The organism is Pseudidiomarina xizangensis, from assembly GCF_052541995.1.
On the sequence record NZ_JBOBQA010000003.1, the window covers coordinates 57,266 to 172,608 of the forward strand.

The following is a 115,343-nucleotide window of genomic DNA, read 5'->3' on the forward strand; positions in this document are numbered from 1 at the left end:
CAATAGGTACAGTAGGTTTTACCGAGATCGAAGCGATCGCTAAATACGGCGAAGGCAATGTCAACGTTTACCGCTCCAAGTTTGCCGCCATGTACAATGCGGTAACACCGCACCGGGCGCTGAGTACTTTCAAGCTAGTTTGTACCGGTGAAGAAGAAAAAGTCGTCGGCATTCACGGTATCGGCGAAGGGATGGATGAAATTCTACAAGGTTTCGCAGTAGCCTTAAAAATGGGTGCAACCAAGGCAGATTTCGATGCCACCGTTGCGTTGCACCCAACCAGCGCCGAAGAGTTTGTCACCCTACGCTAACTCAACTTCATAGCCAGCACCGGCAAAGCGCGGGTGGTGGTTTTCGGAGAACCAGTATGAAAACGATCGGAGTTATTGGCGGTATGAGTTGGGAGTCGACACTGGTCTACTACCGTCTACTGAATCAGTACACCCGCGCGAAATTGGGCGGTCATCACTCGGCGCGGCTGGTGCTGTACAGTGTTGATTTCGCCGAGATCGAGCAGCTGCAACAACAAGGTAACTGGGAGCAAACTGCGATCATCCTGACCCAGGCGGCGCAGGCTCTCGAAGCGGCAGGCGCGGAGCTCATGCTCATTGCGACCAACACCATGCATAAAGTTGCCGCTGAAGTACAAGACGCCATTAACTCGCCACTACTACACATTGTTGACGCGCTCGCTGAGGCAATACTGCAACAAGGTCATAGCGCGATTGGCTTACTGGGGACACGCTTTACCATGGAGCAGGAGTTCTATCGTAAACGTTTAGAGCAACATGGTATCACCGTGCTAACGCCTTCCGCATCGACCAGAGAGTGCATTCATGACTGTATTTTTAACGAGTTATGCCAGGGACAATTCACCGCAGCCGCAAAACAGGCTTTTTTAAGCAGCTGCGACGAACTTCACGCACAAGGTGCGGATGGCATCGTGTTGGGCTGTACTGAAATTGGTTTGTTATTGCAGCAGGACGATACCCCAATCAAGCTCTATGACACCACCGAAATACACGCGGCAGCGGCCATTAAAGCCGCGTTAAGTTAACTACCAACGAGTTGAATTAAGTACGTCGAGGTTTCCGCTCCGGCGGTGCCGCATCGACGTTCATCGATACTATGCGAGAGAGATGACTATAAGGTAAGCCCGTCTCCTCGTGCCATTGATTGAACATCTGCTGGGCCTGACGTAGTCCGCGTTTACTGGTCGCCGACGCATCCATTAAATTATGATTTTTTAACGCCGTCACCACATCTGGTGACAAAACAAAACCATCCCAGCCGACACGCCGCAGAAAATGCTGCGCTGTAGCGCCAGCAAGACGCGCACCGTTAATCTTGAAATAATCCAATAGCCCAGCTTGATCTGACGATGGCCAATTCGCAAGAAACTGACCAAAGCTGCCATGCTGTTCAGCGACTTCAACTATCATACCAGCGTTGCGTGGTACGGTTTCAATTTTCTGCCAGTTCCGCACAATGCGGGTATCATCTGCCAGTTGCTCTAAACGCTCTGGCGGTACCTGTTGCCAATACACTGGCACAAAGCCACTAAAGGCTTGCTCAAAACCTTGCCACTTGTTATCAATAATACGCCACACGAAACCTGCGCGAAAAATACCACGGGTCATTTCCGCAAGATAAAAGGCATCATCATGTTCAGTCAGCACATCACGATCGACAACTTTGGGTAATCTCTGGTTAACTTCAGCTTTGCCTTTACGCGCAACTGCCCGTTCTTGAAAATAACTAAATTTCATCAGTTCTGCTCTGTCATTGGTCGTAAACTTACTAGCTAAGCTAACCATCTCTGTGCTAGTTTCACAAGATTGCTTTATTTTCATCATCACCTTAGTGGGTAACGATGTTTTTACTAATTGTTTTCGCTTTTATCGCTATCGGCATTTCCTTTCTCTGTTCGATACTCGAAGCGGCGTTGCTGTCGATTACGCCCAGTTACATTGCCCAGCTTAGAGCTGAACGGCCGCGCTTGCATGACCAACTACAGCGTCTTAAAAGCACCATCGATCGGCCACTGGCTGCGATTTTAACCCTAAACACCATAGCACACACGGTTGGCGCCGCTGGCGTTGGAGCGCAAGTTGGCGTGGTGTTTGGTGACGGTTACCTAGCCATCGCATCTGCCGTCATGACGCTGTTGATTTTGGTCATTTCCGAAATCATTCCAAAAACGATAGGTGCTAAATTTTGGCGCGGCCTTGCGCCAGCGCTGCCTCCCATGCTGAACACCATGATTATTGGACTTAAACCTCTTATCTGGGCATCGGACCAAATCACCAAGCGTATCGGAGGCACCGCGCACGACATTGACATCCGGGCTGAAATCAAAGCTCTCGCCATCGTCGGCAATGAAAAAAAAGCCATTGATGATGACGAAAAACGGGTTATCAGTAATATTCTCGATTTGCATGCGATAACAATTAGCAAAGTGATGACACCGCGCATGGTTTGTGAAGCTGTTCGACCGGACAGCACCATCGGCGAATTTTTAGAGCAAGTCAAAACGATGCCGTTTTCACGTTTCCCTGTTATTGATGACGACGAAGTTCCGCATGGTATCATTCTGCGAAATGAGGCGTTGGAATCGCACCGTGACGAAAAAGTCAGTCGTCTTTTGCGTGAAGTTGAAGTGCTCAGCCCCAGCATTGACTTGGAAAGCGCGTTAACACGTTTTCTGGAGACGCGTCAGCATATGGCGGTGGTGTTTGATGAACATGGCACCTGGCTTGGCCTGATCACTATGGAAGACATTATAGAGACCATTCTTGGTCAACCCATAATGGATGAAACCGATACTGTCCCCAGTCTCAGACGCTACGCTAAACAGCGCTGGGGGCAACGAATCAAGACCAGTGACGATGCCGAACAGTGATTTAATTTACGCGAATAAGTCGATATTCCACCAATCACAGCTTTTGCGTACGGTTTTAAAGATCATGGCAGTGTTTTCTCTGCTCATCGGCAGTATCAATGTTTTTGCATTTAATAGCTACGACGCCGCTCTCTTTAATTATGTGAGCTTTTTCGGCGCCATTTTCTTATTGATTTATTTCCGTGACCCTGACCGTCTCAAGCTCACCTCCTGGCTTACTTGTGCCGCGATTATCTTCAATGTCCTGGTCTTTATCCATATTGCCAACGGTCAGAACTACTCTATTCTTTGGGTCATGATCATTCCACCGATCGTATTCTTTTTACTGGGTCGCAAAGTAGGTGCTTGGGTCACCGCAACACTTTTTTTGTATGTCATCGGATTTATGGCAGTTCAGATTCGACAGCCTGAAATGCGCACCTTAGGCACTGGTGCGCTGCTTAATATCATCGAAGTCTGTATCGCGTTATGGTTCCTTTTTCGCTTTTACGAAGGATCGCGCGAGTCGGCTTATCGCGAACTCGAAATCCAGTCCATTACCGATAAATTGACAGGCTTATACAATCGCCTGAAACTCGACTCCGTAGTCGCTGGTCAACATCGTCAACTGGCGAACGGTCAGCTCGAACACTCCTCGGTAGTTATCGCAGATATCGATAATTTCAAAGATATTAACGATCGCCTCGGTCACATTCAGGGCGATAAAGTGCTGCGACATACCGCGAGGCTATTACGCGATTTCACTTGCGACCAGGGCGTTGTCGGTCGCTGGGGGGGTGAGGAGTTCATGATTATTCTTCCCGATTACAATCTTGACCAGGCAAAACTCTATAGTGAGCAACTTCGTCATTTCATTGCCGACAACAAAGCTGCTTTTGGCCAACCGTTAACCATGAGCTTCGGGGTTGCTAAACTGCATGCAGAAAAATCATTTGAACACACCTTCATTAATGCCGACCGTGCGCTCTACCGAGCGAAACAAGCCGGACGTAACTGTGTCATGGTTGCCAACGAATAGATTATGAAAAAGCAGCAACCGTAAACAAACGGCTACTGCTTTCGCTTTCGACTTATTAAAAGAGCGCGTTGGTTTAAGACATCGCGCTCTTTTTTACTCAGTCAATATGACTGCGACTCTTACCCTCTTTAACTTCCACCGGCTGCCGCATCGGTTGCGGCTTGGCTCTCGGCTTGGGTTCAAAGCGCGGTTGCTGACGCACCACCGGCTGACTTGGCTTAGGCTCAAACACTGGTTGTTGTCGCACTATTGGTTGACTGGGCTTGGGCTCAAAGCGCGGCTGCTGGCGTACCACCGGCTGACTTGGCTTACGCTCAAACACTGGCTGTTGACGACGCACAATAGGTTCGCTTGGTTGCCGCTCAACTCGACCCGGCTGTTTTGCAATAGGTCCGCGTTTTTCAACCCGCCGCATCCGTGGCTCAGCTTCTGCTTCTAACAAGCGGCGACGGATTTCAACTTGTGGTGGACGCTTGTCGCGCACTGGGGCTGCAACCACTCGGCCCGGCTTATCCTGGGGCTGCAGTTGCGGCGGATTTTGAACCAGTTCACGATGCCGATACTCCACGTTGCGACGATGGCGCGGATCATGGCGCCAGCGATCACCATCACCTGGCGCAGGGCGATAGCGACGGTCACGACGATTGTCGCGAGCCCAATCACGATCGCGGTTATGGTAATGATGATGATGCACAACTACATAACGATTCGGCCAGTAAAAATCACTGAAAAAATACCATTGCGGGACATGGTAAGAAAAAGACCAGCGAATACCACTACCCACTGCTACCCTTAAACCGGGATGTCCCCAGTAAACCGGTGGTGTTCTATGCCACCATGGACCATACACATAACGGGTATCGTACACCGGTACATAAACGTATTCACGGCGCACCGTTTCAATCCGAATGGTTCGGGCTTCGCGGGCCACAGCGACATGCTCGTCGCTACGTAAGTTTCCTGCAACATAAGCACGGTCCCGCAATACCTGGATACTCGCCAGCACATCTTCTTGTTGTGCGATAAACGCCTCACCTAATGCTTGGGTCCATTCCAGGTTCTCACTCATTTGCTTGATTACATCTGGTGTCGCCACCAAAGCCTTAACGCTGGGGTCCCAATTTTCCTCATCAGCTTGGGCAAGTGCATCTTCAGGCGATAAGTGGTCGTTACGGCTGACCCAACGCTCGGCCTGCACAACTTCCAGAGGATAGGTAGCAGCAATTAGAATATGGGAAAGAAGGCTATCAGGATACAAGGCAATGGGTGCCAACATCCGGTCTAAGTCGGCTTGGGTGTAGACGCCGTTAGTTGCGCTCACCGAATACTTATCCGACTCGGCATGCGCGGTCGAAATTGCGGTACAGCCAATTGAGGTTGCCAGTGCTAGCGATAGCACGCTGAATTTCAGTAAAGGCACGTTGACCTTGCTAAGTTTAAACATGATTGAGCCTCCGTTAGGCGGGCAGTTTTTGACTGCCAGTTAAAGTATAGACGCTCCTAGTGTTCATTTGGTGACAAAGTTGATGTAAAGAATCCACAAAGAAAAACACCGCTCAGCGAGCGGTGTTTTTGGTTAACCTTAATTAGTTCATTCAATACCTAACTCTTTCAATAAGTTATCTGCACCATCTACAACTTCCATTTGCCACAACATAAATCGGCTATCGACTTGAATCGAGCGCGTGTTGTCGATGTTGAAGTCCCAGTCCGAGATAATGGAATCTAATGTACCGTCAAACGCTAAGCCTACCAGTTCAGCTTTGCCGTTAAGTACCGCTGAACCTGAATTACCGCCGGTAATATCAAGCGTCGCAAGATAGTTCACCGGAACCGAGTTGAGACTCTCAACGTAGTAATCAGCATAGTTTCTATGCTTAATGGCATCGAGCTGCGCTTGTGGCGCATTGAATTCACCCTCACCGGTAGCCTTTTGCTGGATTCCATGTAACGTAGTGAACGCGGTCCAGGCCGTACCATCATAAGTACCATGGTCTCGGCCTGTCACCGTTCCATAGGTTACCCGCAAGGTGCTGTTGGCGTCGGGATAAACTGCTTCACCTTGTTCACGCATGAAGGCAATTTTAGCCCGCATATAATTCGCGTAGGCGGACTGAATTTGTCCAGACAGCTCTTGCGCTTCATCCTGCTCAGCTTGTTGCTGCGGGTATAACGCCACCGCAGCCTGCACAAACACATCATCTTGATCAGCAAACTGACTTGGGCTGGCAGCCAACAGCTGATTACGCACATCGAGCTCAGTTAAGTCGGTCGCTGCATACCAACTCGCGATCACATCGCGAAGTTCCGCATCCGACATCTCAGCACTTAAACCAAGTGCCTGATCGAAACTTGCGTCACGTTGCTCCAATGGTGCCTCGAGATAGTTTTTCAGATTGTAGAAATCAAGAGCCATTTCAACACTCGCATCAAAACTACGTTCGAAACCTGCTACATAAGCTTTAAATCGCGGTAAGTCGCGCTCCTGATAGCCGGCTTCACGTTCCGCGTCTGGCTTACTTTGTTCCTGACTTAATTTATACAAAACCGCTGCCATACCTAGTAAACGCGGCGCTGCTAACGAACGATAATAATCTTCCCGATCACCTTTATGGCGCTCAGCGAGAAAACGCTCTATTGCCTGCAGATCTTCAGCATAAGCAGCACCGTTTTCTGCACTTCCGTTCACCCATTCTTTCAGTGCTTCATGCTCAGCTTGTTCACGTTGTAAAAGATCTGAGTTAGCGAAACTATCGAGCATCCCCTGACGGTTTTTCAGGTAGTTGTTCAAGCCTGCAACTCGGCTTGCGTACTTAAGTTCGGCATCCTTATGGTTTTCAGTTTGTGCCGCAATGATCTCGAGATTATCGCTGAAACGCTTCACCGTGTTCGGGTAGCTCCACTCGAAGGTATTCTCCACTTCACTCGGCAAACGGTGACGATTGGTGCGACCTGGATAACCCAACGCCATCACAAAATCGCCTTCATCTAGTGAATCTGACGCGATTGTCAGGTGATGTTCCGGTTGATAAGGTACGTTTTCTTCAGCAAACTCAGCTGATTTACCTTCTGGACTTACATACGCCCGATAAAACGAATAGTCACCGGTGTGACGTGGCCACATCCAATTGTCCGTATCACCACCGAATTTACCAACGCCCTCGGCAGGCGCATGCACCAAACGAACATCTTTAATTTCAAGCTGCTTAATTAAGTAATACTCAAGACCGCCGTAAAACGAAGAAACCTCACAACGGTGCCCAGCATCTTCTTCACAGGCCGCAACAATACTCTTGTAATTTTCCTCAATCGCATCCACTCGTGCTTTACCGGTGAGTTCAGCAGTGTCCGCATCAATCACCTGCGCGGTAACGTTTTCAACGGCTTTAGTTACGTACACACGTGAACCCGGAGCAGCCGCCACTTCATCTTCCAGCGAAGAGGCAAGAAAACCATTAGCCAATAGATCATTTTCCGGAGTCGAATTGTAAGCAATACTGTTGTAAACACAGTGATGGTTGGTGATAACTAAACCTTGCGGGGACACAAAAGAAGCTGAACAACCACCTAAACTCACCACAGCTCCCATCGGGAACTCAGTTAATTTGGTTAGAACGTTAGGATCCAATTCTAATCCTGCGGCCTTCAATTGGTCCGCAATTTCTGGCAACTGCTGTGGCATCCACATGCCTTCATCAGCAACGGCCACTGAGCTCACCAGAGCCAATGCAATAAGTGACTTTTTCATTTAATTACTCGTTGTTTTTATGTAGAAAATAAGAGGTTATTGAGTCAAACCATCATTGCCGTTGCGAAGCGCAAAGTCAATCTTTACCTGTGCTTTGGGTAAGTCAGGGTGTTAGACAACACCCTGATCAATCATTGCGTCAGCGACGCGTCGGAAGCCTGCAATATTAGCACCAAGTACCAAGTTATCTGGATCATCAAATTCTTCTGCTGTGCGTTTTGCGTCATTGTAGATGCGCGTCATGATGCACTGTAATTGTTCATCCACTTCCTCGCGCGTCCAACGCGTTAAGCTAGCGTTTTGCGCCATTTCCAATTGGCTCGTAGCAACGCCACCAGCATTCGCCGCTTTGCCAGGTCCGTAGAGAACGTGTTGCTCCTGAAGCAGGTCAACGGCTGCCTGTGTGCAGGGCATGTTGGCACCTTCAACCACAGCTTCGATACCTTGTTCCACTAAACATTGGGCATCATTCTCATTAAGTTCGTTTTGTGTAGCACATGGAAAGGCGAGTTGTGCTTCATAGCGCCAAATCTGCTCACCATTCTCAGGATAATCCGAGCGAGGGGTATAAATCGCGTCTTTATGGGTTTCACAGTAGTCACTCAACCTGGAGTGGCGAACTTCTTTAATCTCTTTCACCAAATCCAGATTAATACCGCTGGGATGGTAGAGCGTGCCGCTCGAGTCTGAACAAGCAATAGGCTTAGCACCAAGCTCATAAAGTTTTTCCATGGTGTAAACTGCGACGTTGCCGGAGCCAGAGACTAAGCAGGTTTTTCCTTTAAGTTCATCATCGCGGCTGCCCAGTAACGACCTGGCAAAATAAACACAGCCGAAGCCCGTGGCCTCCTTGCGCAAGGCAGAACCACCCCAAAGTATACTTTTACCCGTTAACACACCGTCAAATCGGTTAACCAGTCGCTTATACTGGCCGAATAAATAACCAATTTCGCGAGTGCCGACGCCAATATCGCCGGCTGGTACGTCGGTGTTAGGCCCAATATGGCGGTAGAGTTCTGTCATGAAAGACTGGCAAAACCGCATAATTTCAGCATCAGATTTGCCTTTCGGATCAAAGTTCGCGCCACCCTTGCCACCGCCTATCGGCAAGCCGGTGAGGGCATTTTTGAAGATTTGCTCGAAGCCCAGAAATTTTACGATACTGCCGTTTACACTGGGATGAAACCGCAGTCCACCTTTGTATGGGCCAAGTGCTGAATTAAACTCTATTCGGTACCCTTTATTCACCTGAATTTTGCCATCATCATCAACCCATGGTACCCGGAACATGATTTGCCGTTCGGGTTCGAGCAACCGCTCGATGATGGAGTGCTGACGATACTTTGGATTTTGCTCTAGTAACGGCGCCAGCGATTCTAATATCTCTTCTACCGCTTGATAGAATTCTGTTTGTGCGGGACTGCTTCTCTTAAGTTGCTCAATACTGTCATGGATATATGTCATTCACCCTCCTCGTTGATTTCTATACGCAGCGCAGGCAATTTCTGTCCACCTTGTAAAAGCGTCAGTTGCTCTGCTGGTCCCTGCTCAGGCAGTTGAAACTCCATGACGATACCAAACTGCTCGTTAAATAACACGCTAGGGTTTTCGGCTTTCAGCAGAAATGCTGACTGACCCGTAGCTTGCGCGGTAATTCCAGCATCTGTATGGCGGACACTGATCACAAAGTTTGGTTGCAGCTGATAATCACCGACGAGGCGTGCAGCTTGCGAATCACTTAAATCAATTACGCTACGCACAGCCACTTCATCGCTTATTTTCTCGGCGTACTCTGGCTCTGTGGAATTAATTTGGTAAAAGCTCAAACCATTCACCGTCCCATCAGGTTTTCGCACCACATCGAAGTAAACCAGAGAGTTTTCCAGTACAAACTGGTCGTTACCCACAGGCCGTATTGCACGCTTCTGGCTAACTCCACGTTGATTGTAGAGGGTACCGTCCTGCCAGCTTAGTGTGCGCTGCTCGTCGTCATTAATACGATAAGTGCCCACCAGATTACGCAGTTCAACCTCGGCGAGTTCAACTGTCGGCTTTTCAATTGGAAATGATTTGCCGATAACCAGACTCGCCAACCGCATACCAACTTCAGCAGTACTGGGTGAGTGTCCCATGAAGTTACTCAACACAACTACCGAAACTTGTTGCTCAGGCAGCCACAACGCAAAGGTACTGAAGCCATGTATACCGCCCGAGTGCCTAAGCATCGGCTCACCACGCAGTTGACTCACTGCAATACCGTAGCCATAGTCGTTAAAACCTTTACTCGTATCAATCATCCGTGCGTACATGGCATCGGTTAAAACTTTACCCCCATGCAAAGCTTGTTGCCATTGGTCAACATCGCTGGCAGAAGCCGACAAGGCGCCAGCCGCATGGGGTTGGGTCATGCTGATAAAAGGTGCGTTAACCAAGCTCTCCTCTTGCATATAACCTTCGACCCGGCCAGCAACAATCTCAGCGGCAGAATAATAACCCGTAGCCTGCAATCCCAAGGGCTCAAACAGCATTTGTTGCATGGCCTCATGCCAACTTAAACCGGTAACTTTTTCTATCACCGCTCCCAACACAACGTAGGCTGAATTGTTATAACGCCATTGGCTACCTGGGGCAAAATCCAGCGGCATGTCACTGGTGAGTGCAATCAACTCAGCAGTTGAAAGATCAGCGCGAATCTTATCTCCCACCATGTACCCAGGCACCTCAGTGTAGCTTGGTAAGCCCGAGGTATGATTGAGTAATTGATGTAATGTCAGTTCTGGCACATGGAAGTCGGGCAACACGTCACCCACGGGGGCATCCAAATCCAGTTCGCCGGCGGCTACTAACTTGAGAATTGTTGCTGCGGTATACTGCTTGGTTAAAGAGGCGAGGCGTAGAATGTGACCCGATTGCAATGCCACATCCAACTCCATATCCGCGACGCCACGAGCACCCTTGAAAATGACTTCTCCAGCTTGGGAGATCACAACGCTTGCACCAGGCATATCTGGCGCGTAAACCTCGGTCATTACCTTCTCAATTTGCTCGAGCGTCGGATCAGCAACAGGGGACTGCTGCGACTCTGAATTCGGTGAACAAGCAGTTATGCCCGCCAGGCAGAAAATGAAAAAGTACGTTAGTAATAGACGCATGGTCAGCTCCTTTTGTTTTAATCTATAGTAGTCCAAAAACCGCAAACAAAAAAAACGCCGGTCAATCGACCGGCGTTCGCATTTTTTGACTAATCGCTGCTCAATTTACACGCGACGGCGGATTAGACCTAAAAATAATGCGCTTAAACCTAACCAGATTGGGAAAGAACCGCTGGTTGTTGCATGATCTAAGTTCGGCACTTCTTCATTCGGTGGCGTCGAGCCGCCATCATCGACGTCAGCGTCACCGCCATCATTATCACCGGTATCCCCGGCAACTGTAGTCATGGCAACCACAACTGGATCGTGGTCTGAACTACGATAAGGGTCTTCGTTATAGTAATTCACTATATTGACTTCACTTTTGTATTCAGTGTTGTAGTTGAAGACCTTCGGCTCGTCTGAATTGATGTTCCAATTTACTGTCCCTACGACTTTCTCAGCCAAACTAGCTGACCCAAAAGCATGGTCAAGAGAGCCCGACAAACCTTGATAAACATAAGTGTGATTTTCCGCACCTAATTCCACCATTTGCAGGTCAGTATAGCCGGCATCGACCAGCACTTGGATTGGATCTTCCATACCATAAGAATTGAAGTCACCCACCAGAATTACGTCATCAACTGCCCGTCCTGTCGGGTCGTTTTCGATCCACTCAAGCATTTGTTCAGCGGCCTGGACGCGTGTTGCATTCCAGCATCCTTGTCCGTCACCACTATCTTTATCACCTTCTGCAGCGCTGTTGCTACAACCGCCTTTTGAACGAAAATGATTTACCACAACAGTAACTTCATCTTCGTTGACTAAGTCATGGAAGGTCTGTGCGATAGGTGGACGGTTACCAAAATCAAACGGTGCATCTGTAGTAAATACCGCAGTGCCAGTTTCAGCAACCCGGTCAGTGCGATAAATTAATGCATTGGTAATCGCATCGCCACCGATATATTCGGCCTCACCAAAAGTCACAACTGCCCACTCTGCATCACTTTGTGCATTGACTTCAGCAACCAGTTGCGCAATTGCACTGGTCTCAGCAAAACCATCGTTTTCAATCTCGTTAAGGCCGATGATATCTGCATTCATAGCGGTAATTGCGGCAACTAATTTCGCCAGTTGACGGTCATATTCAGCTACACTGTCAGCACCACGTTCAGTTGGGAAGCCCGCCCCTGCACCATCACCGTTAAAGAAGTTTTTAACGTTAAACGACGCAATCTGCAAATCTCCTTCTGCAGCAAGTTTTGGAGATGCCGTGCGAGGATTTGTATCAATGTATTGCAAGTCAGTGGTAGGTAATAAGCGGTACTCACTGAACGAGTAGTTGATAACACCTGTTGGATTAGTGATTTCAGTTCCCAAACGAAGTGAGTTCACCGCACTCAATCCACCTGCAGGGAATGGCACATCTTCTGCGTTAGTAACGCCTCGCGCGTCGTCAATCAAAAATGCATTCAAACGCACGTTAACATCGTTATTTTCTACCGGTGCAGCAACTTGAGTTGGTGTGAATAAACGTTCACGCGCCACCCAGAACTCGCCATACTGACCAAGGGTGTCAGTATCAGTGACCACTACAGGATGTTCGAGGGTGACTAACATCCCTTCAATCGCCTCAAATGCGTTCAATGAGTCAACAGGAACGCTAAAATTAGCAGGGGTAACGCTTTCACCCGACGAACACACGGTGATTGCAGTAACACCACTTAACTGCGTTGAGTCATAATATTCACCGACTGCGCCAGCGATACGAACTTTGTCGCCAGCATTAACAGCGGTATCTTGATGATAAACAAAGATGCCTTCAGAAGTCGCTGGGTCCGCATCCTGATCCGCATCCTCTTCCTGAATGAAGAAGCCATTTAAAGGTCGGTTACCCTCTAGATAAACGGCAGTTACGACCGCTTCAACAACCACTTCAGATTCAAATAATGGACTTGATAAACCACTGCCTTGCACTTCCGAAATTAGCGTCGCAGTGTCGCCACAGGCACCGAACTCAGGCGCAGGTTCAGGCTCTGGTTCAGGTTGTGCTGTACCGTGACCAAGGTGTTGACCTAAATTACTGATATCATCGATTTCGAAAGCGTTAAACTCATCACCCGGTGCATAGGCATCGCTGGGATCTGTATCACCTGAGGTGATGGTGTCTTTGCGCCGAATGGTTTGGTTCTGCATAGAAACACCATCGGACGCCCAGATTTCATCAACGCCAACCTGACCCATGGAATCAACCACAGCATTACCGTTCTTTAAAACTAAGGCATCGTTGCCGTTGTAATAAAGATTACCGGTTTTGTCTGCGATGGCTTGAATTTCCGCGCTTGCGGAAGGGTGAGCGATCACATAAATCCCATTTGCGGGCAAAGTACCAGCCAGTGGTACAGTATTTCCTGCTTCAGTATTGCCGTTCGAGTAGATTTCAAAAACATAGGTACTTAGGTCGATCTCGGTCGAGCCGGCATTGTAAAATTCTATAGCCTTGTTGTTGCTGCTGCCTTCAATGTGCTCAGAAATAATAATATCTGCAGATGCCGCACCACTAACCAGTAGTGCCGAAACTGCAAGTGCTAAGTTATGACGTTTCATAGTCCTTTCTCTTATTGTTGTGTAATCCACTTAGTTTGCGCGAATCACTATAGCGTAATTTAATAACAATTTAATGACTTTTTGTTACAAGAGAATGACATCATGAGTGAAGTTTATTCCATCGAATTTAAACGCATTACGTAAGAGCTAACATGCAGATGAATTAAGCTACCGTATTTTTGCGTAATGTTACTTGCAGGAACTTGAAGGTAATTACGAAGCTCTCACTCGCGCCAAGAGGCTCAGGTTCATCGGTAATGATGCGCCCAAAGTCGCCAAAATCCATCTCAAATTTGTAGTTGTCAAGCAACTCAAGTTTTACTCCAAAGGTCGGATTTTCCATGTGCTTCCCTTATTTTTTTGCCATAATAGCGGCCTCAAAGCTTTTGAATCCGTACGCGCCAGGAGAATGATTCCATGAAGAATCCGCTGTATATTCCCTATGCAGGTCCGAATCTGTTAGAGACACCACTATTAAACAAAGGTAGTGCGTTTACCCGTGAAGAACGCGCAAAATTTAATTTAACAGGCTTATTACCACCGCGCTACGAGTCCATCGAAGAACAAGTGCAACGTTGTTATATGCAGTACTCAAGCTTTGATACGGCGTTAAACAAGCACATCTACTTGCGTGCCATTCAAGATAATAACGAAACACTTTTCTATCGCCTGCTGCAAGATAACCTTGAAGAAATGATGCCAATTATCTACACCCCGACTGTAGGTGATGCGTGCGAGCAGTTTTCCGATATTTACCGTAGCTCGCGAGGCTTGTTTATTGCGCACGAAGAGCGTGACCAAATTGACGATATTTTACGTAACGCAACTAAGCGCAAGGTCAAAGTTATTGTGGTGACCGATGGCGAACGGATCCTTGGGCTTGGCGACCAAGGTATTGGTGGTATGGGAATTCCCATTGGCAAGTTAAGTCTTTACACGGCTTGTGGCGGCATCAGCCCAGCTTACACCTTGCCCGTCTGTTTAGATGTTGGCACTAATAACGAAAAATTGTTGAACGACCCGATGTACATGGGCGCACGCCACAAGCGCATCGATCAGGAGAATTACGACGCATTTATCCAAGAGTTTATGCACGCGGTACGTCGCCGTTGGCCAGAAGCAATGATTCAGTTTGAGGATTTTGCACAACCCAATGCGATGCCCATTTTGCAACGTTATCGCGATGATTTTTGCTGTTTCAACGACGACATACAAGGCACCGCAGCGGTTACGGTAGGTACCTTGCTCGCCGCCTGCAAAGCGAAAGGTGTACAGCTTAAACATCAACGGGTCGCTTTTGTTGGTGCCGGTTCAGCGGGTTGTGGTATCGCCGAGCAGGTGATTGCGCAAATGGTTGCCGAGGGGCTCACCGACAATCAAGCTCGCCAGCAGGTTTATATGGTCGATCGCTTCGGGCTACTTACTCAGGGTATGGAAGACTTACGTGACTTTCAGCAAGCCCTGGTGCAACAGCGGGAACAGCTGAACACCTGGCAGCATAGTGGTGATTATCCATCCTTATTAGATGTCATGCATTGTGCCAAACCAACCATTCTCATCGGCGTTTCCGGACAGCCGGGACTGTTTACTGAACAAGTCATTCGGGCCATGCATCAATACACTGAGCAGCCGATTATTTTCCCACTGTCCAATCCGTCACGGCAAATCGAAGCGCATCCAGCTCATGTTATTGAATGGACCAACGGCGATGCCATCGTAGCAACCGGAAGCCCCTACGAACCAATTAAATTTAACGGTAAGCTTTACCCGATAGCGCAATGCAACAACAGCTATATATTTCCCGGTATAGGTTTAGGTGTGCTGGCAGTTAAAGCCCGGATCATCTCCGATGCAATGTTGATGGCCGCGAGTAATACTCTTGCTGAAGCCTCACCTCGGGCCTTGGATAAAACCAAGCAACTTTTACCGCCATTGACCCAAATTGCTGAACTCAGTAAAAACATTGCTTTTGCGGTGGGCAAAGTTGCACAGGCCGAAGGCCATGCGTTGGAAATAAGTGATGAAGTTTTGCGACAACGTATTGATTCGCATTTTTGGGAGCCCGAATACCGACATTATAAACGGGTCAGTATTTAACATTCCTTAACTGGCAAAATCAGCTGATTCCTTGTATGTTCAAAGGCATACTCATAAAGGAATCAGCGTAATGCGACGTCGCCGGTGTTTATGCCAACCATTGAGTTTACTTACCGTCACACTTTTAAGTTTGACGCTCAGTGGCCTGGTGGGCGCGCAGCAAACAGAAACTGAGGACGCCGACAAAGAAACGGAACTCGTCGACGACATTCGCTCCGGCCTACGCACCGGAGTAAGTGCTACCGCAGCTTGGCTCGATTCATTTTTTACCGAAAACATTAACCGTTCCGACTACGAGAATGCCTACGGTAGCCTTACCCTGAAGCCCGAATGGGATGAGTACGATGGTCTCCAAATCGATTCAAGCTTTCGCGCTAAAGTTATATTGCCCCATGCCGAACGAAAGATTTCAGCGATAATTGGGCGCGGCGATTTTGACGATTTCATCAACGATCAGCAGACCACTCGACCAACAGTTATTCGTCGCGATGAAGCCGACGAGGAGTGGATGATCGGTTTAGGTTTCGATCCGCTGGTGCATGCAAACCATAATGTATCCTTTGGCGCCGGATTTCGTGGCGGGATCAACTTAGACCCATATGTTCGCGCACGTTACCGTTACGAAGGGATTATCAATGAACGTAGTGAAATAAGCCTACAAACCGTTGGTTTTTGGCGGGATACTGACGGTTTTGGTGTGGCACAGACGATTGAACATGATTTTGCCTTAAGCGACCGTTGGTTTAATAAGTTTTGGCTCCGCAGCACGTTCGCCGAACGAACCGAAGGCGTTCGCTGGCACGCTTCAGAAAAGCTGTATTACATTTATCATCACGAACGTGCGGTCGGTGCGGAGATCTGGTGGTACGGCGAGACTGAACATGTAGTCCCGCTGCAAGATTATGGCTTACGCGCATTACACCGTTCGCGTTTTTTGCGTGATTGGCTCTACCTTGAAGGTTGGGTGGGTATGCATTGGCCGCGCGAAAATCTCAACGAACATCGCCAACCGCGCTGGCTGGTCGGCATTGAACTCGAGCTGCAATTCGGTAACTAGCTACCACCACTGCAGTGCGGCGCCGATACTTCGTAGTCCCAAACCCACCGCAACGAGAACAACAATTGCGGCCAGTGAATTTTGCCGCCAAGAATTTCGATAATTCCCCATCATTTTATGATTACAAGCCCATACCAGAAACAACGCCATGATAGGCAGTAACATGCCGTTGGCTACCTGAGCAAACCAAATCACGTTTACTGGACGAATTCCCAACGAGGCGATGATAACGCCAATTGCAATAATCGCTAGCCACGTTAAACGAAACGGCCAACTGCGCAGATTACCACCATAACCAAATATGCCACTAAGGGCATACGCCGATGCCAGCGGCGCCGTTAACGACGACGATAAGCCTGCGGCAAACAACCCAATAGCCATCAACCAGGTAGCACCATCTCCAGCAAGTGGTCGTAGTGATTCACTTAAATCGGCAGCGCCTTCCAAAGTCACAGCTTGACCGAAAAATGCTGCCGCCGCCGTCGACACAATGGCAATCGAGATTAACCCACCCAACGGGATCGAAACCAATAAATCGCCGCGGGCTTGTGGTAACTGCTCTGGGCTTTTCCATTTTTGTGCCGAACTCGCGGCATGAAGAAAAAGATTGTACGGCACCACAGTTGTTCCAATTAATGCAATAACCGTTAACAATGAACCGGTAGGTAAACTTGGTACTAACAAGCCGTGGAAGAATTCTGACCAATCCGGCTGTGCAATAACAAACGTCGCTATAAAGGCTAGGCTCATCACTAACACTAGCGCGATGAGTACACGCTCCAGTAAACGATAGCTGCCGCTCCAAAGTAGCGCAGCAGCTAAACCGCCAAGAACCAATGGCAGCCAAGTCGCTTGTTCGCCAATTAAGCCCGCCATGCCCAGACTCGCGCCGGTCAGGTTCCCCCCCTGATAGACACTATTGCCGATCACCACGGCTGCAAGGACCAAGCCTATGGCAAACCATCTGAACAACGGGTTTTCGAGTTGCGAGCGAATCGCCTCGCCAAGACCTTGTTGGGTTACAACGCCAAGTCGTGCCGCCATTTCTTGCAAAATCATTGTCGCCAACACTGAAAAAACCAGCGCCCAGAGCAAAGCATAACCGAAATTCGCACCGGCGAGACTTGCGGTAACAACCGTTCCCGGGCCAATAAAAGCTGCCGCAACAAGGGTTGCGGGCCCGAAACTTAGTTGGTTAAGCTTAAATTTCATTTTGCTTCTCTCTGGAATAGGCCTTGAAGATGTGCTAAATCAATACCATGAACACAATTTATCAAGCAAGTATCAATTCCAAATTAGGCCCTGTCGCAATTTACAGTGATGGCGAAGCTATTACCGAAGTTTCCTTCGTGCAATCTTCCGTCGCCGAAACAAACTGGTGCCCAATTTTACGTGCGGCTGCGCAACAGTTGAACGATTACTTTGACGGTCGTTTACGTATTTTTGACCTACCGCTACGTCCGCGCGGCACAGAGTTTCAGGAACAGGTATGGCACTGCTTACAACGAATTCCTTTCGGTAAACTGGCCAGCTATGCTGATGTCGCCAAAGCAATTGATAACCCGAAAGCTGTTCGAGCGGTTGGAATGGCGAATAGTAAAAACCCAATAGGAATTGTAGTGCCCTGTCACCGAGTGATCGGCGCTAACGGTACCTTGACCGGGTACGCCGGAGGCTTAGAAAAAAAAGCTTGGTTGCTCCGCCATGAAGGATGTTGGCCGGTGCGAGCTTAAGTTTGGTAATAGCGATGCATGATCTCGGCTTGCTCAGCAACTTTACTGCGTAACTCGGTAGGTTCCAGTACTTCGAGCTTAGCTCCGTGACTCAAGATCCAAACGATGAGCTCATCGGTTAAGTCCGCATGGGCAGTGAGTAAAACGCCCTCACCAATACTCTTCAGACGCTGGCTTTCATTAAGCGGGTAGGCTTCCAGTTGCTTTTTAATTTCCGATACACAACGCAATTTAACACTGACAGGTTCGGCTAATGCCTTGTCGCCAGTCATCGCGATACGTTGGATTTGTTTAGACGACAAAACAGGCAGTAGCGGAGCATCCGGTAGCAGGCTCCAACCATAAGGTTTACCGCGTTCATCAGTGGTCAACGGGAACACCTCTGAAAGCTCAATCAAATTGCGTTGAATTGTGCGAATACTTACATCAATGCCGTGCTCCGAAAGGCGTTTTCGTAGTGTATTGACGTCAATTTTCTGTGGTTGTCTTGGTACATGACGCAACATTAATAAATAGCGTAGAACCGTTTGCATAACTGAACTCCCTTTCTGATTCAGTATCGCCAAGTTGCAAGGTTATACCCCTCATGCGACACGTTATGTCGCAGCGTGGTATTTTTGTAAAACAATCGCAAACATTTTTTGTCTATGTCGATTTATTAAGCAGGATTAATGTAATTCAAGTACAATCTATTCATTACATACTTTACGGTTCGCCGCAAAACCGTAGTTGAGGAGCTCACTATGAATCGTTTATTAACATTATTGATTGCTGGTGTGGTTATGGCGCTACCACTAAGTGCTGCTGCACAAAACCAAAGTGCGACTCAGGGACAACAGCAAGCTGAGGACGCGAAAGACAAAGCTAAAGACTCAAAAAACACAGCGGAACAGCGTAAAGAAGACCTGCGTGAGAAAATGAAAGCTGAACACGAAGCGATGAAAGCGGAGCGAGAAGCACAACGTGAAGCTTTGAAAACCGATGCTGATCCGAAAAAGAAAGAGACCAAAGACAAAAAGAAAAAAGATAATGGTGACAACGGCGGTAACGGTAATAACCGTTAATCTCTCCAGTCTAGATGATCAGATGTAGTTACTTAAAACGACCACAGCCATGTGGTCGTTTTTTTATGCTATAAATAAAGGCTAAACTACACTAGAGCCAATATAACAATAACAACCTGACGATTATGACAACCGAAAATGCTTCTCTTAGCATTACTACTGCAACTGCCGAACCTACCCATGAAGATCATCGCTGCAAAAATTGCGATAGTGAGCTCTTAGGTGAGTTTTGCCATGTTTGTGGCCAGCAAGATCGCCATTATATTCGTAGTGTCTTCGCAGTTCTCGGTGACTTGATGGGCGAAATTAGCCACTGGGATTCACGCTTCTATCGAACCCTTGTGAGCCTTTTCTCGCGCCCGGGATTTCTTACGCAAGAATTTGTGCGTGGCCGACATGCGTCTTATGTGCCACCGCTTCGACTTTATTTCTTTATCTCACTGATTTCGTTTTTAGTACTCACCTCACTGATCAACTTTGATGACATTCAGGCAACCAATAGCGAACTAACACCAGCGGAACAACAACAACTGGAACAGGCCTTAACCGAAGCTGAGCAACAGCTTAATCGGGAGGATCTCGTTGATCATGTGAAAACACCTAGCGAGATACTAAAAAACGTCACTGTCAGTTTGCCCTTCGCCACCGATGCCCAACAACAACAAATCGAAGAACGCATCATCGAACTTTCGAAAGAGCCAAAGCTATTAATCAAACGCCTGGTATCCCTCGCACCACAAATGATGCTACTGATGCTGCCGTTCTGGGCCCTATTTTTGAAGTTTATCTACGCTTTTTCCGGCCGTTATTATCTTGAACATCTAAGCGCAGCGCTGCACACCCATGCGTTTCTGCTACTAGCCTTAATGTTACTTACCATCCTAAGCAAGGGTTCCGCATGGGCTACGGATTTAACTGGGTTACCGATAATTGAAGATGTCGTGGATTGGGCTGAAAACGTATTGATTGTGTGGATGATTAGCTACATGCTGTTTACCCAAAAATTATTCTATGGTCAAGGCTGGCCGCTCACCATTAGCAAATTTTTGTTGTGTGGCTTAGTTTATTTTGTCTTACTTGCTTTTGCTTTTGTTATCATGCTGTTTATTGGAATTTTGACCGCTTAGAGAGGAAATTTTGGCCGACTGTCGACCGGTAATCGTTATTCCTGCTTACAATCCTGATGCACGCCTTAAGCAACTCGTTGAGACGTTGCTCGAAGATGCAAATGACTATCAGCAAATTGTCGTAATTAATGATGGCAGCGATGAGGTCACTATTTTTACCGATCTTGAGAACCTGGCAAGCGTGACGTTACTCCAGCATGAAACCAATCGAGGTAAAGGTGCTGCGCTAAAAACTGGCTTTAAGTGGGTAAAACAGCATGCTGAATCAAGCATCGGTGTTGTCACCGCGGATGCCGACGGACAACATTTACCCCATGATATTCTTGCTGTTGCAAGAGCTTTTAAAAAAGAGCCGGCAGCACTTTGGTTAGGGTGTCGTGATTTTAAATCTCCTGGTATTCCTTTTCGATCATGGCTGGGGAATACCTTTGCTCGCTTTACCTTTCGTTTAGGCCTAAGAATCAATGTTCAGGACACCCAGACGGGGTTAAGAGGCGTACCTACAGTACTGCTGCCAGAGCTGATAGAAACTTCCAGCAATCGTTATGAATTTGAGCTCGATATGCTCATTCTAGCTAAGCGTAATGACTTGCAGTTTCGCTGCTTGAATATCACTACTGTCTATGAAAAAGGCAACAAGAGTAGCCACTTCAAACCACTACAAGACTCCCTAAGAATTTATAGTAAGTTTCTCAAGTTTTCCGGCGTCGGTATTGCCTCAGCACTCATCGATTACGGCTTGTTCGCACTGATTTATGGTTTTACCGGCGAAATCCTTGCCGCTATCGCTGCTGCGCGACTTTGTTCGGGCATCTTTAACTTTAGTATGAATCGACAATGGGTGTTTGGTCGTGGAGGCTCGCTGTTTCGTGATGCAACTCATTACTCACTGCTTGCGGCAACACTGGTCGCTATTAATTACGTTCTGACTAAAGGGCTGTTACTGCTCGGCGTATCTCCTTTCATTGGTAAACCCGCTGCTGAGATTATCGTTTTCCTACTTAGCTACCGGCTGCAGAAAAAACTGGTATTCCGCAATAAGACACCTGCATAGCCTGAATTTTATTGCGATTTAAATGCATATTTACTATGCATGTTTAAATTAAATTCAATCTAAACAACTTTTTTTGCATGACAAACTAAGTACTGTTAATCTCGCAATTACAAGAGTCTCAGGTTAGACTCCTCACCCTATCTTGACTATACAACCCTTCAAAACCCTTATAAACAGCGCATTCTTTATACAACTTTCAACATTCACGCTCTTTACTCTGCTGTAAAAACTTCTATGGTGGTAGTTGTATAAACAAGTTAATCGCGTAAACTCGAAATCAAATCCATAAACTACAACAATGACAATTTATTCAGGGTGACACAATGCAAAAATTACTGTTCTCTGCCGTCGCAATAGGCGTATCGGCCACCTTCTTCAACTCTCCTACTGTGTTTGCACAGAGCAACGAGCGTAACGCCCAAGCAGATGCCGAGCGCATCACCGTAACCGGCTCTAGATTAAAACGCGCCGAAGCTGCAAGCGCTTCACCCATTCAGGTTTTTGATGCTGAGGATATTGAAGTTTCAGGTATGACCTCAGTTGAAATGATTCTACAAAAGATGTCTGCGTCAGCAGGTTCTGCGGGTAGTCAGAGCAATGCCTACTGGACTGGCAATGGCTATGGAACTGCGCAGGTCAACCTCCGCGGTTTAGGTATTAACCGAACTCTGGTATTGCTCAATGGCCGCCGCATCGTAAATGGTGGCACCGGCGCCAACAGTTCTGTTGACCTCAATATGATCCCGGTTGAAATGATTCAACGCATCGAAGTTTTAAAAGATGGCGCCTCAGCGATCTATGGTGCCGATGCTGTCGCTGGTGTAGTCAACATCATCACGCGTAAAAGCTACGACGGGTTCACCATCGAAGCCCGGGTCGGTGCTACGGACGACGGCGAAGGCCAGGATCGTAATCTGAACATGATATTCGGTACCAGTGGCGATAAAGGCCGGATCATGGCCACGCTGGGTTACCGTTCTTCGGATGAGCTGAATATGGCTGACCAAGCCGGTTGCGCCTTAGCGGAAATGACTCCAGGTCAACTTGACTGTTTTGGCAGCTCAAGCACCATCGGCGGACGTGCGACAATACTTACCGGTCCAAACGCCGGTGAACGCATTAACTTCAATCAAGATCCTAATGGTGATGGCGACTCTTACGAAACTTACAGTAGCGCAAAGCATAACTTTGCCTTCTTCCCGTATTTGAACGCGGTTAATCCTATCACCAACTGGAATATGTCGGTATTTGGCGACTACCAACTAAGCGCTGATACAACTGTATTTACCGAGGTGTTGTACAACAACCGTACGTCTGAGCAGTTGGCTACACCAGGTACTCTGCGTGGTATTGAATTTGGTCCCAATCATCCAACCAACCCGACCGGTGAGACCATTCGTCTTGACGGACGTCGTTTATTGGAAGGCGGCCCGCGCATCTTCTTCCAAGATGTAAATACTTTCCGCACCGTAGTTGGCGCGAACGGTATCATCGGTTCCGGCTGGAACTGGGAAGTTGCTTACAATTATGGTCGTAATACTGCCATCGACGGCATGACCAATATTGTTAACACCCAACGCCTCGACCAAGGTCTTGATCCGAATACCTGTGGTGCTAACGGCATTCCATGTATTGATCTGCTTGGCTACGGCGACTTGTCACAAGCAGCACTCGATCACATCATGTTTCGCACCACCGATAATGGCGGCAACGAGCAGCGTTCACTTACGGCAAACATTACCGGGGACTTGTTTGACCTCCCTGCAGGCTGGGTCCCGGTAGCGTTTGGTGTAGAGCATCGGAAAGAAAAAGGCTGGCGTAATCCTGACTCGTCAATTGTTGCGGGTATCATGAATACCAACCAAGCCGAGCCAATTGAAGGTAGCTACACAGTCAACGAAGTCTATGCTGAAACTTCAGTACCATTGCTTGCTGATAAAGCTTACGCAAAATCACTGAGTCTTGACTTGGCTTATCGTTACAGCGACTACGATACCTTCGGCGGCGATGGTAACTATAAAGCCAGCTTACACTGGCAGGTTTCCGATGCCTTAAAACTGCGCGCGACTCAGTCTACTGCGTTCCGTATCCCTAACATTCCAGAACTCTTTGGTGGTGTTGCGGAAGGTAATTTGACCACCACAGATCCATGTGATGGTTGGGATCAAGCTGGCGCAGATCCAACGGTCGCGGCTAACTGCCAGGCTGATGGCGTACCTGCTGGCTATACCCAGTTTGGCGCGACAGTATTAACCACCGTCGGTGGTAATCCGAACCTTAAACCAGAAGATGCCGAAACCTTTACTGCTGGTGTGGTGTGGGATGTTAACTTTGTCGAGAATCTGCAACTTACCGTCGATTACTACAACATTGATATCGAAAATGCGATCCAAACTATCCCTGGTTCAACTAAGTTGTCAGTGTGCTACAACTCAGACAATCTTTCGCATCCATTCTGTAACCCAGAACACTTCACTCGCGATTCGCTAACAGGTGACATTAACTACCTGTCAGCACAACCTACCAATGCCGCAACTGAAAATGTTTCAGGTATTGATGCAGCCTTGTTCTATAAAACCGAGATTGCCGGTTGGGCGAGCGACTTTAGCTGGAATGTTAGCTACTTAGACGAATACACGTTCGCACCATTCGTAGGTGCTGCGGAAATCGAATATGCTGGCTATATTACTGGCGGACGCGGTAGCTATACTCATTGGCGCTCAAATGCCAATGCAACCTTTGCCCGTGACGACTGGCGTGTTCATTACAACGTTCAATACATTGGCGGCGCCGATGATATTAACGCTTCACCAAGCGACATTGGCGACCACGCGCCAAGCGTGTTCTACCATAACGTGCAAGGCACCTACTTTGTGAACACTAACCTCAGTGTCACTGGTGGGGTAAATAATTTGCTCGATAAAGAACCGCCGTTTATCCAGAGCTGGACTGATGCCAATACTGACACCATGACTTACAACTTGTTAGGTCGTCAGCTTTACCTGAAGGTTCGGTATAGTTTCTGATAGTCTGTACATTGCTGCCGCTCGCGCGCCGAGCGGCAGCTTTTTGTTTAACTTATTTTGAGGTATGACATGGCGCAACATCAGCGTTCCAGTCAATGGCGAGTGTGGCATCGCTGGCTGTCGTTAATTTTCGGCGTTCAAATGGTGATTTGGACCATTAGCGGCGCTTATATGGTGTTTTTTCAACTCGACTTTATTCACGGCGACCATTTGGTCCAAGACACTTCTGCCGCAGTTCCAGCAGATACCCAGGTAGCTCCGTTAGAGCAGCTGCTTGAACGTTATCCTCACACCCAGACGGTAGCACTCGAAACACGGTGGCTAAACAGTCAACTAACTGCAGTTTATGAGCTTGATGGTCATCAGGGACAAGCTATTGTCAATGCTGAAACCCTGGCACCGATCGCGCTCCAGGAAGAGCATATACGCGAGCTCGCCAATCGTTATTACGCACTTGAAGCTCCCACGATTGATTCGGTGGTTTACTTGACCGAGAACCCGCCGACCGAACTTAATCCTGCGTTGCTACCCATCTGGCAAGTCAATTACGATGACTTTGGCAATACCAGTCTTTATTTATCTGAATCTACCGGCGAAATGCTGGTCAAGCGCCATACCTTTTGGCGTGGGTTCGACATTATGTGGATGACCCACATAATGGACTATAGCGACCGTGTTGATATCGAAACCTGGTGGTTAAAGGTCTTTATTATTGGCACCTTTATTTTAATGATTACCGGTGCAGTTTTACTGGTGTACACCATTAGTTTCAAAAAGAAAAAGCCCGGAGGTGCCCAATGATGCGCTTTATGCAATGGCTTCACCGTTGGGTTAGCCTCATTTTGATTGTGCAAGTACTGTTGTGGTTATCCAGTGGTTTGTTTTTTGCCTTTACTGGTCACCATGGTATGTCCGGACACCAGTATATGGAGCATCAACACCCTCCGATGCTGGTTGATACCGCACCAAAGGTTGGTATTGAAACACTGCACCGTCAGTACCCGGAGGCGACATCAATTCAGCTTTCAAGTGTCATGGGTGTGGGACAATACGTCGTCACGCTGGCCGATAACACGCTTTATATTAACGCCAATACCGGCACCGCATGGGAAACTGATTCTGATTTAGCACAGCAAATTGCCCTCAGTACCTATACTGGCCCTGGTAAAGTTGAGCAAGTTACGGCAGTTGACGGCAGCGAAGAAGTTCTGGGTTGGAACACTGCAGGCTTCCGCATCGATGTGGTCGACGATCTGAACACTCGCATTTATGTTGATGCTGCGTCGGGACAGGTTGTTGAACACCGTAATACGCCTTGGACAATTGCCGACTGGGCATTTCGTCTGCACTTTATGGATTACAGTGGCGAGCGCAGTTTCAACCATTTGCTGATCTGGAGTGCTGGACTCTTCGCTTTATGGTTCTCATTATCAGGTCTGATTTTATTGGGCCGTAATGTGGCACAAGGTGATTTTAATCCGCGTCGCAAAGCCACCATGCTTGAGCATTTGCAAAGCACCGGTCAGCCAGTTGCCAGCAGTTGTGGTGGTGGTGGCACTTGTGGGCTCTGTAAGGTCACCTTGCATGGCGAGCAGTTACCGCAGCCGACTGCAGCAGAAAAAGCCATGCTGAGTCCGGCAGAACTCAATGCTGGGTTACGCTTATCCTGTCAGCATCGCGTCAATGACAAAGTTGAAATTGAGCTGTCTAACGAGAATGTTGCTACGGCTGTACTGCAGTTGGCCAGTAAACGCCAACTAACACCGTCCATCGTTGAGCTAACATTCTCCAGCGAGCAAAGCATCGACTACGCGGCAGGGCAATTCTTACAATTCCTGATACCGCATCAAGAAGAGGTTCTTACTCGCCACTATTCGGTAGCTACTCAAGCTGATCCAAATAAGCTGGTGTTTACGGTGCGACAAATGCCATCGCCAAGTGAAGATGTTCCGCCCGGCGTAGGCTCGACTTACTTGTGTAATCTCAAGCTCGGCGATCGCATTGAAGCAATTGGTCCGTTCGGTGATTTTGTGTTGACTGAGGCTTCGTCTCGTACGCAACTCTTTATCGGTGGTGGCGCAGGAATCGCACCGCTACGTGCATTGCTACAAACGGAACAAAATTCGGAACAACCAAGACCTTGCGTGTTCTTCTATGGCGCACGCTATGTTAGCGAGCTGTGCTACCGTGATGAGTTCGAGCAACATGCAGGAATCGTCTATACGCCGGTTCTTTCAGAACCTGAAACAGGCGAAGCAGAAACCTGGCAAGGAGCTACTGGCTTCGTTCACGAAACCGTTGCTCAGTGGTTGGCATCGCAAGATGTTACATCCATTGATGTGTATGTCTGTGGTCCGCCACCAATGCTAAAAGCCACCATGAAAATGTTGGCTGATGCCAAGGTACCGCGCGATCGCATTCGTTTTGACGATTTTGGTATCTAAGCTGTCGCTTTAAGGTTAACTCAAGCGCTTACTGCACTTCGCAGTAAGCGCTTTTTTTATCACCCACCAAAGTTCCGTTGCTTAGGTACTTCTAGTTTATCGCTCTCAAAGTTTTGTAAAGCGCGGCGCAACTCTTCCTGGAATTTGTCGCGGAAATCGGTTGGAGCAACAACTTTAAGGTACGCCGCTCGCGCCATAAGCCACTGAATCAGGTTCAATGTGTAAGGGACTTCTACTCTTAATAACCGGCAATTGGGTTGGTCAGGGATCGTCAGCAGTTCTTGCTTCTCCCCTAATGGCGCGTCTTCTATTTCACGCCGCACCGAGTTGAAAACAATAGCCTCTAGTAGAAAGGGCTCGCCGTAACGAAACGCTAAAGCTCCACTCGCCGCATAGTCATCTAAATCGAAATTTTTCACCCGCGCCGGTTCGGTGATGATCTCCCGCACTTCACTTATACGTGAAAAGGGTAACTGCCGAACTCTATCATCGCTGTGGTCACGAATGATCAAGTAAGCCACTGCACCACGATAGAATACCGCTAATGCAGTGGCTCGGACGACCTGCTCGGGGTCGCCTTGATGCGGATGATAATGCAGCCGCACCGCAACTTGCTTCAGCGCAACTTCCAGTAAGCGTTGCGCTTGTGCAGGATCGATATCAGGTCCAATTAGACGATGTGACGCGGCGCTGACCCTTACCCGTTTGAGCCATAGGGATGCCGTACTGCTGCGCGCTGCAAGTTGATCTCGCGCTCGTTCAAACAAGTTGGTGACAGGTGCGAACACCGCCACTGGACCAAGTTCCTGAAGTTGCTGTTGGGCTATGACGAGCGCCAAAGCAACAGGATCTTCCAGCTCGAGCAAACGTTCAAACTCTTCTTGCGCCAGGTCCCAGACATCAGGACTATTAAGTGCAGATCGCTCTTTGCGATATAAACCAAAGTAGCCTTCAAGATCTTCTAAATTGCGTTGAATGGAGCGCCGTGACACCGCTGGCAACTGTTTATCTGTTAAATAATCAAGCAAGTCTGCAACCGTTCTTGGCCGCTCGTAAAGCGCCAACAGCATGTAAATACAGCGAATCGTAAGTGTTGCACCTGCAGTGGTTTGTCCTTCCATTACGCTATTCCATGTATACTAGTGGTGACTTCGATGCTACTGACGAATGGCTATAAAAGTCAAAATTATGTTATAGTCTGAGCATCTCACGTAAGGAAGAACTATGCAGGACCTACAGGAGCCAATGGCGCATCCATCAGAATTACCAAAACTACCTGGCATGTTATTTCGCTCTTTGTTTACAGTCGCGCGAAATGATCCTGCCGCAGCGACAGCGACTCAGGTATGTAATGAATTTAACGCGCCAGCACTCAGTCAGGCCCAGGTGGGTCGGTATAAAGACGCCTTTAACGGTTTTGTGAGTGACGTTCCCCTCACCATAATGTACTGCTTGGCCCAACGTGTGCATCTTGCACAAATGTTAGATGAAGCTTTCCCTTGGCCCGCACCAGGTCTGGTACATGTTAGTAATGAACTTGAACTTCATGCTCCTATAGAGTTAGGAGAAGAGTTTTTCATCCGTGCCAATATAGATTTACCAGCGCGAGGTCCAGCGGTTTCGCCACGACGTTTACGCCCTGTATTTAATGTTGAATTTTGGCAGAAAAACACCAAAGTAGTGACCTGCGTGAGTCAGTATCAGGTAATGCCTAAGCAAGGTCAAAAATCGCAAAAACCGCGCGAGAAAAAAGTCGCAACCGCACTCGGTGAAGACTGGCAACAACTAACCCATTGGCAGCTAGACACTACGGCAGGCCGAACTTATGCGCGATTGTCTGGCGACTTTAATCCAATTCACCTTCATCCGTTATTATCGCGCTGGTTTGGCTTCGAAAAACCTATTATTCATGGCATGTACATGGCTGGTCGCGCGCAAGCAGAGTTGGAGCGGGCTTATCAGAAACCGGTTCAGCGTATTGATGTGAGTTTTAAGCGCCCGGTGCCACTTCCGGCTGACATTGCGCTCTGGCAAAAACCGTCAGCGGACGATAACAACGGGCTTTATCAGATTTGCGGCGCTGCGGATCACCTGCAGCGCCTGGAAGGAAGTTTTACTCTTCAGTCAAAGTAAGCTGCTCAGCGGCAACACTGGCGACATCATCATTGTTAAAATGCAACGGTCGCAATTGTGGTTGTGACGAATACAATAACGTCTGATCGAGATAGTGATCTGAGTCACTATCAGATGCCTGTGAGTAAGTCAGTAAGCCCTCTGCAACAGGCCCATCTGCGGTAAACTCCAACGCAAACATCCAACTTGAACCATAGGTAATATGGTAACCACCTGCGACTGCGCTTAAATCAGACCCCGGTAGCCGCGGATAGGTATGCCTTGGTAACAAAGTGCCATCATTCCCCATATTACTGCGGAACACGTTAAAGCCACCCTCGATGTTATTCGCACCCCCCCATGGTAGTCGCATTCCTGAAGGCATTCCGTTAGGCAAGCTGCGCTCGACAAACTGCACATCCGCAAGCGTCGCATCGACAGCTAAACCAGCATTTTCGATACGTTCCTGGGCTGTTGCTAGTTGCTCTAATACCGTAGCGTTCGCGGCAAGCGTGCTCGGTGTGGTCACAGGTTGCGCTGGATCAAAGGCGACTTGCCATTGTGGGTTGCGGCGAAACTCGGTGGCAAACTCACGGAACATCATCGCGCCCACACTGTTCAGATTCATACGCCCATCGAATTGCGCCAAGGCTGCACAACCACTTGAGAGATCAACACTAGTACCGCTACTACTGGTGACTGGAGTGGTACCTTGGGCCTGACAATGGGTCACAACATCAGCTAATACCGCTTCGCCTAACCAGGTACGATTACCAATCAGACGATCAACCAAGTCCGCTCGGGTAAACTTACCATCTACCGATCCACCTTCAGCGAGCATTTTTTGGCCTAGCCGTGAACGGTATGATTGTTGATTGCCAACCGGTCCCCATAACGGTGATACGCCGGTAATTGGCGCTGCTGGGTTGGTTAACCAGTAACTATCGTTCGAGTTCTGCACGAAGTCACTGCGTTCTAGCTGCGGTGCCTGAGCAAATGGAATAGTGCCCTGTGGCAAGTAAAGACTGTCATCGCCCGGAAAGATAAACAGCCCGATTTGTTGCGATAAACCCTGATACAACGGATTTTCAGACCAAGCAGCTAATGCTTCTGGTACGATATTGGGCACTGAGGAACCATCCGAAAAGAAGGCATTGCCGTCTTTATCGACCGCCATTGCATTGTTAAACACCGTGCCCGTGTAATCGACAAAGGTTTGTTTATAGCTTTCGATACTATCGGCAAGGTTCATTCCCAACCAATGATCGAACAAATCGTAGTTTGGCAAATTTGCATCATGTAATGCGTACGCCACTTGTTGCCCTGTCGCTAGGTCTGTGCCCCACGGCAATGCATTTGGAATCACTATTACGGGACCGAATTCACTATGATAACTTGAACGTTGCAGCGTCATGAAAGTGTCAGGGCCTGTAGCCACTTCAATTTCATGAAACTTGCTGGTCATAGCAACCGGTTCACCATCCAGCATATAAGTTTTACCCTCATCATCATTGGAATCGAGAGTCAGGCGATGAATAGTGAATCGTGACGCAGTTGAAAACGTATGTGTCCATGCGACATCCTCGTTGAAACCTATATTGATAATACCCGGCATGCCCGACAATGAGCCACCAACAACCTTCAGCTCGTCAGGCACCTCGATTCCAAACTGCCAAAAGCGCTGGTTTCCGGTGTGCGGAAAGTGCGGATTCGCAATGAGCATTCCTTGTCCTGTAGCCGTTAAATCGCTTCCTATTGCCCAACCATTTGAACCGGCTTCAGTCGGGTTGGTATCAGGAACCTCTGCATGCATGGCCGCGATCGGCCCCACAGCCATAGTTTCACCGGTTTCTTTGGTGGCAGCAGCACCTGCCTGGTTAGGTGGAATTGCTAAAAATAGCGGTCCGGTAAAATTCGCCGCCCCAGGAAGTAAAGCAACACCCTGCGCATAAGTCATAATGTCGATCGGTGTGATAGGCTTCACCCATGGTTGACCGGCACATTCGGGTGCGATGTTGTCGACGCCGGTGTCGGCCAAGTATCGGTTATAACCAGAGGCGTAGCCAGTAACCAGTGCTTGTGCACGCTCACTGATCTGATCGAAGCCTTGTTCGGCATTTTCCCGAATGCCTAGGGCTAAATAACCAAAGTCATTCAAAATATTATCTGAGTCACCGCTCCCCGGCATCCGATCGGGTCCAAAATAGCGAGCACGTTGCGAATTAAACTTCACTACTTGATCGGCAAGAATACAGATGTTGTCACGCGCAAACGCGTAACCCACACCATAACCTAAACTTTCTAAGTTAGCGGCGGTGATATAGGGCACGCCATAATCGGTCCAGGTTATATCTGCTTCGACTTCACCCTCAGGGGCGAATGCAATCAAACCAGTAGGTTCGGGGTTGGTAACGATGACTTCGTCGACGGGGTCAGGATCATTACTTCCACTGCAGCCTGCAAGTGATACGGCGCAAGCGACCGCCAATAATGGAAGCCATAGGCTTTTTTTGCTTTGTTCGAACATTGTAAATACCTGTTGCTTTTTTGTTTTAATAGCTTTGAGTATGGCGACTACCTGGCTTAGTCGCAAGTTGGATTAGACCAATGGCTTTTGTCGCAAGTTTTTGGTATCGCCGCGCTTCTTCTTTTTCTCGATGCGCCGTTTTTTACTTGCACGGCTTGGTTTAGTTGCTATTCGTCGTTTTTGTACTTTGCCAGCACTGGCAACCAGCTCAATAAACTGTTGCAAAGCCAGTTCGCGATTTTGTCCCTGACTCCGAGTCGTCTGGCATTTTATGATGATTTTACCGCTGGCGGTTATGCGGTGGTCGCTTTTTGCTAGCAGGCGATGCTTATAGAAATCTGGCAACGACGATGCATGAATATCAAAAATAAGCTGTGCGGCAGTAGCCACCTTATTCACATTCTGGCCGCCCGCACCGCTTGAGCGGATAAACTGCCATTCGATTTCATGCTCCGGCACCGCGACGCGCTGTGATATTTGGATGCTGTTCATGTTAATCCTCCACCTCGCTCAATTCGACGCTGGGTCGCTTGTATGACAAGTTTTGGATTCGCACCAACAAGTGTTAACTGCTGACGAGCCCTGGTAATACCTGTATAGAGCAACTCTTTGGTTAACAGCGGCGCATCGTGGTCAGGTACGACCACCACGGTATGAGTAAATTCAGAGCCTTGGGATTTATGAATGGTCATTGCATAAGCCGTCTCGACATGAGTAAGGCGCGATGGTAGCAACCACCGCAAGGAACCCTGCTTATGACCACGGAACAGCACTCGCGGGGGCTCTTCTGGATTAGGTTGCACCACAATTCCAATATCTCCATTGCGCAAATCCAGACTGTAATCGTTGTGGGTAATCATTACCGGTCGTCCGACAAACCATTGCTCACTCTTTACCCGGTCACCGTGCAACCACAAGGTCGCCAACTCGTTAAGTCGCTGCATGCCCCAATCTCCCTGACGCAAGGCGGTCAGCAACTGAAATTGCTCGAGCTGGAGCAGCAAGGCATCACCCCATACCGCAATATCGGTAAATGCCGACGGCCCTGCTTGTAGTAAGTTTTGCAACCCTTGATAGCCGTTTAACACTAGCTGTTTTAACGGCTCAGCAGAGCTTTTCGCAACCTGTAAAAACTGAATATTTGCCAGTTTTTCATCTGTGCTCGCTAGTTCCTGTGAGTGGTGTAGCCATTCACTCAACCATGCGGTCTGTTGTTGATTGATTTCAGTTGCCAGCTTGCCAATACCTTCTTCCGCCTTGAACCGTCGACTCTTACGTAGCATCACCGTGTGCTGTAAATACGGCCACTGACCCTTGCCAGCCTGATTTAGTAAGTGCACGGGCAGCCTTAATGGCGGTGTTTCCTGTTCGGGTAAACTCTGCGTTGCGTCTAGCCATTGTGCGACATCAGGTGAATAGTGGCCCTTTTCTGCCTGATCACAGAGTTGCCCTAATACCGCACCGGCTTCGACCGATGCCAACTGATCTTTATCGCCAAGCAGTATCAGTCGAGCATCAGGGGCTAACGCAGAAGTGATCGCAGCCATCATTTCGATATCCACCATCGATGCTTCATCAATAATGACCACATCCGCCAGCAAAGGATTCCTGGCATTATGCCGAAAGGCTCGACTACGCGCCCGGGTACCTAGTAAACGATGCAAGGTTACCGCCTGGTTATCAGTTAAAACCTCGGTGTAAGCAGCTGGCAGCATCTTGAGTTCGACACTGATGGAATCTTCCATCCGCTTCGCGGCTTTGCCAGTCGGAGCCGCTAATCTAATCCGCAACGGTTCAGAATTAATGCGGTGTTTTTGCAGCGTCGCCAGCAACCTCACCACGGTATATGTTTTACCGGTACCTGGGCCGCCAGTAATGATAGTAAAACCACTGCGCACGGCCATGGCGCACGCCAACCGTTGCCAACTTATGACTCCCTCCTGGCCAAACAAATCGTCTAGTGTATCTCGCAAGTTGCCGCTGGCAATGGGATAGAGTCGAGCCATTCGGTCCTGTAAATCGCGGGTAATTTGCTGCTCATAATTCCAATAACGCCTTAAATACAAGCGCTGTTGGTTTTGTAACACCAGCGGTGAATTCGCTTGCGTAACAGCCTCAGAGTTGGCCAGCCTAGCCCAGATATCAGCGCCGAGTTGGTCGACAACCTGCTGTGCCGAAACACAGGCGCGAATACTGTCGTACGATGTATGCTCGGGAGGCAGCTGCAATGTTCCAGAGACATCAGCTCGCAACTTTGCAAGATCAAGGCACGGATGTCCATGTCCGAGTTGGTGACTGACCAACGCTGCCAGAACAGCAATATGTTCAGCATCCTGATCTAATTTATGGTAAAGATATTCGGCGAGACTCAAGTCGATGGCACGCAACCAACCGTGTTCATACCAAGTACGCAAACTCGACATTAATTGCATGCGGCCTCCGCTTGGTCGAAAAGCTGCTCCAGCTGCTCAATTAGCTGACGCGATGGGCGGTGAAAAAATGCACCACCAGAAGCAGCTTTATGGCCCCGTAAAAACAAGTAAACGGCGCCCCCAACGTGGGTGTCATAATGGTAATTACCTAACCTACTTTTTAGCAATTTGTGCAGTGCCAAGGTATAAATCACAAACTGCATGTCATAACGGCTTTCAAGAATCTTATCACGCATTTTTTCCGGTAAATAAGCACCATCATTAGCACCTAAGTAGTTCGATTTGTAATCCGCCACGTAATATTTTCCCTGCCACTCGAACACCAAATCAATAAAGCCTTTCAACATGCCATTTAAGGTCGTTGCCAACACGCGTGGGCGTCCGTGTTCAGGTAACACGTGATTCCTCACTAATTGGTCGAGCTGCTCGGCGTCGACATGGTGGGCAGGGAACCAAAACTCAGGCTCGGCTTGGTAATCGGTTAGATCCACCAACCGACATGACTCAGTGTTCGCCAGCTCAAATGAGGTGTGAAGATAGTCGAATAACCACTGCTGTAAGGTGCGCTGGTGCTCGTTCCACGGAGCACTAATCGTGCGCTGAGCAATCCAGGCGTCCAATTTATCCAGTTCAGCTGCCACTGTCGCAAACCCATCGTTACCAGCGTCTTCCAGCAAGCCATGTAAGAACGTCCCGGGAGTCGCACCGCGGGGGAAACTATGAATGGTTGCTGCTTCAGGTTGCTCCACCACTTCAGCTTGATCTTCGTGCAATGCCTCGAGCAAATTGCCACCGTCGGCATCGTCACTAGCAATCCACTCGCCGTAGCGCAAGGCGCTGTAACTCGCCACCCACCACGCCTCGAACCTGTGCCCCTCGGGCATCTGGCAAACATGGTAGTGCGGTGGCTCCGCAACCTGTGAAACATAGTCCGTTCGGGTTAGGACATTAGCTAAATCTACATTCTTACTTACCTTGGGCAACTCAAACTCATGTAGTTCTGGGTCAGCCCTTTTGTTTATGTTCGAAGGCTCACCATCCTGGACTCGCGTGCTGTGTTTAAATAGATAATTGACGGCACTGTTCGACCGCGTTTTATAGTCCGCAATACCAATGAAAGTAGCGTATTGCGCGCGGGTTACCGCAACATAAAGCTTGCGTAACTCTTCTGCAAAATTCTCGTCTTTGATGCGTTCGACGATCTCAGCATTTTGATTATCTAAAGCCATGCAAAGCTTACCGTCAGCATCATGGTAACGCTGAGGGAAGCTGACTTTGTCGTTCCGACCACGGGAGATAAATGGCAGGAACACCAGCGGGTATTGCAGACCTTTTGACTTATGTATGGTGATCACCTGAATCAATTCGGCATCACTTTCCAACCGCACTTGAAGCTCTGTGCTATTGGCACGGTTATTATCCTCTTGCGCCTGTTCTATGTGCTCCACCATAAAACGCAACAAGCCATGATGACCTTCCACCAACTGAGCTTGTTGTTGCAACAGTTCAGCAAGATGCAGCACATCGGTAAGCTCTCGCTCACCATTCGTCTTTGCTAACAACCGCGCTGGCACGTCAAAGTCGTGCAACAACTGTTGCAACATCGCTAACACGCCTTGCTGCTGCCAAGCGACATGGTAATCAGCGAATTGCTCGGCAAAGTTATCCCAGCGCAGTTCCTGGTCAGTAATGACTGAAATTTCCGTTAATCCGAGTCCTAACAACTCACACCCCAGCACACCTCTTAAGCGACTGGGGTCGCGCGGGTGCGCACAGGCATCGAGTAAGGTATAAACATCCATGGCTAAGCGTCCCGCGAAAACTGAATCACGTTCCGACAGGTAAACACTGCCAAGGGAACGGCGACGCAGAGCCTGGCGAATCAGCCCAGCCTGGAAACCATTGGCCACCAAAATCGCTATATCTTTAGGTTTTAAACGCACGAAATCGCCACTTTCACGGTGACGAAAACCTGCCGTCGGATTATTTAATAGCGCAACAATTTTTTCCGCAAAGCCATTGGCTAATCCATGATCCAATTCTGGGTTGTTACTCTTGCTATCCATGCCAGCTAACACATCGAATTCCAACGCTGTCTGTACCTGATCGTCACAGACAAATTCTGTGTGTAAGCCATGCGCGGCTACGCGATGAAAAGGTAAGGGGTTTTGGCCGTGCTGCTTAAACAAGAACGCGCCACGTTCAGCTTCCTCAGCCTGTGCAAAGAGTTGATTGCTGGCGTCCACCATAGCTTGCGTAGAACGAAAGTTGACGCCCAAGGTGTGATGGCGATTTTGAGTGGCACGACGGGCCGAGAGGTAAGTAAAAATATCAGCATTGCGAAACGAATAGATGGCCTGCTTCGGGTCACCGATTAAAAAGATACCATAGTCATCGCCAGTATCAGCAATAGAATAGATACGATTGAAAATCTCATACTGCACCGGATCGGTATCCTGAAATTCGTCGATCATCGCAATTGGAAATTGCTCACGCAGTTTGGTTGCCAACTGCTGACCAGTATCACCCCGCAATGCGTCTCGCAACCGGGTCAACATGTCATCAAAGCCAATTTCAGCGCGTTGCTGTTGTAATTCGCGGAATCGTGCCTGGCTCCATGCCGCCGCATGCCGAAGTAATTCTGCAGCGGGATCAGGAAGTGCATTATGCTGCTGCAATGCGTCTTCAAGCATACGCGGAAAGGCCACCTCTTCAGCACAAAGTTCAAATTTTGCGGCCTCTTGCAGGCCTTCAACAGTCAGCCGCTTCCATGCAGGCGGTGTTAACTCAGGCAGTAACTCGACCGTTGACGGTGAAACTTCAAGCGCCGCCAGCCATTCATCAACTTTAGCCAACCAGTTATCTAAATTTTTACGCGTGAGTTTACGTCCATCGACTTGTTTTTTATCACCAACCTTGGCAACAAAAGTCTCGCGGAACTGCGCTAACTTTTGCTGCCACTGTGCAAGCTGATGAACGTTTTCACGAAATTCCTGTTTTGCCGCCAAGTACCGCTGCACTATGCTTAATTGATCACTCAAATCACCGATCGGTTCAGCCGTGGCTGCATTTACTTCATAGCTTTGCACCAGTTCGCGGCAGCGTGAAACAACTGCATCAGGACTGGTGAAAGTACTAGTCATGACCTGATAGCTGGCTAAGTCAGTGGTTTTTATTTGCGCAATGAAGTGGCGCCAATAATCCTCTGCGGCTTGCTGCCGTAATGCACTGTTATCAGCGTTCAGTGTTTGCGTGAATAAGCTGCCGCTAGCAAAAGCATGTTCGCTGAGCATACGATTACACCAACCATGAATCGTCGATACCGCAGCTTCGTCCATTTGCTGAGCCGCCAAGTCAAGCACCCGTGCTTGCAATGGCCAGGTCTCTGTTGAATATTCATTGCGCAAATCATGCAGAAAACTGTCGGCTTGCTCGAGTTCGTTACGGAAAAATGCGGCGGCTTCGGTTAAGCGCGCCCGGATGCGGTCACGCAACTCTTCTGTAGCGGCATCGGTGAAGGTCACCACTAAAATGTCGCGCGGCGATTTCATTCGTTCACCGGCGTGCTGTTGACCGGGGTCCTCAGCATCGTGACCAAGTACTAAGCGTAAATAAAGCGCGGCAATGGTATAGGTCTTACCGGTTCCCGCACTCGCTTCAATCAGATGACTGTTGCGCAACGGAAAACGTAGTGGTACCAGTTGCTGGGCGGTAGTGTTATTCATCAACTTGGTCTCCAGCTAAACACTCGAGTAACGGAGCATAGAGCAATTTAGCTAACGCGGTCGCTTGCTCGTCGACTGCTGTTAAAGCAGCGAAATCTGGATAAAACCGACTCATATACCGCGCTCGCAACCGCAAAGCTGTGGTACTTCGATGCTGATCGTCCTCTTCGTAAAGCTTCTCAGCGGCTTCGTTCAAGAATTCAAAATCACCATTTTCAATAAATTTTCTACTGCCTTTCATCAAAGCTTTCTGCCACCCAGCCAACACCAATTCTAAATGCACTGGCAAGGGTTCTTGGAGACCGCGCTCAGCGCACTCAAGTAGTAACTGTAATTGTTGCTGTGCCAAACCTGGAGCAAGAGCGCTAAAACTGAGTGTTTTTTCCACACTGATGAATTGCGTCAGCGTTGCTGCATGAGTATTGAGCAGCAAGTGTTCAAGCCAGGTTTCGGCAAGCTTGACATAACGCGGCCGACCCGACTTATCCACTAATCGCGATGCCGATAACTTCAAGCGGACACGTTGCCCGGAAGCGTTTTTACGTAGCCCCGAAAACGTATCATGCACACGCAACCGCGCGCCAAACTGCAGACTCTCCACCGGCAAGGCTTGCGGAAACCCTGTGCATTCTTCGCGTACTGCTTGCCATAAAAGTAACCCGGTTTGCTGCAGCTCTTGTTTTTGCAGCTCACCACCAGCGCCGTCACTGAGTCGACCTTCACGTTGTAAACGCGCGCCGTAACCATGCAACCATTGCTGCCAATCTGCATCGGAGGCAGCTGAACCAGCAGCCGCAAGAAGAGGGGTATTTAAAGCATCGATAAGTTGCCAGCGGGTCAGTCCATCCAGGGTAAATAATTCTTCATCATGGTTTTCCACACGCGCCTCTGGCAAATAGCACTGGAAGCGTAAATTCATCAGCCAACGCGCGGGCTCTAAATAGAAATGATACAACTGCCGCACGTTCACAGGCCCTTCCGGCACCCAACCAGCTAAAGCTGATACTGGGGTTTGAGCTGCATAGGTCTCGCTATGTAGACTGTGCCATTCACGCGCATAGGTAAACCAGCCTCTACCACTTTCTGATTGTGTAAAATAAGCTGGATTGAAAGGTTGCAAATAATGCTGCTGCAAGGGTATCTCGACACCTAGCTGATGCAAATGATCACGCAGCTGACTAACCAGCACTGAGGGCGGCTTTTCGGTATTATCTTTAATACTGCGTCCGCACCAACTGACATAAAGCCAGCGCCGCGCAGAAAGCAGCGCCTCGAGAAATAAATAACGATCATCCTCACGCCGCGAGCGATCACCTGGCCGCGAATCATTGGCCATTAAATCAAAATCGAATGGTTTTCGCTGCCGTGGATACTCAGCATCATTCATCCCCAACAAGAACACGCCTTTGAAGGGTATCGCCCGCATCGGCATCAAGGTAGCAAAGTTAACACTGCCAGCAAGAAAACGCTGATTCAACTGATGTTCATCGACTCGCGATAACCAACTCTCAACCACCACAGTCAAGGGCACTGGTTCACTGAAATCAGCGGCAGTAGCAGCGGTGACCCAAGCTTCCAATTGTTTGCGTAGCCGATTAAGCAGTAACTCATCGCTATCATCTGTTGCCAGAAATAGCCGATCCATTAAGGTCAGTAATTGCTCACTCCAAACCCTTGGACTGACCGCCTGGGTGGTCATTGCAAAAGCGTCATTAAGTGTTTGTACCACTTGCTGCAGTGCGCCAGCAGCATTTGCTGCCAGCCCACCCACTTCAGGGTAAGGTTCGTCACCTTGCCACGCCGAATCGTTGCCTTCTTGACTACCCACAGCGTAACCCAGCAGCATGCGACGTAAACCGAACCACCATGAGTTGCGGCCCGCGGCAGCAGGCAAACCTAATTGCTGACGATGCTGCTCATGTAGAGCCCAGCGCACCCCGGCTTCATGCAGCCACGTTTGTAATTGGGCGACGTCTTGGGCACTTAACTCAAAACGTTGCTGTAGTGCTTCCACTTGCAGTAAATCCAGCACTTCGCTAGCAGTCGCGCGCTGCAGATTTAGCGTCAGTACATATTCCAGGGCGACCAAAATTGGGTGGCGGTGACGCATTCCCTGGTCGGCGATAGTGAACGGAATATAGCGTTCATCGCCACGCTGATGACGCCCAAAAACAGCGCTAATATGCGGCGCGTAGCCGTCGACATCAGGCACCATAACGATAATATCGCTAGGCTTTAAATCTTTCTCGGTAGCAAACAGGTGCAACAGCTGATCGTGGAGCACTTCGACCTCACGCTGGGGGCTGTGGCAGCTGATAAGTTGCAACGAATCATCCTGCTCGAGCTCAGACCAGTGAGCCTGTGCCTCGCTGGTACTACGTAAGTTCAAAATATCCGATTGCAATTGACTCAGTCGTTTCGGGTTATCGGGTAAATCCTCATCAAACAAGTCAAAGCTAACGGTTTTAAATTCCGCTGCTTTTTCAGCCGTGGCATCAAATTGGTCAAGCATGCTAATGTAATCGCCGCCCTGCTTACCCCACGACGCTAATAGCGGATGGGTTTCGCTGTGTAGGTTGTTGATGTCGAGCTCAGCTTGCCCCGGCTTCCGCTGCTGCCGCTTACGTTTAATTTCTTTAAATAAATCGCGACCATCGATGCTATCCATCCAGAAGTGTTTACACGGATTATGCACACACAAAATCACCTGACAGCAGGACGAAACTGCATGTAAAACTTCAATCATTTGTTGCGGTAAGCTGGAGATGCCAAACACGATAATGCGAGGTGGCAACGCTGCCGGGCGCTGGTTTGGTGGAAGCTTGCTCGCAGTGGCGATAAAACGACGATGTAATTCGGCTCGATTGTTCCAACCTTCATTGCCAACATCAGCAAGCAGCGCGCGCCACAGTATGGGTTGCCATGCATTCTCGGCATCAGCTTTCATGTCACCACCACCAGCCCAGTCCGCGAGCCAGTCGGCACGATACATTTGATATTGGTCAAACAAATCCGCAAGGCGTTCGCACAACTGATACAACTTACGTTGTTCAATGTCATCGCGCATGTAGTTCTGTAATGCAGCGAATTCAGCTTGCGTTAAATAGGCTGGCAATACACGCATCAGCCGCCAGGTTAAGCGATCTTTATCGAAGGGTGAGTGCCGCGGCAGGTTATCGCCTAACACAGCGCGGTAGGCCTGCCATTGAAAACGTGCGGGCAGAGTCACATCCAACATCGCAGCTATGCCGGTGGCGTCTGCGAGATGTAACTTCAACCACTGGGCTATGCCATTGGACTGGACCAACACGCATTCACTCTCTAATGGGTTGAGAGGAGCAATCCTTGTGAGCCGGACAACCAACTCCGTCAGATCCTCTAACTTATGGCTGTGGGCGACGATTAGTCCTGCGCTTTGTTCACTCATTTGCTATCCTCTCCATGCATGAGGATCATCCTACCCAATCATGCACAGCTAGGCTAGCAACTCAGTGCGACATTTTGTGTCGCGCGGGCCACTGAAAAGGAAACACTAATGAAAAATTTTCAACTCATTCTCGTCTCGTTACTGCTATTCACTATTGTGGGCTGTACCACTCAATCCGATAATCACCAAAAGATAGTAGCGAGCGACGCCGTTACATCGATTTATAATTTCTCTCAGCCCGCACCTAATCATGCAGCTGGAGGACAGCCGAAAAAACATGAGATCGGATTACTTGCCGATGCCGGGGTTGATATGGTTATCAACTTGCGTAGCCATCCGGAAATGACGGATATTCATGAAGCGCAATGGACCACTGAAAATCAGCTAGCCTATTACCACATCCCGATTGCTGGGGCTGATGGCCTGACCCAAGAAAACGTGAAGTTGTTTCATCAAACACTTTGGCTGAATGAAGATAAAAATATCTTCATGCATTGTGCCAGTAGTAATCGTGTTGGTGCCATGATGGCATTGCGCGCCGCTTGGTTTCAGGGCGCCGACCAAGAAGCAGCGCTGGCTATCGGTGAACAATACGGCATGACCAGTTTGCGTAAGCGTGTGGAAGAGCTGCTCAGCGAGTAATTCTGTGGTAAACTGCGCGCGCAATTTTTGACCTCGGATTTGCGATCCGAACCGCCAAAAGAAGGATGTCATCATGTATATTTGCGCCGCACTCTATAAGTTTGTGGAAATTAACGATTTCGAAGCTTTTCGCGAGCCCCTTTACGACTGCATGGTCGAAAATGGCGTGAAAGGCACCTTGCTGCTCGCTCGTGAAGGAATCAACGGAACCATTTGCGGTACGCGACAGGCTATCGATAATGTTCTGGCCTTTATCCGTTCACGTGACGAATTTGCCGATATCGAACACAAAGAGTCGCCTAGCGATACCCAGGCGTTTTACCGCACCAAAGTAAAACTCAAGAAAGAAATCGTGACGATGGGCATCGACTGGGTTGACCCCAAAAATGTGGTCGGCACCTATGTCGACCCACAGGATTGGAATGACTTGATCCGTGACCCCGAAGTGCTACTTATCGACACCCGTAACGATTACGAATACGCCGTCGGTACCTTCGAAGGGGCGATTAACCCGAAAACCGAAAGTTTCCGTGACTTCCCGGCATACGTCAAAGATCACCTCAATCCAGAGCAGCATAAAAAAGTCGCGATGTTTTGTACCGGTGGTATTCGTTGTGAGAAATCAACAGCGTATTTAAAATCTCTCGGCTTTAACGATGTTTACCATCTGAAAGGCGGAATTCTAAAGTACCTGGAAGAGGTGCCTGAAGAAGATACCAGCTGGAATGGCGATTGCTTCGTTTTTGATCAACGTGTCACCGTTCGTCACGGCTTGAAACCAGGCGATTACGATCAGTGCTATGCCTGCCGTATGCCCATCACCGAGCAAGAAAAGCAATCTGAGTACTATCAAAAAGGTGTCAGCTGCCCTCACTGCCATGACCAGACCACAACCGAGCAGAAGCAACGCTTTGCGGAACGGGAAAAGCAGGTCCAACTCGCAAAACAACGCGGTGAAGCTCACATTCGTGACGGAAAAGCTGAAGAAAACCGATAGTCCTAATCGGTTGAGTCTATTCTCTCTTGCCCTTGAAAGGGTCTATACTGACCCTTACATCTAATTGTAGTAACAACAATTTTTAACGGATAACCAGGAGTTTACAGATGCAACAATTAAGCGTTATTGGTCTCGAACAACATCATGCGGAACAGTTGGCTGAAAAACTCAATCAACTGTTATCCAACTACCAAGTGTTTTACATGAATGTCCGTGGCTTTCACTGGAACATCAAAGGTCAGGAGTTCTTTGAATTACATGCAAAATTCGAAGAAACCTACAACGATTTATTAATGAAGATAGACGAAATTGCCGAGCGTATTTTGACGCTGGGACAACGTCCGTTGCATGCCTACTCTACTTATATCAAGAGCAGCGAAATTCAAGAAGCTAAAGACATTCATGATGGCAAAGCCTGCGTACGTGAGATTTTAGACAGCTATCGAACCACTATCCGGTTGCAGCGCGAGCTGCTCGAACTTGCCGGCGATGCCAATGACGAGGGTACCTCTGCATTGATGAGCGACTACATTAAAGAGCAAGAAAAAACAGCGTGGATGCTCACTTCATACCTCGGCTCTTAATTTCATCGGTTCTTTTCGTTGGTTCTTTGCTATGCTGAAAACAGCAGTATCTGAACACAAACAACAACTAAAGGAAGGTTTCATGAATAAAGTCATCGGAATTATTTTACTTGTGGTTGGTATTATCTTGCTTTATTTCGGCTATGAAGCATACAACTCGCCAGCATCGGAAGTTACGCAAGCAGTCACGGGCGAGACCACAGAAAGTGCAATGTGGTACTTGATCGGTGGTGCAGTTGCCGTTGTTGTCGGTCTTTATGGAGTTGTTCGCGGCAAGTAATACGCAACTGATCGAACGTGAGAATCTTAAGCCAACATCTGACAGATGTTGGCTTTTTTATTTGTATTGTTCGTGTATCACTCGTCAAGCTGCACATTGGGTAGCGTTAACGCTCTTACCCCGGCGATGACGCCAAGTACCATGAGTGTCAGCATCACAGCTTCTACCCCTGCATAACTATCTAATGCGCCGAGTAAAATACCAAGCAGTAACACACCACCGATGACCGTGTTGGACACCGCTGTGAGTTGCGCGCGATTTTCCTGGGTCGCCATATCGACCAGATAGGTTTTGCGCCCAACCCTCGCTCCATGATGGGCAACCGCCGCCACGAAGATTAATAGTCCAGCCAGCCATTGCTGCGCTAACCAATCGATTGCAACAGTGTAAAGTACCAACGCCGCCGCCATAACACTCACGGCGATAAATGCCGCAGCCGCCATTACATGGTGGCTGGCGGAATCGGACCATTTACCCCAAAACCTACCCGCGACCATGCCAGCAATCCCACTTGCCAGCATCAGTCCACCCAAGCTGGTCAAGCTTCCTTCGCCGCTACGTTGAATCATAACCACAATATAAGGGATGGCAAACGCAGAAGAAACGAGTAACGCGCGGGTCAGAACGAAGCTACCAAAGGTTTTGTCCTGCCATAGCAAGCGCATTGACTGCAACGCTTCGATCATAGCGTTGCCACCGCCCTCAGTGGCACCAGGAACTTCTGGTACCTGCGCGTAGGTTAGTGCCGCAACCAACCACAACAGCGCAGCTACGCCCAGCAACGCCGCAAAGATAAGTATATTCCCTTGCTCTATGCTGCCGCTAAGCACAGTTGGCGCAAATAGAACGGCGAGGGCGGTTAACACAGACAACAGGCCAGCTACCGATGCGGCAATTCCCGATAACCGTCCGCGCCGCGTTTTTGAAATGGTCTTGCCTTGCACATCTTTAATTGACACCGAGCACACACCACGGGCAATGCTAAACAGCGCCAACAAGATCACAATCGCCCACCCCAATGGGTTTCCCCGCAGGGCCAGCACACTCACTAGCATCCCGATTAGCGCCAGCGCTTGACCAACACTACCGACCACCCAAAACCATTTGCGGACCGGAGATTCGCGCAGTTGTTGGGCAATTATCAGCTGCGGTAATAAGGCTAACGATTCGCGTAAGGGAACCAATGCACTGATAAACACTGAAGAGGCACCGAGCGAAGCAAGAATCCAAGGCAGCACCAAGCGTGCACTAATCAGCGAATCACCCAACTTAGTCATACTTAACGCAACTAAATGTGCGACAAAAGCTTTGGGTTGGTCATTACAGGCGGCATCGGGAATATCTTTACAGACTCTGGCGTCTTCGTCTTCTGCCAGATACCCATACAAACGTTCCGTTAAATCCCGATCTGCAGTGCCATGGCTCATGCCAACTCCCTAGTACGTAATACGTTGTAAGTGATGATGCAATTCGTACCAAAGCTGATTGACCACAGCAACCACTTCGCCCCAGCTCTCCAAAGTATCGCGTTGCACTGTGAATCCCGCGGCGGCTTCATAAGCATTGATAAAAGCATTACGTTGCGGCAGCTCGAGTTGGTTCACCGCCATGGTGTTGGCTAAGTCGAAGTAGCGCTCGCCCAAACCTGCATATTCCCAGTCAATCACGCGCGGGGTTGGTGAAATAAAAATATGGTGCATGCCAAGGTCATTGTGACAAAACACCGGATGTGCAGCAAAACTGTCGAGTAATTTGCGAAAGGAATCCAATCGCTTGCGATAATGTGATGCCCGCTCACTATCAAACTCTGCAAGCTGACTGCAATAACGGCGCAAACGCTCACGCAAGGACCAAACCGAAACATCGATCGATAAGCGGTGAATACGCGCAGATACATCAGCAAGTTCACGCAACTTATCAGCCATAGAAAGTTTAGCGTGGCCCAAATCTGGATCTTTGAGGAAGCTTTGTAAGACCAAGCCTTGGGTTACGTCGTAATGAATAACTTCCGGCGCTAACTGATGCTGAGCAAGCTGCTGTTGCACCCGCACCTCTTGATCGCGATCAAGACCGTAAGGATGGTCGAAACGAAATTGCTTTAGAATATAACTTTCTTGCGTGGTGGTGATTTTATAAACGTTATTCGCCACGCCGCGCAATAGCGGCTCGGTTTTTATGACACCGCGAATAGGTAAGTTTTCTAACCACTGTTGTCGCATTGTTCGCTGACCACCTGCGTTGATTGCCATTGCCGCATTGCGTAGACCACCAGTATAAGATAAACCAAGTAGAGCGTACCAGTAATGACGAAGCCTTTACTACTGTAAAGGTAAACATAGACAGCGTCGATGACTAACCAATACCACCAATTCGAAAACTGTTTGCGAGTCAGCAACCACGTTGCAAATAGCGAAAAAACAGTAGTGAAGGTATCTAACCAAACCGCGTCAGCATTGGTATAGGTTTGTAACAGCCAGGCGATACCTGAGGCGACAATTGCCAACCCTAACAGCCACTGCAGATGCCATTGCCAGGAAAAGTCACGCACTTCGGTAGCGTCACTCTGACCCTTACCATAGCGCCACTGCCACCAGCCGTAGATAGCCAAAGCAACATAACTAACCTGCAGGATAGACTCCATATAAAGCTGTGCGCTAAACATGAGTTGCGTGTAGATCACGCAACTCATCCCTGCCGCCAGCCAACACCACAACGATTGGTGTGCGGCTAAAATCAAATAGGCGATAGCGAGCACAACAGCCAGCCACTCCAACCATGAAGTCGCAAGGACTTGTTGCCAAAGTTCAGCGAAATTTGCCATAACCGGACACCCCTTAGTTGTGCTCGCTTAAACTAGAATGCGTATTTTAGGGTTAGACCAACCCGCCGCGGTTCGCCGAACTGCTCATAGGTCTGCGGAACATATTCAAGACGCGGATCGTTTCCAAAATAGAAACCCCGGATGCCATGTGTTTCATCGGTCAAATTTCGTGCCCATAGGGTTAGTTGCCAAGCTTGCGCCTGCCATTGCAAACTCGCATGTAGCAGTCGCATTGCTTCTGAACGACTCATGTGAGAGTCCGAATAGTAAAAGCCATCTTTACCGTCGATCTCAATTACGCCGCTAAGTTGGCTACTCCACGCATAACGCAGCCCAGCGTTGAATTGATAGTTAGGCGCATGCGCCTGATCGCGACCACTCATATTGATGCCATCTTCGGTAATGAAGCCTTCAATTTCCGTCTCTAGTAGCCCCACCGAGGTAAAAACTTCCAGCTGTTGGGTAGGCTGGTACGTCAATTCGAGCTCGGCACCATAGGCATTGCCTTGCGCAGCATTTTGCAAAAATCCGACAAAACTTTGCTCGCGATTTACCCAACCCTTGAGCTGCACATCATCACGCTGGTGGGCAAACAGCGCCACTTGCAGGCTTAACTTGCCATCTGCACTGACACGCTTGTGGCCGACTTCGAAGCTGGTTAGGAATTCTGGCGCAAAGGTCGCACGCGCCAGCAAAAAATCACGCAGTTCGGTCAACTCGGTATCTTGCACTTTACCTAAAGCCTCGCCATTCACCCCACCCGCTTTATAGCCACGCGCCAGCGTCGCATACCATAGATGATCGACTTCTGGCAGATAACTCAAGCTCAATCGGCCACCCCACATGGTGTCTTCCGGCTCAGCTGCTACCCCATTACTATCCATATAAGGATTCTGATAGCGCTCGATGCGTGCCCCTGTAGTGATGCGCCAATGCTGCCCGAAATTCTGTGCTAACTCGCCGTAGGCCGCAATATGACGACTTTCATAGGTACTTAAGAACTGATCTTGTTGATACAGATCCCAATTAAAGAAATCGCGGACCATCTCTTCATCGCGCTGATAATGGTAAAGTCCGGCAACCCAGTCGGCATTGCCACCGGGTAAATTCATTGGCTGATTGCCGACCCAGCGTACTTCGAGAGTATCGTCGCTACGTTCACGGTGGTAAGCATCAAACGAACTGTACTCCCAACCCGGCGCAATGCCGACGTAAGTCCAATCTTCATCGTAACTGTAAAGGCTATCTGCACTCAGGTGGCTATAGGATAATTCAACGTCTGCAATGCTACCGGCATAACTTAATGCAAGCCGAGCTGCAACGGATTTTAAATTATCGTCGCCTGGCTCATCTGACAACGTTTGTCGATTATTATCTAACGAAAAAGCATCATAGCCATTATCTTGAGTTAAACTGTGCAACGTCGTACGCAATTGCCAGCGCGAAGCAATATCAGTGATGAGATTCAGCCGGACCGTGCGCTCTGAGCGTTTGTTGGTGTCGTCGCGGCCAAGGTAGGTATTCTCAATGAAGCCATCGGCGCGTTGCTGAAACACGCTCAGACGCGCGCGGCCGAGATCTCCCAGCGCGCCACCAACGGCAAAGCCGCCTTGCAGCGCATCATAGTTGGCCACACCTAATTGCAGAAACCCGTTGGTCTCACGACTCGGTTGGGTACTTTCCAATACCAACATTCCGGCTAAGCCATCGGCACCGAATCGACCGCTTTGCGGCCCCCGATAAACTTCAACCTGGCTAATATCGAACAGCTGTGCAGCTTGCGCCAGGCCGCTGTAATTGATGCCATCGACCAATAGCCCAACCGAAGGCTGAATCGGGTCGACAAACTGACTGCGTTCACCTACGCCACGGATTTGAATAAATCGGGCGCGCGAGCTGCCCCCGGAAAAGTTTACGTTAGCAAGCGCATTAAGCGCCGTTTCTAAGTGCAGCGCGTTACGCTGGCCAAGCCGCTCAGCCACTAATGCAGTTACGCTGGTGGGTGCTTCTTGTACCGTCATACGACGGAATTCACCTTGGATGGTAATGCGTTCAGCGGTGTTTTGGGTGTCCGCTTCGGTTTGAGCGTGGGTACTCGCGGACGCGACCGCGCCGGAGGCCAATAAAGCGGCCATTAAATAAGATTTTCGAAACATGGATTATTTCCTCAACTTCTGAGTCAGAAACAATCCGGTCGGGTGGGATTTCAAATGGACTAAGAGTTTTAGCTACCATCCCTACGCCAGTATTAACCGGATCAGGTGCAAAGGGTTTGCTCTGTGCATCTCAGCCCAACTGTACAATCGCGTACAGGGGCACCCCTTGGTATTGCGTTGCGAAGTATAACAGCGCGCTTAAATGAAGGCTAGCGCATCACCATAAAGTTGTTCGAGCGGCAAACCTTGCGCATGAAACTCATCACGAATCACGCGTACCATCTCAAATCGCCCCGCTACGTAAACATCAGCTTCGCTTAAATCGCTTTGTTCCGCCATAACCGCGTGATGAACCAGGCCGATAGCCCCATGCCAATTGCCCTCGGCTTGTTCAACCACTGGTCGGTAATGAAAGTTGGAATGCTGGTCGCTCAGCGCGCGTAACTTGCTATCATAATAAAGATCGCTTGCCGCACGACCACCCCAGTAGAGGGTGACCGGTCGTTTCGTTGCTTTACGCAGATGCGCCTGCAGAATCGACCAGGTATAAGAAAAACCAGTACCACCAGCGATTAAAATGATCGGGCGATCACTCGCTGCGCGGTAATTGGCCTCACCAAGTGGCACCTCTATGACGACTTCACCTTGTTCACGAATTTTGGCAATCACTTCCATGGCATAAGGATTATCTGCTGTCGCGCCTATGTGAAGTTCGACAGTATTGGTTTTTGACGGGCATGACGCGATCGAAAACGGTCGTTTGTCGCGCTCGCCCATCACAACCTGCAAATATTGCCCGGCAGCGAACATGATGGCCTCAGGTAACGTGAGAACCACCCGATAAACATGCTGCGACAAATTCTCTAACGTTGTAACTTTACCTAGCATTTGTTTCATTGCGCCTGCTCATCCTGTTGCAAAATTCCGAGTTCGTCCCAAATCTCATCCACCCGTTGCTGCACTGCTTTGTCCATAACAATGGGTACACCCCATTCCCGACTCGTCTCGCCTGGCCACTTGTTGGTTGCATCCATGCCCATTTTTGAGCCAAGTCCTGATACCGGTGAGGCAAAATCCAGATAATCAATCGGTGTGTTCTCAACGAGCACCGTATCACGAGCAGGATCCATACGCGTGGTCATGGCCCAGATCACATCTTGCCAATCGCGTGCGTTTACATCATCGTCGCAGACAATAACAAACTTGGTATACATAAATTGTCGCAAAAAAGACCATACGCCCATCATTACGCGCTTTGCATGACCGGCATACTGCTTTTTCATGGTCACCACAGCCACCCGGTACGAGCAGCCCTCCGGCGGCAAATAGAAGTCGACAATTTCCGGAAACTGCTTTTGCAATAAGGGTACAAAAACTTCATTGAGAGCGACACCAAGCACTGCCGGCTCGTCCGGCGGACGCCCGGTATAGGTTGAGTGGTAGATTGGATCCCGGCGATGAGTAATGTGCGTTACGGTAAATACCGGAAACTCATCAACTTCATTATAGTAACCGGTGTGATCACCGTAAGGCCCTTCCGGTGCCATCTCACCCGGCTCAATATAACCTTCGAGAATGATTTCCGCATGCGCCGGAACCTGCAAATCATTACTCACACATTTTGTGACTTCGGTTTTTCCGTCTCGCAATAAACCGGCAAAAGCGTATTCCGACAAACTGTCTGGCACTGGTGTCACCGCCCCCAGAATTGTTGCCGGATCAGCACCTAAAGCCACCGCCACCGGGAAACGCTCGCCAGGATGCTGACGTTGCCATTCCTGAAAATCCAATGCCCCGCCACGATGCGACAACCAACGCATAATAACTTTATTTTTAGCTAACAACTGCTGCCGATAAATACCTAAATTTTGGCGTTCTTTGTGCGGACCTTTGGTTATCGTCAGGCCCCAAGTGATCAACGGCGCCACATCACCGGGCCAACAATGCTGGATCGGCAGCTGCTGCAAATCTACCTCATCACCACTGTGCACCACCTCTTGGCAAGGCGCTTTTTTCAGCTGTTTCGGCGACATGCTAAGTACTTTTTTATAGACAGGTAAAAGGTTTAGCGCATCGCGAAAGCCCTTGGGTGGCTCTGGTTCTTTCAGGAAAGCTAACAGCTTGCCGACGTCGCGCAGCGCAGCAACAGACTCTTGCCCCATGCCCAGCGCCACCCGTTCCGGTGTACCAAACAAATTCGCCAAAACCGGAATGCTGTGTCCTTTGACGTTTTCAAACAATAACGCCGGACCGCCTGCTTTTAACGTGCGATCCGCAATTTCGGTCATCTCCAGGTAAGGATCGACTTCAAGCTCTATTCGTTTTAATTCTCCACGCGCTTCCAGCAAGGCCATAAAGCCGCGTAAATCCTGATACTTCACTGATGGTTGTCCCACACCGCAAATAATGTCGCCATTATACTGGTTTTTATTACTGTTTTCAGCGCTTTCAAATTGCGCTAGGCTAAGCCGACACTACCCGTTTAAGGATGTACGTTACTCATGTCGGATCCCTCACTCGCTTTTAGCACCATTGGCGGCTTCACAGCGTTACTTGCATTGCTTTCGTTGTTACCACTAGCTAATAGCACCCACTGGCTGATTCGACTCTGGGATTTTCCCCGACTACAGCTGACCACTACAGGGTTAGCACTACTTGCTGCCAGCGCCTGGTGGCTATCGCCAGACGCACCCACGACCTGGCTGCTGGTGACAGTTCAGCTCCTCTGTTGCGCTTGGCAACTCTGGTGGATCTTTCCTTACACCCCATTGGCACAACGCACCGTTCAGCGTTATTCACGCAAGCGCGATGAAAAACGCGTCGAAGAACATCTACGCATTCTCACCGTTAATGTGTTCGAGCATAACCGCAACGCCGTCGAACTGGTACGCATGATCAATCGCGAACGGCCCGATATTATCGTTGCCGTGGAAACCGACGATTGGTGGGAGCAGCAACTTACCGACATCGAAGATGACCTGCCGCATGTGGTTCGCGTACCGCAGAACAATCTGTACGGCATGATGGTCTATTCTGTTTGGCCATTAGAGAATATTAGCGTAGAAAACCTTATTCAAGAAAACGTCCCTTCGGTTCATGCTGATGTGCAAATGCCTGATGGTCAGGTCGTGCATCTGCATTGCGTGCACCCAGCACCACCGAGCCCGACCGAAAATAATAAATCTAAAGCCCGCGACCGTGAATTACTCCGTGTCGCTGAAAGCGCGGCCAAGCAAACCGGACCGGTCATTGTCACCGGCGATCTGAACGACGTCGCCTGGTCACCCACCACCCGCGAGTTTCTTCGCACCAGCGGTCTATTTGATCCGCGCATGGGACGAGGCTTTTTCAACACCTTCCACGCGAAGCTGCCGGTGCTGCGCTGGCCGCTGGATCATCTGTTCCACAGTGAACATTTCATGCTGGTGAAAATGCGGCGTCTGTCCAAGTTTGGTTCCGATCATTTTCCGTTATTGGCTGAATTGGCATTAAAACGCGAAAAAAATAATTCGGCTTAAACAGAAATCGCAGGTGACAGGGTGCGCGCCGCAGGGATGCGGCGCCCAAGCCGCCAGAGAAGGGGTAATGGCGTCCCTGTCACTAGCCCCCGAAGCTCAGTACAAAACCAAGCCTACGACTTCTGGCGCTTCATGGCCTCGAAGAATTCGTCGTTGGTTTTGGTCATTTGCAGCTTGTCGATGAGGAACTCCATCGCTTCCGTTTCACCCATCGGGTGCACGATTTTGCGCAGGATCCACATTTTTTGAAGTTCTTCCGGCGAGGTTAACAACTCTTCGCGACGCGTACCCGAACGATTGAAATCAATTGCAGGAAAAACACGCTTCTCAGCGATTTTACGATTCAGGTGCATTTCCATATTACCTGTGCCCTTGAACTCTTCGTAAATCACCTCGTCCATCTTCGAACCGGTATCGATCAACGCCGTCGCAATGATAGTTAAACTACCACCCTCTTCGACATTACGTGCAGCGCCAAAGAAACGCTTTGGCTTGTGTAACGCGTTGGCATCAACACCACCGGTCAACACCTTGCCCGAACTTGGAATAACAGTGTTGTAAGCACGTGCCAGACGGGTGATTGAATCAAGTAAAATGACCACATCTTTCTTGTGTTCGACCAAACGTTTGGCTTTCTCGATCACCATCTCGGCGACCTGCACGTGACGGTTTGCTGGCTCATCAAAGGTTGAAGCAATAACTTCACCCTTCACCAGACGATGCATCTCAGTAACTTCCTCTGGACGTTCATCGATCAGCAGCACCATCAATACACAATCAGGATGGTTAGCGGCAATGGACTGCGCAATGTTCTGCAGCAATAACGTCTTACCCGCTTTTGGCGGAGCCACAATCAACCCACGTTGACCTTTACCGATTGGCGAGGCCAGGTCTAATACCCGAGCAGTAATATCTTCCGTCGAACCATTACCACGCTCCATCCGCAAACGTTCTTCAGCGTGCAGAGGTGTCAGGTTTTCAAAAAGGATTTTATTGCGGGAGTTTTCAGGCTTGTCGAAGTTAACTTCACGAATCTTAAGAAGGGCAAAATAACGTTCACCTTCTTTCGGTGGGCGTATTTTCCCCGCCACCGTATCACCAGTTCGTAAGTTGAAACGGCGGATTTGACTTGGCGAAACATAAATATCATCAGGACCGGCAAGGTACGATGAATCTCCTGAACGCAAAAAGCCGAAGCCATCCTGCAAGATTTCCAACACCCCGTCACCATAAATGTCTTCGCCACTTTTCGCGTGCGCTTTCAAAATGGCAAAAATGATGTCTTGTTTGCGGGTACGAGCCATGGCCTCGAGGCCCATGGATTCTGCGAGCTGCACCAGCTCGTTTACGGGTTTGTTTTTTAATTCTGTAAGATTCATAAGAGGGATATGACTTTAGTGTCCATAGGAAAACAACGGGTTAGTTTATGTTTTATAGCTTTAGGGGTTTGCTATCTGACTGCCGTAAGGCTGGCAACCTGAAGAAATATTGGTTGAAAAGTAACACCTAAACGCCAAGACGTCCAGTTTTTTGCTGGATATTTAGACCTAACAGGCCGAAAAAGTTGTCAAACCGCAAAGCTTGACAACATTTTCGAACGCACCTTTACAGGTTTTGTTCAATAAATTCTGCCAGCTGAGCTTTTGACAACGCCCCAACTTTGGTTCCGGCAACTTCACCGTTTTTGAACAGCAATAGCGTTGGAATACCGCGAATACCGTACTTCGGCGGGGTTTGGCTATTGTGGTCAACGTTCAGTTTACCGATAGTGATGCGGTCGCCGTACTCGTTTGCAATATCGTCAAGGATCGGTGCAATCATTTTGCATGGGCCACACCACTCTGCCCAAAAATCCACTAGTACTGGCGTATCAGAATTGAGAACATCTGCCTCAAAAGAATCATCACTTAGCTGAACAATTTTATCACTCATGGTAATCTCCGCTGCTGAATTCGCGTGAAATAATAAAACACTATTATTTCTGTTTTTGAATGTTAGCGCAAACTGGTATGCTTATGCTATGAGTAAAACACACCTTACAGAGACACGCTTTGCCGATCTCGACCTGCATCCGCAGGTATTAACTGCTTTGAATAAGGCGGGCTTTGAGTATTGTACACCAATCCAAGCCTTGAGCTTACCTATCGCTCTAAAAGGCCAAGATGTAGCGGGACAAGCACAAACGGGAACTGGCAAAACTCTTGCCTTCCTGATTGCGGCCTTTACCACCCTACTTAACAAGCCGCGTTCTGGCGAAAAACGTTATCCGCGCGCTATTATTATGGCTCCTACGCGTGAACTAGCAATTCAGATCGCAAACGATGCTGAACTTCTTGCTGCTCACTGTGATATGCGCCTTGGTATTATTTATGGGGGCGAGGGTTACGAAAGTCAACGCCAGCGACTCGAAGAAGGCGTAGATATTTTGATCGGCACCACCGGCCGCCTGATTGATTATTGCAAACAAGGCATCTACCAACTCGACAAGATCGAGGTTGTAGTACTGGATGAAGCCGATCGGATGTTCGACTTAGGCTTTATTAAAGACATTCGCTACATGTTTGAACGCATGCCAGGCGCGAAAGAACGCCAAAGCATGTTGTTTTCTGCCACCCTGTCGCAGCGTGTGCAAGAACTTGCCTACGATCACATGAACTCACCCACGAAAGTTGAAGTTGAGCCGACGCAAAAAACCGCTATCCGTATTAGTGAAGAACTTTTTTATCCGTCGAAACAAGATAAAATTAAGCTATTGCTGACTTTAATTGAAGAAGACTGGCCAGATAAAGCCATCATTTTTGCAAATACCAAGCACGTTTGCGAAAAACTGTTTAATTGGCTTGAGGCAGATAGTCATCGAGTTGGGTTGCTGACGGGCGATGTGCCACAGCGCAAGCGCTTAAAAATTCTTGAAGAGTTTTCTGCCGGCACCCTCGATTTCTTAGTTGCCACTGATGTCGCTGCCCGCGGGTTACATATTCCAGAAGTAAGTCATGTGTATAACTATGACTTGCCCGACGATTTCGAAGATTATGTGCATCGCATCGGTCGTACCGGTCGTGCTGGGGCAAGCGGTAAAGCGATTAACTTAGCTTGCGAAGAGTATGTTTATAATTTGCCGGCCATAGAAGAGTATATTGGTCACTCCATTCCAGTAACCAAATACGACCCTGACGCCTTGTTAAGCGATTTGCGCACGCCGCGCCCTAGTGGCCGTCGTCGTAGCCGTGGAGGTCGTCGTGGTGGCAGTGGTGGGCAACAACGCCGCTCATCTGGTCAACGCAAACCGCCAGCGAAGCATAACGGCTAATGCGCCAGTACCCGCGTATCGCAGCAATCGATTTAGGCTCTAATAGCTTCCACATGTTGATTGCCAAAGCGACCACGCGGGGTTACCGGATTATTACCCGCCATCGGCAAAAAGTTCGTCTGGCCGATGGCCTAACACCAAGTCTTACGCTTAACGATGCCGCAATTGAACGTGGCATCGGTTGTTTAAAAGATTTTGCTCAACTTCTAAATGACTACCAACCCTTGCAAGTACGCTGCGTCGCTACTGCAACCCTGCGCAAGGCCCATAATCGTCAACACATCCTAAAACGCTTCGAGCGTGTTCTCGGCGCCACCATTGATATTATTTCTGGTACCACTGAAGCTGGTCTGATTTACCAAGGCGCTACTCTAGATCTCGCACGCCCTGAAAGCGCCATGCTGGTGCTGGATATTGGCGGCGCTAGCACCGAAGTGATTGCCGGCATAGGCACCGAGCCACATGTATTGAAGAGTCTTGATATGGGCTGTGTGGTTTGGCAAAACCGTTTCTTTGCCGACGGAGCGATATCAGCGCGCCGTTTTGCCGATGCAATTGATAGTGCTAAACGGCTGATACAACCGCTTGCCAAAACCTACCAGGCTCATGGTTGGCAGACCGTTTGTGGAGCATCGGGGACATTTCGTGCATTACAAGATTGTCTGCGCCACTACGGATCGGGCACTATGAGCGCTGAGTTTATCGATTATTGTAAAAACGAAAGCATCAAACACGGCCACGTTGAACAGTTACATCAGCTTGGCATTCGCGACGACCGCATGGCGGTTTTTTGTGGTGGCTTAGCTATTCTTGTCGCGCTAACCGAAAGTCTGGATATCCGCGCCGTTGACCTCGCCCAAGGGGCTTTGCGCGAGGGACTCGTACATACCATGCTCGCTGAGCGCAAACGCTCGCTCGCTTAAACGTCTCGCGCTAATTTCTGGGCCGCGAATTTTGCGAAATAAGTCAGTACACCATCGGCACCGGCCCGCTTAAAGCCAAGCAACGATTCGAAAATAACCTCTTCGGTCAACCAACCGTTAGCAATTGCCGCTTGTAACATGGCGTACTCACCGCTGACTTGATAAGCAAAAGTTGGAACTTTGAACCTGTCTTTAACGCTACGGACAATATCCAGATAAGGCATACCCGGTTTAACCATCACCATATCGGCACCCTCATCCAAATCTAAAGCAACCTCGTGCAGTGCTTCGTCAGCGTTGGCCGGATCCATTTGGTAGGTTTTTTTGTTACCACCTTTGAGGTTACCAGCAGAGCCAACGGCATCGCGGAAGGGGCCATAGAACCCAGACGCATACTTCGCTGAGTAAGCCATGATCTGTACGTTGTGGTAGCCTTTCTCTTCCAACACTTCCCGAATCGCGGCAATACGTCCATCCATCATATCTGAAGGAGCCACCACGTCAGCGCCGGCTTCGGCATGCGAAAGAGCCTGTTTTACCAGAGCTTCTGTAGTGATGTCGTTTTGTACGTAGCCCTGTTCATCGATAATACCGTCCTGCCCGTGGGTAGTGAACGGGTCAAGGGCAACATCGGTGATTACACCAAGTTCAGGCAGTGCCGCCTTAATCGCCCGCACAGCGCGTTGAGCCAAGCCGTCTGCCGCCCATGCAGCCTCAGCAGTGAGAGATTTATCGGTGTCAGGAGTAACCGGGAAAAGTGCGACTGCGGGAATCCCCAGATCGAAAACTTCACGACACTCAGTGACCAACAAGTCAATTGATAAACGCTCCACACCCGGCATCGACGTCACTTGTTGGCGCTGGTTTTCGCCAGGAATGACAAACATTGGGTAGATGAAATCTGCAGCGCTTAAATGATTTTCAGCCACCATACGGCGGCTGAAATTATGACGCCGCAAACGTCGCATGCGGCGGAAAGGAAACTGACTAATACTATGCATTTATGGTTTTTCACTCACATCTTTTGAAGACCGTGCGATTCGAATTTGATCACGACCAGAGTTTTTAGCCTGATAAAGCGCGTTATCGGCAGCCTCCAACAATTGTTTGCTTGAGACGTGCCCCGGCAAACTGTTCAGTAATGCCATGCCGGCACTGACGGTGATTTTAATCTCTCCTCGCTCTGTTTTAAAGGTATGACCTCGAATAACATCCGTCACTGTAAGTACTTTGTCATGGCAACCGAGTTCTTGCGCACCTGGCATAAGAATTACGAATTCCTCACCACCGTAACGGTAAATACGGTCACCAGCACGACGGAAATTCACTCGCAATAAACGAGATAGCTCAACCAGAACTTCATCACCGACTGGATGACCAAACTTGTCGTTCACTTTCTTGAAGTGATCAATGTCGATCATAACCACAGCTATGTCATAACCAGTTCGGCGAGCACGACGCACCTCTAACGGCAAGTCATCGTCAAGCACACCTCGATTAAAAAGTTTTGTCAGCCGATCTTCGCTGCTCTTAACCTCGAGCCGTTGGTTCATTTCTTTTAGCTTGCGCATGACCGCTTCGAGCTCTTGTGTACGTTGCTTAACTTTTACTTCAAGCCTGGAATTTAAACGTTTTTCCACCGCCAAGCGTTCTTGTCGGTCTTCATTAAAACGAATCGCAAGAACCAAGCTCAACAACATAATCTCAATCGCTGAACCGAGCATTATCAAATAGCGCTGAATAAAGAACGAGTCTAAGAAGCCTAAGTAACCGACAGCGTTAATAATAATAGCCAACAGCAGCACACTAAGCGCTAGCGTGTAAATGCGAGCATAAGCTAAGCCCTGACGCCACAAGGTAAAGCCGGTAAATATCAGGAAGCTACTACCGAGAATGGCTCCCACCAAGACAATTGAAATCATCAATTCATAAGGGAATACCAAGCTGGCTAAAAACACTAGACCGGCGGCGGCCATAATACCTTGCAAGCCACGGTGCAGCTTTGGACTGCGTTTTTTGGTTTGTAGAATTTGACTGGCGACTAAGCTTGCAAAAATAAACACCACACTTCCGAAAAGCGGTATGGCCTTACTTTGCAGCCACTCAGACCAAGGCCACACATACTGATAACCAGTACCATCTAAACTCGCTAACAACAAACCGATGGCCAGAATATAGGCGCTATAGTAAGCAAAACGAACGTCGCGGGCCACGCTGTAACTAAATAGGTTATACACCATCATACCGAGCAATAAACCAAAATACATTGCTGTGGCGGTATTCACGACTTGCTCATCACCAAGCAATTCAGCAGGTTGCCAGACACTCAGCGGAACCCGCATTGAGCTAGTGGTTGCCACCTTTAAATAAACCTGTAGCTGATCGCGCGAAGCTATTGGGACAATAAAGTTACGATTGTCGATCGGGCGCTTAGCGAACTCTTGTGCGTCGCCAACCTTGACTTGCTTTATGATCTCCTTATTGGCGACATAGTAGATATCAACGCTATCAAGCAACGGATAACCAATGCGCAGCACGCGATCATAGTCAGCTGTAGGTAAGGTAAAGTGGAACCAGTAGGTCGCAGAAGTATAACCAAAGGAACCGGCCTGGTTATTGAGCACATTCCAAAAGCTTGGCTCTTTATCCATCAGCTTTTGAATCGACTGGCTGCCATTTGCATCGATATGGTAATAAATCGGCGGCATCGTCTCTTGCGCGGAAACGTTTGTTGCACCTACCCCCCAGTACAGAGCTATTCCAACCAGGGTCAACCATCGAACTAAGGTCTTTGCCATCCTTCGCATCCAAATAGTAAGTAACTGTTATGCCAGATTGCTGTAGCGAGCTCATCTACTGACTCATGACGTAACTCTGCAACAACTTTTGCAATTGCCGGCAGCCAACATGGCTCATTAAAACTCGGGCGGGGCTTAAGCGTTCGTGGCACCAAAAACGGTGCATCCGTTTCTAAAATCAAACGCTCTCGCGGAATCTTTGGTACCGCCTTGCGTAAAGCGTCCCCACGTCTCTCATCGCACACCCAACCAGTGATTCCTATATAACAGTCTAACTTTAGATACTCTTCGAGCTCTTCGCAACCACTCGTGAAGCAATGTGCTAATTTTATTGGTATTTTACTGGCATATTTTTCTAACAATCGATGTTGTTCGGAGAAAGCATCTCGCTCATGGAGGTAAACTGGCAAATTAAGTTCGGCCGCTAGTTCAAGCTGTTGCTCAAAAACCTTGAGCTGAATCTCCGGGGGTGAGTAGTTGCGATTGAAATCGAGACCACACTCACCAATCGCGTGAACGCTCGGATGGCGAGCCAGCTCGCGCAGCTGCTGTTGCAGATCCGCTGGCGCCTTAGCTGCGTCATGAGGATGTACTCCAGCCGTCACGATAAGTTGAGGAAAACGCTCAGCCAGCGCGATAGCCTGCTGCGTTTCCGCAAGATTACAAGCGATCACGACTACGCGCTCAACTCCAGCCTCCAGCGCGCGTTGCAGTATAGCTGCAGGGTCTTCAGCAAAGCGAGTGTGGGTTAGATTAACTCCCGCATCGAACCATTGCCGTCTGGTCACCTCAATCCTCTACGCGACGCACACGAATGCGTCGGTTCTCACCTTCACGGCCTAGGAAGAAGCTATTCAAGATGCCACGCTCAATATAGTATTCAGCATCCTCAGGAAGCGGAACAGTACGGGAATCAGTTTGCTTCCAGCGTTGTCCGTTGGTCAGAGCAATCTCCCACTTACCATAAAAATCACGTTGCGCATCGGCAATTTTCACATAAATTTTATCTGACCGACTGCTGGTAGCACCCTTGAGATGCTCCCGTCCAAATTCGTCTTCTACCGTGCTGCGGCTTTGCTCTGCGGTGGCAGTATCTTGCGCTGCTGGCGACGCTTCACCGGCTGCTAATTTGTCAAAACAGACCAAACGCTGTAACGCATTATCAATACTTGCACAGTTGCGCAATTGCTGTTGCGAAACGTCTTGTGCCAAAGCGTTTGGAGCCCATAAAGCTGCCAACGAGATACAACCGACAACACTCCCCAAACCAAACAATTTCATCATGTTAAATGATTCCCACTTCAATAGTTTATTCATGTTCTGCATCTGCATCACGTGGCTCGCGTTGATATAGACTAGCAATCACGAGTCCAAGTTCAAATAGCAACCACATTGGAATAGCTAATAATGTTTGCGAAATAACATCAGGTGGGGTGAGTATCATCCCCACCACAAACGCACCGACAATGACATACGGACGCTTGGCACGCAACGACTTGACGCTGGTTACGCCGGTCCAACAGAGTAAAATTATCGCTACCGGTGTTTCAAACGCAATCCCAAAAGCCATAAAAATCGCCAGCACGAAATCAAGATAGCGTGCTATATCTGTCGCAACAGTAACTCCTTCAGGTGCTGAATTTGCCAAAAAGTTCAATGCCAGCGGCAAAACAACCCAATAAGCGAAAGCGACACCAGCATAAAACAATAAGCTGCTTGATACCATGAGCGGCACGACTAAACGTTTTTCACGCTGATACAGGCCAGGAGCAATAAATCCCCACACCTGCCAAAGCAACATCGGTACCGCAACAGCAATAGAAACCACCAAAGCAAGCTTGAAAGGGGTAAAGAAAGGGGTCGCAACATCAGTTGCGATTAACGTGCTACCTTGCGGCAAACTGGCGAGCATTGGCGCGGCGACGTAGCGATAGAGTTCGTCGGCAAAAACCGCAAAACCGGCGAAAATTGCCAACACGACAACCACACTCCATAACAACCGGCGGCGTAATTCGAGTAAATGGTCAATTAAGGGAGATTGACTCATGATGATGGTTTCGAATCATCAGTTGGCGGCGGTTCGCTCTCGTCGGTGCCGGTTGGCCCCTTTTTCGCGTAGGGCCGTTGTACTCCTGCTGCAGCTTCGCGCAGCTCAGCCATCGAACGTTGCAACTCTGGCGACAATTTCTCGACGTCCATCTGTTCCGCTTTTTTTAAGTGATCATGCAGCTCTTTTATGCGCAGCTCGTGATTCAACTCCGCTTGTACCGAGGTACCAAAGGTCTTAACCTTCTGTATGCCGCGTTGCAAACCACGCAGCGCAACTGGAAGACGCTCTGGTCCCAGCACTAACAATCCAATAAGCGCAACAAAAAGTAGCTCCCAAAAGCCGATATCAAACATACAGCTTAGGCGTCCTTATCGTGCTCAGACTTGGTATCAACTTTCTTGTGGTCATTGTTGTCCGTGGTTTCATCATCACTTACTGACTTCTTGAAACCTTTAATTGCTGAGCCTAAGTCACCGCCAAGCGAACGCAGCCGCTTAGTGCCAAACAACAGCACGATAATGACTAAAAGGATCAGCAGTTGCCAAATACTAATACCCATAACACCCTCATCTAATTGTGGCTGGCTTTACGCCAACTCATTGCAATACTCACGACTGTTAATACGCCAGTTACGGACGTCAGCCACACCGGTTGACCGCTGATCCACAGCAAAGTTGTACTTACCAGCAGTGCTGCACTCGCCATTCCCCACCATAGGCGCCAGGCGAATTGCCGCTGACTTTTCACTAAGGCTTGGGTCGCAGCTTGTTGTTGTTCGATTTGATGCTTTTGCGTACTCAAATAATCGTAGAGCAACGTCGGCATCTCGGGCATTTTCTCGGCCCAATACGGCGCTTGCTCTTGCACTGACCGTAACACCGCGCGCCAACCCAGCTGCTCTTTCATCCAACGTTCTAGAAACGGCTTAGCTGTTTGCCAAAGATCCAGTTGAGGGTAGAGTGTACGACCTAAACCTTCAACATAAAGCAAGGTTTTTTGCAGTAATACCAGCTGTGGCTGAACTTCCATTTCAAACCTACGTGCTGTGTTGAACAAATTCACCAGCACGTGGCCAAAAGATATATCAGCCAAAGGCTTATTAAAGATTGGTTCACATACAGTGCGAATCGCCGATTCAAAATCTTCGACGTTAATATGCGCAGGCACCCAACCTGAGTCAACATGGAGTTCGGCGACTTTACGGTAGTCGCGATTAAAAAAGGCTAAAAAGTTCTCTGCTAAATAACGTTTATCTTCTCGGTTCAAGGTACCGACGATGCCAAAATCGATCCCCAGATACTGCGGGTCTTCCGGATGCTCACGCGAAACAAATATATTTCCGGGATGCATATCAGCGTGAAAGAAGCTATCGCGGAACACCTGCGTAAAAAATACTTCCACGCCACGTTCGGCAAGCTTTTTCATATCCACACCGATAGCCAGTAAGGCATCAACATCACTCACCGGAATACCGTCAATTCGCTCCATAACCATAATGTTCGGACGACTGAAATCGCTGTATACCTTTGGAATATAAAGTAACGTGGAGTCTTCAAAGTTACGTCGCAGTTGTATGGCATTTGCCGCTTCGCGCGCCAAGTCCAATTCGTCAAGCAAGGTTTTTCGATACTCTTTTACAACTTCTTTTGGTTTCAATCGACGACCATCGGGCAGATGTTTCGCTAACACGCCAGCCAGAGTTTCCATCAACCGCAAGTCAGCATCGATTACCCCGCGAATATCGGGACGAATGACTTTGATGACCACGTCAGCGCCGGCATCATCACCATTTTTCAAAGTCGCGGTATGTACTTGCGCGATAGAAGCCGAAGCTAAAGGAGTTACCGAGAAGTCGACAAATGCATCATCGATACTACGCAACCCCAGCGCTTTTTCCATCAGTTGCTGAGCTTGCTGACCCGGAAATGGCTTCACTTTATCTTGCAGCTTAGCTAATTCCAACGCTATGTCTGAGGGGAGTAGGTCGCGCCGAGTGGACAACATTTGCCCAAATTTGACCCACACCGGGCCCAGCGATTCAAGCGCTAGCCTTAACCTTACTCCCACCGGCTTATCTTTGTGCCGGTTAGGTAGCCAGAATAAACTGTAACGCGCCAACCGTACTGACCATGGCATCCACCGAGCTGGAATCAGTTCATTGAGCCCATAGTGCAGAAAAGTACGAGTGATCTGATACAGTCGTTTGGTTCGCATGGTTAACCCTGTTGCTCTTTAAGGTAGCGTTCCAGCTTATCGATTTGTGCACGCAATGCTTGCATATCCTGTTGAAACTGACTAAATCTTTCGCGCGCCGGCAACAACCGTTGCTCTTCTACCAACGCATCCTTCACCCATTGTCGGGAATCGACCCGAAATCGTTGTAACCGCTTACGACCACGATTAAAAGCGTTCACCAGTAGTTGTGCGGGGACATCACCCACGCGCTGTGACAATTGTTCCGGCCAATCGATATCAAGATCGGTTATCAGTCGACTCAACTGCTGTGCCAGCATTGGGTCACCGTCAATATCAAGCTTATCCGCTTTAATCAGTCGCGTGATATTGGCGCTATCGCGTAACTCTGGGAGTATTGCAATTTCAGTCACAATATGGCAATCGACGAAGCTATCATCAACCCAGCTGAGTCGTACCCCGTGCTCAGTGACGCAGATCGTAAGCGGCTTCCCTAGCTCTTTTAATGACAAGCGCAGCCGCCGTCCCTCGAGCTTCTGCAACCGTTGAGGTGTTTCCCCATCAAGATCCAGAATATGGTTGGCGAAGCGCTCAACCACTTGTGTTGGTAGCACCGTCCACAACATTAAAATTTAAATCCGCGGTGCAAGGCTACGATTCCGCCTGTGAGATTGTCATAGGTCACCCGCTCGTAACCCGCATGTTCCATCATCTCTTTCAGGGTTTCCTGATCAGGATGCATGCGAATCGATTCCGCCAAGTACTGATAGCTTTCCGCATCACCGGCAACCAATTGTCCCATTTTCGGCAGCACGTTAAACGAATAGAAGTCGTAGGCCTGCGACAGCATTGGTGGTACCGGCTTGGAAAACTCAAGTACCAGTAGTCGTCCGCCTGGCTTTAACACCCGGAACATCGACTCCAGCGCTTTTTGTTTGTCCGTTACATTGCGCAAGCCAAAGGCGATGGTAATGATATCGAAAGTGTCATTAGCAAAAGGCAAGTCTTCGGCATTGGCCTGCACGTAATCGACGTTGCTGACAATACCTTTGTTGCGTAGTTTATCGCGCCCAACATCAAGCATTGCCTGATTAATATCTGCCAGTACGACTTCACCTTTGGGGCCAACCCGCCGCGAAAACTGTGCAGTCAGATCACCCGTGCCACCAGCTATATCCAACACCTTCATGCCCGTACGAACACCGCTACAGTCGATGGTGTAACGTTTCCAAATACGGTGAATACCAAACGACATAACGTCGTTCATGATGTCGTATTTTTGCGCCACTGAATTAAATACATTGGCAACAAGACCTTGCTTGTCATCTTTAGCAACTTGCTGGTAACCAAAATCAATGGTGTCAGACTTTGAATCTTTCATCATGCTGCCTTTTCATAAATGGACGCCTAGTGTACTACGAATTTACGCTTGGGCGTAGTGGTCACGGCGCGGCAACCAGCGCTGGATTAATGCCGCTGATGTCGCCGGATATCGCTGCCATAATTGCTGCGCTAATTGTTGCGCATCATCTAGCAAATAGTTGTGCTTCATTATGTCAGCAACTTTCATTTCGGTCACTCCTGTTTGCCGCTGACCGAGCAATTCACCTGGCCCGCGCAGCTCCAGATCGCGTTGCGCAATCACAAAACCATCATTGCTATCACGCAACACGCCCAAACGTTGGGTTGCGGTTTTCGATAACGGCGCATGGTAAAGCAACACACAATGGCTCGCGATGGCGCCACGACCGACCCGACCTCGCAGTTGGTGCAATTGCGCCAGCCCCAGTCGTTCCGGATTTTCGATGATCATCAAGCTGGCATTTGGTACGTCGACGCCCACTTCGATCACCGTGGTGGCCACTAAGAGATCTAACTCGTGCGCTTTGAAAGCCTGCATTACCGCTTCTTTTTCCGCACTCTTCAAGCGGCCGTGAACCAAACCAATGCGCAGATCCGGCAGCGCTTCAGCTAGCTGAGTGGCGCTATCTTCAGCTGCCTGGCACTGCAACGCTTCCGACTCTTCGATTAAGGTGCAGACCCAATACGCCTGACGTTTCTCTTTGACACAGACATCGTGTACGCGGGTAACAACCTGCTCGCGACGAGTATCCGGAACTGCCACCGTAGTGACTGGGGTGCGGCCTGGCGGCAATTCATCAATCACCGAGGTTGCTAAGTCAGCATAAGCGGTCATTGCTAACGTACGCGGAATGGGGGTTGCGGTCATAATCAGCTGGTGCGGTTGATAGCCCTGCTGCACACCCTTTTCACGCAGCCCAAGACGTTGATGAACGCCAAACCGGTGTTGCTCATCGATAATAACCAGTACCAGGTTGTGATAAGCAACTTCAGCCTGAAACAGCGCATGAGTGCCGACCACCATATTAAGTTCGCCGCTGGCCAAAGCTGCGAGATTGCCTTTACGCTGTTTGGCGTTTTGCTTACCCATCAAAAAACCAACTTGTATTCCCAGCGGCGCAAACCATTGCTGAAATGTTAAAGCATGTTGCTCAGCAAGTATTTCCGTCGGAGCCATTAATGCCACCTGATAACCTTGCCCAATTGCAGTCAATGCGGCCAACGCTGCCACCAAAGTTTTACCTGAACCAACATCGCCCTGCACCAATCGCATCATCGGGATAGACTCCGCTAGATCCTGTTGGATCTCGTCTACTACACGTTGTTGCGCGCCGGTCGGGGTAAATGGCAGGCGCTGCAGAAACTCTTGCTCCAACTGCGAATGCGGTTGCAAAGCGCGGGCTTGATGTTGTTGTTTAATCGCGCGTAATTTCAATAAACTTAACTGATGCGCTACCAGCTCTTCCATCGCCAAGCGTTGCTGAGCTGGGTGTGTGCCATCTTGCAATTGACTCAAACTGACGTCTAGTGGTGGTCTATGCAATAAGCGAATCGCCGCTGCTAAGCCGATCCCATTGGGTTGCAACTGTTCCGGCATTAACTCTGGAAGAGCCTTATCGGTAAGATAAGTAAGTGCTTGCTCAGTTATTTTCCGCAAAGTTGTTTGCTGCACCCCTTCGGTGGTTGGGTACACCGGCGTCAGTGAGCTTTCTGCTAACTGTGGTGCCTCGCCGGTAATGATTTTATACTCCGGATGAATCATATCCGGGCCTTGCAGGCCGCGCCGGGCTTCGCCAAATAACTGTAACCGTGTCCCCTGCTCGAATTGTTTCAATTGCGCGGCACTAAACTGGAAGAACACTAGATTAAGCCCACCACTAGCATCCTGAACTTTAACCTTTAGCATTCGCCGGCGACCGTAAACAACTTCTGCTTTTACCACCGCTGCGACCACCGTTGCAGTGGTTCCCGCTTGCAGACCTGCTATCGGATAAATACGTGAGCGGTCTTCGTAGCGCAGCGGCAAATGTAGCAAAACATCTTGTATCGTCGCCAAGCCAAGTTTGCTTAGGCGCTCCTGTAGCTTGGGCCCGACACCTTTGAGTACCGACAAGGGAATGCGATGTAAGCCTTCGTTCGCCATAGTTAGCTTGACCTCACCGCCTGCCACCAAACGTCATCGGCAACAATTTGCCCACGCTCATCAAGTTCAGGATAAGATAAATTTTTGCGCCGGCAGATTTTTGCAAAAATCGGATGCCCGCCTTCGAACACGACCCGATGCCGTTCTTCTGGGTTCAAGCTCGAGGTCGCGTAACAGCCTGCCGCTTGGCGCTGGCGCTGAGCTTCATATAGGATCACCGCGGCGGCGACCGATACATTTAACGATTCCGCCATGCCAACCATGGGTATTACGATATGCTGGTCTGCCAGACGCAGTGCATCTGCCGACACTCCTTGTTTTTCCTGTCCCAATAGAATCGCCGTTGGCTGGGTGTAGTCAACCTCACGAAAATCAATCGCAGTAGCGGATAAATGGGTGACCAATACTTGTTTACCCTCGGCTTTAAGCTGAGCTATGGCAGCCTCAGTGGACTGATGATGGTGCACCTTCACCCATTGCTGCGAACCCATAGCGGTGCCACCTTTCACTTTACCTCGGCGATCAAACCAAATGGCATGCACTTCATGCAGACCTACCGCGTCGGCAGTACGAATCAATGCAGATAGATTGTGATTTTTGTGGACACTCTCAAGGCAAAGGGTAAGATCAGCCTGACGGCGATCCAGCAATGCATTAATTCGAGCAAATCGTTCCGGCGACATAGCAAAAATCCGTTGTTAGCTGTTCGCTATTCGCTGTTGGTCGTCTGCACTCATCTAACAGCGAATAGCAAACAGCGATTAGCGCTGTTTTATTGTTCAGGAGTATAACGGTATGCGCGAGCTAACCCTAGTGTTTCAACATACCGATTTTTATGTATTGGATAAGCCCGCAGGGGCGCCCATGCATGCTAATACTGACGAACTAAGTGTGGTTCATCAACTCGCTCAACAGCTCAATGAAGAGTTATGGCCGGTACATCGGCTCGATACTCCCACGTCTGGCGCACTTATTGTAGCGCGCAATGCCCCCGCCGCTGCTGAATTAAGTCGGTTGTTTGCGGAGCGACAAATCCAAAAAACTTATCTGGCTATCGCCGCTGGCAAGCCGAAAAAAAAGCAAGGATGGGTGATCGGGGATATGGCAAAAGCGCGCCGTGGCGGATGGCGCTTATTGCATAAGACAACGAATCCTGCGCGTACTTATTTTACCAGTGAATCACTGTGCCCTGGGTATCGTTATTACCGACTGCAGCCCGGTACTGGCAAAACTCACCAATTACGCGTTGCGCTAAAAAGTCTGGGCGTACCCATCGTTGGTGATCACCGCTATGGCGGTGAACCCCATAGCTATTTGCACCTGCATGCCTGGCAACTTGCTTTCACCTATCAAGGAAGGCAGATACACGCTAGCGCACCGCTGCCGAGCTACGGCTTATTCGTCGATCTTGCGAGCAAAGACGCATTAGCAAAATAGCGAAGTTCAGGGCATACTCAAGACATGATTTTCACCAGCATCCTCAACTAAGCAACCGCGAGTTCCGTACGTCGAAAATCGTTGCGCAACATTTGCGAGAGCTAGGCACGGATGTGCAAACAGATGTCGCACACACCGGCGTGGTCGGTATTCTAAAAGGTGGCAAACCTGGACCTACAGTTGCTCTGCGCGCCGATGAGCGCGCAACAAGGAAGCCTGTGGATGAATACGGCTATCACTCTTTAGGCGTGTCGGTCGACATTGTTTCGGCAGAAGTGTGGTCGCATTTATCAAAGGCTTGATTTAATCGTCCTGAAGTTGACTGCGGATCAGTTTTTTATCAACTTTACCAACACTGGTGCGCGGAATTTCGTCCACCACTTTTACCGTGTCAGGAATCGCCCATTTTTCGATTAAACCTTCTTCAACAAAGCTTTGCATATGTTGCACCAGCGCAGTATGGTCAACGTTCGAACCCGCTCGAACCGTGATCACAGCATGCGGCCGCTCGCCCCATTCATCATCAGGCAAACCAATAACAGCAGATAATTCGATGTCAGGATGCTGACTGATCAAATTTTCAATATCTAATGATGAAACCCATTCGCCACCGGTTTTAATTACGTCTTTAATACGGTCACGAATTTGCAGCGTGTAGCCGTTATCGATACTGCCGACATCGCCGGTATGCATCCAGCCATTTGCCCACAGTTCATCACTTTTCTCAGGCTCATGTAAATAGCCTTGAGTTAACCAAGGTGTGCGCACGACAACTTCGCCCATAGCCTCACCATCGTGCGGCAAGAACCGGCCATTACTATCGATAATGCGCATGTTTACCAATGGCACAGGTTTGCCGGTTTTAACGCGGGTGCGCACCTGTTGCTCAAGATCGAAATCTTCGGCTCCCAGCGGCAACCAAGTGGTACTCAACAGTGGACAGGTTTCCGACATACCATAACCGGTGTAAATCTGAATACCTCGCTCGAGTGCCGCTTTGGCTAGGCCCTCGGTCAAGGCACTGCCACCGATCAACACCTGCCAGCCACTAAAGTCGATGGCTTTCGCTTGCTCGCTACTCAACACCATTTGCAGGATAGTGGGTACGCAATGTGAAAACGTCACTTTCTCGGTCATGAACAGTTTCAGCAAGCTTGCTGGCTCATAACGGCCAGGGTACACCTGCTTCAAGCCCATCATGGTCGCCACGTAAGGCACACCCCAGGCATGTACGTGGAACATTGGCGTAATTGGCATGTACACACTCGACGACTGCATGAGCTGCATGTTGTCGTTCATACTGGTGGTCGAAGCTAAGGCCAGTGTATGTAACACCAGTTGTCGATGCGAGAAGAACACTCCTTTAGGACTGCCAGTAGTACCTGTGGTGTAAAAGGTCGTGGCAATTGCATTTTCATCAAAGTCAGGGAAATCAAACTCTGTCAAAGCGCCGGCCAGTAAACTCTCGTAGTCACCCAAAGTTTCCAGTGCCGCAGCTGGCGGGTGCTCTTCATCGCTTAGCTGAATATAACCTTGCACCGTGGTTAGTTCGTCTTGCACCTTAGCCAGCAGTGGTAAAAAATCATCATGCACCAAGACCAAGTCGTCCTTGGCATGATTCATGGTGTAAACAACCTGTTCAGGGGCCAGCCGCACGTTGACCGTGTGCAGCACTGCACCAATCATCGGAATGGCAAAAAAGCATTCTAAGTAACGTGGGGTGTCCCAGTCCAAAACCGCAACCGTATCGCCTTCTTTAACGCCGGCCTCGGTCAGCACATTGGCTAAACGATGCACCCGCTCAATGAACTCGCTATAGCTGTAACGTTTACCGTTATTGCCGCCAACAATTTCGTTGTCACCCGCATAACGTTCCGCCGACAACAACAATTGTTTGATCAGTAGTGGATAATTGTAAGCTTCATCCGCTGGTGATATCAGTTTCACAGCCATAATCGCTCCTTAAAATGCAAACACACTATTCGCTGTTCGCTGTTGGTTTAAAGCCTTGTTTGTTAGGTTTCAACTAACATCTAATAGCGAATAACGCTCTTGTTTTATTACCATTTCCTGGTGACTTCGTAGATGTCGGTTCTTCTATCTTTTAAATTTGTCACCGAGCCTTCGTGATGTAAATACCGCAATTCATCTAAGTTTAGATCAGAGAAAATGAGCTGCTCGGTATTTGGCGTCGTTTCCGCCAAAATCGCATCATAAGGAAATGCAAAGTCTGACGGTGAGAAAACCGCAGACTGTGCGTATTGCACGTCTAAACTTTCTACCTGAGGTAAGTTACCGACACTACCGCAAGTCACCACATAACATTCATTTTCTACTGCCCGTGCTTGCGCGCAATGCCGTACTCGCAAGTACGCGTTTCGGGTATCGGTCCAAAATGGTACGAACAAAATTTCTAAGCCTTCCGTCGCCATTATGCGACCCAATTCCGGAAATTCGACGTCGTAACAGATTAGAATGCCAACCTTGCCCGCATCCGTATCAAACACTTGCACGCGATTGCCACCCTCGATAACCCAATCGCGTTTCTCGTGCGGTGTTACATGTATTTTGCGCTGTTCTTCGACAGTACCATCGCGTCGGCACAAGTAAGAAACGTTGTAGATGACGTCGTCTTCATCAAGTGGCATAGAGCCAGTGATGATATTGACGTTATAACTGACCGCCATTTGCGACATTTCGCGCTTGAAACGCTCGGTGTACCCGGCCAGGAATCGAATAGCATCTTTTTGTTGGCTTTGATCCGTTAACCCCATCAATGGTGCATTAAAAAATTCAGGGAAAACGGCAAAGTCGCTTTGGTAGCTAGACATTGCATCAACAAAGTATTCAACCTGCTTGAGCATTTCTTCCACCGAGTCGATCTCGCGCATCTGCCACTGCACCGCACCAATGCGTACGTTCCGGATCCGACTGCCCAGAATATTATCGGAAGGCTCGTACAGAAAATTGTTCCACTCCAGCAGTGTGGCAAAACCTTCGGAACGTTTGTCTTCTGGCAAATACTTACCCAACAATCGTTTAACGGTAAAGTCGTTAGCTAGCTGGAAAGTCAGAATCGGGTCGTAAATCTCACGGCGATGGACGCCTTCAATGTATTGTCCCGGAGTCAGTTCTTCTGCGTACTTATGGAAATTGACGATGCGCCCACCCGCCAAAATAGCTTTTAAGTTCAGCTGTCGGCACAACTCTTTACGCGCATCGTACAAACGTCGACCGAGTCGAAAGCCGCGGTAATCAGGGTGAATTAAAACATCCAGACCATACAAAGCATCACCTTTGCGATCGTTGAGAATATTTTCCCGCGCATCCATTAAATCGTCATAGGTATGCGGGTTACTAAAACGCGCGTATTTCACCTGCACTGTAAGTGCCACACCAACTAGTTGGCCGTTGTCTTCTAGCAGAATTTGCCCTTCGGGGAACTCTTTCGCCAACTTAAGGATGGTGTGTTCTCCCCAAGCTCCGCCTATATCTGGATAAACCTTATCCATTAACGCTTTTAATTGGGGGTAATCTTCTTTGCGCAGATTGCGTAATTGCAAGTGCAGTTCATCGGGACTCATAGACATCCTTTGTAATCCTTAGTACAACATACAGCTAGTATGACGAAGTCGTAGTAATTGGCAACAACCAATGGCCTTTTGCTATTGCGCCGGTAAGTTAAGACATATAAACTTCCGGACGTCTAAATCTATAAATCAAATCGAATAATAAAGGTTGGCTGTATTATGACGGAATCTGCCAGTGCACGTGCGCTCCTCCCCCTTGGACTTTTTCTTGCGCTGTTTCTCGGCGCAGGCATCTATTTTCAGCTCACTGGCGTTGATATGGCGTTTTACCAGCTTGCCAGTCCAGTAGCCATACTGCCGGCAATCATTCTTGGTGTGCTGCTGAGTAAACAAGCCTTCGAAGAACGGATTAACACCTTCGTGGGCGGTGTTGGCGACCGCAATATTATCACCATGTGTATGATTTATTTACTTGCTGGTGCATTTTCCACAGTTGCCGCGGCCACTGGTGGTGTTGATGCCATGGTGGCCCTGGGCTTGCATGTTATTCCGGCCAGTTTTCTCTTGCCTGGCCTGTTTATTATTGCTGCGGTGGTCTCCACCGCAATGGGGACCTCGATGGGCACCCTTGGTGCGCTGGCACCGGTCGCGCTCGGTCTTGGCCAAGCCTCAGGTATTGATTTGCCGCTATTAGCCGGAGTGTTGGTCAGTGGCGCCATGTTCGGTGACAACCTGTCGATTATCTCTGACACTACGATTGCAGCTACACGAACCCAAGGCTGCAATATGAGCGACAAGTTCAAAGCCAATTTAAAGATCTCGATACCGGCGGCGATCATTACTATCCTGTGGTTACTTAGCTACGACACTGGCGCCACACCACCGCAAATTCCGGAAGCAAATTTATGGCTGAGTCTGCCCTATTTCTTTATTATCGTTCTAGCAGTTATGGGCTTAAATGTCTTTGCCGTACTCACCCTCGGTATCATCCTGGCTGCAGCTTTTGGTATGGTCACAGTCGATTATCAGTGGGTCGCATTTAGTCAGGACATCTACAAAGGCTTCGCCAGTATGCAAGAGATTTTCTTGCTTAGCTTGCTGATCGGCGGACTCTCAGCGCTGATTCGTCAGCAAGGTGGTTTGAAGTTTCTTGCGAGTACCGTTGGTAATCTTACTAAACGCTTGTTTAAACATCCGCAGCAACGTGCTGCCTTTGGTGTGGCCGGTCTCACCGGTCTAACCAACTTCGCTGTGGCGAACAATACCGTTACAATTTTACTCTCCGGTGAAGTCAGTAAAAAGCTCGCTGAGGAAGGTAACCTTGCACCGCGCCAGAGTGCCAGCTTGCTCGATATCTTTGCTTGTGTGGTACAAGGCGCATTGCCTTATGGTGCGCAGGCACTATTCATGGGCGCTAGCTTTGGCTTAACGCCGCTTCAAGTCAGTGTGAACACGGGCTATTGCTTTATTCTGGGAACGGTAGCGATTGCGATGATTATCTGGCGCAAGCCATTAGAAGGTCGCGAAAAACTCGAGCCGAGCACCACTTAATTGGTGCTCGGTAACTCCATAACTCCGTCAATTTCAATTTGTGCGCCCTTGGGTAAAGCTTTTACCCCGATAGCGGCACGGCCAGGGTATGGCGTATTGAAAAATTCGGCCATCACCTCGTTGACGATCGCAAACTGGCCAAGATCGATAAGGTAAATCTGTACTTTTACCATATCCTGCAATTCACCACCTGCAGCTTCACAAACCGCAGAAAGGTTTTTGAACACTTGCACGGCTTGAGCGCGGAAGTCTTCACTGACAAACTCCATGGTTTCAGGTACCAAGGGGATCTGTCCCGAGAGATAAACCGTGGTGCCAATCTTCACTGCTTGCGAATAAGTGCCGATTGCTGCCGGCGCATTTTCAGTACTAATGATAACTTTTGACATGTTATTTCCTCAAACGCGCAACGCGTTGCACATCAGGCATTTTACGAATATGACGAATCACATCCGCAAGCTGCTTCCTATCATGAACCGTTAATGCCACGTCGATATAATAAATATTGGCATCAACTTCTTCTGTTTTTAAACCGTGAATATTACAACCAGTGGAAGATATACTTGACGTTAACTTCGCTAGTGCACCCTGATGATTGACCACCTCAACCCGCACTTCGGTAATAAACTCATCGTCTTGTTTGTTATCCCATTGCACGGGGAAATAACGACCAGGTTCTTCTTCATAACCACGCACGTTTTTACATTCGCTGCGATGAATCACCAAGCCTTTACCTGGACTGACATGGGCAATGATATCGTCGCCTGGTATCGGTCGGCAGCATTTAGCAAAGCTAACCAGCAGCCCATCCGCACCTTTAATTGCAAGACTGCGGTAGTTATTGGTAACGACTTGCTCATCTCTGGTTTGCTGCATTTCACCGAGCAGACGCTTGGCGATAGCCACCGACATCATGTTGCCCAAACCAATTTCACGCAACAATTGCGACTTTGATTCAATTTTTACTTCACCGCACACCCGCGCAAAATCTTCTTCGGTAATGTCATTATAGCTCACTGGCCCAAACGCGGCGCGGAGTAAGCGCTCACCAAGTTGTTCGGCTTCGCGTGTTTCTTGACCCTTTAGGTACTGACGAATTTTCGCCCGTGCTTTGCCGGTTACGGCAAAATTCAACCAGGCAATATTGGGGCGCGAACCCGATGCCGTTTTGATTTCTACCGTTTGCCCGGTTTCCAGAGGTTTACTCAACGAGTACACCTTGTGATTAACCCTTGCACCAATACAGGTGTTACCAATGTCGGTGTGCACTGCATAGGCGAAGTCCACCGGTGTCGCACCTTGCGGCAACTCAATAATGCGCCCTTCCGGGGTAAACACATAGATCTCTTCTGGGAAAAGCTCCGACTTCACATTTTCAATAAACTCAAATGCATTACCAGTACTTTGCTGCAGTTCAAGCAAGCTTTGCATCCAGCGACGAGCCCGCACCTGAGCCGTAGTGCCGCTGTTTTCCTCGGTTTTATAAAGCCAATGCGCAGCAACACCGCGATCCGCCATCAGATTCATCTCTTCGGTGCGGATCTGCACCTCGACGGGAATACCATGCGGCCCCTTTAACGAGGAATGCAATGATTGATAACCGTTCGATTTCGGTATCGCAATATAATCTTTAAAGCGTGTCTCAATCGGCTTATACAGGTTGTGCAATGCACCTAGTACGCGATAGCAGGTGTCCACTTCATCGACAATAACCCGAAACGCGTAGATATCCATGACTTGTTCGAAGCGTAACTCTTTGTGCAGCATTTTTTGGTAAATACTGTAAAGGTGCTTTTCCCGACCCAGCACACGTGCATGAATACCATGGTCCAGCAGCCGTGTTTCAATTTCTTTGCGCACCCGCTCAACCAGCTCACGCCGATTACCACGCGCTTGTTTAACTTGTGATTCAAGTAACTTCGCGCGCCACGGATAGAGCGCGTAAAACCCGAGCAGCTCGAGCTCGTTTTTAATGTCGTGTATACCTAAACGGTGTGCTAACGGGGCATAGATTTCAAGGGTTTCACGCGCGATACGCCGCCGTTTATCGGGGCGTAAATGATTGATCGTTCGCATATTGTGCGTGCGATCGGCAAGCTTGATGAGTATCACCCGAATATCACTCACCATCGCCATAATCATTTTGCGATAGTTTTCGGTTTGTAACTCTTCTTTTGAATTGAAGGTTAGCTTATCAAGCTTTGACACCCCCTCTACCAGTTCAGCGACCGTTGAGCCAAACTGCTCAGCAAGGTCTTCGCGGGTAAATTCAGTGTCTTCGATAACGTCATGCAGCAGCGCCGCCATGATGGTTTCATGGTCCAAACGCATATCTGCAAGCAGGCCTGCGACGGCCACAGGATGGGTAATATAAGGTTCGCCACTATGGCGTTTTTGCGTTTTATGCGCCTCTGCGGCCAATTTAAAAGCCGCAGCCGAACGCTGCACCTGATCAGGTGGTAAGTACTCGGCTAATTGCTGCCGAAGCCCTTCAAATAAATACACCCGCGTTACTCACCACCACGAATCGCTTCAAACTCTGCTTGTTCGTCTGATTCTTGTTGCATCATTTGCGAACGCTCTTCAACGTCCAAACGAGCAGCATCGATCAAGCCATCTTCGATTTCACGCAAGGCAATAACAGTTGCCTTCTCGTTATTCTTCCACGGCACCAAAGCGTCTTTGCCTTGGATCGCCAGTTGACGAGCGCGACGCGATGCGACCAATACCAGGTCAAATCGGTTGCCAATACGATCAACAGCTTCTTCTACAGTTACGCGCGCCATAGTTACTCCAACTCAATAATTAGATTGCGATTGCAAAATGGGTCACGAATTATACGGATTTACCCGTCGTTCGCCAAGAGATCTTTCAGTTTAGTCGCATGCCGTGATTGCTGCAATGTCATTCGATGACGCCGCGCCAGCACGATATGTTCAAAATTATCCAAGGTTTCAGCAAAGTCGTCATTCACCAGCAAGTAATCAAACTCATGATAATGCGACATTTCTGTCTGCGCTTTTGACATGCGACCACGAATAACTTCATCGCTGTCCTGGCCGCGACTGCGCAATCGTTGCTCTAATACCGCCAAATTCGGTGGCACAATAAAAATTGATTGTGCCTGCGGATAGGCCTCGCGTACTTGCCGTGCGCCTTGCCAGTCGATATCCAGGAACACATCGATACCCTGCCGCAGAGTTTCTTCGATCACCACTCTTGAGGTGCCGTAGTAATTATCGAAAACTTTTGCCCATTCATAGAACGCATTTGCTTCGATCTTGCGTTGAAACGTGGCAACATCTAGAAAGTGGTAATGCACTCCGTCGATTTCTCCTCGCCGGGGCGCACGCGTGGTACATGAAACCGAGACTTGCATACTGCCATCATTGTGGCGTTCTAGTAATGCACGGATTAAACTAGATTTACCGGCACCACTTGGTGCGGCAACAATAAATAGATTTCCGTCAGCAGCGGCAGATGTTGTGGTCATGGCGTAGTGGTCACATTATTCACTTGCGAATGACGGCAAAGCATAGCATGTTGCATCTTTCGGTGCGACATCTTAACAACGAGGGAGCTGTCCATGAGTACCAGTTGGATCATTATTATTATTGCCATTGCTTTGTTTATTTACCTGATCAGTATTTACAACAAATTAGTGCGCCTGAAAAATCAATTTGAAAATGCGTTTGCGCAAATCGAAGTGCAACTTAAACGACGCTATGACTTGATTCCAAATTTAGTTGACACGGCCAAGGCTTATTTGAGTCATGAGCGGGAGACGCTCGAAGCGGTGACCCAAGCACGTAATCAAGCCGCAGAAGCCTTACCGAAAGCGGCTCAGGACCCGCGCAATGCAAGTGCCATGCAAGAGTTAGGTGGCGCAGAGACCGCACTTGGCAGCGCGCTAGGCCGCTTGAACGTGGTGATGGAAGCCTATCCCGAATTGAAAGCTAACGAAAATATGATGCAGGTTTCAGAAGAACTGACCAGCACCGAAAACCGTGTTGCCTTTGCACGTCAAGCGTTCAACGATGCGGTGATGAGTTACAATACTTTTCGGCAGTCATTTCCGCCGGTTGTACTCGCTAGTTTCTTCGGTCACAGCAAAGACGCCAACTTATTGGAATTTGCCGACAGCGCAGAGATTCAGGCAGCTCCGAAAGTTAAGTTTTAGTTCATTCAGTTCTAATTAACACGGCGTCGTTATGGTCAATTTCTTTGAACACCAACAGCAGGCAAGACGCAACACCGGTCTGCTCGTGGTGCTGTTCTTTCTCGCATTCGCGCTAATCATTGCTGGGGTCACCTTGGTCGCAGCATTTATTATTGGCGCTGTAGGAACCAATGGACAGGGCGAGTATCAACTGAGTTGGGAACCCTTTATCTGGGTCAGCTTAGCGGTCGGTGGCGGGATTCTCGCCGTGATGCTATTTAAATGGCTGCAGCTTAAAGCAGGCGGCAAAGTCATCGCCGAGCACTTGGGTGGTACGCTGATCAGCGCAGATACGCAAGACGCCGTTGAACGACGGGTCTTGAACGTAGTTGAAGAAATGGCGATTGCCGCCAATATGCCCGTACCTGCGGTCTATATCTTGCCCAATGAAGGCGCCATTAATGCGTTTGCTGCAGGCTACGACACGCGTGATGCAGTGATCGGCCTAACCCGAGGTGCCGTCGATACCTTCTCTCGCGAACAACTGCAAGGCGTGGTCGCACATGAGTTCAGCCATATTTTAAATGGTGACATGCGTCTTAATATCCGTTTAATTGCAGCCCTGGCAGGTATTTTAGCGGTCGCACACCTGGGTCGCATTTTACTTTACTCGGGCCGTGGCGGTCGCGGCCGCAATAGTAAAAACGCCTTACCTTTATTCGGCTTAGGTTTAATCGTACTTGGCGGTGTCGGTATTTTATTTGGCAACCTTATTAAATCTGCGGTCAGCCGGCAACGTGAGTACTTAGCTGATGCTGCAGCAGTGCAATTTACCCGGAATCCTGACGGACTTTCTGGTGCGTTGAAACAGATTGGGGCGCGTGATTCCGGCAGCCGTGTCCGCCACCCAAACGCCGATGAAGCCGCGCATTTATTTTTCGGTGAGGCTCTCAGTCATTGGTTTAGCATGATGGCGACGCATCCACCATTGGATAAACGCATCAAGCGTATCGAGCCGCGTTGGAACGGCCGATTCCCGGAACCACGTACCGCACGCGGGCGCTCTGAACAAGACCATGTTGCGGCGCAACCCAAGCCCTCGGCGCTTAACAAACTGGCGCTGCTGGCATTGCCAGCAGTCCTTATGGAACAAGCGCATAGTCCACAACAAGCACCCAAATTGGTACACGACTTGGTGCTCAGCCAATTGCTCGACCAACCCAACAAAGCTCTCGAAGGTTTGAAACCTGCACAACAACTTGCCTTAGTCGAGGTCGCAATACCGGCCCTCCGCCAAGCCCGCGAGGCGGACCGCCTTAACTTACTGAAAGACCTGGAAGTGATGGCAAAGAGTCAGGACTTATTCCACTGGGGCTTATACCAGTTACTCGCGCGGCAGCTACTACCAAAATCACGCTTCAAAGAGACCATCGACAATGCCGAGGCATTACAAGTAACAGTCGAGGCACTAAAGCGCACCGATGCAGGCGAGCAAGTCGACCGGCAAGGCTTATGTCTGGCGCTCAATACCTGCCGCGGCTGGGCGCCGAAAGCTAAAGCAACCTTAGTTGATAATTGGCTTAACACGGTACGAGCTGACGATGTGATATCGCCAGCTGAACGTCAATTGCTGGCGATCTTGTGTGCCTGTATCGAAGTACCGTTGCCCGACGAAATGCTGCAGTAGTTAATCTGCAACAGCATCGAGCCAGGCGCTGATGTGTTCATGCCGTTCGTTGTCCATCACTCCAAGACTCATGTGATGAAGCCCGGGAGCCATGATCACCCGTACCTGCTCAGATTCTAAAGGCAAGTAATAATCGTAAGGTGCAATTTCGTCTTTATCACTAGCCACAATCAGTGTCGGCAGGTCGAGCTCCGGCAACAACTCACGTAGATCCGTTGCCGCCATCGGCACGTCCTGTTTACGCATTGCAGCGACCACCCCCGCTTGAATCGAATCCGCAGGCATGACTTTACTCAGGTTGGGATACATCAGCTGGATCATTGCGGTGGTCGCCTGATCCATTGGCCGCATCGGCGCAAACAACATAAGTCCGCGAACATCCTGGCGTTGCTTGGTCACGTGGGTGGCCGCCACCGCTCCCATAGAAACTCCAACCAGGTAAAGTGGCCGCGGCAATTCGCGACGGGGAAGGCTATCAATAAGACCATTGATCAAAGGCGCATCAAGTACCCCGAAGCCGACTTGTTTTGCACTTGAACCGCCGTGGCCAAGCAAATCAGGAACCACCACGTGATAACCCAAAAACATATAGTATGCCGCAAGAAACCCCATGGTCGATTTGTCGCTGCCGTAACCATGCAACAGCACCACGGTCCCGCTGCGCAGTGACACATTTTCGCGTTGCAGATCTAAGCGCGAAACATCAACCTGACCGTTGACTTCTAATTCAGCATTTAACGTGATGCTTTTAGTTTTGTCTTCTGACGCGAGTAGATGGTAAGGCTTGCCATAATAATAGTGAGTGCAACCAGCTAAATAGGGTAAGCAGAATTCACGCTGCTTTAGCCCCAAATCTCGCATACTTGCTGCTGACTTATCTTCCCAGTTAACCCCCTGCGGGCGCTGAGAAAGTTCATACTCAACATAGCTGGCACACCCCGACAAGAGCATGCTACACATCAACAACATGCCCCAGTAACTCATTCGTATCATGGCCTATTCCTACTGCTGTAAAACGTCGAAATCAAGGCCGATACTATAACCAAACTACTAACTCAGAGCTACTGCTTAAGACGGCACAGCAAGCGCTTGCTCTAAATCGGCGATAATATCGTCAGGATGCTCAATACCGACGCACAATCGAATTGCTTCTGGACTGACGCCAACTTTCGCTTGTTCTTCTGTGGTCAATTGCCGATGCGTGGTCGACGCCGGATGACACGCCAACGATTTGGCATCGCCAATATTCACCAAGCGCTTAAACAAATTAAGTTTATCGTAAAAAGTTGTTCCCGCCTCATAACCACCTTTAAGACCAAAAGTGAGCAGCGACGCTGGTAAACCACCACGAATATATTTCTGCGCCAGCGCATAATCATCATGATCCTCCAAACCAGCATAGTTGACCCAGGCAACATCAGGGTGATGCTGCAAGAAGTGCAACACACGTAGCGTATTTTGGCAGTGCCGCTCGACGCGTAACTCCAGGGTTTCTAAACCTTGTAAAATTAAAAACGCATTAAAAGGGGATAATGAAGCTCCGGTGTTGCGTAACGCCACAGTTCTGGCACGGGCAATAAACGCCGCTTCGGCAAAGGTTTCGTTGTAAACGATACCGTGATACGCCGGCTCCGGTTGCGAAAACTGTGGAAATTTATCGGCATATTTCGGCCAGTCAAACTTACCACTATCGACAATCAAGCCGCCAATGGTGGTGCCGTGTCCACCAATATATTTGGTTAAGGAATGCACTACAATATGTGCGCCCCAGTCAATCGGCTTGCAAAGGCTTGGCGTCGCAACCGTATTGTCCACCACCAGTGGCACCCCCTTGCGTTCAGCAATCTCAGCATAAGCTTCGAGGTCAGCGATAGTTCCTGCTGGGTTACCAATGGTTTCGCAATAAATGGCTTTGGTCTTTGCGTCGATACAGGCTTCGATATCTGCGGCTTTTTCCGACTTAGCAAACCGCACATCGATGCCCAGCGATGGCAACATGTGTGCGAATAGTGTGTAGGTACCTCCATACAGCTGCGGCGTAGTGACAATGTTGTCACCATTTTTAGCCAGGGTAATTAACGCATATTGAATCGCTGCCATCCCCGAAGCGACTGCCAGACCTGCAATTCCCCCTTCAAGTGCAGCTACGCGTTGCTCCAGGACATCATTAGTGGGGTTCATGATGCGGCTATAAATATTTCCCGGTACAACTAAGTCAAACAGATCAGCACCGTGCTGTGCATCGTCAAAGGCAAAAGCTGCGGTCTGGTAAATAGGGGTCGCGACGGACTTTGTAGTGGGGTCCGTTTCATAACCATGATGGATCGCTAAGGTAGCAGCGCGATAAGTGTGTGTCATAACAGCCTCAATTTAGGTGTGTATACGTTTAGACGTCTATACTAGCTAAATTTCACCGCGCTGCAAGAGTTAATTTTAATGTTTGTTCAGTTGTGCAATGAGTTGTAAAACATCGCTGTGAACACCAGCTGCTGTTACCTCGGGTCCAGCGCCAGGTCCTTGAATGACCAGCGGGTTGGCATCGTACTGCTGGGTACGAACCGTAAAGTTGGCATTGCCCGCCGGTAAATTCGCATAGACCGAAGATTCAGTGATCGGTACCAATTCAGTCCCACCGTGGTAACCGCCTTCATCATCTTGGGTAATGTAGCCCAGATACACCCATTGTTGTGCCTCTGGGTGCTCGTCTTCGCGCCACCTATCAAAAGCGGCATCAAACACGTCGCCTTGTGCGACAAATTCCGGCGCACTACAGTCGCGTAACTGCGGCGGTACCAGGTTATGAATCGCAAGATCCTTTAACTCTAATGGCCAGCCGGCTTCTCGAGCCAAAATAATCAGCTTGCGCGCGACATCCATACCACCAAGATCAAGTCGCGGATCGGGTTCTGTTAATCCCTGTTGCTGTGCTTGCCGCAACCAGTCTGAGAGTTTTTCGCCGCTACGATAATTCTGAAAAATCCACGACAACGACCCAGAAAGGTTGCCTTCAATACGCAGTACTTTGTCGCCACACATACAGCGCTCGTGCAACGCGGTTAAAATAGGTAATCCGGCACCTACCGTAGTGTTGTAGTACCACTGCCGCTGATATTGCTGCAATATCCGCCGAAATTCCTGATACCAACTAAACGCGCTGGAGCCCGCGTACTTGTTAGCAGATATAATATGTGCGCCAGCGGCCGCCCAGGACGGATAACTGCGACTTACCGCTTCCGAAGCGGTTAAATCCAGTAACACTGCCTGTTGGTCTCGCGCCCGAGTGCGTTGTAGCCAGCTTGCCACATCCACTGCCGAACCCGCCTCGCCTCGTTCACTCAAGTATTCACGCCACTGGGTTAAATCCACACCGCGCGGTACCTCGAGCCAGCAGTTGCTACGAAATAGTGCGGTAACTCTTGCTTGCGACGCCAGACTTAATTGCGTAGCAAAATGATCCAGCCAATAGCCTCCAATTGTCCCGACACCGACTACACCTATGGCAATTTCGGCCTGACTCATAGGTCCTCCAGAAAATCTTTTATAGTAGGGCCAAACACCGCCGTGTTGAGAATGAAACCATCATGCCCATGAGCGGTGTCCACGTGTTCATATCCGCGGCAGTCAGGAAGCAACGCCGCTAATTCAGTCAGTACATGTTTCGGCACCAACAGATCGTCTTTAAACCCAATCAGCAACGTAGCCACATTGATTTGCTGCGGCGCAACACGAAAAGCGTCCAACGCGGGACCAAAAACAGTAAATAGTTGCCGCGCACCAACGGGGTCTTGTTGAACCAGGCGTAATGCCCGTTGATGCATGAAGTCTATCGCCGCACTAGTGGTTGGGAAACGCGCATCAAGACCGGTTGTGCCACGGTAGCTCACCATCGCTAAAGCTCGTGCCAAAGCGATGCCACGCTCCGCCTCACCAAGCTCTTCTGCTAAGGCGACGAAATCACGCTGCAAGCTGCGTAACATCACCGCTTGTGCCGAGGCTCTATGCGCCGCGCCGAGTACAATCAAACGCTCAACCGGCAGCGCATCTGCCGTTGCCATCGCCATCCCCACACAACCACCGTAGGAGCCTCCAATAACCGCATGCAGCCGGTCAACGCCGACTTGCGTCAGTGCCGTTTGTATCGCCTGTGCTTGCAACTCGACAGTGGTAGGTGTTGCCTGGCAGGTGCTCGAGCCGATGCCGCCAAGGTAGTCCAGGCTCCACACGTTGTACCGCAGCAATTCAGCGTCGCGAACAAGACCTTGCCACCAGCCTTTACCTGCTTCGTTGTAAATTTCACGGCCACCAGAAATCCCGCCCAAAACCAAGACATTAGAGGCGCTTTCACTGCCTTGTTGGCGCACCATAAGCTGACCTTGAGGCACGCTGATAACATGGTCGAACTGGCTGTAACTCATACTGGGGGGGATCTCTTCACTAGTAGTTCATAGCGACTCTAATGGTACGCATCTGATATGTCAATATAGACTTCTAGACTGCTAAATTAGATTTCGTTTAGTAGTAACCGCAGCTTCATCAACTTAATAAGCGTATTTTGTTCCCAAGGTTTGCTGTTCGAATACCGCATTTCCACCCACTTTTCGAACGAGCGCCGTGGTGAAATAGGGACATCCGGATCTTGGTTCTCGTCAGGTTTGTCGGGTCGCCCGCCCCACATAACTTCGTGCATGTGTGCGTGTCGTAAGGCGAAAAACGCTACCTCATGGTCAGGTGCCAGCACGTTCGTTAGCACCGCCACGCCAGCTATCGCGGTTAAATCAATTTGTGGTAAATCTTTTAACAGATTATCTGAAAACCATGCCTGTTCGCCTTGATTTTCGAGATGCTCAATTATCAGCTCTTGAGTTTCTGGCTCAATTTCCAGACCTGCTTTAAGCGTCTGCTGCGGCGTTTCGATCAATACCCCATCGCAAGCAAACTCTCGCATTAACCAGTCTAACATTTCTTGCCAGTACAACTCGCGATCGTCGCGATTCAGTAATTGTTGGTGAAAGTACTTAAACTGGTTTTGCATCCGCTCATGTATTTGGATGCGCTGCTGACTGCGAAAATCACGTAACGCAAAGTTGTAGGCTTTTACCAGCTCACTGATATGGCGCAGCATGCCATAATCAAGCACGCGAGGTTCATCATGATGCAATGAAATCAACGCCAGCAACTCGTCTTTACCGGCTATCGGCCAAGACACTGAGGCACGCACTCCCATGTTGCACAAATAATGTAGGTGCACAGGCGATACACTGCGCAGCTCAGCGTGTGTCAGATCTGGTACAGGCAAATCGTCAGCACTAACCAAGGGCACAGCATCAGCATGGGCATCGTAGATCGCGCGCCATGGATTACGCAAATACAAGCGGCGGGCAATCTGAGGAATATCACTGGCCGGAAAACGCAACTGAAAGAAACTACCTTGTGCCTGTTCATGCTTTGCTTCTGCGGTAACTTCGCCGTCGCCGGTCGCAAGAAACTCGTAGTACATGACACGTGTTGCCTTAGTCAGCTCGGCGATGTAGGTAATCAAAAGCTGTTGGTAGTGACGCACTTCATCGTCGGACTTGATGACCTCCGGAAAGCGATTCATTGCCGAGGGGACGCGCCCCTCGCGCTGAGTAGGTACAAGTTCGATTACAATTCCACCAGCAGGTAGAGGGCTAAACACAACATCTAAAAAATCATCTTTGCGCACCAACTCAGCAGCAAAATAAATACGCTCACCGGAATATTGCTGCAGTAATCCACGTAACTGTGGTGGCACCGCTTTACCAAGATAAGACTTGGCATCACCACGCCAGATTTCACCAATATTTACTGATGCATGCGTCACCTGGTGTTCGTGGTCAAGCACAAGTACAGCGCCATGGGGCTGAATCGCCCCAGTCAAATGCAATGCTTCCTGCTCACATTGTTTAATGAAACCGCTTGTCGATGTTGCCATCTTAGTTTTCCTGTTCAGCCTGCATTAGTTGCTCAAATTCACTCAACTGCATGGGCTTAGAAAAATAATAGCCTTGCGCATAATCACAACCTTCTTTGCGCAGCCATTCCGCTTGCGCTTGAGTTTCGACGCCTTCTGCAACGGTACGAATATCCAAGGCTTTAGCCATTGCCAGAATAGCTCGAGCAATAGCCTCATCATTAGTGTTATTTACCACGCCGTCAATAAAGGATTTATCAATTTTTAACTCAGCTAAAGGTAAACGTTTTAAATAACTTAACGACGAGTACCCGGTACCGAAATCATCGATGCTAAGTTGTATCCCAGCATTTCGAAGTCGTTCTATATTGCCTAATTCGGTGTTTTGCTGGGTTACCAAAGTGCGCTCGGTTAACTCTATCTGCACCATCAATGAACTCACTTTATATTGCTGTAATAGCTGCAATAATAAGTCCACGTAAGCCTCATTTTGAAAGCTTTTTGGTGATGCGTTGAGCGCCATTATAGGGAATTTCACACCCTGCTCATGCCATTTCGCTAGTTGCCCAATAAGCTTGCGCGCGACAAAACAATCGATCTCAACAATCAGATTAGAAATCTCAGCTGCGGGAATAAACTCAGCGGGCGAAATGAAACCATGTTTTGGATGTTTCCAGCGTAACAGTGCCTCGGCGCCAATGAACTTTGGCGCATCCAATAGCGCATATTTCGGCTGATAAACCAAACTGAACTCATCGCGTTGCAATGCCAGCCGTAAGTCATTTTCCAGTCGCGTTTGCTTGAGCATTTGCGACTGCAGCTCTTCTTTGTAGAGTTCGTAACGGCCACGGCCATTTTCTTTCGCTCGATACATCGCGGTATCTGCAGCTTTTAGCAGGGCAGCAACACTCATGCCATCGCCCGGGAAAATGGCAATCCCAACACTAGCTCCAAGGTAATGACGCTTGCGCTGAATAATAAAGGGTTTGCTCAAAACCTCGATAACACTGCGCGCCACACGTTCAACCGCCGCCAAGGTGGAATCAACAATGATGATCGTGAATTCATCACCACCCAGGCGCGCGACTGTATCCATATCACGTGCAACATCTTGTAAGCGCTCAGACGCTTGTCTTAACAGTTCATCGCCCGCATCGTGCCCAAGAGTGTCGTTGAGGTTTTTGAAATTATCCAAGTCGATAAACAACAACCCAATTTCTGTCTTTTTCCGTTTCGCCGCTTCCAAAGCGTGATCAAGGCGGTCATGAAATAGGGTTCTGTTCGGTAAAGCGGTTAGACTGTCATGAGTCGCTAAGTATTCGACTTTGCGTTGCGACTCTTTGAGATTTGAAATATCGGCAAACACTGCCACGTAATTCGCTTCAGCTTCTTTCGCTGCTTCAATGCGGTTAACCGTAAGCCAAATCGGTAAGGAGGTATTGCCCCCAGCGATGATCGCAGTCTCACCCTGCCAAAATCCAAGATCCGAAACGTCTTGCTGGATCCGTTCAGCAGGGACATGTCGTTGATCTGAACTATCCAATAACTGCCAAAACGAACGCAGTACTATCTTTTCTTCGGTTTCTTGGGTCAGCTTTAAGAATGCCGTGTTCACGGTTTGCACTTGTCCTTGTGCATCCAGAACAACGATCGCTTCCCCCGCTTGCTCGTAAACCCGAGCAGCGATTTGCAACTGCTGTTCCGCATTCTTTTTGACAGTAATGTCTTCAGCTTCATTAAGAATCGCGTAAGCGTTGCCGTTGCTATCTCTCAACGCCTGGTGCACGATGCGAAAAATTCGTTTACTGCCATCTTCTAACTGGTAAGTATGTTCCGCAGTCACCGACTCCAATTCACGCAAGGCACGCAAATCGTGCTCCCAAACTGCGCTGGCGAAGGTATGGGGAAACAGCTCAAAATCGGTCTGCTCAAGCGCTTGTTCTTCTAGTATTGAAAAGCTTTCACAAAATTGCGGATTTACCAATGAGTAGTGCCCGCTCAAATCTTTCATCGCCAACAAAATTGTCGTGTTGGTTAAGATTTTGTTCAATTTCTCTTGTGAGGTTCGCAGTTGTTCATGCGCCTGAGCGATATCAGTCACATCGATCAAAGTCAGCAACAGTGTTTCGATGCTTTCCTTCGAGTCCAGTCCTGGCGCCACCGTTACCTGCATCACCTGATCACGATGACGACACCAATGCTGTTGTACATCACTGGTAGCTAGCGCCGCATTAGCCAGATCTTTTACGGTATCTTGCAAATAACTCGGGAACTTTAATTTACTCAGCAAACGTTGCTGCATATTTTGCCTAAGGCTTAACATGCGCTGGGCCGCAGCATTAAAGCGTTGCAATCGAGCTTCGCGGTTAAAGACTAAAATGGGGAAGTCGAGGGCATCGTAAACATGTTTGTATTCTGCATTGAGCTTTGCCAACTGATGAGTACGGGTATTCAATTCTTGATTCAGACTTAACAGTTCTTGGTTACTGGTTTGTAATTCTTCATTTGCTGCTTCCAGCTCTTCGTTACTGGCTTGCAACTGTTCGTTCGATACTTGCGACTCTTCATTGAGCGATTGCATTTCTTCATTGGAACTTGCCAGCTCTTCCAGCATCGACTGTAAGTGCTCCTTGGTCGCAACCAGTTCCTCTTTTAACCAATGAGTTTGTTCATCATCGCTGGTTGCGGTCACGTCACTGCGGTGCAAGGTGAACGGCCGTAGCACCAGCACCGGTAACGACTGATCAGCTGCTGCTTTTATCGGCATAATAAGCAGTTGCCAACCTTCACCATCGACTTCTTGCACGCGCCCTTCAAGTAATTGTGGCTGCCGCTTAAAGCGGTGTAACAGAGCGATAAGCTCGGAACGGAAATGGGTCTTTATAGTGTCCTTTACAAATGCTTTCGGCTCATCCGTAGGAAGATCGAAAAATTGACCGACGTTGCCCCAGCTTTGCTCAATTCGGTACTTGCCCGTCAACTCAACAATAATCCATCCAAGCTCAGCAGTAATAGCGTGTATCAGCTTGCCGTTACTCTTCACTTGGCTTTGTTGCTGTTGGCGAGAGCGAGATTTCTCCACCGTAGCTGGTTTCGATAGTGTAACCTGCTCTGACTTACAGAATAACCGTTGATTTTGATCAATTGCACTAAACAGCTCATCTTCGGCGCCAACACTCTCTGAACGGCCCAAAAACATACAGCCATCGTCTTTAAGAGCGAAATGGAAACGCTTGATCACGCGTTTTTGCAACTCAGTATCGAAATAGATCAGTACATTTCGACAGGTAATAAAATCGATGCGCATAAACGGTGGATCACTGACTAAGTTGTGCTTCGCAAACACCACCATATCGCGCAATTGTTTGCCCACTTCATAGTAGTTACCGTCTTCTTCAAAATAACGGCTGATAAACTCAGCATCCATACCCGCCAATGCCCCCTTACTGTAGCGGCCTCGGCGAGCAGTCGTCAGTGCTTGCTCGTCAATATCTGTGGCAAATATCTGTACCCGTTTTTCAGAGCCTTCGGCGCGTATCAACTCTGCCACCAAGATCGCTACCGAGTAGGCTTCCTCGCCAGTGGCGCAGCCCGCAACCCACAACCGCCACTCGTCAAGTTCACTGTTGCGCTGATAATATTCGGTAAGCACCTGATTAAAGCGAGCAAAAGATGTTGCATCACGGAAAAACGTGGTTACCGAGATTAATAAATCGCGGGCAAGCAACGAAGCTTCTTTCTCATGTGTGTCCAGATACCCCAAATAGTCGTCCATGGTTTTGCTGGCGGTGGCAGCCATTCGCCGTTTAATTCGACGTAATAAAGTTTCCTGCTTGTAGCCGGTAAAATCATGACCTATAGATGTTTTGACCCGTTTAATCAGACTTTTTAATTGCGCTGCTTCGTGCAGATCATGAACATCGGCCAATTCGCAAAACTCGTTCATCCGTTCTGCGATTTCGGCCACTGGAAGAATAAAATCAGCCGCCTCAGATAAAATCGCGGAACGTGGCATGCCATCGTATTTCGCCTCGGAAGGCTCTTGTACAATTGCCGTACCGCCAGCGGCTTTGATCGCACGCAAACCTGAGGTGCCATCAGAACCGGTGCCCGACAGAACAATACCAATCGCACGCTCGCGCAGATGCTCCGCCAGCGAGACGAAGAACTTATTTATTGACGGCTTTACCGAAATCTCTGCCTTTACCTTTTGCAGCTCAACCTTACCGTCGCTATAGCTGGCGTGATAGCTCGGTGGCACGATATAGATACCACCGGCTTCCAGCTGCGTATCCGAGGTTAACTCGATCACTTTAAGATCGCTCTCGCGCGCAAGAATTTCTGCCATCATGCTTTTATATTCGGGCGAAAGATGTTGCAAAATAACTAATGCGGCTGGAATCGATTTCGGCAAATGTTGAAGGAGCTGGGAGGCAGCCTCGAGGCCACCTGCGGAAGCGCCAATTCCAATAACATTTAACGCGGTAATCTGATTATTTTGCATACATTTCCTTGTTATACGCGCACTTATTAAAGATAATAAAACATAATTTTACGTAAAACTGTTTATTAAGGTGCAAACTATGCCTTCTTTTGACATTGTTTCCGAGATTGACACGGTCGAACTTAAAAATGCGGTCGATAATGCCAATCGTGAATTAACAACTCGGTTTGATTTTCGTGGTGTTGATGCGCGTATAGAGCTTAAAGAATTGGTCGTGACACTTGCTTCAGAATCTGACTTTCAAGTTCAACAACTACATGACATTTTTGCTAATCATTGTGCCAAGCGTAGCCTCAGCTTGGCCGGTAGCGAGTCACCGGATGAACTAAATCATAGCGGCAAGACCTATAGTACCACAGTCACTTTAAAACAAGGTATCGATCAATTTTTAGCCAAAAAGATAGTGAAACTGATCAAAGATAGCAAATTGAAAGTTCAGAGCTCGATTCAGGGTGATAAAGTCCGCGTTACCGGCAAGAAGCGAGACGATCTGCAGCAAACTATGGCGATGCTGCGACAAGCTGACATCGAGCTACCGTTACAATTTGAGAACTTTCGCGATTAAGACTATTACTTAGCAAAGCCCTTCGCCATCGAACACTTGAAGCTTAAAATTTCTGCCAGTGTAGGTATCGCTATTTACCCTGCACACGCAAGCCAGGCCGGAGACGTACTGCGTTGTGCAGACCGCGCTATGTATCAAGCCAAGATCGACGGCCGCAACTGTGTACGTTTGGCGGATGGTAAACATAATTAGAGGTACGAGGTTTCCTAATGAGCTGTGGATTATGTAACCAGCAAGCTCACGAGTTGTTTTACACCCAACAACGCGGTCCGTTAATGGGCCGCGATTATTGGCGATGCCGCAACTGTAACCTCATTCAAGTGTCTGAGCAGCAACGGTTGAGCCGCAACGAAGAAAAAGCCGTTTATGACTTACACAACAACGACCCCAATGATCAGCGTTATCGTGATTTTTTGGCGCGGGTTGCAACCCCTCTTCAGCAACAATTAACACCCGGAGCTCAAGGTCTTGATTTCGGCGCTGGCCCAGGACCTACCTTATCGTTGATGATGACGGCAGCAGGCTTTCCCTGCACCACCTATGATATTTACTACGCGCCTTACCCAGAGCGACTTCAGGCGCGCTACGACTACATTACCTGCACCGAAGTCATTGAGCATCTGGGGCAGCCGGCACAGGTCATTCAAACGCTGCTTAGTTGTTTAGCTCCTGGTGGTTACCTGGCCCTCATGACTAAGCGTTGGACTGACCTTGAGCACTTCAAGGGCTGGTCTTATCGTAACGACCCAACCCATATTAGCTTTTTCCATCGGCACAGTTTCGATTGGCTTGCCAAGCATTGGCAACTCGACATCATTTACACCAGTGCCGATGTCGTCATTCTTCGCGTACCTAGCTAAGCTAACGCCAGCATAGCGCCACCGGCTAACCAGAGCACCGCGGCAAACGACAAGGTCAGCATAATGCGGTCACTCCAGGAGCTACCGCTGTGGCCATGGGAATGGTCGTGATCATGCTCGGCTTGCTGTTGACGCTGATTGCGGCGGAAAAAATAGACCAAAACTGCGGACAGAATGAGTCCAATGATGTTAAGCACAAAGCCATAATTAAATTTAAAGTGATCACGTTCACTTATAGCTTGCACTCCTTCATTACTCGGCAATAAATCGAACACAACCAAGCCATAGTGCAGCAGCAACGAGGTAATCACTAAACAGGTGAACAACATGCCAGCGATGTATAACGCCATTTTCCAGCCATAGTACTGAGCGTTAATGCGAAGTACCGGCAACACCACTAAATCAGAAAAAATGAACGCCATTACCCCAGCAAAGGCAACGCCTTCGCCGAACAGAACCGCAGCTAATGGAATATTTCCCATCGAACCAATAAAGGTGAAAAATGCGGCTACTGGCCCGACAACGGTTTGCTGCAACACTTGCCAGAAGCTTAAATCGCCCTCGCTCGCTCCAGAGCCCTGGAACAGCCAGGCGAAAAATTCTGATGGCACAAACGCCGAAATCAAGCCCGCAACGGTGAAGCCAATGAGCACGTCTTTCCACACCATTTGCCATTCCATCACAAATCGTTGTGACACCATTTGCCATAGATCAGGGTCGCTCAGATCGGCCCAATGCCGAATCTCATAGCCCTCCTCTTCGGCGCCTTCGCTATCTTCGTCGCGCGCCTGCTTGATCAGCTGCTGTGGCTTGGTGATTTTTACAAACAGCCAGGCTAAGACAATCAGGAGCGCGCCACCAAGGTACTCGCCCAGCACAAATTGCCAGCTCAGAAAGACAGCAATTACAAAACCAAGCTCAATCACCAGGTTGGTCGATGCTAATAAAAATGCCATGGAGGCAGTAAAGGCTGCCCCCTTATTAAACAACGCACGGGTGGTAGCTAACGCGGCAAAACTGCAGGAACTTGAAATGAAACCAAAGAAGGTGCCGAGGGCGAGCGATTTCGCACCATCATTACCCATAACTGAACGCATTTGTCGGCGCGTGATCAATACCTGAATAATACTGCTGACAAAATAGCCTAGAACAAACGCCCATAAGGCCATCCAGAAAAACCCCAGGCTTGTGGTTGCGGCATCCTCCCAGCCCTGCACAAAGTTCGTCATTTTGCAGCTCCCTATTTGGTATCTGAGACTAAACATAGCATACTAGAGCGACAACCTTTACCCCGGCTCAGTTCGCAAGGATTCACTATGACTGCACATTGGCAAGCCCGCCGCTCAGGTCCTTCCACTCACCGCCCTGGTGATCGCCGCACGGCGTGGCAGCGTGACCGCGCCCGCGTGTTGCATTCAGCAGCTTTTCGCCGCTTGCAGTCAAAAACCCAAATTATGAACGTCGGTGAAAATGACTTCTATCGCACCCGGCTTACGCATTCTCTGGAAGCAGCCCAAATTGGTGCTTCGCTTATCAATCAGTTGACCCATGTTGGTGCTGAACATGAAGTCGCCATGTTGCCTGACCTGAACCTCATGGAAACCCTGTGTCTAGCGCATGATATTGGTCATCCACCCTTTGGCCACGGGGGCGAAACGGCGTTGAATTTTAAAATGCTGCCCTCGGGTGGCTTTGAAGGCAACGGTCAGACCTTTCGTATTGTCGGTAAGTTAGAAGCCTATCATCCCGATCATGGCATGGACTTAACCCGCCGAACCCTACTTGGTTTACTTAAATACCCAGTGTTGATGCCTACTCTACCCGCACCACCTACTGCGGTTAACCCCGGCAGTTTGGCCCAGTGGCGGCCAGCGAAAGCCTTATTCGCTTGCGATGCAGACTTGTTAGAATGGGTTTTGGAACCCTTATCAAAGGCCGACCGTAGCCTGTTCCAAATGGTTGAAACCTTACCGCAAAGCCCATGGCAGCGTTCTAAACGCAAAAGTCTCGATGCATCATTAATGGAACTTGCTGACGACATTGCCTATGGCGTACACGACCTCGAAGATGCCGTGGTCACGGGAACTTTATCTGAAGCACAATGGCATGCCCACCTTGATGGCGTCGTTGCTAATCTTAACAGTGACCTCGCAAACCTCATGCACCAACTCGGACGCCAACTCTTCTCCCATCAACATAGTGTCCGCAAAGATGCCATTGGCGCATTGGTGAATAGTTTTGTGACCAAGGTACATTTGACCGAGATAGTGCCAGAGGCAGAAGAACCGCTGATTCGTTTCAATGCCTGTTTACCCGAATCTGAGCGCTATTTACTCGATAGTCTAAAAGCCGTGGTGTTTGAACATGTAATTAATCAACCCGCCATTCAACAGTTGCGCTATCGCAGTCAGACTATGCTGCTAAATCTGTTCACCGCCTTCCATACCGAGCCTATGCGGTTACTTCCACAAAACACCCGAGCCCGCTGGCAAAGTGCGTTCAACCAGGATGGACAAGCTGCCGCCGATCGAATTTTGTGTGATTATATCGCTGGAATGACCGATGACTATGCTGAACGTATGTATCGCAACCTGTTTGTCATTTAGACCGTATTGATCTTAAAACTTACTACCTAAATAGGAATAACTCGCATTTGCTATTGCAAATGCGAATGGTTTGTATTTATAATCTCCCCCGCTTACAAAAGACACTTTCATTTTGGGGGAAACATGCGTTATTCGATGATTGCTAGCGCTCTTGCGGTAGCGCTAACAAGTACAACCGCCGTTGCAGCAGAGAACACCGCGCCAGATGGCACGGAAGTTATCCAAATTATTGGCTCTAAAGCCGATGCCAAAACCGTTGCAGGCTCAGGAGCTGTTATTGCACCTGAGCAATTAGATGTCGAAGTAAACGCCGATATCAACCAACTCTTAAAAACCGTTCCTGGTGTTTATATTCGTGAAGAAGACGGCCAAGGCTTACGTCCGAATATCGGTATTCGTGCCGCGGCTGGTGGTCGTTCAAGCAAAATCACTTTGCTTGAAGACGGGGTTATGATTGCCCCAGCACCTTATTCAAATCCAGCAGCTTATTACTTTCCTGAAGCTTACCGTATGCACAGCATCGAGGTGCTAAAAGGTGCGCCTTTACTGCGCTATGGTCCACAAACCACGGGCGGTGTTATTAACCTTCTGACCACCCCCATCCCAAAGCAGCCGCAAGGCCAGGTTACCTTAAGCATGGGTGAGAACAACAGTCGTGATATTCATGCTTACTACGGTGGTACAGTCGGCTCTTTTGGCTGGCTTATCGACACGGTGCAGCGTGACTCAGATGGTTTTAAAACCATCGACCGAAGCGACCGCGATGCTGGTCACGACATCGAAGATTATTTAGTTAAGTTACGCTGGTCTGGGGTCAACCAAAGCTTGACGGCAAAGTTACAATATTCTGAACAAGTGTCTAACGAAACCTACGCCGGTCTCACCGAGCAAGATTTCGCCGAGAATAAAAATCGTCGCTATGGCCTAACCGCGATTGATCAAATGGATAATCAGCATTCCGGATTCACTTTAACTTACGATGCCACATTGACGGATAACCTTAATTTAACCGCTGTTGCCTATCGCAATGAATATAAGCGCGATTGGTTTAAAGGCAGTCCTGGCGGACTTATCGATGCCGCCAATGCGGGCGATGTCGAGGCTATAGCAGTATTGCATGGTGAACAGGATTATAGCGGCTTAAACTACAAGCATAACAACCGTGCCTACGAATCTTATGGTGTCGAGCTGCGCTTGGCTGCTTTGCTCGGTGACCATGAACTTGAATTTGGTGCGCGTGACCACAGTGACCGTATGGATCGCTTCCAACCGGTCGAAGTTTACGACCAAATTAATGGTAGTTTGGTCTACCAGGACATGATTCAGCCTACCGGTGGTAACAATCGGCTGGAAGGTGCTGACGCCAATGCCCTTTGGCTGGCAGATACCTGGCAAGCTACAGCCGCATTAAAAGTCGAAGCAACCCTACGCTATGAAGATGTTGATACCTATCGCAAACAGTTTGCCAACACTGACCGCAGCGATGACCCAAGTTTCCGCAGTAGTAATGCGCAAGAGTGGTTGCCTGGAGTTTCCTTCACCTACGACATCAACCAGCAGGTGCAGGTGTTAGCGGGTGTTCATCGTGGCTTTGCGCCATTAGGTGGCGGTGCGAAAGAAACTGACGAGCCGGAAACCAGTACTAACTTCGAGTTTGGTGCACGTTACAACCACGCCAACTTTTTTGCCGAAGCTATTATGTTCCGTAGCGACTTTAATAATCAGGCAGAAAGCTGTTCAGTCGCCAGCCCATGTAGCAATGGCGCAACTTCAGGTAGTTTCGTTACTGGTGAAGCTTTGGTTCAGGGACTGGAAGTTCAACTGGGGCAAACCTGGCAGCAAGGTGCTGTAACCATTCCTGCAAGTTTCAATTACACCTATACCAGTGCTGAAATTAGCGAAGATAACGCCACTACTGGGGTACGGAAGGGCGATAACCTAGCCGATATTCCAGAGCATATCTTTAGTGCGCGTATTGGTTTCTTGCATGACAATGGCTGGGACAATCATTTCATCCTTAAGTACATGGATGACACCTGTGTGAGCGTCGGCTGCGAGCGGCAACACGACCAACTTATGGTCACCGAGTCACTGATGACTCTTGATTGGGTCAGCCGTTACCCGTTGTCGGAGCAAACCACAGTATTCTTGAAGGTCGACAATGTGTTTGATGAGCAAGTTATCATTTCGCGACTGCCTTATGGTGCACGGCCAAACAAGCCGCAAACTGTTTCAGTAGGTTTTGATTATCGTTTCTAAACACTTCTGCATGAAATAAAAGGCACAGCAAGCATAGTTTAACTATGCTTGCTGTTTTTTTATCCAGGCTAAAGCTTCAGTCAAGGGCTTAGGATAGCAAAACAGATACCCTTGCATTAAATTACAGCCATGGTTGACCACGTAGGCGCGCTCCGCTTCAGTTTCCACGCCTTCAGCAACGGTTTTAATACCGAGTTCGCTGGTAATTGCAAGCACACCACGAGTAATGGCTGAATTGCGGCGAGTACTGTCGACATTATGAATAAATGATTGATCGATCTTCAAAACATCTACTGGCAGCTGATTCAAATAACTCAAACTAGCGAAGCCAGTACCAAAGTCATCGATCGAAATACCTAAGCCGAGCTCACGTAACTCGTGCAATAGCGCAACCATCTTTTTACTGTCACGCATAAAGACATTCTCTGTAATTTCCACCACCAATTGTCCCGGCTGAATCGCAAACTCGCTCATTATATCGTTCACGTTTTCGATAAAATCATCACGGTAAAACTGTAGCGGCGAGAAATTGATGCTGATGTTTTCGATACCTGCATCTAGCAGAGTTTTCGTATCCTTGCAGGCTTGCCTGAACACCCAATCCGAAATAGCTATTATTTGCCCAGTAGCTTCAGCCAAAGAGATAAATTCGCCAGGAGAAATATAACCCTTTTCAGGGTGCCGCCAACGAATCAAAGCTTCGACGCTCCGAGGTTGCCCTTTCTCATCCACTATGGGTTGATAAAACAGTTCAAATTGTTCGGCATGAATCGCTTCCTGTAACTGCGTACGCAATTCAATCTGATGCTGCATGCCCGCATCTAAATCAGCACTGTACCAATGAAACGAACTCCCGCCGCGCCGCTTGGCCTCATACATGGCAACATCGGCACGTTGAATTAACTCGACTGAATGAGTAAAAAAGGTACGGTTGTCAGCAATACCAATGGTTGCCGAAAGTGAGACTTCTAATTCATCAAAGCGATAAGGCTGGTGGAACTGTTCCAGTAACTTTAGTGCTAGCTGACCTATAGCTTCTCGACCTTCCATACTGTTCACCACAGCAACAAACTCATCACCGCCAAACCGTGCTAGCAAGTCATCGGGAGCCATCTGTTGCTCCAGTCTGCGTGCTGTTTCGACTAAGATACGGTCGCCGACCGCGTGCCCTAAGCTGTCATTAATAGGCTTGAAGCCATCTAAATCGATAAAGAGTACTGCGACTTGGCCTTCTTCACCCGTTTGCCTCTGCGCCAAACATTTAGCCAACCGATCTTCTAACGCATTACGGTTAGGTAGGCGCGTCAATACATCATGTTTGGCGAGAAACTCCAACTCTCCCTCACGCTCAACACGTTCCGTGATATCACTTTGTAAGCCGATAAAATGCGTGACTTTCTCACCCTTGTCACGTACCGGTGAAATAATTAAGTCGTTCCAAAATGGCGTGCCGTCTTTGCGGTAATTAAGAATAGTCACGCGGACTTCGCTGCGGGTGCTGAGTCCGTCGCGAATTTTTTGTACAGTTTCAGGATCAGTATCCGGTCCCTGGAGGAACTTGCAGTTTCGCCCTAAAAGCTCTTCATCGTCATGAAAACCGGTCATCTCTCTAAACGCTGGGTTTACATAAATAATTGGGAATCCTGACTTATTAGCTTCGCAAATAATCAACCCATTAGTGCTTGATTCAACACTTCGCTCCAACAACGCCAACTGTGACTCGTTGCGACGTGCCGCGGTGACATCCTTGGCAATACCATGCACACCGGTGATTTCACCATCAATCACAATAGGCATATTAGTAATATCAAGATCGTGCAAGGTACCGCTGCGATCATAAATTTTTATTTCATAACGCTGTGGCTTGCCCGCAAGAGCTGCGTTGAAACGCGTACGCGTTTTTGCCCGCTCGAACTCAGGAATGACTAACTCATAATGCTGACCGAGTACTTCTAACTCTTCAAAACCGATCAAATCTGAACCGGCACGGTTCAAGCTCGTAAAATTACCATCGCGATCAACAGTAAACACGGCCTCTGGGTTGTAGCTGAACAGTGAACGATTATGTTGCTCACTGCGCTCACGCTGCACCCGATCGTTATGTTGGTCGATCACCAAGGCCACTAGATCGCGACTGCGTTCAATGAGATCCAACTCTCTTAAGGTGGGTTTACGTGGCTTAGTAAAATAGACGGCAAAAGTGCCTATCACGTTTTTGTGGGTTGGCGACATCACCGGATACGACCAGCAGGCGCGTAGATTATAGGCTTCAATAAGTTTGGTGAAGCTATCGAAGCGCGAGTCTTTGGTCATGTCATCAACCACCACCGGAACTCTGCGATACGCCGCGGTACCACAGCCACCTACACCATCAGCGATGGGTAATCCTTGCAGCTCTTCCGCCAACGCTTTCGGCAAACGTAGAGTACCTGTGGCATTGAGTACACCTTTTCGCGGGTCCACCAGCATGACCGAGCACATAGCGTCGACAATTTGTCCCTCGATCAAGGCACTGATATCCGTGAGCTTGTCTTCGAGCGGTTTATTTTGGGCCAGAGAAGCTAAGGTGCGAAATTTAGCATCAACCAGACGAGACAGACGCACACGCTCACGATGGCCGATCCACCAGCCTATCGCGATGAAAAAAAGTGCAAGTAACAGCCCGTAAACCAGAAACTGGTGCTGCCACTCAAGTTGTCCAATCGTCACCGGCTATCCTTTCAGTTGCGGTTTGGGTAATCAGTACCCACACGAAGAGTATGTCCAGAAATTGCCCCCCTATCAATAGGTTTTTGTGAAGCGGTATCGGTGCCAGATAAGACCGATAACCAAAACTATGATACCTACACTAATTACCTCAAAATCAACCATAAAGGCTAATCCTAAACAACCAACTAAGCCAAGTACAGACCAGACTTTGGCAATAAAACGTTGTGCAGTTTTAACTCTCAGTGCGGCCAAATTGGTAATGCTGTAATAAATAAGAACAGTAAATGCACTAAATGTCCAAGCCAACTTTATACCGCCAAACAGCGCAATAAAGATCATTATCGCGACGGTGACAAGGGTTGCCGCCGGAGCTGAAGTGTTGGCTATATTCAACCTCGACCAAGCCAATGGCAAGTCACGCCGGCGCGCCATGGCGAGAACCACGCGCGATACTCCCAAAACTAAGTTCAGCGCCACGCCAAGCATTGCGAAAATTGCACCGATGAAAACCATGTTGTGCACCCAACCCGACGGTATCAACTGAGTTAGAATAAAGTCTTCCCCGACCTGTATCGGGCGCAAGCGCACTAGCGCCCAACCCACCGCACAGTACAGTAAGGTAACAAGGAACACAGTGGCGACGATGGCGCGCGGGATGGTCCGCCGCGGGCTACGCACCTCTTCACCCATAGTGGCAATGCGTCCATAACCGGTGTAAGCAACAAATAGGAGTGCGGAAGCAGCGAAAATATCGCTGCCAGCTACAGGTTCGCGGGTTGCTGCTGGCAGCAAGGCCTGCGGCTGCTGTGCTGACCAAACCACAAATACCATTAGACTGAGAATTGCCAAGCTAACTAAAACCGCATTCACTTGATTAGAGCGTTTTAAACCGGCTAAAACTAAAGCGGTAATACCCAATAGCAATGCTACGGCTAAACCAATTACGGCGGGCTCCGGCCAGTGCAAATAGTGGTTCATGAGCCAGGCGCTGGCCAGCGCCGCGGCCGCTGCTGACGCACTCTTAGCGCAGATAAAAAACCAGCCTGCAATAAAGCCTAAATCATGATTGAGGAATTCATAACCATACTCGTAAGTCCCCCCACTTACCGGATGAACCGCGGCTAGCTGAGCGCTCGACAAACCGTTACACAAGGCGACAAATGCCGCCAGCAAAATCGCCACCAGCAACATATCGCCGGCCAGCGCATAACCAAAACCAAGGCTGACAAAGGCGCCGGTACCGACAATTGAGCCTAAACCCAGCATGATAGCGCCAGGTAACGATGTAGAACGTAATAGCCTGGATGAATTCAATGGGCTTCTCCTTCAATAAAGATTAGCTTTCGACAGGTGCAGCGTAGCCTTGGTTTATTGCCGTTTCATAACCAGCGAAGCAGCTCTTTGCGCCAGCAACTGCCTCACCCTCGTCAATCATTTCTTGGTGTTGCACCACAAAGTTTTGGAAACCTGACCAATGTTTGGCGCCGTCTTCGGCAAAAAAGCTGCAAGGTGCATCCGCTAGTTGGCGATGAATGCGCCGGGCTAGCATGACACCACCGAGTCGGGACCCTTCAATCACATAGGTAGCGCCAATCGCCGCCGAAAAACTTTGCGGTGCTGGCCAACGCCGCGGGGCCTCAGGGCGACGACCAAGTTGCAGCAAGTCCTGGTAAAGTAGCGATTCCCGAGGCAGCAATTCATAACTTACCGGCGCTTCACACCAGTAGCCTATCAACATCTGCTCCAGCCCAACATGAGCCGGGTAAAGCATGGACAAAACCTCAGCATAGCGAGTAACTGACAGATCAGAGTCCAACAGTTGCGCCAGTACTGGGTGATGGTCGAGTTGATGATGTGCATCACGGGTGCCGGAGCGCAACGCTGATAAAAGATTATGCATAACCTGAGGCTTCCTGAATTCCATACATCCAGTGTACCCAAGGTCTGGTGCGCTGTCATCGCTCTGCTTGACCACTGAGTTCGTCGTGCAACGTGCACCCAACCAAATAACTGGACAAATCAACGCAGGATAGTTAATTGTTCGTTGCGCAAACCGGGCAAAGCTGGCTACTATCGAAACATAAATTGAGCTTGGTTGGTCACTGCGTTGCCAACCAAACGACCATGGAAATAACTATGCATGCGATAATTAAAACCTTGTTAACCATTACTTTAATAGGTGTCAGTTCGCCACACCTGAGCGCCGGTGAATTTAGTCAGGGTCGCGTCATCAACAGCGCTGATGAATTCTCAGTACTCAGTCACAAAGCACGTATTGCACCAGAAAACGCCATGCTCAATCAGCGAATAAAAAACCTCTTACCTAAGCTGATGGCCGAGACTGACCTCGACATGTGGCTGGTGATCAATCGTGAATACGCAGAAGATCCGGTCTACTACACTTTAGTACCTCAACCGACCTTTGCCGCCCGTCGCACCACTATGTTGGTGTTTTACCGCACCGCAAATGGTGACGTTGAACAGCTGTCGGTGAATCGCTACCCGCTAGGCGAACCTTATGACTCGGTTTGGTCCGGCGGCAATCTTGACGATCAATGGCGCGCGTTAGCTGAACTTATTGCGCAAAAAGATCCGGCGCGTATCGGTATCAACGTGTCGCGCGACTGGCCTGTCGCTGACGGGCTTACCCACGGGCTACAGCAGCGTTTACATGAGGTGTTGCCGACCAGGTTTAAGCAGCGCTTAGTCTCAGCGGAGCAGCTGGTGGTAAGGTGGGTCGAAACGCGCAGCGCGCAGGAAATCGAGGTCTATCCTCAGGTGGTCGGCCTCGCACGTGGCGTTATTGCCGAGGCTTTCAGTAATAGAGTCATTACTCCCGGCGTAACCACTACCGAAGACGTTGCCTGGTTCATTCGCGATCGGTTCGCTGAATTGCAACTGCCGATCTGGTTTATGCCTTACGTAACGCTGCAACGGGCAGGTAACGGCTGTGCTGATGACCAGCCTTTTTGCGGTCAGACCGGTCAGACCATCCAACGCGGCGATGTGATTCATACTGATGTCGGCATTTGCTATCTAAAACTATGCACCGACACGCAAGAAATGGCTTACGTGCTGCCATTTGGCGCCAGCCAGGTCCCGGCGGAATTGCAAAACGCTCTGGCACATGGCAATCAATGGCAAGACCATCTCACTGCTGCCTTCAAAACCGGTCGCACCGGAAATGAACTCCTTGCAGCCACTATCGCCAAAAGCGCCGCAGCTAGCTTGATGTCGAGTACTTACACGCATCCACTTGGGTTTTATGGCCACGCACCAGGGCCCACCATCGGTATGTGGGACAACCAAGGACCGACCCCTATCCGGGGCAATTGGCCGGTTTATGCCAATACAGCTTATGCCATCGAAGGGAACGTAAAAGTGCCTTTAAAAATGTGGGACGGGAAAAACGTGCAAATCATGCTTGAACAAAGCGCATTTTTTGATGGTGAACAGGTGATATACCTGGCTGGGCGCCAAACTAAGTGGCATGTCATTCGTTAAACGGAGTCTTGTAATGTCAAAAAAATTATCCACTATTTGCGTTTACTGTGGTGCGAATTCAGGCTTTAGTCCAGTCTACCAAGATGCCGCAATGCAGTTAGCAGATACTCTGACAGCAGCCAACATAGCACTGGTCTACGGCGGCTCCAGTGTTGGCTTAATGGGCATCATTGCCGATCGCGTACTCGCTCAGGGAGGCCGCGTAATTGGCGTGATACCGCAAGCATTAGTCGACAAAGAACTGGCTCACGAAGGCCTGACAGAATTGCATGTCGTGCCGTCGATGCACGCGCGCAAAGCGAAAATGGCTGAACTCGCCGACGGCTTCATTGCCATGCCTGGTGGTATGGGCACCCTCGAGGAATTGTTTGAGATGCTCACCTGGGCGCAACTCGGTTTGCACCAGAAAAGCTGCGCGGTGCTAAATGTCGATGGCTATTACGAAGGTTTAATCAGCTTTCTGGAAAATGCGACCTCGCAAGGTTTCATCCGCGCCGAGCATCGCCACCTGCTCATTAGCCACGATGAACCAGAACAACTGCTCGCACTCATGGAAAATTATGAAGCGCCCCAACAACCCAAATGGATTTCCGCCAACGAAACCTAGGAGAACTTATCATGCGTACTCTTTTGTTTACTTTGTTACTTGTTTTCAGCAGCTCTACTGTTGCACAGCAAGCACGGCCAATTAGCGACACCGAAGCACAGCAGGTTGTCGCGGCAATTGACGCTTTTCTTTACGGCGCGTCCATTAACGACGTGCAAGCCCACGACAAATTTTGGGCCCCCGAGCTGACTTATACCAGTTCACGTGGAACCCGTTATGGAAAATCTGAACTGATGCACAGTTTAGTCGCTACAGAAGCGACAGCTGAAGGTGAAGTAACAGCTTGGTACACTGCAGAAGACGTTGAGCTCAAGTCATTCGGAGACGCCATCATTGTCAATTTCACCTTGGTTTCGACGCAAGTTGCCGACCAATCGCGTGAGACCTTTCTCAATACCGGGGTTCTGGTCAATCGTCGCGATGGCTGGCAAGCGGTGAACTGGAACGCCACACGCAGTGCGCCAGTCGTAGATTAAGCTGATGTAAGTCTGTGGTTACCAACCGTTGATGCGCGGCCAGTACACCAATTCATCACCATCAGGCACGACATAACCAGCGAATTGACTCGCTGTAGCACAGGCATGGTTAGGTAAAATTCGAACCTTGCTGCCTATTTCAAGTTTGGGCAGCTTGGCTTTACTGCCTTTACGCACACTCAATACACCATGCTCCTGACTAGTGCTGGAGACAATCAAATCGGTATAAGGTGTGCCGTCCATCGCGCACACCAACCCATAACCTTGATCGAGCTCTTGTTGGGCGGTGCCGCGGTCACGCGAAAGTGCCATCCAGCCAGCGTCGGTCATGATCCAACCTTTATCAGGTCGATGCCCTATGACCGTCGCAACCACACTAATCGCTATGTCATCTGGGCTACACACATGAATACCTGCCATAACCAGATCATGGAACACGTAAACCCCAGCACGTACCTCGGTCACGCCGCTCAGGTCTTTGGCAAAATGAGCTGTAGGGGTGGATCCAACACTAACCACATCGCACGGTAGACCAGCGGCAAGTAAGTCATCACGAACAGCCACTGCGGTCTCACGTTCATGTTCTGCGGCGGCTTCCTTCGCAGCTTTATCTGGACAATGATAAGAACCCCCTGCATGCATTAAAATACCCGAAAATTGCTTATTCTCATGCAAGATACGGGCAATCTCGACGATTTTCTTGTCACCACGTTGCAGGCCTGCGCGTTCACCATCACAATCAATTTCAATCAGCGCGGGTATGTTAAAGCTGTCACGTTTGGCGAAACTCACCACCGCCTCTGCTTGAGCTTTGCTATCGAGTAGCACACTCAATCGCACACCACTTTGGTTCAGACGTGCTACCCGCAGTAATTTATCTGGACTGATACCTACGGCATACGTCATATCTGTAAAGCCATGTTCAGCAAAGTACTCGGCTTCTTTTAACGTCGATACGGTAATTGGTCCCTTCCCAGTAGGGAAGAGCTGCCGGACGATATCAATCGATTTTGCCGTTTTCACATGGGGTCGCAAGGGTATACCTAAGGTCGACATATGCGACTGTAATCGGGCAATGTTGGCTCGCATTTTATCCGGAGCGAGCAGGAGATAAGGGGTCGTCAAATCCGCTAGGTTAGTCATGACGTTTGCGCCTTGTTCAAGTTGCGTAGCCCTCATTATGAAAGAGCAAAGCAAAAGCGACAAGTACTGGTTCGAAATTAGACGCTAGGTTTATCTTCCTCGCCAGATAAGTTATAAAAAACTACCTGTCCGCAATCAATGGGCTTGCGGCGTTTTCACGAGAGACCAATTATGCTGAACGAATTCAAGAAATTTGCCCTCAAGGGCAACGTGGTCGATATGGCTGTGGGGATTATTATTGGCGGGGCTTTCAGCACTATCGTCAAAAGCTTTGTTGCTGACATTCTCATGCCACCCATCGGTTTGCTACTCGGCGGGGTTGATTTCAATAATATGTTTTGGGTTCTAAAAACAGGAGTAGAAACCCCTGGTCCCTATGTCGCCCTCGCGGACGCTCAAGCTGCTGGCGCCGTAACCATGAATTACGGTTTATTCATCACCAACACTATTAGTTTCATCATTGTCGCTTTTGCGCTGTTTTTAGTAGTTAAAGGCATGAATAACTTGAAAGCCAAAGAACAGCCTGCAGCGGTCAACACCAAATCATGTGGCTACTGCTTTTCTACTATTCCATTAAAAGCGACGCGCTGCCCCAGTTGCACCTCAGAACTCAATGCTGCGGAAAACGGTTAACGTTCGAGAATCGCAATTGCATCTTCGTGCAAGCTGCTGAGATAAAGCTTATCTGCCGTCTCAGCAGCGCCGGTAACTTGGGCGAAACCTCCTGCTGGGTCTTGCAAGTTCTGGCGCACATTACCGTTAATATCAATGGCAATAAGATGACTATAACGCTGGGCATTAGGTCGCATAAAACTCGGCAAGCGTTGCACTATTTTGCGTAACAAAGGATAGTTCGATAGCTCATCGAGTACCGTACTACGAGGGCTCACCAAGCCAATCCAAAACTTACCATCCGGAGCATCATTGATGTTATCTGGAAAACCCGGCAAGTTCTCCAACAGGGTATAAACTTCCCCGTTATTGTCGTTACCGATACCAATTTTTAATATCCGATAACTTCCCGTTTCGACCACTAAAACCCACTGCTGATCATGGCTCACAGCGACGCCGTTAGCGAAGTGCAGTCCACCTTGGACAGTATAAGTACGACCACTTGTTGGTTCGAATGCCAACAATCTGCCGTTACCCGAGTGTTCCATGATATCGAGTAAGCTCGCAGCGTACGTTCCCACACCATCGGCAGCAAATTGCGTTGATGCGTCCGAAAAATACACCGTACCATCCGCAGCAACATCAACATCATCGGCGTAACGCACCGTCACTCCGTCAACTTCAGTGACCAATAACTCCAATCCCGTTGCTGGCGACCAATGCATCAAGCCTTGATACGCATCTGCAATCCAAAGGCCACCTTGATCATCGAACTCCAAACCAAGAGGACGACCACCCGTAGTGGTCAACGTGGTGAAACTTCCATCGATCTCTAAGCGCAAAATATCGCCGCTTAGAACACCAAAGACAGGTCGACCTTGGGCATCAATTGCAATATCTTCCGGCCCCACCGAACTAGGTAAGTTAACGTGCTTAAGTTGCTGCAACTCTGTGTTCGCTGTGTAGGCGCCAACATAGCCGCGGTCGCGGGGAGCATTCCAGGAACGGGGATCAATGCTGACCGGCCATAGCAACAAGTAGGCCAACAACAACACTGCCACCAGTCCTATCGATTGCCGTACCACGGATTTAGCTTCAGATCTCTTACTCATTGCTGTATCCCTTGCAGAAACTCTTGAACACCTGCCGCGGTTTGCGCGGGGCGTTCAACCATTGGCATATGACCGACGCCCGCAAAAATTTTTAAATCGCTATTCGGTAACTGTCGCTGCCAAAGCGCCGCACTACTGACATCCAATAATTGATCAGCACTACCCCAAATGACTAATGTGGGCATGGTCAGTTGTTCAAGTCGCCCATCGAGTTGATCAAAATTACGAAAATCTTCGGCAATTTGCACAAACTGCGCCTTACGTTCTTGATAACGCGCCGCCATACCACGCAACACAAACTCTGGAACATAGGGCGGTTCTGCCATCGTCATAGCGTAGAACTCCTGGAAATCCTCCCATGATTCGATTTCAAACGGCGATTGCCCTTGTTGCACTAGCGACTCGGCCCGACTTTGTATCGGGCTGGTCAGGCCGGCTGGATCGATCACAACCAAAGCCTGGGTACGTTGGGGGAAGGCCAAAGCGAAATTAGCAGCGATCAACCCCCCCATTGAATTCCCGATCATTACGGCCTTGTTAATCGCCAAGGTCGTTAACAAACGCTCCAGTCCAGAGGCTTGTGCACTGGGGCGGTAACTCCATTGTGGATCAAAGCCAGTTTCACCGTGCCCGGCGAGATCAGGTATCAAAATAGGGTAGCGATCATCAAGTTGATTGGCAAAGCGCAACCAAAGTTCTTTTGAGGCGGTGTAGCCGTGCAATAACACCAACGTCGGGGCCGCAGCCTCTGTACCCTCTCGCCGATAAACAGAAAAGGTAAGGTCGCCTACCGGCACCGCCGTTTTTTCAAAACCATAAAACATAGCTTCAAGCCGATTCGTTGCTTGATACACCCACTGTCCCGTCGCTGGATGCCAGGTCGCACCCCACAGCACTGCAATAATTATCGCCAGCGTTATCAGAAATTTTTTCATGCCTGCTCTCCGTCACTAAATCGATGATGGGCAGGTTTGAACCGTTGCGCTAGCAGCCGATAGACAAAACTAAACCCCGGAAACATTGCGGTCACCTTACCACTCTTACTCTTGTACCAACTCTCGCAACCGCCACTTTGCCATACGGTTTTTGCCATTTCTTGGTGAATCATGTCGGTGTAGGCTTGCTCGGCTTCGGCGGTCACTTCAATAGAAGCTTTATTACGGCGGCGCAGCTCTTCAAGCGCACCCATGATGTAGTACATTTGCGACTCAATCACGAAAATAGCCGATGTATGACCGATACCAGTATTCGGCCCAGTAACTAAAAACAAATTTGGGAAACCTGGCATTGTGGTCCCCAAATAAGCACGTGGGTAGTCCTCCCAAACTTCATCTAGGCGTCGCTCATCGCGACCGATAACATTGAACCCTAGCGCGCCATCAGTGGCTTTAAATCCGGTTGAATAAATCACTAAGTCGAGGTTTAGTTCAGCGCCTTGGGTGGTTCTGATCCCTTGCTCGGTGAAACCAGCAATGCCATCGTCTTTATCATGCAAGGAGACATTGTCACGCACCAGTGCCGGATAAAGTGTATTCGAGACAATAATACGTTTGCAGCCAATCATGTAGTCAGGCGTCAACTTACGGCGTAGCTCTGGATCAGAAATTTGGCTGCGCAGGTGCTTTTTAGCTTGACGTTCAGCTATTAATTTCATCAATGTTTTGGAATATTTAAAAGCCAGTACGCGCCATTCCAGTGCCCAATAAATTGATTTCCGTAACAGTTGATAAAAAAAGCTATTTCCCAGCAACCGCTGAAACCAAGGTGCAAATTTCCGATCCGGCCGCGGCATCACCCAGTGCGGCGTGCGTTGAAACACATGCAGCTCCGCAACTTTATCGGCTATCGCTGCAATCACCTGTGCTGCACTCGCACCACTGCCAATAATGGCAACGCGTTTATTAGTATAATCGAAGCTATGATCCCAATGATTGGTATGAAAGCTCTTTCCTTGATACTGTTCACGAGCTGGGAAATCGGGAATAATTGGGTTACTTAACGGTCCTTGAGCACTGATAACTGAATGCGCAAAAAAGGTTTCCTGGTTGGTTGTAATCTGCCAGCAAACACGGTCCGGCAACCAACGTAGCTCAGTAACCGTGCAACGCAGTCGCACCTTATTTGCCAGCTGGTGCTTGCTTAGAACATGGTGGGTATAGGCCTCAAGCTCGGGTTGCTCAGCGAACATTTGCGACCAAGGATACGGCTCACTTGCTAACGAATAAAGTGGGGATTGCACATCGACTTGGGCGCCCGGATATGAATTCTGGCACCAGGTACCGCCCATAAAATCGCGCCGTTCGAGCATAATGAAATTATCAATACCACGTTTTTTTAAGCGCAAAGCCGCAGATTGGCCACCGAAGCCGGTTCCTATTATGATGACGTCATAATGCTGTTTCGTTACCACGGAGTTGCGCCTGTCTTTGATTTAAAAGTACAGTTGATAAATTAACGGTTTTATCAATCATATTCTACAGTTGTAGAGATTTTTAACATTCTTCTATAGTTGCAAATGTATGCCCAAAAGAAGTCCGCAAAACATCAACCAAGCACGCTTCCGCAAACTGTGTGACGACACTCAGGCTATGTCTATTCAAGGCTATCGAGCCGACGGCACAGTTATATACTGGAATGCGGCGTCAGAAAAAATCTACGGGTATTCACCCGAGGAAGCTCTCGGGCGCAGCTTATTCGAACTCATCATTCCTGAAGAAATGTGCGACGACGTGCGCCAGGCGGTGGGCTGGATGTTCGCTGATTGATCTTGATAATTTTCACAGCATCAACGACAGCCTCGGCTACCAAAGCGGCGATCAGGCGCTTATTCACTGCGCCAACTGCTTAACTAAACTTTCGAAAGCCAACGACGGGCTCGCGCGACTCGGCAAAGACGAATTCACCTTATTGCTACCAAATCTCGGAAACGATATGGCTAAAGCTGTAACCCGCGCGGAGCAGTTTGCCCAGTGTGTGCTAGACGAAATACATCGCCCACTAATACTCAATAATAAGACTCACAAACTTAATGCCCGAATCGGTATTACCTTGTTTGACCGCAACGATAACACTGACGGCAATATCATTTTAAGTCAGGCCGATATTGCGCTCAAATCCGCCAAACAGCAGGCTGACACCAGCATCAGCTTTTTTGATAAACAAATGGAGATCTCGCTTCATCAGCGCCTCCATTTATCACAAGCGCTTCATAATGTTATTGGCAAAGGCCAATTACAGCTTGCTTACCAGCCTCAGGTAAACCGCAACCAACAGCTGCTAAGTTGCGAAGCCTTGCTGCGCTGGCAGCATCCGGAGTACGGCGCTATTTCACCAAGTGATTTTATTCCTATCGCGGAAGCCAACGGGAGTATGGTTGAAATTGGCGATTGGGTGCTGCAAACCTGCAGTGAAAAGTTAGTCGAATGGTCGAAACGCCCTCAGTTTGAACACTTATCCCTATCGATAAACGTCAGTTCCATACAGTTTCGCCAAGTTGACTTTGTCGAACGCGTGCAAGATATTGTTGCGCGTACCGGTGCCAATCCGAAAAAAATGCGCTTCGAACTAAACGAAAGTCTGATGGCAAATGATATTGAATTCATCATTGAACAGATGCACAAACTACGACAGCTCGGTATCTCACTCTCGCTGGATGACTTCGGCACCGGCTACGCATCGCTTGCTTACCTGACGCAGCTGCCCCTTGATGAACTTAAAATTGACCGCGCTTTTGTCAATGACCTGAAAACCCAGAGTAAAGGAGCATTGCTCGCAGAAACGATTATTAGCCTTGGTCGAAGTATGAACCTCGCGGTAATTGCTGAGGGTGTCGAAACCCAAGCTCAATTTGAACGGCTACAGGAGCTCGGCTGTGAGGTTTTTCAAGGCTACCTTTTTGGCCGACCCACCAGAAACTTTGATGTATAACCGAAATAACTGAGGATTAAAGGGCAGCTTCATTGCTCGCCTCGCTGCGGCAAGGCACTAATAACGATGGTGGAGAGTAGCAACAACACCGTCGAGATGATTAAACAGGCGACCAGCCCATACACTTGATAGATCCAGCCCGACAAAACAGTACCGAGTAGCCTTCCAGCGGCATTTGCCATGTAGTAAAAACCAACATCCAAAGAAACGCCATCGGCTCGCGCGTAGGAAACAATCAAATAACTATGCAGTGATGAGTTAATCGCAAACAAAATACCAAATAAGCCGAGGCCCAACATAATACTGGCCGCAATTGGAGCATCCTGCCACAGCGCTAAACTTAATCCTAACGGACATAACGTCAGCAAGGCGCCCCAGACCCTGGCCTGCTTTCTCGGGCTAGCTTCCGCATTACGAGTGAGTTTCGGCGCACTGCCCTGCACCACACCATAACCGATGACCCAAGCAGCAAGAAAGCTACCTACTTGCCAATGGTCCCAGTTCAGCTGACTGGCAAGGAATACTGGTAACGCCACCACAAACCAGACATCACGGGCACCAAACAACAAGAAACGTGCAATCGAAAGGGTGTTGATAGCCCGGCTTTTAGAGAATAGCTCTTTGAACTTTGGTTTGTTTTTAGCTTTACCCGAGTCTTTCTTCAAGAAGATAAGACTGCTAATCCAGACCACCACCAGCATAAGAGCCATTGCCAGCACAGCGCCCTGGAAACCCATCACAGTTAGCAACAGACCACCGAGGAAAAAGCCGACACCCTTCAAGGTATTTTTAGAGCCGGTTAGAATCGCTACCCATTTATACAACTGACCTTGCTGACTGTCGGGCACCAATAGCTTGATAGTGCTTTTCGCGCTCATTTTGTTAAGGTCTTTCGCTATACCTGACAACGCTTGCGCCGCCATTACCCATAACACCGTGAGCATACCCGCTGGTACCAGTAGCATCGACAAGGCGACAACCTGTACGCCAAGGCCAATGTTCATGGTGCGGTTTAGCCCCCAGCGGGCACCGAGCCAGCCGCCAAATAAGTTGGTAACAACACCAAAAAACTCATAAAACAAGAACAGCATCGCCACTTCCAGCGCGCTGTAGCCCAGCTGGTGGAAATGCAATACCACCAGCATACGCAGCGCCCCATCGGTAAGCGTGAACGCCCAATAATTACCAGTTACCAGTAAGTACTGGCGTATCGCAGGCGATAGCTGACTTAGCATGCACCAACCTTAGCTACTAATTCGACCGCGCGGTTCGCATAACCCCATTCATTGTCGTACCAAGCATAAACTTTAACGTGAGTATCGTTGATAACCCGCGTAGACAAGGCATCGACAATACTGGAACGCGGATCAGTACGGTAATCAATCGACACTAACGGCCGCTCTTCATAGCCCAGAATATCTTTTAGCTCGCCATTGGCAGCATCCTGCAACAGGCCGTTGACCTCATCGACACTGGTAGGCCGCTCCATCTCGAACACACAGTCTGTTAGTGACGCATTCGCCAAAGGCACACGTACCGCATGCCCATCCAGACGACCTTTGAGCTCAGGGAAAATTTCAATAATCGCCGTCGCCGAACCGGTCGACGTTGGAATCAAGCTCTCACCACAGGCACGGGCGCGACGCAGATCTTTGTGCGGCGCATCGAGTATGGTCTGGGTATTGGTAATCGAGTGGATCGTGGTCAACGAGCCATGCTTAATACCGATTTTTTCGTGCAGAACTTTTACCACTGGCGCTAAGCAATTTGTGGTGCATGATGCTGCGGTAATAATTCGATGTTGTGTCGGGTCAAACAGATGATCGTTGACACCCACAACTAAATTCAATGCACCCTTTTCTTTCACTGGTGCAGACACCACAACCCGTTTCACACCTTGTTCAAGATAAGCATTAAGCACCTCAACGGTTTTCATTTTACCGGACGCCTCAAGCACAATATCGCAGTCGCTCCAGTCGTTTTCTTCGATCGCTTTGTACTGTGAAAAAGCAATGGGTTTGCCATTAATAACCAAGGCGTTAGCTTCCGCAGTAGCCTCGTGCGCCCAGGTACCGTGTACCGAATCGAACTTCATCAAATGCGCAAAGGTTTCCGCATTGCCACCTGGGTCATTCAACTTCACCACTTCTAAGTCGCTGCGTTCAGTAGCGATGCGTAGTGCCAAACGACCAATTCTACCAAGCCCGTTAATACCTACTTTAATCGTCATAATTGTTCCTTTTAAACTCTAAACCAATGTTTGGTTCAATTCGCGAAACACACTCATTCTGTTGATCCCTAACGAGTTGTGGGTTGTGGTTCAAAGTTGTCTCGATAACTTCACGCATCCAATCAGGAAGTGCAGGATTGAGTCGGTAATACACCCAACGTCCCTCTTTACGATCGAGCAACAAACCATACTCGCGCAACTGTGCCAAGTGGCGTGATACCTTCGGCTGGGACATACCGGTTGTGCTGACAAAGTCGCAAACACAAATTTCATCCGTGCGAGCGGTTTGCAACATCAACTGCAAGCGCAGCGGGTCCGCCATCACCTTGAAGAAGTCCTGCGGCGTATCATAAAGGTGTGGTACTCCCGATTTTTTTCGCAAAATCAGTAAAAACATGCGAATACGTTCGCTCAATTCATGCGCAGTTTTCTTGAATGCTTCTTTGTCGCGACTCACAACAGGGTCCGGAAAGTCCCAGGCAATAAAATTCTGTTCGGCAAATGCGGCCTGGCACTCGGTGCGGGCGCGATCACAGAGGCTAATCACGTAGTCGAATTCGCAATCTCCCAAGTCATCAATGGCTTTTGACCTGAGGCCATCGGTGTTAATGCCCATAGTTTCCAGAGCTTTTAGCGCCTCTGGTTCAGGTTGCGTAGGTTGCGTTCCGGCACTGATCACCTCGAATTCGGAACCGGCGAATTGTTTGAATATGGCCTCGGCCATGAGGGAGCGCGCTGAGTTCGCACTGCACAAAAAAAGAATTTTCATACCTAGACCTACGTTATATATGACAATCCATATGTATGGTAAAGCATCTATATGGGGTGACGCAAGCGCCTCTTTATACTTCACTCATTTTCACTTAAACTTAACGCCCTGAAACAAATTTGCTAAGGCCTCCCCCAATGAGCAGCATGGAACGCACAACCTTGAAACGCCAACGCCCGCAGTTTTGGCGCGTCGCTCGACGCTGTTGCCAAATAGCTGCAACCGTTGATATCGCGTTTCTTGGTATTTTCCTTGCTCTCGGTTCGCCAATTCTCGCTTGGGTTAATGTGGTCAGCGTCGCAATGTACGCTTGGGCATTTTATGCCTTAGGTCGGCGTCAGAATGCGTTGGCAATCTCGTTGGTATGGACCGAGGTGCTGGTTCACGCGGCCTTAGGTAGTATCCTGATCGGTTGGGACAGTGGCTTCCATTACTATTTGTTAATGTTTATACCCGCAATCGCCGTAACTATGTCGGCGCGTTACGCGGTCATAGCGTTAAGCTCCCTGTGGCTCTACTATCTCGGTCTGTATACGATCAGCTTGTACTACCCGCCACTGCAGCCAATTTCTGCGGCGGCACTCATCGGGGTCAATGTCTTTAACCTAAGCATTGTCTTTGCCATGTTTAGTTACCTTGGCTTCTTCTATGCCCGCACCGTTAGCTCCGCTAGCCGTAAGCTCAATCGTTTGGCCAGCACTGATTCGCTGACCTTGTTACACAATCGCCGCCACTTAACTGAGCTGGCCGAAGCCGAAATGACTCGCGCGGAACGTTACAAAAAGCCCTTGTCGATATTACTCATCGACGTCGATCACTTTAAACTCATCAATGACATTTATGGGCACCCTAAAGGCGACCAGGTATTACAACATTTAGCCAAATTGATTCGTTTAGAACTGCGCCAGCACGACTTAATCGGTCGTTGGGGTGGCGAGGAATTCCTGATTGTCCTTCCAGAAACCGACATTGTCACCGCTGAGCAGGTCGCGGAAAGAATACGAATCGCAATTAACAGCTACAACTGGCGTGACAACCTAAATAAAGACCTCTCGGTAACCCTCAGCGTAGGCGTTAGCCAACTCGCTGCCAACGAGACCTTCAATCGTATCGTCAGCCGCGCGGACAAAGCGCTCTACATCAGCAAATCCAGCGGCCGCAATCGCGTCACCAAACTCGACGCAGAGCCAAATACTTAGTCGTTTTTCTGGAATACGAGGGTTTGCCAATAGACATCTGGTCGTTCGAGTTGATCGTTATTATCCGCTGACAGAGCGAGGTGAAGACCAAGCCCCTGAGCGCTTTCGACGATATGCTTTTCACTTAAGTCGTGACCGGTGCGCTCGTCATGGAATGCGCCATGCCGCAAGGTCAACACCAGGTAACCATGCTCGTCGAGTAGCTGAGAGACGCGTTTTAGTGACTCGATTTGACCGTATAGATTCAGGTGCATCCACACGGCGCTGACTAACACCAGCGCGTAAGTTGTGTCGATTTTCTCGAGGTCGGGTAGGGTATCATCGAGCCAGTAAATACCAGACGATTTTTGCTTCGCAAGGGTTCGCAAGGCCGCGGCGGGCTCCACCGCCGTTACGTTAAAACCATAGGCAGCAAGCGCCCGTGCATCGCGCCCCGAACCTGCACCAATATCGAGCACCGCAGAGCCTTGCGCAAGCTTATCGAGCAGGTGCCTCCAGTCACTGTGCACCTGTTCAAAAGTCAGACTATCGTATTGGCTGCTGAATTCATCAGCATTGTCTGAGTAAAAGCGAATGTTGCTGTCCACGATTCCGTCCTTTTTTGTGTCCTTTTTTATAGCATAGTTGCCGTTATTTCGTACGTAAATGTAAGCAACAGACTATTGCTTACCCTAATGGCGGCTGGTTCGTCTGCGGCGCTTGAAATCGTAGATGTACACCCAGTTTTATCTGTTGCCGGATCTCACGCTCTAAGTCGGCGATCAGCATCGGATTATTCCAGCCTAGCTCAGTTAAGGTGAGCACCATCCAGTCACCAACGACTTCAGCTTTTTGCAACAGCTGCGCTGGTTGTCGATCGGTATTGAATAAAACTGCCAGTCGCAACAAGGCGATAAGCCGTTGGATATCGTGATATTGGTACTGATGTAGGGTGGGAATGGAATCAACACGCACTTT

Annotated in this window: 96 protein-coding genes, 2 pseudogenes and 1 riboswitch (2 of these 99 running past the window's edge); of the genes and pseudogenes, 38 read left to right on the forward strand and 60 right to left on the reverse strand. The window is 49.1% G+C overall.

What is annotated here, in order from left to right; all coding sequences use genetic code 11:
• Positions 1-311: the 3' end of a glutathione-disulfide reductase gene (gorA, locus tag ACQ5ES_RS08775; RefSeq protein ID WP_445015928.1), read on the forward strand. 1,045 nt of this gene lie to the left of the window's left edge; 311 of the gene's 1,356 nt are visible here — the last part of the coding sequence; its start codon lies beyond the left edge, outside the window; the stop codon is at positions 309-311.
• A gap of 56 nt (positions 312-367) precedes the next feature.
• The gene (locus ACQ5ES_RS08780; protein WP_445015930.1) at positions 368-1,057 is read left to right on the forward strand and encodes an aspartate/glutamate racemase family protein; all 690 of its coding nucleotides are present in this window, start codon (positions 368-370) and stop codon (positions 1,055-1,057) included.
• 16 nt (positions 1,058-1,073) lie between these two features.
• Here ACQ5ES_RS08780 and ACQ5ES_RS08785 read toward each other — a convergent pair whose 3' ends face one another.
• Positions 1,074-1,769: a DNA-3-methyladenine glycosylase I gene (locus tag ACQ5ES_RS08785; protein ID WP_445015932.1), complete on the reverse strand. Its 696-nt coding sequence runs from the start codon at positions 1,767-1,769 to the stop codon at positions 1,074-1,076.
• Between the two features lie 104 nt (positions 1,770-1,873).
• Here ACQ5ES_RS08785 and ACQ5ES_RS08790 point away from each other — a divergent pair, with 104 nt between their 5' ends.
• Complete coding sequence (locus ACQ5ES_RS08790) at positions 1,874-2,902, forward strand: CNNM domain-containing protein (RefSeq protein WP_445015934.1); 1,029 nt, start codon at positions 1,874-1,876, stop codon at positions 2,900-2,902.
• A complete protein-coding gene (locus ACQ5ES_RS08795; protein ID WP_445015936.1) occupies positions 2,889-3,920 on the forward strand; it encodes a GGDEF domain-containing protein in 1,032 nt (343 codons plus the stop codon). The genes ACQ5ES_RS08790 and ACQ5ES_RS08795 overlap by 14 nt, the downstream gene beginning before the upstream one ends.
• Positions 3,921-4,017: 97 nt before the next feature.
• Here the strand turns inward: ACQ5ES_RS08795 and ACQ5ES_RS08800 are convergent, their stop codons facing one another.
• From ACQ5ES_RS08800 to ACQ5ES_RS08825, 6 genes are all read right to left on the reverse strand, one after another.
• Positions 4,018-5,364, reverse strand: a complete 1,347-nt coding sequence (locus ACQ5ES_RS08800; protein WP_445015938.1) for a DUF3300 domain-containing protein — start codon at positions 5,362-5,364, stop codon at positions 4,018-4,020.
• 147 nt (positions 5,365-5,511) lie between these two features.
• A complete protein-coding gene (locus ACQ5ES_RS08805) occupies positions 5,512-7,668 on the reverse strand; it encodes a S46 family peptidase (RefSeq protein WP_445015940.1) in 2,157 nt (718 codons plus the stop codon).
• Between the two features lie 111 nt (positions 7,669-7,779).
• Positions 7,780-9,132 carry an NADP-specific glutamate dehydrogenase gene (gdhA, locus tag ACQ5ES_RS08810; RefSeq protein WP_445015942.1) on the reverse strand — a complete coding sequence of 451 codons (1,353 nt, stop codon included), beginning with the start codon at positions 9,130-9,132 and terminating at the stop codon, positions 7,780-7,782.
• Entirely contained in the window at positions 9,129-10,820 is a 1,692-nt protein-coding gene (locus tag ACQ5ES_RS08815) for a serine hydrolase domain-containing protein (RefSeq protein WP_445015944.1), read from the reverse strand. The genes gdhA and ACQ5ES_RS08815 overlap by 4 nt, the downstream gene beginning before the upstream one ends.
• Before the next feature lie 105 nt (positions 10,821-10,925).
• The gene (locus ACQ5ES_RS08820) at positions 10,926-13,406 is read right to left on the reverse strand and encodes an ExeM/NucH family extracellular endonuclease (RefSeq protein ID WP_445015946.1); all 2,481 of its coding nucleotides are present in this window, start codon (positions 13,404-13,406) and stop codon (positions 10,926-10,928) included.
• A 163-nt stretch (positions 13,407-13,569) separates the two neighbouring features.
• Positions 13,570-13,749 (reverse strand): hypothetical protein, encoded by a 180-nt coding sequence (locus ACQ5ES_RS08825; RefSeq protein ID WP_445015948.1) that lies wholly within the window; start codon positions 13,747-13,749, stop codon positions 13,570-13,572.
• A gap of 74 nt (positions 13,750-13,823) precedes the next feature.
• Between ACQ5ES_RS08825 and ACQ5ES_RS08830 the strand changes: the two genes are divergently transcribed.
• Both ACQ5ES_RS08830 and ACQ5ES_RS08835 read left to right on the forward strand, forming a co-directional pair.
• On the forward strand, positions 13,824-15,503 hold the full coding sequence (locus tag ACQ5ES_RS08830; protein ID WP_445015950.1) for an NAD-dependent malic enzyme: 1,680 nt from the start codon (positions 13,824-13,826) through the stop codon (positions 15,501-15,503).
• 70 nt (positions 15,504-15,573) lie between these two features.
• Positions 15,574-16,560, forward strand: a complete 987-nt coding sequence (locus tag ACQ5ES_RS08835) for a hypothetical protein (protein WP_445015952.1) — start codon at positions 15,574-15,576, stop codon at positions 16,558-16,560.
• Here ACQ5ES_RS08835 and ACQ5ES_RS08840 read toward each other — a convergent pair whose 3' ends face one another.
• Positions 16,561-17,772: an Nramp family divalent metal transporter gene (locus ACQ5ES_RS08840; RefSeq protein WP_445015954.1), complete on the reverse strand. Its 1,212-nt coding sequence runs from the start codon at positions 17,770-17,772 to the stop codon at positions 16,561-16,563.
• A 47-nt stretch (positions 17,773-17,819) separates the two neighbouring features.
• On the opposite strand from ACQ5ES_RS08840, the gene ACQ5ES_RS08845 reads away from it, so the two are divergent.
• Positions 17,820-18,293 carry a methylated-DNA--[protein]-cysteine S-methyltransferase gene (locus ACQ5ES_RS08845; protein WP_445015956.1) on the forward strand — a complete coding sequence of 158 codons (474 nt, stop codon included), beginning with the start codon at positions 17,820-17,822 and terminating at the stop codon, positions 18,291-18,293.
• On the opposite strand, the gene ACQ5ES_RS08850 is transcribed toward ACQ5ES_RS08845, so the two are convergent.
• Positions 18,290-18,826 (reverse strand): WYL domain-containing protein, encoded by a 537-nt coding sequence (locus ACQ5ES_RS08850; RefSeq protein ID WP_445015958.1) that lies wholly within the window; start codon positions 18,824-18,826, stop codon positions 18,290-18,292. The two genes, ACQ5ES_RS08845 and ACQ5ES_RS08850, sit on opposite strands and share 4 nt — an antisense overlap.
• 210 nt (positions 18,827-19,036) lie before the next feature.
• On the opposite strand from ACQ5ES_RS08850, the gene ACQ5ES_RS08855 reads away from it, so the two are divergent.
• From ACQ5ES_RS08855 to ACQ5ES_RS08880, 6 genes are all read left to right on the forward strand, one after another.
• A complete protein-coding gene (locus ACQ5ES_RS08855; RefSeq protein WP_445015960.1) occupies positions 19,037-19,357 on the forward strand; it encodes a hypothetical protein in 321 nt (106 codons plus the stop codon).
• 125 nt (positions 19,358-19,482) lie between these two features.
• Positions 19,483-20,484, forward strand: a complete 1,002-nt coding sequence (locus tag ACQ5ES_RS08860) for a DUF3667 domain-containing protein (protein ID WP_445015962.1) — start codon at positions 19,483-19,485, stop codon at positions 20,482-20,484.
• Between the two features lie 10 nt (positions 20,485-20,494).
• Positions 20,495-21,538, forward strand: a complete 1,044-nt coding sequence (locus tag ACQ5ES_RS08865) for a glycosyltransferase (RefSeq protein WP_445015964.1) — start codon at positions 20,495-20,497, stop codon at positions 21,536-21,538.
• Between the two features lie 323 nt (positions 21,539-21,861).
• On the forward strand, positions 21,862-24,564 hold the full coding sequence (locus ACQ5ES_RS08870; protein ID WP_445015966.1) for a TonB-dependent receptor: 2,703 nt from the start codon (positions 21,862-21,864) through the stop codon (positions 24,562-24,564).
• A gap of 69 nt (positions 24,565-24,633) precedes the next feature.
• Complete coding sequence (locus ACQ5ES_RS08875) at positions 24,634-25,365, forward strand: PepSY-associated transmembrane domain-containing protein (protein ID WP_445015968.1); 732 nt, start codon at positions 24,634-24,636, stop codon at positions 25,363-25,365.
• The gene (locus ACQ5ES_RS08880) at positions 25,362-27,008 is read left to right on the forward strand and encodes an FAD-binding oxidoreductase (RefSeq protein WP_445015970.1); all 1,647 of its coding nucleotides are present in this window, start codon (positions 25,362-25,364) and stop codon (positions 27,006-27,008) included. Before ACQ5ES_RS08875 ends, ACQ5ES_RS08880 begins: the two co-directional genes overlap by 4 nt.
• 59 nt (positions 27,009-27,067) lie before the next feature.
• Here ACQ5ES_RS08880 and ACQ5ES_RS08885 read toward each other — a convergent pair whose 3' ends face one another.
• Positions 27,068-28,129 carry a helix-turn-helix transcriptional regulator gene (locus ACQ5ES_RS08885; protein WP_445015972.1) on the reverse strand — a complete coding sequence of 354 codons (1,062 nt, stop codon included), beginning with the start codon at positions 28,127-28,129 and terminating at the stop codon, positions 27,068-27,070.
• Positions 28,130-28,232: 103 nt separating this feature from the next.
• On the opposite strand from ACQ5ES_RS08885, the gene ACQ5ES_RS08890 reads away from it, so the two are divergent.
• The gene (locus ACQ5ES_RS08890) at positions 28,233-29,141 is read left to right on the forward strand and encodes a MaoC/PaaZ C-terminal domain-containing protein (RefSeq protein ID WP_445015974.1); all 909 of its coding nucleotides are present in this window, start codon (positions 28,233-28,235) and stop codon (positions 29,139-29,141) included.
• Here ACQ5ES_RS08890 and ACQ5ES_RS08895 read toward each other — a convergent pair.
• The 5 genes from ACQ5ES_RS08895 to recC form a co-directional block, all read right to left on the reverse strand.
• A complete protein-coding gene (locus tag ACQ5ES_RS08895; protein ID WP_445015976.1) occupies positions 29,122-31,647 on the reverse strand; it encodes a penicillin acylase family protein in 2,526 nt (841 codons plus the stop codon). The genes ACQ5ES_RS08890 and ACQ5ES_RS08895 overlap by 20 nt on opposite strands.
• Before the next feature lie 72 nt (positions 31,648-31,719).
• On the reverse strand, positions 31,720-32,139 hold the full coding sequence (gene arfB / locus ACQ5ES_RS08900) for an alternative ribosome rescue aminoacyl-tRNA hydrolase ArfB (protein ID WP_445015978.1): 420 nt from the start codon (positions 32,137-32,139) through the stop codon (positions 31,720-31,722).
• Positions 32,136-34,079, reverse strand: a complete 1,944-nt coding sequence (recD, locus tag ACQ5ES_RS08905) for an exodeoxyribonuclease V subunit alpha (protein WP_445015980.1) — start codon at positions 34,077-34,079, stop codon at positions 32,136-32,138. Before recD ends, arfB begins: the two co-directional genes overlap by 4 nt.
• Positions 34,070-37,804: an exodeoxyribonuclease V subunit beta gene (gene recB, locus ACQ5ES_RS08910; protein ID WP_445015982.1), complete on the reverse strand. Its 3,735-nt coding sequence runs from the start codon at positions 37,802-37,804 to the stop codon at positions 34,070-34,072. The genes recD and recB overlap by 10 nt, the downstream gene beginning before the upstream one ends.
• The gene (gene recC, locus ACQ5ES_RS08915) at positions 37,797-41,231 is read right to left on the reverse strand and encodes an exodeoxyribonuclease V subunit gamma (protein ID WP_445015984.1); all 3,435 of its coding nucleotides are present in this window, start codon (positions 41,229-41,231) and stop codon (positions 37,797-37,799) included. Before recC ends, recB begins: the two co-directional genes overlap by 8 nt.
• Before the next feature lie 108 nt (positions 41,232-41,339).
• Between recC and ACQ5ES_RS08920 the strand changes: the two genes are divergently transcribed.
• The 4 genes from ACQ5ES_RS08920 (at position 41,340) to ACQ5ES_RS08935 (ending at position 43,734) form a co-directional block, all read left to right on the forward strand.
• Positions 41,340-41,873: a protein tyrosine phosphatase family protein gene (locus tag ACQ5ES_RS08920; RefSeq protein ID WP_445015986.1), complete on the forward strand. Its 534-nt coding sequence runs from the start codon at positions 41,340-41,342 to the stop codon at positions 41,871-41,873.
• 73 nt (positions 41,874-41,946) lie between these two features.
• Positions 41,947-42,870 (forward strand): oxygen-dependent tRNA uridine(34) hydroxylase TrhO, encoded by a 924-nt coding sequence (gene trhO, locus ACQ5ES_RS08925; RefSeq protein ID WP_445015988.1) that lies wholly within the window; start codon positions 41,947-41,949, stop codon positions 42,868-42,870.
• Positions 42,871-42,977: 107 nt separating this feature from the next.
• The gene (locus tag ACQ5ES_RS08930) at positions 42,978-43,454 is read left to right on the forward strand and encodes a Dps family protein (RefSeq protein ID WP_445015990.1); all 477 of its coding nucleotides are present in this window, start codon (positions 42,978-42,980) and stop codon (positions 43,452-43,454) included.
• An 82-nt stretch (positions 43,455-43,536) separates the two neighbouring features.
• A complete protein-coding gene (locus ACQ5ES_RS08935) occupies positions 43,537-43,734 on the forward strand; it encodes a DUF3185 family protein (RefSeq protein WP_445015992.1) in 198 nt (65 codons plus the stop codon).
• A gap of 77 nt (positions 43,735-43,811) precedes the next feature.
• Here the strand turns inward: ACQ5ES_RS08935 and ACQ5ES_RS08940 are convergent, their stop codons facing one another.
• From ACQ5ES_RS08940 to ubiD, 6 genes are all read right to left on the reverse strand, one after another.
• Positions 43,812-45,161 carry an MFS transporter gene (locus tag ACQ5ES_RS08940; RefSeq protein WP_445015994.1) on the reverse strand — a complete coding sequence of 450 codons (1,350 nt, stop codon included), beginning with the start codon at positions 45,159-45,161 and terminating at the stop codon, positions 43,812-43,814.
• 9 nt (positions 45,162-45,170) lie between these two features.
• Positions 45,171-45,953, reverse strand: coding sequence for a phosphotransferase (locus ACQ5ES_RS08945; RefSeq protein WP_445015996.1), 783 nt, complete (start codon positions 45,951-45,953; stop codon positions 45,171-45,173).
• On the reverse strand, positions 45,935-46,555 hold the full coding sequence (gene pnuC / locus ACQ5ES_RS08950; protein ID WP_445015998.1) for a nicotinamide riboside transporter PnuC: 621 nt from the start codon (positions 46,553-46,555) through the stop codon (positions 45,935-45,937). Before pnuC ends, ACQ5ES_RS08945 begins: the two co-directional genes overlap by 19 nt.
• Before the next feature lie 32 nt (positions 46,556-46,587).
• Positions 46,588-48,711 (reverse strand): TonB-dependent receptor, encoded by a 2,124-nt coding sequence (locus tag ACQ5ES_RS08955; protein WP_445016000.1) that lies wholly within the window; start codon positions 48,709-48,711, stop codon positions 46,588-46,590.
• 61 nt (positions 48,712-48,772) lie between these two features.
• A riboswitch (TPP riboswitch) is annotated at positions 48,773-48,888 on the reverse strand.
• A 21-nt stretch (positions 48,889-48,909) separates the two neighbouring features.
• Entirely contained in the window at positions 48,910-49,608 is a 699-nt protein-coding gene (fre, locus tag ACQ5ES_RS08960) for an NAD(P)H-flavin reductase (protein WP_445016002.1), read from the reverse strand.
• Positions 49,605-51,092 (reverse strand): 4-hydroxy-3-polyprenylbenzoate decarboxylase, encoded by a 1,488-nt coding sequence (gene ubiD, locus ACQ5ES_RS08965; RefSeq protein ID WP_445016004.1) that lies wholly within the window; start codon positions 51,090-51,092, stop codon positions 49,605-49,607. Before ubiD ends, fre begins: the two co-directional genes overlap by 4 nt.
• A 120-nt stretch (positions 51,093-51,212) precedes the next feature.
• On the opposite strand from ubiD, the gene ACQ5ES_RS08970 reads away from it, so the two are divergent.
• Positions 51,213-52,229: an endonuclease/exonuclease/phosphatase family protein gene (locus ACQ5ES_RS08970; protein ID WP_445016006.1), complete on the forward strand. Its 1,017-nt coding sequence runs from the start codon at positions 51,213-51,215 to the stop codon at positions 52,227-52,229.
• 113 nt (positions 52,230-52,342) lie between these two features.
• Here ACQ5ES_RS08970 and rho read toward each other — a convergent pair whose 3' ends face one another.
• A complete protein-coding gene (gene rho / locus ACQ5ES_RS08975) occupies positions 52,343-53,608 on the reverse strand; it encodes a transcription termination factor Rho (RefSeq protein ID WP_445016008.1) in 1,266 nt (421 codons plus the stop codon).
• A gap of 226 nt (positions 53,609-53,834) precedes the next feature.
• Complete coding sequence (gene trxA / locus ACQ5ES_RS08980) at positions 53,835-54,161, reverse strand: thioredoxin TrxA (protein WP_445016010.1); 327 nt, start codon at positions 54,159-54,161, stop codon at positions 53,835-53,837.
• A gap of 88 nt (positions 54,162-54,249) precedes the next feature.
• Here trxA and rhlB point away from each other — a divergent pair, with 88 nt between their 5' ends.
• Positions 54,250-55,539: an ATP-dependent RNA helicase RhlB gene (gene rhlB / locus ACQ5ES_RS08985; protein ID WP_445016012.1), complete on the forward strand. Its 1,290-nt coding sequence runs from the start codon at positions 54,250-54,252 to the stop codon at positions 55,537-55,539.
• Positions 55,539-56,462 (forward strand): Ppx/GppA phosphatase family protein, encoded by a 924-nt coding sequence (locus ACQ5ES_RS08990; RefSeq protein ID WP_445016014.1) that lies wholly within the window; start codon positions 55,539-55,541, stop codon positions 56,460-56,462. The genes rhlB and ACQ5ES_RS08990 overlap by 1 nt, the downstream gene beginning before the upstream one ends.
• On the opposite strand, the gene hemB is transcribed toward ACQ5ES_RS08990, so the two are convergent.
• From hemB to trmH, 12 genes are read right to left on the reverse strand one after another with little or no spacing between them, the layout of a single operon-like run.
• The gene (gene hemB / locus ACQ5ES_RS08995) at positions 56,459-57,463 is read right to left on the reverse strand and encodes a porphobilinogen synthase (RefSeq protein ID WP_445016016.1); all 1,005 of its coding nucleotides are present in this window, start codon (positions 57,461-57,463) and stop codon (positions 56,459-56,461) included. The genes ACQ5ES_RS08990 and hemB overlap by 4 nt on opposite strands.
• A complete protein-coding gene (locus ACQ5ES_RS09000) occupies positions 57,464-59,260 on the reverse strand; it encodes a sensor domain-containing diguanylate cyclase (protein WP_445016018.1) in 1,797 nt (598 codons plus the stop codon). It lies immediately after the preceding gene.
• The gene (locus ACQ5ES_RS09005) at positions 59,245-60,048 is read right to left on the reverse strand and encodes a TatD family hydrolase (RefSeq protein WP_445016020.1); all 804 of its coding nucleotides are present in this window, start codon (positions 60,046-60,048) and stop codon (positions 59,245-59,247) included. Before ACQ5ES_RS09005 ends, ACQ5ES_RS09000 begins: the two co-directional genes overlap by 16 nt.
• Position 60,049: 1 nt before the next feature.
• Positions 60,050-60,544 (reverse strand): hypothetical protein, encoded by a 495-nt coding sequence (locus tag ACQ5ES_RS09010; protein ID WP_445016022.1) that lies wholly within the window; start codon positions 60,542-60,544, stop codon positions 60,050-60,052.
• Between the two features lie 25 nt (positions 60,545-60,569).
• Positions 60,570-61,307 (reverse strand): twin-arginine translocase subunit TatC, encoded by a 738-nt coding sequence (gene tatC / locus ACQ5ES_RS09015; RefSeq protein WP_445016024.1) that lies wholly within the window; start codon positions 61,305-61,307, stop codon positions 60,570-60,572.
• A complete protein-coding gene (gene tatB / locus ACQ5ES_RS09020) occupies positions 61,304-61,663 on the reverse strand; it encodes a Sec-independent protein translocase protein TatB (protein WP_445016026.1) in 360 nt (119 codons plus the stop codon). The genes tatC and tatB overlap by 4 nt, the downstream gene beginning before the upstream one ends.
• Before the next feature lie 5 nt (positions 61,664-61,668).
• Positions 61,669-61,869 (reverse strand): twin-arginine translocase TatA/TatE family subunit, encoded by a 201-nt coding sequence (tatA, locus tag ACQ5ES_RS09025; protein WP_445016028.1) that lies wholly within the window; start codon positions 61,867-61,869, stop codon positions 61,669-61,671.
• 11 nt (positions 61,870-61,880) lie between these two features.
• Positions 61,881-63,524: a ubiquinone biosynthesis regulatory protein kinase UbiB gene (gene ubiB / locus ACQ5ES_RS09030; protein ID WP_445016030.1), complete on the reverse strand. Its 1,644-nt coding sequence runs from the start codon at positions 63,522-63,524 to the stop codon at positions 61,881-61,883.
• A 2-nt stretch (positions 63,525-63,526) separates the two neighbouring features.
• Positions 63,527-64,129, reverse strand: coding sequence for a ubiquinone biosynthesis accessory factor UbiJ (locus tag ACQ5ES_RS09035; protein WP_445016032.1), 603 nt, complete (start codon positions 64,127-64,129; stop codon positions 63,527-63,529).
• Positions 64,129-64,884: a bifunctional demethylmenaquinone methyltransferase/2-methoxy-6-polyprenyl-1,4-benzoquinol methylase UbiE gene (gene ubiE / locus ACQ5ES_RS09040; RefSeq protein WP_445016182.1), complete on the reverse strand. Its 756-nt coding sequence runs from the start codon at positions 64,882-64,884 to the stop codon at positions 64,129-64,131. Before ubiE ends, ACQ5ES_RS09035 begins: the two co-directional genes overlap by 1 nt.
• Before the next feature lie 42 nt (positions 64,885-64,926).
• Positions 64,927-67,008 (reverse strand): ATP-dependent DNA helicase RecG, encoded by a 2,082-nt coding sequence (gene recG / locus ACQ5ES_RS09045; RefSeq protein WP_445016034.1) that lies wholly within the window; start codon positions 67,006-67,008, stop codon positions 64,927-64,929.
• Between the two features lie 2 nt (positions 67,009-67,010).
• A complete protein-coding gene (gene trmH, locus ACQ5ES_RS09050) occupies positions 67,011-67,691 on the reverse strand; it encodes a tRNA (guanosine(18)-2'-O)-methyltransferase TrmH (protein ID WP_445016036.1) in 681 nt (226 codons plus the stop codon).
• A gap of 112 nt (positions 67,692-67,803) precedes the next feature.
• On the opposite strand from trmH, the gene ACQ5ES_RS09055 reads away from it, so the two are divergent.
• Positions 67,804-68,445 (forward strand): TIGR01621 family pseudouridine synthase, encoded by a 642-nt coding sequence (locus ACQ5ES_RS09055; protein ID WP_445016038.1) that lies wholly within the window; start codon positions 67,804-67,806, stop codon positions 68,443-68,445.
• A pseudogene (locus tag ACQ5ES_RS09060) lies at positions 68,406-68,672 on the forward strand (hypothetical protein); the annotation flags it as partial. The gene ACQ5ES_RS09055 and the pseudogene ACQ5ES_RS09060, both read left to right, overlap by 40 nt.
• A 76-nt stretch (positions 68,673-68,748) precedes the next feature.
• Here the strand turns inward: ACQ5ES_RS09060 and ACQ5ES_RS09065 are convergent.
• Together ACQ5ES_RS09065 and ACQ5ES_RS09070 are read right to left on the reverse strand one after the other, a co-directional pair.
• Positions 68,749-70,398: a fatty acid--CoA ligase gene (locus ACQ5ES_RS09065; protein WP_445016040.1), complete on the reverse strand. Its 1,650-nt coding sequence runs from the start codon at positions 70,396-70,398 to the stop codon at positions 68,749-68,751.
• 107 nt (positions 70,399-70,505) lie between these two features.
• Positions 70,506-72,029 (reverse strand): GNAT family N-acetyltransferase, encoded by a 1,524-nt coding sequence (locus ACQ5ES_RS09070; RefSeq protein WP_445016042.1) that lies wholly within the window; start codon positions 72,027-72,029, stop codon positions 70,506-70,508.
• A 165-nt stretch (positions 72,030-72,194) separates the two neighbouring features.
• On the opposite strand from ACQ5ES_RS09070, the gene ACQ5ES_RS09075 reads away from it, so the two are divergent.
• Positions 72,195-73,526 (forward strand): Na+/H+ antiporter NhaC family protein, encoded by a 1,332-nt coding sequence (locus ACQ5ES_RS09075; RefSeq protein ID WP_445016044.1) that lies wholly within the window; start codon positions 72,195-72,197, stop codon positions 73,524-73,526.
• Here ACQ5ES_RS09075 and ACQ5ES_RS09080 read toward each other — a convergent pair.
• From ACQ5ES_RS09080 to gmk, 4 genes are read right to left on the reverse strand one after another with little or no spacing between them, the layout of a single operon-like run.
• Positions 73,523-73,915 carry a RidA family protein gene (locus tag ACQ5ES_RS09080; protein WP_445016046.1) on the reverse strand — a complete coding sequence of 131 codons (393 nt, stop codon included), beginning with the start codon at positions 73,913-73,915 and terminating at the stop codon, positions 73,523-73,525. The two genes, ACQ5ES_RS09075 and ACQ5ES_RS09080, sit on opposite strands and share 4 nt — an antisense overlap.
• 1 nt (position 73,916) lies before the next feature.
• Complete coding sequence (gene spoT / locus ACQ5ES_RS09085) at positions 73,917-76,031, reverse strand: bifunctional GTP diphosphokinase/guanosine-3',5'-bis pyrophosphate 3'-pyrophosphohydrolase (RefSeq protein WP_445016048.1); 2,115 nt, start codon at positions 76,029-76,031, stop codon at positions 73,917-73,919.
• A 5-nt stretch (positions 76,032-76,036) separates the two neighbouring features.
• A complete protein-coding gene (gene rpoZ / locus ACQ5ES_RS09090; RefSeq protein WP_445016050.1) occupies positions 76,037-76,312 on the reverse strand; it encodes a DNA-directed RNA polymerase subunit omega in 276 nt (91 codons plus the stop codon).
• A 59-nt stretch (positions 76,313-76,371) separates the two neighbouring features.
• Positions 76,372-77,019: a guanylate kinase gene (gene gmk, locus ACQ5ES_RS09095; protein ID WP_445016052.1), complete on the reverse strand. Its 648-nt coding sequence runs from the start codon at positions 77,017-77,019 to the stop codon at positions 76,372-76,374.
• 93 nt (positions 77,020-77,112) lie between these two features.
• On the opposite strand from gmk, the gene ACQ5ES_RS09100 reads away from it, so the two are divergent.
• On the forward strand, positions 77,113-77,706 hold the full coding sequence (locus ACQ5ES_RS09100; RefSeq protein WP_445016054.1) for a LemA family protein: 594 nt from the start codon (positions 77,113-77,115) through the stop codon (positions 77,704-77,706).
• 31 nt (positions 77,707-77,737) lie between these two features.
• Positions 77,738-79,372 carry a M48 family metallopeptidase gene (locus ACQ5ES_RS09105; RefSeq protein WP_445016056.1) on the forward strand — a complete coding sequence of 545 codons (1,635 nt, stop codon included), beginning with the start codon at positions 77,738-77,740 and terminating at the stop codon, positions 79,370-79,372.
• Here ACQ5ES_RS09105 and ACQ5ES_RS09110 read toward each other — a convergent pair whose 3' ends face one another.
• From ACQ5ES_RS09110 to ACQ5ES_RS09135, 6 genes are all read right to left on the reverse strand, one after another.
• Positions 79,373-80,365, reverse strand: a complete 993-nt coding sequence (locus ACQ5ES_RS09110) for an alpha/beta hydrolase (RefSeq protein WP_445016058.1) — start codon at positions 80,363-80,365, stop codon at positions 79,373-79,375. It lies immediately after the preceding gene.
• Positions 80,366-80,440: 75 nt separating this feature from the next.
• The gene (locus ACQ5ES_RS09115) at positions 80,441-81,730 is read right to left on the reverse strand and encodes an O-acetylhomoserine aminocarboxypropyltransferase/cysteine synthase family protein (protein WP_445016060.1); all 1,290 of its coding nucleotides are present in this window, start codon (positions 81,728-81,730) and stop codon (positions 80,441-80,443) included.
• Positions 81,731-81,805: 75 nt separating this feature from the next.
• Positions 81,806-82,891, reverse strand: a complete 1,086-nt coding sequence (locus ACQ5ES_RS09120) for a homoserine dehydrogenase family protein (protein WP_445016062.1) — start codon at positions 82,889-82,891, stop codon at positions 81,806-81,808.
• The gene (locus ACQ5ES_RS09125; protein WP_445016064.1) at positions 82,888-83,787 is read right to left on the reverse strand and encodes an alpha/beta fold hydrolase; all 900 of its coding nucleotides are present in this window, start codon (positions 83,785-83,787) and stop codon (positions 82,888-82,890) included. Before ACQ5ES_RS09125 ends, ACQ5ES_RS09120 begins: the two co-directional genes overlap by 4 nt.
• Before the next feature lie 86 nt (positions 83,788-83,873).
• Positions 83,874-85,325 (reverse strand): GAF domain-containing protein, encoded by a 1,452-nt coding sequence (locus tag ACQ5ES_RS09130; protein ID WP_445016066.1) that lies wholly within the window; start codon positions 85,323-85,325, stop codon positions 83,874-83,876.
• 1 nt (position 85,326) lies between these two features.
• On the reverse strand, positions 85,327-89,808 hold the full coding sequence (locus ACQ5ES_RS09135; RefSeq protein ID WP_445016068.1) for an EAL domain-containing protein: 4,482 nt from the start codon (positions 89,806-89,808) through the stop codon (positions 85,327-85,329).
• Between the two features lie 79 nt (positions 89,809-89,887).
• Between ACQ5ES_RS09135 and ACQ5ES_RS09140 the strand changes: the two genes are divergently transcribed.
• The 3 genes and pseudogenes from ACQ5ES_RS09140 (at position 89,888) to ACQ5ES_RS09150 (ending at position 91,233) form a co-directional block, all read left to right on the forward strand.
• Complete coding sequence (locus ACQ5ES_RS09140; protein WP_445016070.1) at positions 89,888-90,373, forward strand: YajQ family cyclic di-GMP-binding protein; 486 nt, start codon at positions 89,888-89,890, stop codon at positions 90,371-90,373.
• Positions 90,374-90,394: 21 nt separating this feature from the next.
• Positions 90,395-90,565 (forward strand): annotated as a pseudogene (locus tag ACQ5ES_RS09145) (diguanylate cyclase); the annotation flags it as partial.
• Between the two features lie 17 nt (positions 90,566-90,582).
• A complete protein-coding gene (locus tag ACQ5ES_RS09150; RefSeq protein WP_445016072.1) occupies positions 90,583-91,233 on the forward strand; it encodes a class I SAM-dependent methyltransferase in 651 nt (216 codons plus the stop codon).
• Here ACQ5ES_RS09150 and ACQ5ES_RS09155 read toward each other — a convergent pair.
• Positions 91,230-92,462 (reverse strand): permease, encoded by a 1,233-nt coding sequence (locus ACQ5ES_RS09155; protein WP_445016074.1) that lies wholly within the window; start codon positions 92,460-92,462, stop codon positions 91,230-91,232. The two genes, ACQ5ES_RS09150 and ACQ5ES_RS09155, sit on opposite strands and share 4 nt — an antisense overlap.
• 87 nt (positions 92,463-92,549) lie before the next feature.
• Here ACQ5ES_RS09155 and ACQ5ES_RS09160 point away from each other — a divergent pair, with 87 nt between their 5' ends.
• Together ACQ5ES_RS09160 and ACQ5ES_RS09165 are read left to right on the forward strand one after the other, a co-directional pair.
• Entirely contained in the window at positions 92,550-93,839 is a 1,290-nt protein-coding gene (locus tag ACQ5ES_RS09160) for an anti-phage deoxyguanosine triphosphatase (protein ID WP_445016076.1), read from the forward strand.
• 123 nt (positions 93,840-93,962) lie between these two features.
• Positions 93,963-96,098: a TonB-dependent receptor family protein gene (locus ACQ5ES_RS09165; RefSeq protein ID WP_445016078.1), complete on the forward strand. Its 2,136-nt coding sequence runs from the start codon at positions 93,963-93,965 to the stop codon at positions 96,096-96,098.
• A 42-nt stretch (positions 96,099-96,140) separates the two neighbouring features.
• Here ACQ5ES_RS09165 and ACQ5ES_RS09170 read toward each other — a convergent pair whose 3' ends face one another.
• From ACQ5ES_RS09170 to ACQ5ES_RS09180, 3 genes are all read right to left on the reverse strand, one after another.
• Complete coding sequence (locus tag ACQ5ES_RS09170) at positions 96,141-98,807, reverse strand: EAL domain-containing protein (protein ID WP_445016080.1); 2,667 nt, start codon at positions 98,805-98,807, stop codon at positions 96,141-96,143.
• A 72-nt stretch (positions 98,808-98,879) separates the two neighbouring features.
• Positions 98,880-100,121: an APC family permease gene (locus tag ACQ5ES_RS09175; RefSeq protein ID WP_445016082.1), complete on the reverse strand. Its 1,242-nt coding sequence runs from the start codon at positions 100,119-100,121 to the stop codon at positions 98,880-98,882.
• Positions 100,122-100,143: 22 nt separating this feature from the next.
• Positions 100,144-100,707 (reverse strand): biliverdin-producing heme oxygenase, encoded by a 564-nt coding sequence (locus ACQ5ES_RS09180; RefSeq protein ID WP_445016084.1) that lies wholly within the window; start codon positions 100,705-100,707, stop codon positions 100,144-100,146.
• A gap of 137 nt (positions 100,708-100,844) precedes the next feature.
• On the opposite strand from ACQ5ES_RS09180, the gene ACQ5ES_RS09185 reads away from it, so the two are divergent.
• The 3 genes from ACQ5ES_RS09185 to ACQ5ES_RS09195 are packed head-to-tail and all read left to right on the forward strand — an operon-like array spanning position 100,845 to position 103,394.
• On the forward strand, positions 100,845-102,311 hold the full coding sequence (locus ACQ5ES_RS09185; RefSeq protein ID WP_445016086.1) for a M24 family metallopeptidase: 1,467 nt from the start codon (positions 100,845-100,847) through the stop codon (positions 102,309-102,311).
• Between the two features lie 13 nt (positions 102,312-102,324).
• Positions 102,325-102,918, forward strand: coding sequence for an LOG family protein (locus ACQ5ES_RS09190; RefSeq protein ID WP_445016088.1), 594 nt, complete (start codon positions 102,325-102,327; stop codon positions 102,916-102,918).
• An 11-nt stretch (positions 102,919-102,929) separates the two neighbouring features.
• Positions 102,930-103,394 carry a DUF4440 domain-containing protein gene (locus ACQ5ES_RS09195; RefSeq protein ID WP_445016090.1) on the forward strand — a complete coding sequence of 155 codons (465 nt, stop codon included), beginning with the start codon at positions 102,930-102,932 and terminating at the stop codon, positions 103,392-103,394.
• An 18-nt stretch (positions 103,395-103,412) separates the two neighbouring features.
• Here the strand turns inward: ACQ5ES_RS09195 and ACQ5ES_RS09200 are convergent, their stop codons facing one another.
• Positions 103,413-104,537, reverse strand: a complete 1,125-nt coding sequence (locus tag ACQ5ES_RS09200; protein ID WP_445016092.1) for an alanine racemase — start codon at positions 104,535-104,537, stop codon at positions 103,413-103,415.
• Positions 104,538-104,708: 171 nt separating this feature from the next.
• Between ACQ5ES_RS09200 and mscL the strand changes: the two genes are divergently transcribed.
• Entirely contained in the window at positions 104,709-105,170 is a 462-nt protein-coding gene (gene mscL / locus ACQ5ES_RS09205; RefSeq protein ID WP_445016094.1) for a large-conductance mechanosensitive channel protein MscL, read from the forward strand.
• On the opposite strand, the gene ACQ5ES_RS09210 is transcribed toward mscL, so the two are convergent.
• Genes ACQ5ES_RS09210 through ACQ5ES_RS09220 form a run of 3 tightly spaced genes read right to left on the reverse strand, consistent with a single transcriptional unit; the run spans position 105,167 to position 108,671 of the window.
• Positions 105,167-106,261, reverse strand: coding sequence for an SMP-30/gluconolactonase/LRE family protein (locus ACQ5ES_RS09210; RefSeq protein ID WP_445016096.1), 1,095 nt, complete (start codon positions 106,259-106,261; stop codon positions 105,167-105,169). The genes mscL and ACQ5ES_RS09210 overlap by 4 nt on opposite strands.
• Positions 106,258-107,196 (reverse strand): alpha/beta fold hydrolase, encoded by a 939-nt coding sequence (locus ACQ5ES_RS09215; protein WP_445016098.1) that lies wholly within the window; start codon positions 107,194-107,196, stop codon positions 106,258-106,260. The genes ACQ5ES_RS09210 and ACQ5ES_RS09215 overlap by 4 nt, the downstream gene beginning before the upstream one ends.
• Entirely contained in the window at positions 107,193-108,671 is a 1,479-nt protein-coding gene (locus tag ACQ5ES_RS09220; RefSeq protein ID WP_445016100.1) for a flavin-containing monooxygenase, read from the reverse strand. Before ACQ5ES_RS09220 ends, ACQ5ES_RS09215 begins: the two co-directional genes overlap by 4 nt.
• Before the next feature lie 109 nt (positions 108,672-108,780).
• Between ACQ5ES_RS09220 and ACQ5ES_RS09225 the strand changes: the two genes are divergently transcribed.
• On the forward strand, positions 108,781-109,026 hold the full coding sequence (locus ACQ5ES_RS09225) for a PAS domain-containing protein (protein WP_445016102.1): 246 nt from the start codon (positions 108,781-108,783) through the stop codon (positions 109,024-109,026).
• A gap of 19 nt (positions 109,027-109,045) precedes the next feature.
• Complete coding sequence (locus tag ACQ5ES_RS09230; protein ID WP_445016184.1) at positions 109,046-110,188, forward strand: putative bifunctional diguanylate cyclase/phosphodiesterase; 1,143 nt, start codon at positions 109,046-109,048, stop codon at positions 110,186-110,188.
• 29 nt (positions 110,189-110,217) lie between these two features.
• Here the strand turns inward: ACQ5ES_RS09230 and arsJ are convergent, their stop codons facing one another.
• The 3 genes from arsJ to ACQ5ES_RS09245 are packed head-to-tail and all read right to left on the reverse strand — an operon-like array spanning position 110,218 to position 113,187.
• Positions 110,218-111,423, reverse strand: coding sequence for an organoarsenical effux MFS transporter ArsJ (arsJ, locus tag ACQ5ES_RS09235; protein WP_445016104.1), 1,206 nt, complete (start codon positions 111,421-111,423; stop codon positions 110,218-110,220).
• Positions 111,417-112,418 carry an ArsJ-associated glyceraldehyde-3-phosphate dehydrogenase gene (locus ACQ5ES_RS09240; protein ID WP_445016106.1) on the reverse strand — a complete coding sequence of 334 codons (1,002 nt, stop codon included), beginning with the start codon at positions 112,416-112,418 and terminating at the stop codon, positions 111,417-111,419. Before ACQ5ES_RS09240 ends, arsJ begins: the two co-directional genes overlap by 7 nt.
• Positions 112,408-113,187, reverse strand: coding sequence for a metalloregulator ArsR/SmtB family transcription factor (locus ACQ5ES_RS09245; protein ID WP_445016108.1), 780 nt, complete (start codon positions 113,185-113,187; stop codon positions 112,408-112,410). Before ACQ5ES_RS09245 ends, ACQ5ES_RS09240 begins: the two co-directional genes overlap by 11 nt.
• 146 nt (positions 113,188-113,333) lie before the next feature.
• Here ACQ5ES_RS09245 and ACQ5ES_RS09250 point away from each other — a divergent pair, with 146 nt between their 5' ends.
• Positions 113,334-114,386, forward strand: a complete 1,053-nt coding sequence (locus tag ACQ5ES_RS09250) for a GGDEF domain-containing protein (protein WP_445016110.1) — start codon at positions 113,334-113,336, stop codon at positions 114,384-114,386.
• Here the strand turns inward: ACQ5ES_RS09250 and ACQ5ES_RS09255 are convergent.
• Positions 114,383-114,973: a class I SAM-dependent methyltransferase gene (locus ACQ5ES_RS09255; RefSeq protein WP_445016112.1), complete on the reverse strand. Its 591-nt coding sequence runs from the start codon at positions 114,971-114,973 to the stop codon at positions 114,383-114,385. The two genes, ACQ5ES_RS09250 and ACQ5ES_RS09255, sit on opposite strands and share 4 nt — an antisense overlap.
• A 79-nt stretch (positions 114,974-115,052) precedes the next feature.
• Positions 115,053-115,343 carry the 3' end of a Ppx/GppA phosphatase family protein gene (locus ACQ5ES_RS09260; protein ID WP_445016114.1) on the reverse strand. 1,263 nt of this gene lie beyond the right edge of the window, so the window shows 291 of its 1,554 coding nt (coding positions 1,264-1,554); the start codon falls outside the window, past its right edge — the gene reads right to left on this strand; the stop codon is at positions 115,053-115,055.

Bases quoted from the DNA above. Each gene is read 5' to 3' on its own strand.
- ACQ5ES_RS09165 (WP_445016078.1), top strand. From the start codon at position 93,963: ATGCGTTATTCGATGATTGCTAGCGCTCTTGCGGTAGCGCTAACAAGT.
- ACQ5ES_RS08990 (WP_445016014.1), top strand. From the start codon at position 55,539: ATGCGCCAGTACCCGCGTATCGCAGCAATCGATTTAGGCTCTAATAGC.
- trxA (WP_445016010.1), bottom strand. From the start codon at position 54,161: ATGAGTGATAAAATTGTTCAGCTAAGTGATGATTCTTTTGAGGCAGAT.
- ACQ5ES_RS09010 (WP_445016022.1), bottom strand. From the start codon at position 60,544: ATGATGAAATTGTTTGGTTTGGGGAGTGTTGTCGGTTGTATCTCGTTG.
- recG (WP_445016034.1), bottom strand. From the start codon at position 67,008: ATGGCGAACGAAGGCTTACATCGCATTCCCTTGTCGGTACTCAAAGGT.
- ACQ5ES_RS08880 (WP_445015970.1), top strand. From the start codon at position 25,362: ATGATGCGCTTTATGCAATGGCTTCACCGTTGGGTTAGCCTCATTTTG.
- ACQ5ES_RS09160 (WP_445016076.1), top strand. From the start codon at position 92,550: ATGACTGCACATTGGCAAGCCCGCCGCTCAGGTCCTTCCACTCACCGC.
- ACQ5ES_RS09120 (WP_445016062.1), bottom strand. From the start codon at position 82,891: ATGAGTCAGGCCGAAATTGCCATAGGTGTAGTCGGTGTCGGGACAATT.
- ACQ5ES_RS08830 (WP_445015950.1), top strand. From the start codon at position 13,824: ATGAAGAATCCGCTGTATATTCCCTATGCAGGTCCGAATCTGTTAGAG.
- ACQ5ES_RS09055 (WP_445016038.1), top strand. From the start codon at position 67,804: ATGCGCGAGCTAACCCTAGTGTTTCAACATACCGATTTTTATGTATTG.
- ACQ5ES_RS09250 (WP_445016110.1), top strand. From the start codon at position 113,334: ATGGAACGCACAACCTTGAAACGCCAACGCCCGCAGTTTTGGCGCGTC.
- ACQ5ES_RS08850 (WP_445015958.1), bottom strand. From the start codon at position 18,826: ATGCAAACGGTTCTACGCTATTTATTAATGTTGCGTCATGTACCAAGA.
- hemB (WP_445016016.1), bottom strand. From the start codon at position 57,463: ATGCATAGTATTAGTCAGTTTCCTTTCCGCCGCATGCGACGTTTGCGG.
- ACQ5ES_RS09000 (WP_445016018.1), bottom strand. From the start codon at position 59,260: ATGGCAAAGACCTTAGTTCGATGGTTGACCCTGGTTGGAATAGCTCTG.
- ACQ5ES_RS08840 (WP_445015954.1), bottom strand. From the start codon at position 17,772: ATGAAATTTAAGCTTAACCAACTAAGTTTCGGGCCCGCAACCCTTGTT.
- ACQ5ES_RS08790 (WP_445015934.1), top strand. From the start codon at position 1,874: ATGTTTTTACTAATTGTTTTCGCTTTTATCGCTATCGGCATTTCCTTT.
- ACQ5ES_RS08815 (WP_445015944.1), bottom strand. From the start codon at position 10,820: ATGCGTCTATTACTAACGTACTTTTTCATTTTCTGCCTGGCGGGCATA.
- recB (WP_445015982.1), bottom strand. From the start codon at position 37,804: ATGAATAACACTACCGCCCAGCAACTGGTACCACTACGTTTTCCGTTG.
- ACQ5ES_RS09075 (WP_445016044.1), top strand. From the start codon at position 72,195: ATGACGGAATCTGCCAGTGCACGTGCGCTCCTCCCCCTTGGACTTTTT.
- recC (WP_445015984.1), bottom strand. From the start codon at position 41,231: ATGAGTGAACAAAGCGCAGGACTAATCGTCGCCCACAGCCATAAGTTA.
- mscL (WP_445016094.1), top strand. From the start codon at position 104,709: ATGCTGAACGAATTCAAGAAATTTGCCCTCAAGGGCAACGTGGTCGAT.
- ACQ5ES_RS08955 (WP_445016000.1), bottom strand. From the start codon at position 48,711: ATGTTTCGAAAATCTTATTTAATGGCCGCTTTATTGGCCTCCGGCGCG.
- ACQ5ES_RS08890 (WP_445015974.1), top strand. From the start codon at position 28,233: ATGCAGGACCTACAGGAGCCAATGGCGCATCCATCAGAATTACCAAAA.
- ACQ5ES_RS09140 (WP_445016070.1), top strand. From the start codon at position 89,888: ATGCCTTCTTTTGACATTGTTTCCGAGATTGACACGGTCGAACTTAAA.
- ACQ5ES_RS09080 (WP_445016046.1), bottom strand. From the start codon at position 73,915: ATGTCAAAAGTTATCATTAGTACTGAAAATGCGCCGGCAGCAATCGGC.
- rpoZ (WP_445016050.1), bottom strand. From the start codon at position 76,312: ATGGCGCGCGTAACTGTAGAAGAAGCTGTTGATCGTATTGGCAACCGA.
- ACQ5ES_RS08940 (WP_445015994.1), bottom strand. From the start codon at position 45,161: ATGAGCCATGGCACTGCAGATCGGGATTTAACGGAACGTTTGTATGGG.
- ACQ5ES_RS08870 (WP_445015966.1), top strand. From the start codon at position 21,862: ATGCAAAAATTACTGTTCTCTGCCGTCGCAATAGGCGTATCGGCCACC.
- ubiB (WP_445016030.1), bottom strand. From the start codon at position 63,524: ATGCGAACCAAACGACTGTATCAGATCACTCGTACTTTTCTGCACTAT.
- ACQ5ES_RS08800 (WP_445015938.1), bottom strand. From the start codon at position 5,364: ATGTTTAAACTTAGCAAGGTCAACGTGCCTTTACTGAAATTCAGCGTG.
- ACQ5ES_RS09130 (WP_445016066.1), bottom strand. From the start codon at position 85,325: ATGGCAACATCGACAAGCGGTTTCATTAAACAATGTGAGCAGGAAGCA.
- ACQ5ES_RS08805 (WP_445015940.1), bottom strand. From the start codon at position 7,668: ATGAAAAAGTCACTTATTGCATTGGCTCTGGTGAGCTCAGTGGCCGTT.
- ACQ5ES_RS08935 (WP_445015992.1), top strand. From the start codon at position 43,537: ATGAATAAAGTCATCGGAATTATTTTACTTGTGGTTGGTATTATCTTG.
- ACQ5ES_RS09100 (WP_445016054.1), top strand. From the start codon at position 77,113: ATGAGTACCAGTTGGATCATTATTATTATTGCCATTGCTTTGTTTATT.
- gmk (WP_445016052.1), bottom strand. From the start codon at position 77,019: ATGACCACAACATCTGCCGCTGCTGACGGAAATCTATTTATTGTTGCC.
- tatC (WP_445016024.1), bottom strand. From the start codon at position 61,307: ATGAGTCAATCTCCCTTAATTGACCATTTACTCGAATTACGCCGCCGG.
- ACQ5ES_RS08820 (WP_445015946.1), bottom strand. From the start codon at position 13,406: ATGAAACGTCATAACTTAGCACTTGCAGTTTCGGCACTACTGGTTAGT.
- ACQ5ES_RS09180 (WP_445016084.1), bottom strand. From the start codon at position 100,707: ATGCATAATCTTTTATCAGCGTTGCGCTCCGGCACCCGTGATGCACAT.
- ACQ5ES_RS08825 (WP_445015948.1), bottom strand. From the start codon at position 13,749: ATGGAAAATCCGACCTTTGGAGTAAAACTTGAGTTGCTTGACAACTAC.
- ACQ5ES_RS08785 (WP_445015932.1), bottom strand. From the start codon at position 1,769: ATGAAATTTAGTTATTTTCAAGAACGGGCAGTTGCGCGTAAAGGCAAA.
- arfB (WP_445015978.1), bottom strand. From the start codon at position 32,139: ATGAACAGCATCCAAATATCACAGCGCGTCGCGGTGCCGGAGCATGAA.
- ACQ5ES_RS08885 (WP_445015972.1), bottom strand. From the start codon at position 28,129: ATGGAAGGACAAACCACTGCAGGTGCAACACTTACGATTCGCTGTATT.
- ACQ5ES_RS08920 (WP_445015986.1), top strand. From the start codon at position 41,340: ATGAAAAATTTTCAACTCATTCTCGTCTCGTTACTGCTATTCACTATT.
- ACQ5ES_RS09210 (WP_445016096.1), bottom strand. From the start codon at position 106,261: ATGAGTAAGAGATCTGAAGCTAAATCCGTGGTACGGCAATCGATAGGA.
- ACQ5ES_RS09035 (WP_445016032.1), bottom strand. From the start codon at position 64,129: ATGTTGTGGACGGTGCTACCAACACAAGTGGTTGAGCGCTTCGCCAAC.
- ACQ5ES_RS08945 (WP_445015996.1), bottom strand. From the start codon at position 45,953: ATGCGACAACAGTGGTTAGAAAACTTACCTATTCGCGGTGTCATAAAA.
- ACQ5ES_RS09070 (WP_445016042.1), bottom strand. From the start codon at position 72,029: ATGAGTCCCGATGAACTGCACTTGCAATTACGCAATCTGCGCAAAGAA.
- rhlB (WP_445016012.1), top strand. From the start codon at position 54,250: ATGAGTAAAACACACCTTACAGAGACACGCTTTGCCGATCTCGACCTG.
- ACQ5ES_RS09065 (WP_445016040.1), bottom strand. From the start codon at position 70,398: ATGGCTGTGAAACTGATATCACCAGCGGATGAAGCTTACAATTATCCA.
- ACQ5ES_RS09225 (WP_445016102.1), top strand. From the start codon at position 108,781: ATGCCCAAAAGAAGTCCGCAAAACATCAACCAAGCACGCTTCCGCAAA.
- arsJ (WP_445016104.1), bottom strand. From the start codon at position 111,423: ATGCTAAGTCAGCTATCGCCTGCGATACGCCAGTACTTACTGGTAACT.
- ACQ5ES_RS08875 (WP_445015968.1), top strand. From the start codon at position 24,634: ATGGCGCAACATCAGCGTTCCAGTCAATGGCGAGTGTGGCATCGCTGG.
- ACQ5ES_RS09155 (WP_445016074.1), bottom strand. From the start codon at position 92,462: ATGACGAACTTTGTGCAGGGCTGGGAGGATGCCGCAACCACAAGCCTG.
- trmH (WP_445016036.1), bottom strand. From the start codon at position 67,691: ATGTCGCCGGAACGATTTGCTCGAATTAATGCATTGCTGGATCGCCGT.
- pnuC (WP_445015998.1), bottom strand. From the start codon at position 46,555: ATGGCAAATTTCGCTGAACTTTGGCAACAAGTCCTTGCGACTTCATGG.
- ACQ5ES_RS09240 (WP_445016106.1), bottom strand. From the start codon at position 112,418: ATGACGATTAAAGTAGGTATTAACGGGCTTGGTAGAATTGGTCGTTTG.
- ACQ5ES_RS09215 (WP_445016098.1), bottom strand. From the start codon at position 107,196: ATGAAAAAATTTCTGATAACGCTGGCGATAATTATTGCAGTGCTGTGG.
- ACQ5ES_RS08860 (WP_445015962.1), top strand. From the start codon at position 19,483: ATGACAACCGAAAATGCTTCTCTTAGCATTACTACTGCAACTGCCGAA.
- ACQ5ES_RS09115 (WP_445016060.1), bottom strand. From the start codon at position 81,730: ATGACACACACTTATCGCGCTGCTACCTTAGCGATCCATCATGGTTAT.
- ACQ5ES_RS09150 (WP_445016072.1), top strand. From the start codon at position 90,583: ATGAGCTGTGGATTATGTAACCAGCAAGCTCACGAGTTGTTTTACACC.
- ACQ5ES_RS09125 (WP_445016064.1), bottom strand. From the start codon at position 83,787: ATGAGTTACAGCCAGTTCGACCATGTTATCAGCGTGCCTCAAGGTCAG.
- fre (WP_445016002.1), bottom strand. From the start codon at position 49,608: ATGAAACAAATGCTAGGTAAAGTTACAACGTTAGAGAATTTGTCGCAG.
- ACQ5ES_RS09105 (WP_445016056.1), top strand. From the start codon at position 77,738: ATGGTCAATTTCTTTGAACACCAACAGCAGGCAAGACGCAACACCGGT.
- tatB (WP_445016026.1), bottom strand. From the start codon at position 61,663: ATGTTTGATATCGGCTTTTGGGAGCTACTTTTTGTTGCGCTTATTGGA.
- ACQ5ES_RS08895 (WP_445015976.1), bottom strand. From the start codon at position 31,647: ATGTTCGAACAAAGCAAAAAAAGCCTATGGCTTCCATTATTGGCGGTC.
- ACQ5ES_RS08855 (WP_445015960.1), top strand. From the start codon at position 19,037: ATGAATCGTTTATTAACATTATTGATTGCTGGTGTGGTTATGGCGCTA.
- ACQ5ES_RS08930 (WP_445015990.1), top strand. From the start codon at position 42,978: ATGCAACAATTAAGCGTTATTGGTCTCGAACAACATCATGCGGAACAG.
- ACQ5ES_RS09190 (WP_445016088.1), top strand. From the start codon at position 102,325: ATGTCAAAAAAATTATCCACTATTTGCGTTTACTGTGGTGCGAATTCA.
- ACQ5ES_RS08845 (WP_445015956.1), top strand. From the start codon at position 17,820: ATGAACACAATTTATCAAGCAAGTATCAATTCCAAATTAGGCCCTGTC.
- rho (WP_445016008.1), bottom strand. From the start codon at position 53,608: ATGAATCTTACAGAATTAAAAAACAAACCCGTAAACGAGCTGGTGCAG.
- tatA (WP_445016028.1), bottom strand. From the start codon at position 61,869: ATGGGTATTAGTATTTGGCAACTGCTGATCCTTTTAGTCATTATCGTG.
- ACQ5ES_RS08835 (WP_445015952.1), top strand. From the start codon at position 15,574: ATGCGACGTCGCCGGTGTTTATGCCAACCATTGAGTTTACTTACCGTC.
- ACQ5ES_RS08970 (WP_445016006.1), top strand. From the start codon at position 51,213: ATGTCGGATCCCTCACTCGCTTTTAGCACCATTGGCGGCTTCACAGCG.
- ACQ5ES_RS09195 (WP_445016090.1), top strand. From the start codon at position 102,930: ATGCGTACTCTTTTGTTTACTTTGTTACTTGTTTTCAGCAGCTCTACT.
- ACQ5ES_RS09110 (WP_445016058.1), bottom strand. From the start codon at position 80,365: ATGATACGAATGAGTTACTGGGGCATGTTGTTGATGTGTAGCATGCTC.
- trhO (WP_445015988.1), top strand. From the start codon at position 41,947: ATGTATATTTGCGCCGCACTCTATAAGTTTGTGGAAATTAACGATTTC.
- recD (WP_445015980.1), bottom strand. From the start codon at position 34,079: ATGCAATTAATGTCGAGTTTGCGTACTTGGTATGAACACGGTTGGTTG.
- gdhA (WP_445015942.1), bottom strand. From the start codon at position 9,132: ATGACATATATCCATGACAGTATTGAGCAACTTAAGAGAAGCAGTCCC.
- ACQ5ES_RS09245 (WP_445016108.1), bottom strand. From the start codon at position 113,187: ATGAAAATTCTTTTTTTGTGCAGTGCGAACTCAGCGCGCTCCCTCATG.
- ACQ5ES_RS09135 (WP_445016068.1), bottom strand. From the start codon at position 89,808: ATGCAAAATAATCAGATTACCGCGTTAAATGTTATTGGAATTGGCGCT.
- ubiE (WP_445016182.1), bottom strand. From the start codon at position 64,884: ATGAAAGATTCAAAGTCTGACACCATTGATTTTGGTTACCAGCAAGTT.
- ACQ5ES_RS08795 (WP_445015936.1), top strand. From the start codon at position 2,889: ATGCCGAACAGTGATTTAATTTACGCGAATAAGTCGATATTCCACCAA.
- ACQ5ES_RS08780 (WP_445015930.1), top strand. From the start codon at position 368: ATGAAAACGATCGGAGTTATTGGCGGTATGAGTTGGGAGTCGACACTG.
- ACQ5ES_RS09200 (WP_445016092.1), bottom strand. From the start codon at position 104,537: ATGACTAACCTAGCGGATTTGACGACCCCTTATCTCCTGCTCGCTCCG.